This window comes from Pseudoalteromonas sp. 2CM39R (assembly GCF_023161845.1).
Window position 1 is genome coordinate 346,029 of the sequence record NZ_JALNTM010000004.1, and the last position, 99,458, is coordinate 445,486.

The window sequence follows — 99,458 nt, forward strand, 5'->3', positions numbered from 1 at the left end:
CCCGCTTTAAAAGTGTCGCCATTGTTATTTTATTATTTGGTGCGGCGGTGGCGTCTCTGGGTTTAGACCCTGTCGCGGTGATAATTTTTGCCCAAGCAGCTAATGGCTTATTACTGCCTATTGTAACCACCTACCTAGTGTGGCTGGTTAACCAAAAATCAGTAATGGGCAAATACACCAACTCAATGTTGGTAAACTTACTTACTTTACCGGTGTTAGTGCTTATTTTTGGCTTAAGTGGTTACAAGCTGTTTAGTTTGATTTTTTGATATCACGACGCAATTTATACACACAAAAGCCGCTATATTAATAGCGGCTTTTTACATTGCAGACCAATGCTGACTTAAAAGCCGTGATGCGCTGCCTTGTGCTTATTTTCCTTAATGAGTTTTGCAAATACATAACCCCCTACTGCACCTGCACATAATTGCGCATAAAAACCCCAACCTCTTGCACCTGCAATAATAGTAATATTCATAATTGACTCAATCGCAATTAACGCCGTTGCAAACGCCACCACACCAGCAATAACAAATAGTTGTGTACCTTGCTTGTTCATTTTTTTAGCAATAAACCAAGTAACCAAAAACGCGATAGCAAGTGCAACAGAAATAATAGCGCCATAGGTCGGTAGCAAGCCAAGCCAATCTTCAAGGATTAAGTTAACACGGTCATTAAAGCCCACTACAACACCTACATTAACTAATTGATTGACAACGTATTGACTATGAAACAAGCTAGCAAGAGTGAATGTAAGTAACCAAGAAACTAAAAATGACGGGAGTATACGTGTTAAAAACTGCATGGTTATCTCAACTTAAAATAAAACTTTTTCCTTACACTAGCAAAGGCTTGCAGGGTAAACAATCTCTATATTGTATTACGCTACTGTCACTTTTAGCGTTTTCTTGTCACGCCAGTGCCGAGCTGCCAACACAGCAATACACAGCTAGTACTTTAGCAACAGGGCTCAATTCACCGTGGAGTATGGTTAAACTCCCAAACAATACCTGGTTAATCACCGAGCGTGATGGCCATGTTGTTATCATTAAAAACAACCAACAAACCCGAGTTAAAATAAACTTCGAGGGCTTATACGTTGCAGGGCAAGGTGGTTTACTTGATGTAGTGCTTTCGCCAAATTACAGTGAATCAAAAGAAATTATATTCACTTACGCCCAAGGTGAGCTTGATGCAAACAGGCTAGTAATAGCCAAAGCCACGTTTGATGGTGCGCAATTTTCAACGCCAAAAATTATTTATAAAGTCGCCACCGATAAAGGCACACCGCAGCATTATTCTGGCCGCGCGCTTGTGCTGCCTGATAATACCTTATTATTTTCAAGTGGTGATGGTTTTGACTACCGCGAGCAAGCACAGGTTATTACCAGTCAACTTGGCAAAACATTACGCATTAACTTAAACGGCACAATACCAAACGATAACCCGTTTATTAGTCACAAAAACGCTAACGCGCATGCCATTTATTCACTCGGGCACCGTAACTTGCAAGGCTTGGTTTATGATTACGATACACAGCAAATTATTAGCCACGAACATGGCCCCGCAGGCGGTGACGAGCTCAACTATTTAACAGCTGGCACCAATTACGGATGGCCAGTAATCACTAACGGCGACGATTATTCACAAGCACGCATTTCGCCCTTTAGAGACTACCCTGGAATGGCTAAACCAGCCGTAGATTGGACGCCTTCAATTGCGCCATCAGGCATGGCATATTATGGCTCTAAGCATGCAGCCTTCCCTTCACTGCAACGTCACGTGCTTATTACTACATTAGTCGATAAAAAGCTCTACAGTGTTAATTTAAAAAATGGTGAATACACTCAGTCGCATATTTTCCCAGAGGTTACAGGTAGGCTCAGAGATGTGTTTGTTACTGCTGAAGGTAATGTGGCAATATTAACGGATGGCAAAGAGGCAAAGTTAATGCTGGTAACGCCAAAGTGATATTCACTTAAATGAATGGTGATTGTCTCGTAGGATTTATTTTAATGTTTAACTTTTAAAATAAATCTTACGAGACTAAACATAGCACCAAGCTAAATTTATACTTAAAGTCAGACCCTTTAGGGAAGCTTTACAAAAGATTTTTATCGTGTGTTTAAATTAACTTTCCTCTCGCAGGCTTTTTGAAAATCATCAGGAGAAATTACGATTTGCCGCGTTGTATTTTTAACCTTCTTTTTTATCTCTTCTTTATTAAAAACTAAGTAACAGCCACTGCCGTCACTTATCTCAATTGAAGATAAATATTTATCCATTATTTTTGATTCACTTGATGACTGTTCATATTGCCAAACGTTTACTTCACCTACTTTTAATGGCATGTCCATTACCTGAGTACCGTACTCAGTTTTAAACACCACTTTAACCATTAATTCTTCAGCCGTAGAGTTTTTAACACTAGCCCAGTAAATACTTGAACATGAGCTCAATACAAAAGTTATTAGTAATCCAAAAATTAATACCTTTAATCTTTCCATAGAACCTCAGAACTCCAAATTAATCTTTTTATATCAACTTCAAGCGCTTCACTGCGTGTAATGCGTTGCTTCAAGTTAGCGGTGCTTTTTATGTCATTGTAATACTTCATGAGATCAATCTTTTCTTGTTTTTGGATAATCTGGAGAAGATACTTTCATATTCTAAAACGGTATTAATAATACTTCACCTCAATTATCTTTGTAAGTTTCAATGAAACAAAGAAAAAGCATCTAAGATAGGTATCTGCTTTTTCACTCTTAGCAACATCTCAGAGGTTGAGTCTAGCAAAGACTAAAGAGGCATAATCAATAGAGGGGTGCACTACTTAATGGATAAAATAGTCTATATTCATGTTAATGAGTGATATTTGGTTAAGCACTAAAGTAGCTAGGAGAATGTCTAGCTAAACTCCAGAATCAAAGAACCAATAAGAATAAAATACGAGTATGTTTTTCCTTTTAAATTGAGGGCGTTCAGAATTCTGTGTCAGCCTAAGTTGCTAAATATCTAGCACACCATCTAACCTACCTTCGAAGTGGATGGCCAATTGCGACAATGTCAGATTCCAATTATGGATTGGCATTGTCCATTTCTTCGAGGCATTCAATATGCCTGCATACAATAATTTCATCAAGCTGTTTTCATTAGGGAATGCTCCCTTAGTCTTGGTGAGTCGTCTAAACTGACGATGTACAGCTTCAATTGCATTTGTGGTATAAATAGCTTTTCGCACGTAATCTGGATACTTGAAGTAAACCGACAGATTGCCCCACTTTCGACGCCAAGACTCGATAACGATAGGGTATAACTTGCCCCATTTGGCATCTAATTCGGCGAGAGCGGCTTCTGCTGCATCTTTAGTGGCTGCCTTATAAACGGGTTTCAAGTCAGCCATAAACTCTTTTTGGTGCTTTGAAGCAACATACTTCATCGAATTACGAATTTGATGAATAACGCACTCCTGCACTTCGGCGTCAGGATAGATTGTTGCTATTGCTTCAGGGAAGCCTTTTAGTCCATCAACACAGGCAATTAAAATATCGGATACACCACGATTATGTAAATCTGTTAATACTGATAACCAATAGTTAGCCCCTTCACTTTCAGAGACATATAAACCAAGTAACTCTTTGCGGCCCTCGATATTGACACCTAGTACGGTATAAATAGCCTTACTCACGTAGCGCCCATTTTCTTTAATCTTATAATGAATAGCATCAAGCCAGATAAACGGGTAAAGCGTGTCTAAGCTGCGCGCTTGCCATGCTTTAAGCTCTGGTATCAGTTGGTCTGTTACGGCAGTGATGGTGGCCTCTGATACTTCAACGCCATACATATCCTGTATGTGGCCTCGAATATCTCGATAGCTCATACCTAAAGCAAACATAGATAGGATTTTCTCATCAATTTCAGGCGTTAACTTGGTTTGGTTCTTTTTAACAAGCTGAGGTTCAAACGAACCTGAACGGTCTCTGGGCGTTTCAAGTTCGAATTGACCTATGGATGACTTAACTGTTTTTTTGGTTGAACCATTTTTACGGTTAACTTCGGTCTTAGATTCTAAATGCTGCTCTAATTCAGCTTTAAGAGCCGCTTCGGTGAGTTGTTTAATTAATGGTGTTAGAACACCGTCTTCGCCAGTAAGGCCTTTACCTGCTTGAAGTTCAGCTAATGCTTTGTTGAAGTCGAAAGATTGAGTCATGTGTCACTCCTGTTTTCTTAATAATACTGAAATGACACAGATTTCTAAACACTACCTTTAAAAATTTTTATCAGACTATAAATCTATCTAAAATATATCACTCACATATAATTCATTTTTTGAGCTAGGTCTTTATAAGCTTATTATTGTTTTGCGCAAGCATCTATAAAGTCTTGTGGTTCAATAACGACTTCTAGTTGATGTTCCTCGACTTTTTTATCAATTGCCTCTCGATTGAAGATAACAGTACATCCCTCACTATTTATTGCTTCAACTTTAGATAAGTTCTTGTCTATTTTAGTCAGTACCAATGAAGATTGCTCATAATGCCAAAGCTCATTTTCTTGTGATTTGATTGGTTGTAACTCTAAAAAATGAGTGCCATGTTTATTAGAAAAAGTAAGTTTTACATTAATTACCTCGCTAGTGTTATTTTTTATACTACCCCAATAGATGTTGGAGCAACCATTAAGAAAAAGAAGAACTATAAGTAGAAAAGAATATTTTAAGCAAAACTTTAAACCGTCCATACACTTTTTGAACTCCATATTAATCGTTGAATATCTATTTCGATAGCGGCTGAATTTTTGACTCTCTGGAATGCACTTGTCCTGTTTCTCTTCCATAATACGCAGAGCTCTTTCTCAGCAAGTGGTGTAGCGCATATATTATCAAAATTACGCTTAAAGTTTGCAAGTCGCGACACTAAAGCACCTATAGGGCTAAGTAACAGCTTTGCAAAAATACAGGTTTGTGTGTTTCTGGAAATAACCCGCCGTCAAGAAAGCAAACGCTTTGTACTTTGATGGCATGCAGCTCATTTAAGTTGCTTTTAGCAAGTCGCTCTTGCGCTATCGTATCACCGTAATCGTGGCTTAAAATATGCGCTACTTTTACATTTAAAAGCTTTAAAAAGCGAGTCAGTAAATCCGCTTGCATATTTAAGGTGTACGTAACATTTTGCGGTTTGTCACTAAAACCAAAGCCCAGCATATCGAGGGTAAATACCTTAAAGTGCTGAGTTAACGCAGCCCATTGATTATGCCAATCCCAACTTGCCGTTGGGTAACCATGGATCAGTAATAAACACGGCGCGCCCTCTTTACCTTGCACATGATATGCAATGTCATTACCTTGAAATTCAAACGTCGACTGGCTGTTATGCCACGAAGCTAATGAGTCAGTGATTATTGTAGTGTTACTAATCGTGTTACTAATGACATTCATGACAATTTTGCTGCTTTTATAGGGTTAGAAACACATAAACTAAGTTACTACCATAATTAACTTCTTAACTTGTGTCATCTAAATTAGAACTTTGTTGGGTGGCGCCTTTGGCTTAACCAACCTACCTTTTAACGTAGGTCGGATAAGTGGCGAAGCCACGCCATCCGACAAAAATGATGAATTGACTTGGGGCAACCCGATTTATCATGCTGTGCTTAATATGCAAAATAACGGCTTTTTAGCCGCTTTTGTAAATTTAAGTTCTGATATGTGAAGTTAATATTTGCTCATTTTGGTCTTCAACCAAATAATCTTCAAATAAATCATTACACTGCGTAGTTTGCATCAACTAGCTGACTAACAACAATATTTGAAATGTTTTCTTTAGACTTTAACCAAAGCTCAACGTCTTCTCTATCTTGGTTAGTCGCCGAACCATAACGATGAACAGAACAAATAAAGCCACTGAATGACTTACAGTCACCTCCACCAGCAATACAAAGTTTTCTTTTATCGATGAATTCTAAAAGCTCATCTAGTAATAAATCAAACTCTTCCTCTGTTACATTTAAATTACAAGTAAATTCAAAACCTAAAATAGCAAATTCATCTAAATACAATTTCTTACGTAATCGTCTACTTTTAGTACTCATAAATATCCTTTGGTATATGACGCCAACTTATTAACCCGCCTACGAAGTGGCTTAGAATAAGTTATAAAGGAGCAAAAGCCAAAGATAACTTACTATTTAACATATAGTTAAAACTTAACTAACTGCGCTAAATTGCTATCTGAGTGCTTTTTAATGAAGAGATTTATTCACAAAGAGGATAAGAGGCGCTGTGCTTTTAGAGGAAAATAGCGGCTTAAATTAAGCCGTTTGAAGAAATTTAAGTTCTGATGTCTTTAGCAATTAATATCAGTGGACACCAATTTAAAAAAATGCGCTAAAGAGTCATTATCCGAATTAAAAATTGCAATATTAATTCCTGACTCATTTTTTACGCTTGGATACCTTAAGCCTAATACGCTTGTCTGCTCTGGCGTTTTAAAACGATGTCTAAAATACTCGGATATTATTTGAGTTGGCACGTATTCAACATGCTCCCTGCCATCTTTTGAAACAGGTAAAGTTAATTCTTTAACAAGAGAATGTAAGAACGATAAATTTTGCCTTGTTTCATATGCTCCCTTGGAAAAAACACTTGGTATTGCAGGCAAATTTACAAAATCAATAACAGTTATTTCAGTAAGCGTTTCAAATTTTGCAATCGTCCACTTCGTGGCTTTATCTACTACTTCTTTTTCTGCGGTTAACTGATCATATGCCACATAAAAATATGATATTCCTGCTGGGTTCATTCTCCCCGCACTAGCAAAGCCTTTAGGGGGCACTCCAACTTCTGAAAATGTTGTAAATTTAGCATCTTTTGAATTAACTCTGACTCGATAAAATTCCGTACCTGCAGGAATAGTTTTAACTAAACTTTCAGAATTACATAGTGCGCCTAAGGCATCTATCATATTAGAAACAGGTATATAATCAGGTCTACCCGATGAATATTTATCTTCTGGTTCGCTTAAAAATAAATATCTAGTTTTATGTAGTACTTGTTCTTTAAAAGCTGACCACCCATAAAATAATGCTGATGCAGGACTCTCAGTTGACCAATCATTATCTACATGTTCCACCAAATATAAACTTGGATCTGAGCTATCAATCAAGTCTTCGCAAAAGCTCTCTGACCAACCAGGAGCAAATTCACCAATGATTTCCGATATATTGTTCTCAGGCATAAGCCATTCTTTTTCAACCCATGGCATACCTACATCTTGTGCATCACCGTAATATTGGAAAATAGTTTCATATATACGTTCCATTACAATATCGTAAGGTGCTGCAATCAGCTCATCACTATTACTTTCTTCGTCATAATAATCTCCATCACAATATGAGCACGACTTTGAAGATAAGTTACTTTTAACGAGGTCAATTAATGCATCATCTACAACACAATTGGCACATATGGTTTTATTTGAGCGTGATAATTGTGGTGATGAATACATATCAATCATTAAATCTGAATGATAACCCAATGTAGACTCCTAATTGCGGGTAATACGGATTGCTAACGCCCAAAAGCAGCGGCAGCTTTAGCTGTCCGCCTGACTTTTATTGTTAGCAGTTGACTGCTCTCGATTGGCTTTCTGCTCTTCCAACCATCTCTGCCTATCTTCTCGTTCTTGCTTTCTGTCTTGAAATGAATATGTGTTTACATGAAGCCTTTTTGAAAATGACCGTGTCACTCCTTCGAACTGCTCTCTGAGCTTTTTGATGTCTCCCGAAATTTTATGGAGAGGATCACCTCCACCGATCTCTGAAACGCCATCGAACTCTTTAAAATCAATAATTAACTCATCAGAGTATGAGTTTCCTTCAACATCCTCATAAGAGGTTGAAACTTTAAAATATGGGGAAAATACATCTTCACTATCGATTTTATTTTTCACATCATAAAAACTGAATAAGAAACTCTCAAATTTTTGATTAATACCAAGAGAATGCAGGCCTTTTGACATAACATGCAACTTTAAAAACTCATCGACAATAGCGTCTTCGGTTGCTTTAATTTCGTTACCATTCCTATTATAAAATTTAAAACGAACATTTCTCGCTATACCTTTACCAAGATTGCTAACCTCAAGCATCATCAAATTGAATGATATCGGACTACTAAAGAATTTTATGGATACGTTAGGACGAATGCTCTGTACTCGTAGTTCGTTAACTTGCGCGATTTGTGCTTCTCGCAAGTACCACGTTTCTTTAGCAAGTACAAAAGTAAGTACTGCGATCGCAACTGTAGCTAATGCACTTACCCAAGAAGACAATGAATCTGCAGTTAAAATGTTTGCTAACTGAATTTGGCTACCGGCAACAATTCCAAGAATGAATATCAAAGGTGCAGATACAATTCCTAAAACAGCTAAAAGCGGAATTAGACTTCTCTCATCTTTACGTTTTGTCACTATTCCTCCTTCGACTGTTAACAACTTTGTATCCGACATTTGTCGTTTTATAAACCGACAAATGTCTAAATATTACAATTAATCTAATGTAACCAGCGAATAAGGACATGTAAACAATTAGTTACCTCTCACCTAAATTTACGGAATGTAGAGAAACACCAAAATGGTAGAGATCAGTAATATTAGACAAAAAGTGTTGTGCAAATAAACAATAAAGGCAGGTTTATTACTTTTACTGACAAATAGCGTAAATTAGACTTTTACTTTCGCCTTGAACCTTTTCCCTTTCACCTTTTTCCTGAACCCACAACAAAAAAGCCGCTGTTCATTACAAACAGCGGCTTTCTTTCTAAAGCTTATGGCTAAAAACTGACAGCTGACAGCTGACAGCTAGTACTTTAAGCTTTACCAATCACTTCCAGTCCACCCATGTATGGGCGTAATACTTCTGGTACGACTACAGAGCCGTCGGCTTGTTGGTAGTTTTCTAGTATCGCAACTAGTGTACGGCCAACTGCTAAACCTGAGCCGTTTAGTGTGTGTAAAAGCTCTGGTTTTTTAGCACCTTCACGACGAAAACGTGCTTGCATACGGCGTGCTTGGAAATCAACCATGTTTGAACATGATGAAATTTCTCGATAGGTGTCTTGCGCCGGTAACCATACTTCTAAATCGTATGTTTTTGCTGCGCCAAAGCCCATGTCGCCCATACATAAAATTACTTTACGGTATGGTAATTCCAGCGCTTGAAGTATTTGCTCAGCATGGCCTGTTAGCTCTTCGAGTGCTTGCATTGAATCTTCTGGTTTTACAAGTTGTACTAGTTCTACTTTATCAAACTGGTGCTGACGGATTAAACCGCGTGTATCGCGGCCGTAGCTGCCTGCTTCACTTCTAAAACATGGCGTGTGCGCTGTTAAGCGAATTGGTAAATCGCTTTCTTCGTAAATTTCATCACGTGCGCTGTTTGTAAGCGGTACTTCTGCCGTCGGAATTAAGCTAAAACCAGCTTGCTGCTCGCCATCATCGTTCACTAGGCCTAATGTGTGGAATAAATCGCCGGCAAACTTAGGTAATTGGCTCGTACCGTAAAGGCTTGCGCTATTAACTAAGTACGGTACATACATTTCTGTGTAGCCGTTTCTGTCTGTGTGGGTGTCTAGCATGTATTGGGTAAGTGCACGGTGCATACGTGCTACTTGGCCGCGCATTACGGTAAAACGTGCGCCACTAATTTTAACGCCCATTTCAAAGTCTAGGCCGTTTAGGTCTTGCCCTACGTCAACGTGATCTTTTACCTCAAAATCGTACTTTTTTGGTGTACCCCACGTTAAAATTTCTACGTTGTCGTCTTCGTCAGCGCCTTCTGGTACCGACTCGTCCGGTAAGTTTGGGATAGCAAGCGCGATTTGTTTAATTGCTTCTAACACTTCGTCTTGCTCAGCTTTAGCTGCGTCTAACTCGCTGCCTAAGTTAGCAACTGCGTCTAGCAATGGCTGTGCATCTTCGCCTTTTGCTTTTGCTTGACCAATAGCTTTAGCACTGGCATTACGTTGACTTTGAAGCTCTTGCGTTTTTACTTGTAATGTTTTGCGTCTTTCTTCAAGTTCAGTTACTGCTGCTACATCAAGTTCATAACCACGTGCGGCTAATAGAGCGGCAGTTTGTTCGACATCTTGACGTAAATATTTAGAATCTAACATGTTAGTTTTTTAACCTTTTTGCATTACTAGCTGAAGGCCCAGCCAAGCCATAAAAATACACACCATCACGTTTAAGATGATATTGAGGGCCATTTTAATAAAGTGACCTTGTTGTAATAACAACAACGAATCCATTGAGAATGTTGAAAAGGTGGTTAACGCACCTAAAAAGCCAATTCCGATGAGGGTTTTAGCAGGACTGACGGCAATAACTTGTTTATCTATTAAACCGTATAAAATGCCCATCAACAATGAACCCAGAATATTAACCGTCAACGTGCCAAAAGGGAATCCCCTACCGAGGAGTTTTAGCATGGTTTCGCTAATAAAAAACCGTAAACAGGCTCCTGACGCTCCGCCAAGGGCTATCATCATGTAAAGTTTAATCATGCTCATAACGTTTTATTGGGCTTTGTGCGTCGCGCTCTTTTAAATAATCGAGCTTTTGTTTAATTTTTTGCTCAAGTCCACGATCACTTGGCTGGTAGTATTGTTTGCCATCCATTTCTGGCGGTAGGTATTTTTCGCCAGCAGCAAATGCGCCTTCTTCATTATGCGCATATCGATACTCTGCGCCATAGCCTAAGTCTTTCATTAAATTGGTGGGGGCGTTGCGTAAATGCTCTGGTACTGGGTAGCTTGGCTCGTTTTTAGCGTCTTGTTTGGCTTGATTAAACGCCATATAAACCGCATTACTTTTAGGTGCACTAGCCAAGTACAAAGTGGCCTGTGCAATGGCGCGCTCACCTTCGCTTGGGCCAACACGCTGAAAAATATCCCATGCGTTTAAAGCCACTTCCATCGCTCGTGGATCGGCGTTGCCGATGTCTTCTGTGGCAATCGCTAATAAGCGCCTTGCAACATACAGCGGGTCGCCGCCACCGGCTAAAATACGGCAGTACCAATAAAGCGCACCATCGGGTGAACTGCCTCGAACTGATTTATGAAACGCCGAAATTAAATCGTAAAATTCATCGCCGCCTTTATCGTATTTGGCTAAATGCGTGGGCAGTACTTGGCTGAGTACCTGTTCGTCAACATGAAATTGGCCGTTTTGCTCAGTGGTTAAATCGACTGCTTGCTCGAGTAAATTAAGCACTTTACGAGCATCGCCACCGCTTGCTTGGCATAGCGCCTGTTTGGCGTTATCTGCAATCACGATTTGCTTTTGGCTAAGTTGTTCGTCTTGTTTGAGTGCGCGCTCTATTACTGTGTATAAATCGCTTTCCAGCAAGGATTTTAATACATACACCCTTGCGCGAGACAAAATCGCGTTATTAAGCGCAAACGACGGATTTTCGGTAGTCGCGCCTACAAATATAAAAGTGCCATCTTCAATGTGGGGTAAAAACGCATCTTGCTGAGATTTATTAAAGCGGTGTACTTCGTCAACAAACATTAAAGTGCGCTGACCGCGGCTTTGTAAGTTATCGCGCGCTTGGGTTACGCTATCGCGTATATCTTTCACCCCGGCAGTTACTGCCGACATTTGAATTAGTTCAGCGTCGGCATGGTTGGCAATAATTTGCGCTAGCGTAGTTTTACCTACCCCTGGCGGCCCCCATAAAATTAAACTATGGCAACGCCCTGCAACAATAGCTTGATGCAGCGGCTTGTCGCTACTTAGTAAATGCTGTTGCCCTATGTAATCGTTAAGCGATAAAGGGCGCATACGCGCAGCGAGTGGGCGTACATCGGGCCCAAAGTTAAAACCTAAATTACTCACCGTTACTCTGATCGTCTATTTCTACACCCGCTGGCGGGGTAAATTCAAAAGTTGTTTTATCAAGCTCAGTATTAACCTGTGCATTGCTAAATGTAAACGCAGATAGCTGGCCTGAGTTATCTTTAACTACCAGTTTTGCAAGCCCTTGCTCGTTATCAGCAAAAGTAATATCAAGCTGCTCTACTTGGCTTTCTACGCCTTTATTTGGGGTAATGCTAAAGCCTAAATCGGTAGCGATCACGCTGTATTTTTCCCATTGCGCAGGGTCTTTAGAGGTGAGCAATATAAACGGCGTTGAGTCAATTAAACCGCTGGTTTTCATAATGGTTACTTGCTCAGCAAAGCTATCAAAGTAATAGGTTTTATCGCCGTTTGATACAAATAAAGTGTCGTCTGGGTTAGTTTGCTGCCAGCGGATCATTAATGGCTGTTGCAACGCAATATTGCCTTGACCTTGCATTACCAGTTGGCCTTCACCGTCGGTTACGTTCTGTTTAAATTGTGCTTTAAAGCTTTTTAAGCTCGATAACTTATCTTGTAATGCTTGGCTGTCGTCAGCAAAGCTTGGCATCGCCACTAAACTGCCCAATACCAATAATAAACTGTTTAATTTTTTCATTAATTTGCTCCATTAGGTACTAATACATCGCGCGCGCCGTTGTGTCCTGGTGCACTCACGATACCTGATGTTTCCATTTGTTCTACTAATCGTGCAGCACGGTTATAGCCTACACGTAATTTACGTTGCACTGATGATACCGATACTTTACCGGTTTCTATTACAAAGGCGACCGCTTCGTCGTATAACGGATCTGATTCTTCATCGCCATTTTCACTGGCTTCCCCTGGTAATAGAATATCTTCCGTGGCATCGCCATTTAAAATCTCGTCTATGTAATTTGGTTTAGCACGGGCTTTCCAATCGTTTACCACAGCATGTACTTCATGGTCGTCTACAAACGCGCCATGCACACGCTCTGGCACACTGGTACCTGGCGGTAAATAAAGCATATCACCCATGCCTAATAAGTTTTCAGCGCCTTGTTGATCAAGTATGGTACGCGAGTCTATTTTACTTGATACCTGAAACGCCATACGTGTAGGTATATTCGCTTTAATTAAACCGGTTATTACATCAACCGACGGACGCTGCGTTGCCAAAATTAAATGGATACCCGCAGCACGGGCTTTTTGCGCTATACGGGCAATTAACTCTTCAACTTTTTTACCTACAATCATCATCATGTCGGCAAATTCGTCAATAACCACCACTATGCTGGGTAATTTATCCAGCTCATCTGGGCCGTCTTTCATGCCGTCGGTGTCTTTAAATAATGGATCCATAATTGGGTAGCCCGCTTCTTTGGCTTCCATTACTTTTTGGTTGTACCCTTTTAAGTTACGCACACCTAAAGCCGACATCAGCTTATAACGACGCTCCATTTCACCTACACACCAGCGCAGTGCGTTGGCCGCTTCTTTCATGTCGGTCACAACCTCACATAATAAATGCGGAATGCCTTCGTATACTGAAAGCTCAAGCATTTTCGGGTCAATCATGATCATACGAACATCTTCAGGGCCCGATTTATACAGTAAGCTTAATATCATTACATTAACGCCCACTGACTTACCTGAACCGGTTGTACCGGCCACTAATAAATGTGGCATTTTACCTAAGTCGGCACACACAGGTTGCCCTGCAATGTCTTTACCTAGCACCATGGTTAACGGCGATGGGTTTTGCTCAAACTTAGGTGCGTTTATCACTTCTGACAAACGTACAATTTCACGGTATTTATTAGGCAGCTCAATACCGATATAGGTTTTACCCGGAATAACTTCAACCACTCGCACACTAATTGCCGATAGCGAGCGCGCTAAATCTTTTGACAACCCAGTAATTTTAGACACCTTAATACCCGGTGCTAAATCAAGCTCAAAACGAGTAACAACGGGCCCGGGGTAAACTCCAACCACGGTAGCTTGCACGTTAAAATCGAGTAATTTTGTTTCTACAAGGCGCGATACACTATCAAGCTCTTCTTGCGAAATTGGATTTTTTGCTTTGTCGGGTCTGTCGAGTAAATCTAATGATGGCAATGGCCCCGGAGGTGGCTCTTGCTCTAATAATTGCTCAAACTTCTCTTTGGCAGTTGGCGGCGGTTGAAACCCTGATTTTGGCTTGTTAATTGGCCTTGCTGGTGAAACCACGGTTGTAGCTGGTTTTTCAGGTTCAACCACTGGGCTTTGATCGAGCGCATTAAGCGCCGCTTCTGTGTCCATAGGTTCATCGTCTATGGCGCTAAAACTAATTTCTTGATCGAGTATTTGGTCAAGCTCGTCAAACGGCATAAACTCGTCGTCTTGCGGCGCGTTTACTTTAGTTGCAGGTTTATCGATTGCTTTGGGTTTGTCTGCTGTTTTATTAGCAAGTTCAGGTTCTTGTTGGCGTGTGTCGTCTTCAAAATAGGCATCGGGTTGCTCGTCTTGTACTTTACCTGCAATGCGTTCACGTTGCATCCAACCGCGAGCATAGGTAACCAAAAAGCGGTATAACCTAACAATTAAATCACCCAAGTAATCAACAAATTGTACCCACGACACACCCGTTAATAGGGTTAATCCTGCAAAAAAGAAGCACAGCAATAAAATAGAGGTACCGGTAAAATTAAACGCAGGCATCATGGCTGATGCAATCACATCACCCACTACCCCACCGGATGAAAAATTATAAATATCGTCAAAATTAATACTGCTGATAGCAGTTGCTGAGGTAATAAACAGCGCAAAGCCAATAATGCGTAATCCAAGTGTGGTGTAATCGAGTTGTAAAATACGGTGCGGCTGCTTAAACACCAAGTAACCTAGCAGCTGAATAGCCGCTGGTACAAAATAGGCAAGCCAACCAAAAGTAAGTAATAGTATGTCAGCCACCCACGCGCCCGCTGTACCCGTAATGTTTTGTACATTGGTAAATTCACCCGTTTGCGACCAAGCAGGATCGGCAGGATGAAAACTAATTAAAGCACATAAAATAAATACCGCTGCAAAGGTGCTGACGATGAGCCCCGTTTCTAATAGTCTTTGTACACCGTTTAGGCGCATAATTACCTATCCCTCATTATTATTTTTTACACTCACTTGGCAATAGAATACCTTAGCAGGAAATGTATTTTGATGCACTTTATCTTAACCATGATGGCCTGATTATGAACAAGTTTTTATTATTTAATCGGCTTTTTCTTAAGCCAAGCAAAATTGACTGCGACAATAAAAGTATTTTAAAGGCTGTTACTCTATCATTAAGCAACAAAAGGACGAATAACAACGCCCTCTTCACCCTTTACTTCTTCCATGACTACATAGGTGCGGCTTTCACTCACATTGGGCAGCTTTAGTAATATATCACCGAGCACGCCTCGGTATTCTGACATATCGTTAACCCGGGTTTTTAATAAAAAGTCGAAATTACCCGAAACCAAATGACATTCTATAATTTCTTCGTGCTTTCTAACAGCGGCACTGAACTCTTCAAATACGTCGGGCGATGTTTTGGTAATGGTTACTTCCACATACACAGAAAGCCCTTGACCAAGCTTGGCAGGATCAACCACGGCTTTGTAGCCTAAAATATATCCTTCGCGCTCTAGCTTTTTCACTCGCTCTAGACAGGGCGTGGCGCTTAGGCCAACTCGTCGGGCCAGTTCAACATTTGACAGGCGGCCATCGAGTTGTAATTCGACTAAAATCTTGCGATCAATACGGTCTAATAAGTTATGCATAGCTTTTTAGTTTTTTATTCTAATAAAATTAATTTTACAGATACTAACACTACAAAGGGCTTAAAAAAAGGTGGGACACACTACCCTAGCATGAATATAATAGTGAAAAATTTTTATCCCGTTCTAACAAGGCAAAATTATGATTATTGGTGTACCTAAAGAAATTAAAAACCATGAGTACCGTGTAGGTATGGTTCCTGCGAGTGTTCGCGAACTTGTAAATCACGGCCACCAAGTGATTGTTGAAACGAATGCTGGTATGGGCATTGGTTTTACAAATGATGATTATGTTCAAGCAGGCGCTGAAATTTTAGAAACAGCTGCTGATGTTTTTGCAAAAGCAGAAATGATCATCAAGGTAAAAGAGCCACAAGCTGTTGAACGTGCAATGTTACGTGAAGACCAAATTCTTTTCACTTACCTTCACCTTGCACCGGATCTTCCACAAACTGAAGACCTTGTTAAAAGTAAAGCAATCTGTATTGCTTATGAAACTGTGACTGATTCACGCGGTGGTTTACCACTTTTAGCGCCAATGAGTGAAGTTGCTGGCCGTATGTCTATTCAAGCAGGTGCACAAGCGCTAGAAAAAGCAAACCACGGTCGTGGTATGTTGCTAGGTGGTGTACCAGGTGTTGAGCCAGCTAAAGTAGTTGTTATTGGCGGCGGCATGGTTGGTCGTAGCGCTGCACAAATGGCCGTTGGCCTAGGTGCTGAGGTTGTAGTACTTGACCGCAACATCGACGTATTACGTGCACTAGACGCACAGTTTGGTAATAAAGTTAAAGCTATTTACTCAACAGCTGACGCGCTTGAAAAGCACGTACTTGAAGCTGACCTAGTAATTGGTGGTGTACTTATCCCAGGTGCTGCTGCACCTAAACTAGTGACTGCTGAACACATTAAAGCAATGAAGCCTGGCGCTGCAATTGTTGACGTTGCCATTGACCAAGGTGGTTGTATTGCTACGTCTAAAGCAACTACGCACGCTGATCCTACATACATTGTTGATGAAGTTGTTCACTACTGTGTTGCTAACATGCCAGGTGCTGTTCCACGTACATCTACGTTTGCACTTAACAATGCAACATTGCCGTTCATTATTAACCTTGCAAACAAAGGTTACAAAAAGGCTCTACTAGATGACGCTCACTTCTTAAAAGGCTTAAACGTACTTAAAGGCCAAGTAACTTACAAAGAAGTAGCTGAAGCGTTCAACATGGAATATGTTGACCCACGCACTGCAGTAGAAAACGCGTAACTATTATTGTTACCGCTTATACCTAAGCCATCATTTAGGTATAAGCATTAAAAAAGCAGCTAATTAGCTGCTTTTTTTGTATCTAAATTTTAGGGTCTGTGGTCAACAGACCCTAATGCTATATAAATCGTTTAATAATAAAGTCGACTTTTACACGCTTAGCTTGACCAAGTAGCTTTTTCACTGGCTGCGGGTAATCGCTCATAGTTTCTAAATCATCAGGGCCGGTTAAACGACGACAATGTTTTAAAATTTCTTGGCGTTCATTATCAATGTCGCGCATTATCGTTTGCTCAGGGTCTTCTATCAGAATACCATTTTCGATATCTAGCCCCCATGCACGCGGATTTAAATTATGCCCGCTAAGTAAATGCACTTTACGGTCACAACAAATCCCTTTTAAATGAAACGAGTTACTCTCGTGTTTCCACAGGTATACGTTTAAGTTGCCATTATCTATGTGGCGTTTTTGCGATTTTACAAATTTATGCAAAATAGTTTCGTATAAATACGGTAATGCACCAATTTTACTAAACGGCTCGCTAGGTGGCAGGTAAAAATCGTTTGCGGTTTTATCGCCCACCACAATAGTGACTTGTTTACCTTGCTTTAATAAGCGACGTAAAGAGCGCATTAATGGAGCCGGGAAATTAAAATACGGCGTGTATAACACCAACTCTTGCTCGGTAGTATCAAACAGCGCTTTGATTAAGCGATTAAGTTCGTTATTACGACGGCCTAAACCCAAAAACAAACGAATGCCCATTGCATGAGTATTCAATAGTTGCGCACTTTTATAGCTTGCCGATTTAAGCTCACGCATAAGTTGCTTTTGTTCAAGTTTAAAGTCAGCCATGCGTTTAAGCGGTCGTTGATCAATTCTTGGAACTGCTTCAGAGCTCAATAAGGTTGATTCGATAAAGTCGACTACTGAGTCACATAACTCGCTTTGCGAAACTAAAAAGTAGCGATCAAGTCGGTATCGGTCGCTATATTGCAAATACACATTGTTTAAACTGGCACCGCTATATAGTAGTGTGTCGTCAATAACAAAGCCTTTTAAATGCAACACCCCAAACAGTTCTTTGGCTTTTACAGGGACACCATACACTTGAACGTTTGAATTAAACTTCTCTAAGCTATCGCAATATAAGCTTGCATTGCCCTCTGACTTTTCTGCACCAATTAAACCACGCTGTGCGCGATGAAAATCAACCAGTACTTTTATTTCAAGCGAAGGGTTAGCTAACGATGCACTGTGTAGTGCGGCTAATATTTCACGACCCGCTTCATCATCTTGTAAGTAAAGTGTGGTGATATAAATTCGTTTTTTTGCGTTGGCAATTAAATCTAACAATTGCGTACGGTATTCTTGCGCATTGGTTAAGACGTTAACGTCTTTTGAAGTCAACCCAAATGCGGGTTTCTCTTGCCAAAATAACATAGTTGCCTATTCACTTAGGTCACATAATTAAGCAGTGACAAATCAAAATTAGTTAAAAGATAACAAAAAAAATCAGGCTGGTCATGAATTAACGTTGTTTTATTGGCTAACAGTCTATTTATTAGGCGAGCACTGTCTTTAACGCATTTACTAGTACACATTAATGAACAGCTTCGCAATTTGCGAAAAAAAATAATCTCATCTTTTATTTACTTCCTGCTTGTTTTTCTTAGAATCGGGCGCATTAAAACCGTATTAAACGTTTAGGAAAAGATCATGACTGAAGCAAAACATTGTAAGTTACTTATTTTAGGTTCGGGCCCTGCAGGCTACACAGCCGCAGTTTACGCTGCACGTGCTAATTTAAACCCTGTTTTAATTACAGGTATTCAACAAGGTGGCCAGCTAACAACCACCACTGAAGTTGAAAACTGGCCTGGCGATGCACACGGTTTAACCGGCCCTGCATTAATGGATCGTATGAAAGAGCATGCAGAACGCTTTGAAACTGAAATTGTGTTCGACCACATCAACAAAGTTGACGTATCTAAGCGCCCTTTCACACTAACCGGTGACCAAGGTACTTACACATGTGATGCTTTAATTATTGCAACCGGTGCCTCTGCGAAATATTTAGGCTTAGAGTCTGAGACTAATTTCCAAGGCCGTGGTGTTTCTGCTTGTGCAACCTGTGACGGCTTTTTCTATAAAGGTCAAAAAGTAGCGGTTGTTGGTGGTGGTAACACAGCGGTTGAAGAAGCGTTATACCTGTCTAACATTGCTGATGAAGTTCATGTTATTCACCGTCGTGACAGTTTCCGTAGTGAAAAAATTCTTGCTGACCGCCTTGCTGAAAAAGCAGCAAACGGTAATGTTGTAATGCACTACAACCGTACACTTGATGAAGTGCTTGGTGACCAAATGGGTGTGACCGGCGTTCGCATTAAAGATGTGGCGTCAGATGCTACTGAAGAACTTAATTTAGCGGGTGTGTTTATTGCCATTGGCCATAAGCCAAACACCGATATGTTTGAAGGTCAGCTAGAAATGAAAGACGGCTACCTAGTGGTTGAATCTGGTCTTAACGGTAATGCAACTCAAACAAGTGTGCCAGGCGTATTTGCTGCCGGTGATGTGTCTGATCATATTTACCGTCAAGCTATCACCTCTGCCGGTACTGGCTGTATGGCTGCACTTGATGCAGAACGCTTTTTAGATAACCTATAAGCATACATAGCATACTTTTGGGGCTGAATTTTCAGCCCTTTTTTGTGCCCAAACATTACGCCCGAGATAATTGTATCCGCACCAACATTCACTAGGCTTATAGTTGAAATTAGTCTTATTTATACAATTAATGGCTCAGGTACGATAGGATCTAAGGGTGAGCAACAAATACCGTCAAATTATATAAGTAAAACTAGCTATAATTATCGTCAGGAATAAAAGCTTTATTCATTTAGGCATTACTAGAAACTGTAAAATCAGTTAAAATGCTTAACTTCATATCAAGTAAATTACCGAGAGTTTTCTATGAGTTTGTATACAAAATATATGGAAGAAATCCAAACCCGTAAAACGGAGCTTGGATTAAGCCCACAACCAATCGATAGCGCTGAACTAGTATCAGAAATAATTAATCAAATTAAAGATACTAATAACGAGCACCGTAAAGATTCACTGCATTTCTTTATTTTTAATACTTTACCTGGAACAACCAGTGCTGCGGGCGTTAAAGCACAGTTTCTAAAAGAAATCATTTTAGGTGAAGAGCACGTTGCAGAGATCACTCCAGAATTTGCATTCGAACTACTTTCACACATGAAAGGCGGCCCATCGATTGAAATGCTAATTGATTTAGCCTTTGCTGATGACGCAAAAATCGCAGTACAAGCTGCAGAAGTACTGAAAACTCAGGTATTCTTATACGATGCAGATATGGAGCGTATTAAAGCGGCCTACGAATCAGGTAACCCAATTGCTAAAGAATTACTAGAGAGCTTCTCAAAAGCTGAATTCTTCACAAAACTACCTGACATCGAAGAAAAAATCGAAGTAGTAACTTACATTGCTGGTGAAGGCGACATCTCAACTGATTTACTGTCTCCAGGCAACCAAGCACACTCGCGTGCTGACCGTGAATTACACGGTAAGTGCATGATCACTGAAGAAGCACAACAAGAAATTGTTGCCCTTCAAAAGAAACACCCTAACGCTAAAGTAATGCTTATTGCTGAAAAAGGCACCATGGGCGTTGGTTCATCACGTATGTCTGGTGTGAATAACGTAGCACTTTGGGCTGGTAAACAAGCAAGTCCATACGTTCCTTTCATCAACATTGCACCTGTTGTTGCAGGTACTAACGGTATTGCACCAATCTTCTTAACAACGGTTGATGTAACCGGCGGTATTGGTCTTGACCTTAAAAACTGGGTTAAAAAAGTAGATGCAGACGGCAATACAGTAACTGATGCAAATGGTGACGCTGTGCTTGAAGAAGCCTACTCTGTTGCTACTGGTACTGTGCTAACAATCAATACTAAAGAGAAGAAGCTTTATAACGGTGATAAAGAGCTTGTTGATATTTCATCAGCATTCACACCGCAAAAAGTTGAATTCATGAGAGCCGGTGGTTCTTACGCAGTTGTATTCGGTAAAAAACTACAAACGTTTGCTGCTGAAACTCTTGGCATTGAAACGCCGCTTGTTTATGCACCTTCAAAAGAAATTTCACACGAAGGCCAAGGCTTAACAGCGGTTGAAAAAATCTTTAACCGTAACGCGGTAGGTGTACTATCAGATACGCCACTTCACGCTGGCTCAAATGTTCGTGTTAAAGTGAACATCGTTGGTTCGCAAGATACAACCGGTCCAATGACAGCGCAAGAATTAGAAGCCATGGCTGCTTCAACGATTTCACCTCTTGTTGATGGTGCCTATCAGTCTGGTTGTCACACTGCATCAGTATGGGATAGCAAAGCACAAGCTAACATTCCTAAACTAATGGCGTTTATGAATAAGTTTGGTTTGATCACTGCACGTGACCCGAAAGGCGTTTACCATGCAATGACTGACGTTATTCACAAAGTATTGAACGACATTACAATTGATGATCGCGCTATCATCATCGGTGGTGACTCGCATACTCGTATGTCTAAAGGCGTTGCCTTTGGTGCCGATTCAGGTACTGTTGCTGTTGCACTTGCAACCGGTGAATCAGCGATGCCGATTCCTGATTCAGTTAAAGTGACGTTTAAAGGCAAAATGGCTAAGCACATGGATTTCCGCGACGTTGTACATGCAACGCAAGCGCAAATGCTTAAGCAATTTGGTGGCGAAAACGTATTCCAAGGTCGTATCATTGAAGTGCATATTGGTACCCTAATGGCTGACCAAGCGTTTACTTTCACTGACTGGACTGCAGAAATGAAAGCGAAAGCGTCAATCTGTATTTCAAATGATGAAACGCTAATTAAGTCAATTGAACTTGCTAAATCACGTATCCAAATCATGATCAACAAAGGTATGGATAACGAAGCGCAAACGCTACAAGGTCTAATCGACTTAGCTGACAAACGTATTGCAGGTATTCAATCTGGTGAAGAGCCAGCACTTTCTCCAGACGACAACGCTAAATACCACGCAGAAGTTGTGGTTGATTTGGACCAAATCGTTGAGCCAATGATTGCCGATCCAGACGTGAACAACGATGACGTCTCTAAGCGTTATACTCACGATGTGATCCGCCCTGTTTCTTTTTACAACGACAAACCTGTTGATTTAGGTTTCGTTGGTTCGTGTATGGTTCACAAAGGCGATATGAAAATTATTGCTCATATGCTGCGTAACCTAGAAAAGAAAAACGGTTCTATCTCATTCAAAGCACCATTAGTTGTTGCGCCACCAACATACAACATTGTTGATGAGCTTAAAGCGGAAGGCGACTGGGATATTCTTGCTAAATACGCAGGTTTTGAATTTGACGATGAAAAACCAAAAACAGCGGCACGTACTAAGTATGAAAATATCCTATACCTAGAACGCCCTGGTTGTAACTTATGTATGGGTAACCAAGAAAAAGCTGAACCTGGTGACACTGTTATCGCAACATCAACTCGTCTGTTCCAAGGCCGTGTAGTAGCCGATACATCTGAGAAAAAAGGTGAGTCACTACTAGGTTCTACGCCGGTTGTAGTACTTTCTACTGTACTTGGTCGTTTCCCGACTATCGAAGAGTATAAGTCTGCGGTTGAAGGTATTGACCTTACCTCGTTTACACCTGTTGAAGAAGCAATGACAACTAAGTTTAACGCTGGACAAGCAGTACCTGTAAAAGTGGTTAGCTAATTCGATTAGTTTACTATTTAATTAAGCGCGTTTTTTAACGCGCTTTTTTTATGTCTAAAATTTACCTAACAGGAATGTAAGCCCTGCTCAACCCTATGGACAACACAATAATTTGTGGTTTGTGATTTTAAAGCAACAGGTTACACTTTACCTTGACCATGCAGTTATTCAATCGGTGTTATGACTAAACAACTCTATCAACTCGCTCAAAGCCACTTTGCTTTTCCTGATCCCAACCATGCATTAGATGATCCCGATGGTTTACTTGCCATTGGTGGATGTTTATCGGTAACGCGGTTAAAAAATGCCTATTTATCTGGTATTTTTCCGTGGTTTAGTGAACACGAGCCAATTATGTGGTGGTCACCGAGTGAGCGCGGTATTGTTGAGCTTAATGACTTTCATGTTAGTAAAAGCTTACGAAAACATTTAAAAAAGCACCCGGTCACCGTAACTATTAACCATGCCTTTGAAGAAGTGATAGAAGCGTGCCGCGATCAACGTCTTGATACCGATGGCACTTGGATCACCCCGCAAATGCAACAGGCGTACATAAAAGCGCATTACAATGGCTTAGCTCATAGTTTAGAGGTATGGCGTGAGGGAGAGCTTGTAGGCGGCTTATATGGGATTATGCAAACTGGCGTTTTTTGTGGTGAATCAATGTTTCATCATCAAACAAATTGCTCCAAACTGGCGATGTGGGCGCTGGTTAATTGGCTTAAGCGCCATGATGCGCATTTTATTGATTGCCAATTAGAAAATCCTTATTTAATGTCGTTAGGTGCCAGCGTGATTCCACGTGAAGAATTTTTAACTAAACTTAATAAAGCACAGTGTTACACCCCAGCTGCCAGTATGTGGCAGCCACAGGAGCTAATCGCGATATATGAATGAACAACTTCCGGCTCGTATAGGCCTAAGCCAACCGTTTGAATGCAGTTATTTACCTGATCGCCAAGAACAACTGCTGGTGATACTCGACCCAAGTTGTTACAGCAGCAACAAGTTTGAATCATTATTAGGATTAGGCTTTCGTCGCAGCGGTAACCAAATTTACCGTCCGCACTGCCCTATTTGCAGCGCATGTAGTTCTGTGCGCGTTTTAGCTGATGAGTTTATGCCGACAAAATCGCAAAAACGTAAACTTAACAAAGCAAAAAACCGCTTTGAGGTAAAATATTCACAGGTTGAACGCGAACAATACTACCCACTTTACAGTAAATACATTAGTTTACGTCATCAAGACGGTTCTATGTATCCACCTGATAAATCACAATTTCAAAGTTTTTTGTTTTGTAGCTGGTTAACCATCACCTTTATAGAGCTTTGGGATCAAGAAAACTTAGTAGCCGTTGCTGTAACTGATTGTATGGACAACGCTATTTCCGCTATTTATACATTTTTTGACCCTGACTACGAACACTTCAGTTTAGGGACTGTAATGATATTACAGCAGCTTAAATTTGCTAAACAGCAACACAAACAGTTTGTTTATTTAGGCTATCAAATAGATGAATGCGACAAAATGAAGTATAAAACCCAGTTTTTACCTGCCCAAAAACAGCTCAATGACCAGTGGGTGGCTATTTAATTTACAAAAATAGCCCCTGCGCCTTTACTTATTGGCGTATTTTGGGCAAAATCTGCAGCGTTTAACTATTAAAGAGGTGTTACGCTAAACATGGCGAAAGAAGACGTAATCGAAATGCAAGGGACAGTCCTTGATACTTTACCAAATACAATGTTCCGAGTTGAGCTAGAAAATGGTCACGTAGTTGTGGCTCATATTTCAGGTAAAATGCGCAAAAACTATATCCGTATTTTAACCGGCGATAAAGTAACGGTAGAAATGACTCCTTACGATTTATCGAAAGGTCGTATCGTATTCCGTGCTCGCTAAGTAAGTGCGTAAACGAGATTTAGTTTTTGGCTAGTGAAAGCTAGCTTTAAGCGTTTATTAAATGTAATTAATGGTAGTAGCCAGTAATTACATTTAATAAACAAAAAACCCAGCCTTTGCTGGGTTTTTTGTTGCCTATTTCTTTGGCAAATAAAAAAGCCTGCATAAAGCAGGCTTTTTAAATTGCTAACTTTTTTAGGTTAGGCTGGCGTTAAGTCACTCTCGTAATCAAAACGCAGTTTTTTATCTTTAACCGATACTTTTACCGTACCGCCAGAAATTAGCTCACCAAACAGTATTTCGTTAGCCAATTGCTTTTTAAGATCTTCTTGGATAACACGCGCCATAGGACGCGCGCCCATTGCTTTGTCATAGCCTTTATCAGCCAACCACTCACGAGCTTTAGAAGTAAGCTCAAGGTTAACTGACTTCTTATCCAGTTGCGCTTGAAGCTCAACAACAAATTTATCAACCACTTGCAAAATAACCTCTTTTTCGAGGTGATTAAACCAAATAATGTTATCTAAGCGGTTTCTAAATTCAGGTGAAAATACTTTGTTAATTTCACCCATTGCATCGTGTGTGTGATCTTGCTCACTAAAACCAATCGACTTACGCGTGGTTTCTTGTACGCCGGCATTGGTGGTCATCACCACTACTACGTTTCTAAAGTCAGCTTTTCGGCCGTTATTATCTGTTAGCGTACCGTGATCCATAACTTGTAATAAAATGTTGTAGATATCAGGATGCGCTTTTTCAATTTCATCCAGCAATACCACTGCATGTGGGTTTTTGATCACCGCTTCTGTTAATAAGCCGCCTTGTTCAAAACCTACATAACCCGGAGGCGCACCGATTAAACGGCTCACCGCATGGCGCTCAACGTATTCAGACATATCAAAACGAATAAACTCAACACCCATGCATTTAGCTAATTGCTTGGTAACCTCTGTTTTACCTACCCCTGTTGGGCCTGCAAATAAGAACGAACCAACCGGTTTGTTCTCGTTTGCTAAACCTGAGCGCGATAAGCGAATAGCAGAAGTTAATGCATCAATGGATTGATCTTGTCCAAACACCAACATTTTTAAATTACGGTCTAAGTTTTTCAGCGTTTCTTTATCAGACGACGACACATTTTGAGGCGGAATACGCGCCATTTTAGACACAATCATCTCAATATCAGATACACCAATGGTTTTTTTACGCTTGGACGTAGGCAGTAGCCGTTGGCTTGCGCCTGCTTCATCAATAACGTCAATCGCTTTATCAGGTAAGTGACGCTCATTAATATACTTGGCACTTAGCTCAGCGGCTGCTTTTAACGCTTTTTGCGTATAACGAATACCGTGGTGTGCTTCGTAACGATCTTTTAAGCCGTTAAGAATTTTGGTGGTATCTTCAACACTAGGTTCAAGCACATCAATTTTTTGAAAACGACGAACTAGGGCGCGGTCTTTTTCAAAAATATTCTTGTACTCACCGTAAGTGGTAGAGCCCATGCAGCGTAATTGCCCGCTTGAGAGTAACGGCTTAATTAAGTTTGAGGCATCCATTACCCCACCTGAGGCAGCACCTGCACCAATAATGGTGTGAATTTCATCAATAAATAAAATTGAACCTGGTTTTGCTTGTAACTCTTTTAATAAACTTTTAAAGCGTTTTTCAAAATCGCCTCGGTATTTGGTACCGGCAAGTAACGCGCCCATATCTAAAGAGTACACAACCGCATCTGCAATGACTTCAGGCACTTGTTCGTTAACAATACGATAGGCTAAGCCCTCGGCAATGGCAGTTTTACCTACGCCGGCTTCACCAACCAGTAATGGGTTATTCTTTTTACGACGACACAGCACTTGCACTGTGCGCTCTACTTCACTATCACGGCCAACAAGCGGGTCAATATTACCCTCTTTAGCGTGTATATTAAGGTTAGTTGTAAAGCTGTCGAGCTTACTCGCTTCTTCGCTTGCTACTTCTTGCACCTCTTCATGAATATCGTCGGTATCATCGCCTAATTCGTCGTCACCTTTGGCAATCCCATGAGAAATAAAGTTAACAATATCAAGTCGAGAAATATCATTCTTTTTAAGTAAGTACACGGCTTGGCTTTCTTGCTCAGAAAAAATAGCGACCAGCACATTAACGCCTGTCACTTCATTTTTGCCAGAAGATTGCACATGAAATACCGCGCGCTGTAATACCCGCTGAAAACCAAGTGTTGGTTGAGTTTCGCGCTCTTCTTCTAAATCAGGAATAACCGGTGTGGTTTCATCAATAAATTCAAGTAACTCTGTTTTTAATCCAGAAACGTCAACACCACACGCATTAAGCGCTTCTCCAGCTGATGGGTTGTCGAGTAGAGCTAATAAAAGGTGCTCTACGGTCATAAACTCATGACGACGTGTACGCGCTTCACGAAACGCAGTGTTCAAAGTTAGTTCTAAGTCTTTATTTAGCATTGGCAACCCCTTACAGAGATAATAATTTTATACCGCACTTCAAAGATGAAAGTTCACCTTTGTGGTATTTATTCCTGCTCACAACTACATAGCAGTGGATGCTCGTTATCCCTTGAGTAGCGGTTAACTTGCTCAGCCTTAGTATGTGCTACATCGGCGCTATAAACACCACATATGCCCTTACCTTGCTGATGTATTTGCAGCATCACATCAGTTGCTCTATCGCTATCCATATTAAAAAACGTCATTAAGATCTCTATTACAAAATCCATCGGCGTGTAATCATCGTTGTTTAACACAACTTTATATTTTCGCGGTGGCTGCAACTTTTGCTTTTCACTATCGCGAACGGTGTCGATAACACCAGAATCTTTCATACCACTCATAATTAAATATAGTCTTGTCTTTGTAACTCAAGCAAACTTGAATAAAAAAATAAATAAAATGTTAAAAAATAACCTAAAACACTTGACTGGTTGCTTAAATAAACTACAGTCAAATGGTGATTGATTAAACCTTAGTCAGTCTAGCAAACAATACAGTTTAGGATAACTAAATTAGTCAACTTATAGAAGGATGTAGAAGTATGGCTTGTGGTAAAGTCAAATGGTTCAACAACGCCAAAGGTTTTGGTTTCATCGTAGAAGACGGTTGCGAGAACGACATTTTTGCTCATTACTCCACTATTGTAATGGACGGATACAAGACGCTTAAAGCTGGTCAAGATGTTACCTTCGAATTACAACAGGGCCCTAAAGGTCTACACGCTACTAATATAGCCCCTAACGGCGATATTATAGAGTAATTGTAAATATGAGACTAAAGCGAGTGACCTGTTTAGATCCTCGCTTAATTCCCTAAATATCCCTAACCACTTACATATAAATTGCTTCATTGTTTGTTAATTCAACCCCGCTCCTTGATTTTATTTTATCTACCCCAATAATTTCAGTATTAGAGGTTAACTGCTGGCGTTTGGCGCGTAATCCTAGCCCTTTTTAGCCAAGCTTGTTACACTCTTCATCCTGTAAAACGTAATTACTTTAGCCTAATGGCTAGTTTGTAATTACATAAATTTCAGTTATAAAAGACACTAGTCCGTCAGGTGTGATTATTCTCACCTTGTTTAGGTTATACGAGTACCAACACCTAACAGACTACTCATTGCATATACTAATGCTTTATTTATAAGGTATTAAGCGATGATTTCTTTGCATTGTTGAATTAGGCCAATGCGGCCTACTATCTAGGAATGATGATGACATCAAAAATTATCTATACAAAAACGGACGAAGCTCCGGCACTAGCAACTTATTCGTTGTTACCTATTATCCAAGCGTACACAAATGCGGCAGGTGTTGAAGTTGAAACACGCGACATCTCATTAGCTGGTCGTGTAATTGCGAGCTTCCCGGATTACCTAACAGAAGAACAACGCATTGGTGATGCACTTGCAGAGCTTGGCGAAATGGCAAAAACACCAGAAGCTAACATCATTAAATTACCGAACATTAGTGCATCAGTTCCGCAACTTCGCGCTGTAATTAAAGAGCTTCAAGAAAAAGGTTATGCACTTCCAGAATACCCTGTAGAACCTAAAAACGATGAAGAAAAAGCGATTCAAGCAGCCTACGATAAAATTAAAGGCAGCGCAGTAAACCCTGTACTTCGTGAAGGTAACTCTGACCGTCGCGCACCAGGTTCAGTGAAAGAGTATGCACGTAATAACCCACATTCAATGGGCGCGTGGAGCAAAGATTCACAATCATACGTTGCAAGTATGGAAGAAGGTGACTTCTTTGGTTCTGAGCAATCAGTAACTGTTGATGAAGCAACGGATGTTCGTATTGAACACGTAGCGGCTAATGGCGATATCACTGTACTTAAGCAAAGCACGCCATTACTTGCTGGTGAAGTAATTGATGCATCACGTATTAGCGCTGCAAAATTACAAGCATTCCTAGAAGCTGAAATTAATGCTGCTAAGGAAAAAGGCGTGTTATTTTCGCTTCACATGAAAGCAACCATGATGAAAGTATCTGATCCAATCATCTTTGGTCACGCTGTAAAAGTATTCTACAAAGACGTTTTTGCAAAACACGGTGCACTTTTTGAAGAGCTAGGTGTTGATGTAAACAACGGTTTAGGCGATGTGTACTCTAAAATTCAAACATTAGATGACGCTAAGCGCGAAGAAATTGAAGCAGATATTCAAGCTGTTTATGCTAACCGCCCTGCTATCGCAATGGTTGATTCTCATCGTGGCATTACAAACTTACACGTACCAAGTGATGTGATCATCGATGCTTCTATGCCTGCTGCAATTCGTTCAAGCGGTCAAATGTGGAATAAAGACGATAAATTACAAGACACAAGCTTTGTAATTCCAGATCGTTGTTACTCTGGCGTTTACCAAGCAACGATTGATTTTTGTAAAGAGCACGGTGCTTTTGATCCTACGACTATGGGTAGCGTACCAAACGTTGGCCTTATGGCTCAAAAAGCGGAAGAGTACGGCTCACATGACAAAACATTTGAAGCAAAAGCTGACGGTACTATTCGTGTTGTTGACACAAATGGCAACACCCTACTTGAGCACAGTGTTGAGCAAGGCGATATCTGGCGCATGTGTCAGGTTAAAGATGCACCAATTCAAGATTGGGTTAAACTTGCAGTAAACCGCGCTCGCGCAACAGGTAATCCGGCTATTTTCTGGTTAGATGCAGAACGTGCACACGATGCTGAGCTAATCAAAAAAGTGAATAAATACCTGCCAGAACACGACACTGCTGGCCTAGATATTCAAATTTTATCGCCAATGGATGCAACCTTATTCTCACTAGCACGCATCAAAGAAGGTAAAGACACGATTTCTGTAACAGGTAACGTGTTACGTGATTACCTAACAGATTTATTCCCAATTTTAGAATTGGGCACTAGTGCTAAAATGCTTTCAATTGTGCCACTAATGAATGGCGGTGGTCTATTTGAAACAGGTGCGGGTGGTTCTGCTCCTAAGCACGTTCAACAGTTTGAAAAAGAAAACCACTTACGTTGGGATTCTTTAGGTGAGTTCTTAGCACTTGCTGCGTCACTTGAACACCTAAGTACAACAACGGGTAATAACAAGGCACAAGTACTTGCGGATACGCTTGATAAAGCAACGGGTACATTCTTAGCTGAAAACAAGTCGCCTTCACGTAAAGTAAAAGAAATTGATAACCGTGGTTCTCATTTCTTCTTATCTTTATTCTGGGCTCAAGAACTTGCTAAGCAAAATGAAGATAGCGAGCTTAAAGCGCAATTTACACAAATTGCTAGCGACCTTGAAACCAACAAAGAGCAAATTGTTAGCGAGCTAAACGATGCACAGGGTCCTGCAATGAACATTGGCGGATACTTCCAGCCAAATGACGATGCAGCCTTCAAAGCAATGCGTCCGAGCACAACATTTAACGAGATTTTATCTAAACTAGTATAAATCAGTTAAATGAATGAAAAGGCGCTCATAGAGCGCCTTTTTTGTGCCTAAGAAAAAGGCCGCTAATGCGGCCTTTTAAATTCAACTTTAAAAGTTTATTTTGTGTACGCGCGTGGCATGTTCGACTCTGTTGTATAGCGCTCACGCAGTTTATCTTGGCGAGATTCAGTACTAACCTCAACCCCATTAATAAACATTTTATTCACGTGACTGCTCAGCTCAAACGGGTCGTTACTCCACATAACAACATCAGCGGCTTTTCCTACTTCTAGGCTACCGGCATTAATACCAAATACATCAGCCACATTCGAAGTCATGGCCTTTAACGCGCCTTGTTGGCTCATACCGTAAGACACTGCGTTACCGGCATCGTAGCGAAGCTGGTAAACATTGTGACTGGCATCGCCACCCACAGTTAATAGCACTTTAACACCGGCTTTTTCTAATATGCCGGCATTATTTAAGCTTGCATGCAATGAATCGAAGCTGCCTGGTAAATTATCCATTGCACTAATGATCACAGGAATGCCTGCTTTAGCGATGCGATCTTTAACTACAACGGCATCTTGAGCGCCATTAAGGACAATGTTTACGCCAAACTGCTGTTTCACTTTTATTAGTTCAACAATATCAGCCGAACGCGACACACTAATTAGTAATGGCATATCGCCTTTTAGTACTTTAGCCATTATGGTGTCTTCAGCACTTGGCTTAGCGTCGTCTTTTTTGGCTTCTTTACTTGCTTTAGTTTGATGCTCATCTAACTTATTGATAAGTGTTTGCAAGGTAAATGCACGAGAGCCTTTGCTGCGTTCACCCAAATGAACCACTAATGCTGCTTGCTTTTTATTTACGCTTTCGAAGCTACCACTTAAATCAACAACACTTGCAAGGCCTGCAAATATGCTGTCACCACCGTAAGGGGTGATCAAATCGCGAGTAATACCGCCTTTACGTGCATAAGCAATTAAGCTTGAACGAGGATTAAATGCCAAGCTTGCATCAAAATCGATACCCGCTTTGTCTTCTCCTGCATCGCGAGAACCGGCAACCGCACCTACTTCAACTAAGCCAAGCTGGTTTACACTGGCTATAAAACCTGGAGTCACTATTTGACCTTGAGCATCAATAACTTTGTCAACTTTAAAATCGCTAGGGTTAATGGCAGTGATTTTGCCATCATTCATAACTATGCTAGCTCCTTCTAATACACCTTGATCTGAAGATGTATGCAAAGTTGCATTAATAATTGCCAGTGACTCTGCGCTCACGGTACCCGATGCTAATAGCCCTGCAGCAACCAGAGAAAGCGAAAACGAACGTGATAATTTTTTCATTCTGGGTGCTCCTTATTGTTGACCTAACATAAAATCACTTTGTGCTTGGAATGCGCTATCGTTTCTATCGTAAACTTTTGCACCATCAACAAACACTTGCTCTGCTTTTGCATAAACACTAAACGGGCTTTGATTCCAAATAACAACATCAGCTTGTTTGCCTGCTTCAAGTGAGCCTGTTTTATCTTCAATACCTAACGATTTAGCGGCGTTAGCTGTGATCCACTTAATTGCATGCTGCTCAGAAATATCAAACCCATTTTGGTTTGCACTGTACATTACTTTAGCGGCTTCTTGGTTTAAGCGTTGAATCGTCGTGTCAGAATCTGAGTGCACAACGGCACATGAGTTTTTAACGGCATCAACAATAGCTACGTTCTCTTGCACCATATCGTAGGCTTCCATTTTAAAGCCCCACCAGTCTGGCCAAAGTGCAGCACACGAGCCGTTTTCAGCCAGTAAATCAGCAATTTTGTATGCTTCAATACCGTGATGGAATGTGCCCGCATGATAATTAAACTCTTTTGAAAGGTCGATCATCATCGCCATTTCTTCTGCTTTGTAGCAGTGATTATGAATACGAACGTCACCTTCTAAAACACCGCGTAATGTATCGTATTTAATATCTCGGTGTGGAGCTTCTGGGTTTTTACCCGCAGCGTAATCAGCATCGTATTTATCCCACTCACGCTTATATTCTTGAGCGCCAATCCATGCTGTGCGATAACCTGCCATATTACCCATACGTGTCATCGGTAATACACCTTTTCGACCGTAAACACGTTTAGGATTTTCACCACAGGCCATTTTTAAACCGTATGGCGCATCAGGAAATTTCATTCCTTGCATGGTATGAGCCGGTACATTTTTAAGGGTAACGCCACGTCCACCAAATAAATTAGCTGAACCTGGTAAAATTTGTAATGACGTAATACCGCCTTCACGTGCGCGATTAAAACCTGGATCTTGTGGCCATATTGAATGCTCAACCCATACTTCTGCCGTATTAGGGCTGGTCATTTCGTTACCATCTTGATGAGACTCAACCGATGGATTTGGATAAGCACCTAAATGTGAATGAACGTCAATAATGCCTGGTGTTACCCATTTACCTTGCGCGTCAATAGTGGTGTCTGCATTAGCGGTTAAATCTTTGCCAACTTGCTGCACTTTACCGTCAACAATCAGTACGTCAGCTTCATCTAAACGCTCACCCGTCCCTGTTAATATCGTTGCATTAGTGATCAAGGTGCTTGATGTCGCTACTGGCTGATAAGTACTTGGGTATGGGTTTTTATTAATGGTTACTTTTGGATCTTGTGGGCCGCTTTCTTGGCAACCAACAAGTGCTGCTGCTAAACCAACAGCTAACAATGAGGGAGCAAATTTTTGCATGTTTTTAGGTTCTCCTGTTTTTTTACTACTTTAGCGAAAGCAAACGCATAAAGCTAAAAAAACAGGTGAAAAGGCGGTTATTTAAGGTGAGTTTCTGTAATTATTTTTTTATATAATTGTTATAAAGCTTATCCAAAGCTCCTTCGGTGGTGAGCGATGGATCTTTACTTATAAAGTGTTTAACCGTTCGGGTTACAAAATCTGAGTTTTGCTTATGTAATTTTGAAAAATCTTTAATCAATGTATTACCATCTTTTGCGGCTGTGACTTTATCATGGCGATGTCTGTATTGGCTCAATGCCTTATTAAAATCACCTTGATAGTCTTCCACTAAAATTTTATAGAAATCACTTTTTTGTACCTTTAAAACATTAATGCAATAATTAAGCGCTTCTTTAAAGTCGTAAAATACAGTGCCTTCTACATCAAACTCTTTGGTTTTTTCACGCACTGTGACACGTGCTTCTTCAGTGGCATAACTAAACCCCGTAAAAGCGAGTCGCTCAGCCGCTTCTTTACCGAGTTTCATACCCGCTTGAATACTATGAGCAAATTCATCACTCATGTCAGCGAGCTCGTTTTCTTCCCACATGTTATAAACGCGCAAAGGCTTTGCATACTTATTAGATAACTTCTTTTTAAGTTTGCTAAATCGCTCATCAATGGTCATTAATCGCTCATTGTGAAGTAATGCATGGCATTCATAACAAGCTGCAATGGCAACAAAGTCAGCTTCTTCACCTAGATCAATAATACTTTGTAGCATATGCAATGGCGGGCAATGATCGCGCTCTGTTGCCTCACAGCCGCAATAAAAACATTGGTTAAAATGCTGTTGCTCACACGCATAAGCTTGCTGGTAGTAACTTGCTAACGTTTTATTCACAATTGCGCTCCAAAAATATAAAATGCCACAAATTTAGGGCGCGATAATAACAGCCTGAAAAAATATTTCAGTAGGAAAACGCTAAAGTGTGTCAAAAATAAATTATTTATGAACAACTTTTCATACACCTACAAAATTGCACGATTTATATACACATCTTCTTACAGCTTACCCCATTCAGTTAACAACATTTCAGCTACATTAAGCAATACTTAAGTTGCATATAAACAAAGAGGCAAATAATATGATTTCTTTCAAAGCAACTCTATATTCAACTGTATTATTGGGCGCAGCAACATTAACAGCACCTGTAATGGCGGCCACTTTTGTTGCCGCTGATTCATCACCCGGTACCCAAGCTTGCATGGCCGTTGCATCTAACAAAAGACTGACACTGCTCAGAACAATGAAAGATCTACGTATAGATAAACATGTAATTAGCAAAAAATTACTCTGTAATGATTTATCAGTAGGTGACTTTGTAACGCTGTATGATTTAAATAAATCAGCACAATTTTTAAATATTGAAGCATCTACTAGTACGTCAATAAGAGATTTAGCAAAAGTAAATAAACCGCTTGTAGTTATTATGGCGGGATCTAAATAACCTGAGTTCTAATTAAAAAATCGTGAGTTTTAAATGCGTTTAATTTACTCGAGTCAAACACGTTAAGCAGGATCTAATTACCTGCTTAACGTGTATTTATTATTAAATAAGCGCTGCCAACAAACCAAATAAGCCACCAAATACCCCACCCCACACAACGAGCCAGCCTAAGTGTTCGCGGATCATGGTTTGAATTATTTCTTTTACCATTTTAGGGGTGAGTTCATCTAAGCGTTCATCCACTAACTTAAGAACCGTATTATGTAGGTTTTGCGCGTTATTCCCTTGGGTTAACATATCGCTTAATAGCGTTTTAAAATCGTCGGTGTCGCTTATTTGCACCAGCGATAATTGCATTTTTTCAATAAACTTTTCTCGCATTGGCTCAACGGCTTCAGTGCCACCAAACATTGCAAGCATGCTACCAAATTGTGATTGCTCAATAACCACTAACAAATTATCGAATGCAGGGTTTAAATCTACTTTATAAATTACCGATTCAAAATCAATCGTTGGCTGTGCCTTACTTAGAAGCTTGTCTATTTTATGCTCAGAAAAGAACTCCGTAAGTATTAAATTTCTTATAGCCACTTTAAAGCTTTCAAACTTAAGCGCAATTACACCTGATCCATATAAAAACGGTACTTTTTCAAACAGCATATGAATAGCGAGTAAATTTGTAACCGCACCAGAGAGTGCAAATAAACCCACCGAAAGTACAATGGCTTGATCAAATACAAAACCAATAACAACACAACACGCTGCTAATAAGTTAGTGATAAAACTTTTATTCATTTTTATTCCATTTCAGTGATTTGTATCAGAAATTGATAGTCTTAATTTTACACCGATTAATTTGTTTATTTAATCTCTTTTTGCCATAGTTTATTTATAGGTTTAAAAGGTGACTATTGTTATGTGGAAAACAATCAATCAACAGATCAGCCAAGCTATCCATTACGATTTTAAACACACCCATAAACGTCAGTTGCAAAATACATCCACCGATAAGTTGTTTCACTTAAGCGATGGCAAGCACAATTACTTAGTTAAAATTGCGCAAAAACATGAACTAGAACGCTTTGAGGCTCAAGCTCAAGGTTTAAAACAGCTTACTCAAAACAGTGTATTTATGGTGCCAGACTGCATTACAACTGGGGCCAATATAGAATTCGCCTTTATTGTATTAGAGTGGCTTGCACTTGACGAGCTTCCCCATACCCATTGGTCAGCTATGGGGGAGCATCTTGCTATGTTACATCAAAAACACCAGCAAGCGATGTTTGGTTTTGACACCGACAATTATTTAAGCTCAACACCTCAACCTAATCAGTGGCATAAAAAATGGGATGTATTTTTTGCAGAAGAACGTATTGGTTGGCAATTACAGCTATTAGCTGAAAAAGGCATTGCACTTGCAGACCCCGAGCAACTGATAAATTTAGTAAAAGAGCAACTGCATAATCATCATGTTTTACCCTCACTAATACATGGCGATTTTTGGCGCGGTAATATGGGCTTTGTAAACAACATTCCGACCTTATTTGACCCTGCCTGCTATTACGGAGATCGGGAGGTCGATATTGCTATGAGTGAGCTTTATGCCCCCCTCCCTGAAGAGTTTTATAGTACCTACAATCACCAATATCCTTTAGCTCAGGGTTATGAGCAACGTAAGCTTGTTTACCAGCTTTACCCTATTTTAAACAACGCCAACATTTATGCGGGGCATTATCTAAATCAGGCTAAAGACCACGTTGATAAACTAATTAAACTAAAATAAATGTAGTAAACAAAATATAAGCACTATAATTATTATTAGCTCGTTGTGTGCTACCCACGTAAAAAAACTTAGTTTTTATGAGGTGTTATTATGAAAGACTTTTTATCACAACGTATCGCCTGCCCACATTGTGGACACCATATTCATTTAGATCTCGATGCCAGTATGGGCGACCAAGACTACTATGAAGAATGCAGTGCCTGTTGTAACCTTATACACTTGAACATGCATATAGATTATGCAAGTAATAAGTTAGAGTTACATGTGGACAGCGATGACGAACAAATATTTTAACTATGTTGGCGCATGTAGTTTTCAACGGTGTTTATAATAGTGTAGGTTTGCTGGTCGACTTCAATATTGAACTCATCACCCACAACGGCTTCACCTAAATTAGTTATATCGAGTGTTTCTGGAATTAAATGCAACCAAAAGCCAAACTCATCAATATTACCCACCGTTAAACTTGCACCATTAACAGATACAAATCCTTTGTATAGCACATATTTTTGCCATTTTTGTGGCAGGCTGAGCTGTATTTTGTAGTTGTTTTCTAACTTCACTATTTGCGCAATTTTTGCGGTGCAATGTATATGTCCAGATACAATATGCCCACCCAACTCAGTACCAAATGACACTGAACGCTCGTAATTAACTAAACTACCCAATTCCAGTTGCCCAAGATTAGTTAGCTGCAGAGTTTCGTCAATAACATCAAAATGCACTTGAGCAACCACATCATGATTACTTAGCTCTACTTTCACAACAGTCAAACAGCAACCATTTATAGCGATGCTGGCACCTAAGTCTAAATGCTTCACGTATTGCTCATTAACAGAAACTACCAAGCGTAATACGCCCTGTGCATGGGTTTTAGAAACTACCGTTGCTTGAGTTTGAATAATACCGGTAAACATAAAAATCGCTTCTATTTCTAACAAAGTGCTAGTTTAACGTATCAAAAGACAAAATCATTCACTTAATAGCACTTATTCATGGTTATTTTCACCACCAAGATGAATTAAATACAAACACCGACCACCAGCATAGCTTGGCAGATCACAATAGATTACAATGCGACTATGTTTTTCTGAATAGCTGTTTTTTATGACTTTTTGTAGTTGGGAAGCCAAACGTTTACTTTCTCTTGCCGTTCCCGTTTTTTTAGCACAAGTAACTTTAGTATTAATGTCTGTGGTTGACACCATTATGGCAGGTCAAGTGAGTCCGACCGATTTAGCAGCCTTATCAATTGCTACGGGGATATGGAACCCAATTTTATTAGCAATACAAGGGATTTTATTAGCATTAACGGGCGTAATTGCACAATTCGCTGGTGCTAAAGATCGTAACGGCATCAGCCATTATTTTCAGCAAGCCCTTTATTTAACACTCCTTTTAAGTATTGCTGGTTTTAGTGCAGCGCAGCTTGCCAATACTGTTATTTTACAGCTAGATACCACCCCTGCAATTGCTGGACTTGCTTTTGACTACATTCATTTTGTTAAATGGGGTGTATTTGGCTTTTTAATTTTTACCGTTTATAGAAATATGACTGAAGGCATGGGGATGACCAAGCCTGCATTTTATATTAGCCTACTGGGGCTTGCGGTAAACATTCCACTCAATTATATTTTTATCAATGGCTTATTTGGCCTACCAGCATTTGGCGGAGCGGGTTGTGGTATTGCTACCGCACTCGTATTTACTGTTATGGCCATTGCGCAGGTGACTTATTGCCAGCTCAGCAAAAAAGTAGACGCCAAAGGCTTATTAGCGGGCTTTGAAAAACCTAACTTTAAAACCATAGGTATTATTACCAAACTCGGTATTCCTATATCACTAGCCACTTTTTTTGAAGTAACCTTGTTTGCCTGTATACCTTTATTTATTGCGCACTTAGGTGCGGTGGCCGTATCTGGCCATCAAATTGCAGCCAGTGTTACGGCATTATTATTTATGATGCCTCTTAGCCTCTCAATTGCAATTAGCATACGAATTGGTAATTTATTTGGGCAAAATCATTTAGATCAATTAAAAGTAGCCGTGTCTACAAGTTATATTTTAGCGGCAATTATCGCTCTATTTATTGCTTTTATTACTTTTATAGGTCGCGATGTGATTAGCGAGCTTTATAGCGATAGCCCTGCGGTACTCGCACTTGCTTCATCAATTATGATTTTAGCCTGTATTTATCAACTTCCTGATGCATTACAAGTGGCTGCAAATGGTATATTAAGAGGGTTAAAGCATACCGCGCCTATTTCTTATATCACTTTTATCTCTTATTGGTTAATCGGCTTTAGTTTAGGCTACGTATTAGCAAGAACAGACTTAATAGTGCCAGCAATGGGCCCTCACGGTTTTTGGATAGGTATTATCGTTGGATTATCAGTTGCAGCTGTACTACTGATGCTGACAGTGCATAGGCGATTTAAACGTGAACCATTTATTCTCTCTTAATCAATCAATAACTACCACACTGCCACTTAAATGGTTACTGGCAGTGTGTTGTATCTTACTTTTTGGCTGCTCAGAGCAGCCCAGTGAAGCAAATAAAACCTATTTGTCTCGCTTAAGTAATACTTTGCAAGTTCCTAAAAAAAACACAAACTCACTACAACAACTTACTTTAATTGAGCCTGTTGAAGCTTTACAGCCAGCAATTAAAATTGGCATAACTGAACTTGCTGGTATTAGCCAATGTAAACTGAACGTTTTAATAAGCGAGCATAATAATCAGTTAGGTAAAACAGCCACCGCTGCTAGTCAGTTGAAGTACCAAATAGATTTTATTCAAAGCGCGCAAAACTGTTTAAATAGCTTGGATAAACAAAGCAAGATTTACAACAAAATTGCTGCGGCAAAAACTCAAAAACAAGCTCAGCTCACTCAGTTTTTCAACAATATGTTATTTAGTGAACCCGAGCTCAACAGCAGTTGGCAACTAACCGGCCAAGAGCTCAGCACTCAACCGGCTGGGTTTAGCGACACAGTTGAGGGGCTTAAAAAGCTAACTACCATAAAACAGCTAATAGAAAACCAAAATAGTATGGCAATAAACAGTGATGATATTTTGTCAGCGCTTGAGCCGCTTAACAGATACGAGTTTAACCAACAACTTATTCAAGCCGCGCGTGAACAAATTAGCTTAAATCATGCGGCAACCCAGTTTGTAAATACTTTAACGCTTGAAGATATATGCCCAAAGGGTAAAAACAAGCAGCAAGCTAAAATTGTCAGTAATATATTCAATAAATATTATTTGAAACAAATTCAGCCTTATCAAGCGCAGCTTAGTGGTTATTTAGAAACATTGCAGCCGCTGTATGTGCAGCTGTGGTTTAATCAAGCAATAAGCAGTGAAGAAGTAAATGCCCTACTTGACCCAAACGCAAAAAACTTACTTACTCAGCTAAAATCGTCAGCAAAAGAGCATGTTGTATGGTGGCAAAAATTTTATAAAACGTGTGAAATCAGCCCAATATGAATAAAAAAACGGCAAATAAACTCAAATAGCATAAACATGCTTGATTCACTCCCCATCACGCTATATATTAGCGACCGTTGTTAAGCAATTAACAATTCTTAAATACATGCAGTACGACTGTAGCTCAGTTGGGCGAGATTGGACCGAAGCGAAGCTTCGCAGCCGAACGAGGTGGAGGCAGGACGCCGACAGGATGAAGCTTCATGGATGAATTAAAAAGTATGTAAACTTATAGTACGACTGTAGCTCAGTTGGTTAGAGCACTACCTTGACATGGTAGGGGTCGGTGGTTCGAATCCACTCAGTCGTACCAAAATTAGTGAATATTGTATTTAAAGTACGTTGAAGGAAACAGCACTACCTACTCTTGATCACCCGGTCCAGAGGTATGTGGTTTGAATCCACTCAGTCGTACCAAATATACTTTACCCCTAAAAGTATATTTAATTTAAGAATTTAAAATTGTACGACTGTAGCTCAGTTGGTTAGAGCACTACCTTGACATGGTAGGGGTCGGTGGTTCGAATCCACTCAGTCGTACCAATTCAAAAACATCTCAAGAAAAAGCACTACCTACTCTTAATCACCCGCTCCAAAGGTCGTTGGTTCGAATCCACTCAGTCGTACCAATTCAAAAACACCTAAAGAAAAAGCACTACCTACTCTTAATCACCCAGTCCAGAGGTCAGTGGTTCGAATCCACTCAGTCGTACCAATTCAAAAAAAGAACGTAGGTCGGTTAAGTAGCGAAGCGAAGCCAGCCATCTCACCCGACATTGGGTAACATCCATTTAATCACCCTGCAAAGCCAGTATTTATTGCTTGATAATTCATGCTATGTTAACAAATAGACTATCTTTTAAATTAATACATCAAAAGCACGCTAAGAAAGGATTTAACTATGAAGTTTGTTACGCTCATTTTACTAGCCTTACTTGGCTTTTCAGTTGAAGAAGCTCATGCAAAAACGGTGGTTAAAGTAGGTGGCTATGAGTTCCCTCCTTATATAGAAATTGTTGACGGGCGTGCTTCTGGTCTTACCATTGAATTAATAAGCGAGCTCAATAAAATACAGTCTTCTTATCATTTTGAATTAGTACTAACCACGCCTATTCGTCGCTTTAAGGATTACCAAAAAGGCCTATTCGATTCGGTTTTTTTTGAGAACCCGAACTGGGGGTGGCAACAAGGGAATAATGTAATTAGTAACTCCCCTGTTATAGCCATAGATACAGAAGTATTTATTGCTTTAAAGCAATTTGCAAAATCTCAAGCCTGGTTTGAAAACTTAGAAGATAAAACCTTGGTGGGTATTTTAGGCTACCATTATCCGTTAGCTAATTACGAAAGTAGCCCCTCAGTTCTTGAAAACGAATATAAAATGACTTTATTAAGCAGCCATAAAAGAAGTATTGAATTAGTATTAAAAAAACGCAGCGATTGCGCTATTGTTACTCGCTCTTACCTAAATCAATACTTTAGCAAGCATCCAAAAAGCAAGCGTTTGCTACTTGTGTCTGAGCGAGTTGCACAAACCTATAATCATCAGTTATTACTCCGCCCAAACCACACGCTAGATATAAGCACCTTGTATAAATGGGTAAAGCAAGCACTCACACAAGGCAATATTGCAGATAGGCTAAAGCAACTTGGGCTTCAACAATCCCCTCTAGCTACACCTTTACTGCTCACTAGCCAAACAAATACTGCTAATTAATGACAGTAACTAGAAAACTTACTATTTTCATCATTTGTCGCAAACTCAACTAATGTCATTAGCAAATCACTGTGCTTATGCGTAAACCCAGTATTAGAAAGACGCTTTTCTAAATAGGCGGTAAAGTTTTTTCGCTGCTGGTGTTGGCTTTGTAACTTAATTAAAAGCTCTGACTGTTTTTGGTTAATTAATCGTGTCTCGTATATCGGGTCTTCATCTGGCCAATTCTCTACTGGAGAGCCCTTTTGTTGAAACACAAAATCACTCAACGAGCGTTCTATTTTATTATAATCATGTTCCCCTAGCAGTTTTTCTATCTCTTTTAGTAAACTTGAGTACAACACCCGAGGAAAAAGCTTATAAAAATCATGATTTTTGAAAGACTCACCAGAGGGCGTTTGCTGCCAATTTTCAAAGCTTGCTCGTAAAGCATGTACTAATATACGCCCTACATAATGGCTTTTTTGAAACGAAACGCCTTGCGACTCTAATCTCGATAAAACATGGTTTAACCGTTGCTTTAAACTACGTACTTCTAGTTGTAGTTCGCTTTTTTGAGTCTCTAGTAATTGTATTTCGTCAGCACTTGTTGTTATTTTTTGTTCTAACTTATTTATTTTAACTTGTGCACCATGAAACAAATCACGTGTATCTTTGAGCTCGGCCAATACACTGGCATTTTGTAATTTTATAGGCGAATTACCATCGCCTTTATAGGTTATGGTCTGTTTACTGTTTTTTAATGCTTCGTTTAACGCGCGCTCTAATTTACTGTCTATTACTTGACCAGACTTACTGCCTTTAAGCAACGTGGTTAGAGTTAAAGAAATATGCTTTTGATACCAATTTTGGATGTGCTCACACTGCACATCAGATAAATTAGCAAATGGATTATCTTCACTTATTGGCTTATTAGCCATAAAAGTTCCCTCTAGTAAAAACACCTTTAATTATCATACCAACTCAATTGAAATGGTGATTTATTACAGCACCTAGAAATAGAGTAATATGAAAATTATTTATATAGTTGTTCTATTTAATACGATTGAATGTTCATGTTATTAATAAGATAAGTACTAAATCGTATTTAAGTTAAATTACTTGTATTCGCATGTTAATAGTTATCGCTTTTTAAGGCTATATTTAATTGTATGAATACTAAAAGAACCTTACCATTTAAGTTGTTTATTCCAGATAACACACTAAACTTAACTGTACACATAAAAATGCATTATCCTTATGAGAATATTTTTAGTCGCTACCTTATTTATTTCACTTTTTGCTTACGCAGATCCTGCGCCAGTAACTTACACAGTTAATGATAAAAATATCACTCTTCCTGGCGAAAAATACAAAAGCGGTTACGGTTATAATTTAGAGGCTGATACCGTCCTTCGTTTAGTCACTCTCAACTGGCCTCCCTACATAGACGATAACTTATGCAATAAAGGCTGGCTATACCAGCTCACAGTTAGCATGCTGGTAAAGCGTGGTTATGGCGTTCATATTGAATTTTATCCTTGGGCGCGTGCAGTTCGCGAAGCAGAGCTAGGCAAAGCCGATATATTATTTCCTGAGTACTATATTGACGACGATGTCATATCCGAAAATATTCTAACAAAAACACGAAATCAGTTATTGGCGCTATCAGAACCTATTCCAGGCGGCGATTTATCATTTGTTGCGCTAAAGGATCATACTATTGACTACGATGGCAGCATTAACTCTGTAAAAAACCGAGTGATGGGCGTCGTTCGTTCATACAAGAATAGTGCTAAACTCGATGAACTTATTGATCAAGGTGAAATAAAAACCATTGTGGCAAACAGTGAATATCAGCTTATTCACTTGCTATTAAACGGTCGTGTTGAGCTTATTGTTGCTGACTTAGAAGTACTTAAAGCCAGCGTTTATAAGTCACTTTTATCAAATAGAGATAAAAAAAGGATGCTAAATGCGCTCGTTGCATTAATGCCAAGCATTGAGTACAAAAATCTATATTATTCTGTAACTAAAAGTGCACCACAATGGCAATCTATTTTGGAAGATATAAATACTGAAATTGCGAATATGCATGCAAACAATGAGTTTGATAGCTTTATAAAAAATAAAAAACAACAGTGTTATAACCTTGGATAATTAACGATTTATTTTAAACTACATGATAACTATAAAGCTGATGCTCCCAAAGCCATCAGCTATTATATAATGTTTAAAAATCAAATGGCGCTCTTACCCAGCCTTCCATTAAAACACGCGCGCTGCGGCTCATACTGGCTTTGCTAACCTGCCATTGGCCATTTGTAACCACCGCCTCTGCTCCCACTTTTAATGTGCCCGAAGGGTGACCAAAGTTAACTTCATTAATAGCACCACCACCGGCGGCTAAATTAACTAATGTTCCTTCAACTGCCGCAGCAGTACCAATAGCGACAGCGGCAGTGCCCATCATTGCATGATGTAACTTACCCATTGACATAGCACGGACTAACAAATCGATATCACTTGCATTAACCTGCTTACCACTTGAGGATATATAATCATGTGGAGCAGCCACAAATGCCACTTTAGGTGTGTGTTGGCGTGCTTGTGCTTCATTAATATTATTAATTAAGCCCATTTTTACTGCCCCATGGGCACGAATGCTTTCAAGCATAGTTAACGCCGCATTATCGCTATTAATATCATCTTGCAGCTCTGTACCGGTGTAACCAATATCCGCTGCATTTACAAAAATAGTCGGAATACCTGCGTTGATCATGGTTGCTTTTAACGTGCCCACGCCTGGTACTTCTAAGTCATCTACCACATTGCCTGTTGGGAATAACGCGCCATCACCATCAGCAGGGTCAATAAATTCAAGCTTTACTTCAGCTGCAGGAAAGGTAACACCATCTAACTCAAAGTCACCGGTTTCTTGTACTTGAGCGTTGGTCATAGGTACATGCACTAAAATGCTTTTTTTAATGTTTGCCTGCCATACACGCACAATAGCAATGCCATTATCAGGAACTCTGCTTTTATCAACTAAACCATTGCTGATGGCAAACGCGCCTACAGCAGAGGTTAAATTACCGCAGTTACCGCTCCAATCTACAAACGCTTTATCAATCGCGACTTGACCAAATAAGTAATCAACATCGTGATCGGGTTGGGTGCTTTTACTCAAAATAACGGTTTTACTGGTGCTTGAGGTTGCGCCACCCATACCATCAGTTTGTTTACCATAAGGATCGGGACTACCAATAACGCGCAATAACAAGCTATCGCGCGCCTCACCTGCCACTTGGGCAGGCTCGGGTAAATCGGTTAAATTAAAAAACACGCCTTTACTGGTACCACCACGCATGTATGTCGCTGGCACTTTAATTTGTGGTTTAAACATAAATGTGCGTCCTTATGATGCTTGCGTAGCTTCTAAAAAGTCTTGCGCAAAGCGTTGTAACACACCGCCTGCAGCATAAATAGAAAGCTCTTCTTGCGTGTCTAATCGGCACTTCATTGGTACGTTTAATACCTCACCATTTTTACGTGTAATAACCAGTTCCACAGTTGCTCCTGGTGTTGGCTCACCCTTTACATCGTAGCTTTCGCTACCATCTAGGTTAAGTGTTTTACGCGTTGTGCCAGGCTTAAACTCAAGCGGCAAAACGCCCATACCAATTAAATTAGTACGATGAATACGTTCAAAGCCTTCAGCTGCAATAACCTGAACACCAGCAAGCCTTACGCCTTTTGCTGCCCAATCGCGAGACGAACCTTGACCATAGTCAGCACCGGCAACAATAATAAGCGGTTGCTTACGTTGCATGTAGGTTTCGATGGCTTCCCACATACGCGTGTTTTCACCTTCTGGCTCTATGCGCGCGTACGATCCTTGCTTCACTTCACCGTTTTCATCCAATACCATTTCGTTTAATAATTTAGGATTGGCAAACGTGGCGCGCTGCGCGGTTAAGTGATCGCCTCGGTGCGTTGCGTACGAGTTAAAATCTTCTTCTGGCACGTTCATTTTAGTTAAGTATTCACCTGCCGCGCTGCTTGCCATAATCGCATTAGAAGGTGATAAATGATCGGTGGTAATGTTATCGCCAAGTACAGCTAATGCACGCATACCACTCATACTGCGCTCACCTGCTAATGCCCCTTCCCAATAAGGAGGGCGACGAATATACGTACTTTCTGGGCGCCAATCGTATAATGGGTCGTTATCTTCGCCGTAATCAACGGTTAAGTTAAACATAGGCTCGTATACTTTTCTAAACTGCTCAGGCTTAACGCTTTGCTTGATCACTGCATCTATTTCTTCATCAGATGGCCATAAATCTTTTAAGGTTACATCGTTACCTTGCTGATCTTTACCGAGTATATCTTTTTCTATATCAAAACGAATGGTACCAGCAATAGCATAAGCAACCACAAGCGGTGGAGACGCTAAAAACGCTTGCTTTGCATACGGATGAATACGACCATCAAAGTTACGGTTACCCGAAAGCACCGCTGTTGCGTATAAATCGCGATCAATCACTTCTTGTTGAATTTTAGGGTCTAGTGCGCCACTCATACCGTTACAAGTGGTACAGGCAAAACCAACAATACCAAAACCAAGCTGTTCAAGCTCTGGTAATAAGTTTGCATCTTCAAGGTACGATTGCACTGCTTTAGAACCTGGTGCCAATGAGGTTTTAACCCAAGGTTTACGCATTAAACCTTTTGCATTGGCGTTACGCGCCAATAAACCTGCAGCAATTACATTGCGCGGGTTACTGGTATTAGTACAACTAGTAATAGCGGCAATAATACACGCGCCATCTGGCATTAAGCCCTCTTCGTTTTCAACAACGCCCGAAATACCTTCTTTAGCTAAATCGCTAGTTGATACACGACGATGAGGATTTGAAGGCCCTGCAATGTTGCGCCCTACACTTGATAAATCAAATTTAAGTACACGCTCGTAATGCGCTGTTTTTAAGCTATCGCTCCATAGCCCTGCTGTTTTAGCGTAATTTTCTACGAGTGCAATTTGCTCTTCATCACGGCCTGTTAAACGTAAGTAATCAATAGTTTTATCATCGATGTAAAACATAGCCGCGGTTGCGCCAAATTCTGGGGTCATGTTCGAAATGGTTGCTCTATCACCAAGGGTTAGTGCATCAGCACCTTCACCGTAAAACTCAAGGTAAGTCGATACCACACGTTGCTCGCGTAAAAATTCGGTAATAGCCAATACAATATCGGTTGCAGTAATGCCCGGTTGGCGTTTACCGGTAAGCTCTACGCCAACAATATCTGGCAAGCGAATGTACGATGCGCGCCCTAGCATTACGCTTTCTGCCTCAAGGCCGCCCACACCAACAGCAATAACACCTAATGCATCAACATGCGGTGTATGGCTGTCGGTACCTACTAAAGTGTCTGGGAACGCAATACCATCACGGTTTTGAATAACCGGCGACATTTTTTCAAGGTTAATTTGATGCATGATGCCATTGCCCGGCGGGATCACATCAATATTTTTAAACGCGGTTTTTGTCCAGTTTATAAAATGAAAACGATCATCGTTACGTCTATCTTCAATCGCGCGGTTTTTCTCAAATGCTTCAGGGTCAAAGCCTGCATGCTCTACCGCTAACGAGTGATCGACAATTAATTGTGTTGGCACAACCGGATTTACTTTTGCAGGATCGCCGCCTTTCGCAGCAATAGCGTCGCGCAGGCCAGCTAAATCAACTAGAGCGGTTTGCCCTAAAATATCGTGACATACAACGCGTGCCGGATACCATGGAAAATCTAAATCTTGTTTACGCTCAATAATTTGGCTAAGTGCATCGGTTAGCATATCGGGTTCACAGCGACGCACTAAGTTTTCGGCAAATACACGCGAACTGTAAGGCAGTGTGGCGTATGCGCCTGGTTTAATGGCATCTACCGCTGCTTGGGTATCGTAGTAATCTACATTTGAGCCTGGTAATGGCTTACGGTATTGGGTGTTATTAATAATGGTCATAATAAATTCGCTAATTTGGTGACGGGGTTAATCAAGACAGGCTTTAGATTTGAAGGTGTATTGTTTGCATAATTTACTAAAGCCGTAAAAGGTGAGTTGGTAACTCACCTTTGTATGGACTATATGTTTATCTTGATTCAATTGGCGTGTAGCTACGCGCATCTGGCCCTGTGTAATCGGCACTTGGGCGAATAATACGGTTATTTGCACGTTGCTCTTTTACGTGAGCTGTCCAACCGGTTACACGGCTCATTACGAAGATAGGCGTGAACAACTTAGTAGGAATACCCATAAAGTGGTACGCCGATGCATGGAAGAAATCGGCATTACAGAATAACTTCTTCTCACGCCACATAACTTCTTCGCAGCGAACAGACACTGGGTAAAGCACATCATCACCCACTTCTGCGGCTAATTTTTCAGACCACTTTTTAATAATAACATTACGTGGATCTGACTCGCGGTAAATAGCGTGGCCAAAGCCCATAATTTTATCTTTACGCTCAAGCATGCCCATTAGCGCGTCTTCAGCTTGATCAGCACTGCTAAAGCCTTCAATCATATCCATTGCCGCTTCATTAGCACCACCATGCAGTGGACCACGTAAGGTACCAATTGCACCAGTTACACAAGAATGGATATCTGAAAGCGTTGATGCACATACGCGACCGGTAAAGGTAGAAGCATTAAATTCATGCTCTGCGTACAAAATTAGTGATACATTCATCACTTGTGCAAATAATTCACTTGGCGCTTTATCGTGTAATAGCGTTAAAAAGTGTGCGCCTACTGAATCATCATCAGTTTGGGTTTCAATGCGAACACCGTCATGAGTAAAACGATACCAGTAACAAATAATACTTGGGAAAATTGCCACCATGCGGTCAATCGCATCGTTTGCTTCGCTAAAGTCATTTTCCATTTCAAGGTTACCTAGCATAGAACAACCAGTACGCATTACATCCATTGGGTGTGCGTCTTTAGGAATGTTCTCTAGCACTGTTTTTAGCGCCTCTGGTAAACCACGTAAGCTCTTAAGTTTAGCTTTGTACTCTGCCAGTTCGCTTGATGTTGGTAGCTCGCCGCGTGAAAGTAAAAACGACACTTCTTCAAACTGCGCTTTTTCAGCCAGTTCGCTAATGTCGTAACCACAGTAAGTTAAACCTGAGCCTGTTTGCCCTACTGTACATAATGCCGTTTGTCCTGCTACTTGGCCACGTAAGCCTGCGCCACCTAATGCTTTATCTACCATGATTTGTCTCCTGTTGAATTTTTTATTATTTGTCAGATTTTGCTGAAAAAAGGTTATCTAGCGTGTTTTCGTACGAGTGATAATCTAAAAAGTCGTAAAGCTCTGCACGCGTTTGCATGTTTTCAATTTGGCTTTGTTGTGAGCCTTCATTCAAAATAGCCGAGTACACATTAAGAGCCGCTTTATTCATAGCTCTAAATGCACTTAATGGATAAAGCACCATTTCTACACCCACATCGCTTAACTGCTCTTTGGTATAAATTGGGGTTTGGCCAAACTCAGTAATGTTGGCTAAAATCGGCACATTAATCGCTTTGCTAAATGCTTGGTAATCAGCAAGGTCATGAACGGCTTCTGCAAAAATGGCATCGGCCCCCGCCTCAACACAGGCTGCTGCACGGTCTATTGCTGCATTTAAGCCTTCTTTTTGAAATGCATCAGTACGCGCCATAATGTAAAAATCGCTATCGGTTTTAGCATCAACCGCGGCTTTAATACGATCTACCATTTCAGCTTGAGTAACTATTTCTTTATTAGGACGATGGCCACAACGCTTTTGCGCTACTTGGTCTTCAATATGAAAACCTGCAGCACCCGCTTTAGTCATTTCTTTAACGGTACGGGCAATATTAAACGCCCCGCCCCAACCTGTATCGGCATCAACTAATAATGGTAAATCGCTAGCGCCGGTAATACGGCGAATATCTTCAAGCACGTTATCAAGGCTAGTCATACCTAAATCTGGCATACCAAATGAGGCATTAGCCACACCTGCACCCGATAAGTAAATAGCCTGATGGCCCATTTTTTCAGCCATCATTGCGGTATACGCGTTAATAGTACCCACAACTTGTAACGGATGGTTATTTGCAATTGCCTGTTTAAACTTTAATCCTGCTGACATTACCTTCTCCTAACTTTGAACGGGGCTGCTCTTTGGCAGCTTAGTATTTTTTAATAATGTTACATCTGTACTAGTTTGCCATTTCATTTTGAGTGGCTTGTACTGATTGGTATCCATCAAATTTTGTTTGTATATTTGCTTGAGAAGCACTGATATGGCGCTTCATTAGCATTTCAGCGAGCTCACCATCATGATTTTCTATGGCGTTAATAATGGCTAAATGTTCGTCAAACGCTTTCGATACGCGTGGCCCAACCATACCCATTTGTACACGGTACATTCTTATTAACTGGTATAGGTCGTGGCATAACAAATGTATTAAATGAGCGTTTTTACTGCCTTTGATGATTCGATAATGAAAGTCTAAGTCGCCTGCTTCTTGATAGTACGACTCACCTTCTTTAACACGCTGAGTTTGCAAATGCTGATTAAGTAATTGTTTCAAGCTTTGTACTTCATCGGCTGCCATATTGTCGGCAGCTAATCTACATGCAAGTCCTTCAAGGGCACTGCGCACCTGATACACCTCAATTAAACGCTCTGCGGTTAATGCGACAACGCGACAACCTATATTGGCTTTGCGCTCAACTAAATAACAACTTTCTAAACGATTTAATGCCTCTCTGAGCGTTGCACGGCTTACACCATAACGCTTTGCCAGTTCTGGCTCTGATATTTTACTGCCTTGCGCAATACTGCCTTCTACTATCTCGCGACGCATATCTACAAACACTTTATCGGAAGCGGTTGTAACTGCGGTGTCGTTTAAAAAGTGCTGTGTCATAAGGTGTTTTTATATTGTCGACAATTTATGGGTTAACTATGTGCTTATTAGCTAACAGTGTCAACCCTAAAAGTGCTAAGGATGAGTAAAAAACCACCACATTGTCGACAGCGCTAGCCAAAAGTATAATAATCTTTAGTATTGAGTGCGATTTTAACAACAAGGTGTCGACACTTTCAAAGTGCTACTATTTCGACTTTAACACTGAAAATAATCGCTAAAAATGCTATTATCCGCCTTTAATTTTATTGTATGAGCCAAATCGTGGACGCTAACACTTATATCCCCAAGCAATTTATTGACGACGTAAAAACTTATCTGCCTGACCACCTTACGTTAGATGATTTTTTAAGTGCCTGTCGTCGACCTTTACGTAAGTCTGTTCGCGTTAATACATTAAAAATGAGTGTTGAAGAATTTAAACGCCATGCGGCTCAAAAAAATTGGCAACTCACTACTATTCCATGGTGCGATGAAGGTTTTTGGCTAGAGCGCCCAAATGATGAAGAGCAAAATTTAGCGCTGGGCAATACCGATTTACATTTAAGTGGCGCAATGTACGTACAAGAGGCAAGCTCAATGTTGCCGCCAATGGCACTAAAGCACAGCCTGCAAACTAGTAACACAGTACTCGATATGGCCTCTGCGCCAGGTTCTAAAACCTCACAACTAGCTGCACTAATGAACAATCAAGGTGTTTTGGTTGCAAATGAGCTGTCGTCATCGCGCTTAAAAGTACTCAGTGCCACGCTAAAGCGAATGGGGGTTGGTAATTGTGCGTTATCGCATTTTGATGGCGTGGTATTTGGTAATTACATGTTTGAATGCTTTGATAGTATATTGCTTGATGCGCCCTGTTCAGGTGAAGGCACAGTTCGTAAAGACAGCGATGCATTAAAAAATTGGTCTATCGAATCAAATGTTACTATTGCCCAAGTACAAAAAGATCTGATTAAAAGTGCATTTTACGCACTTAAACCTGGCGGTACATTGGTGTATTCAACCTGTACATTAACCCCTCTCGAAAACCAGCAAGTGTGTGATGCATTGCTAGAAGAATTTGGTGAGTACATTAAGCCAGAGCCTTTACATGATCTTTTCCCTGGCGCAGAAAAAGCCACTACAGACGAGGGTTACTTACATGTTTGGCCGCAAACCTTCGACAGCGAAGGCTTTTTTATTGCTAAATTTAAAAAACACAGCAGCTGCGAAAACCAAAATCTAAAAGTTAAAAAAGGCGCATTCCCTTTTAGTGACTTTGATAGTAAACAGCAAAGTGCGTTTATGAGCTCCCTCAAAAAGCAATTTGGTTTAACGAGTCTACCAGGCACATTAATGCAGCGTGACAAAGAGCTTTGGCTGTTCCCAGATGAGTTTGAAGCAATACAAAACAAAATTAAATATGCTCGATTAGGTATTCAGGTAGGCGTTATTCATAAAAACGGCGTGCGCCTCGCCCATGAATTTGCCACCGTATTTGGTAAACAATGTAAATGCAATGTACTGGAACTAACCAATCAACAGGCCAGTGATTACTTTAATGGCAAAGACATTCGTTTGGATGAGGTTGTTAAGGCAACTGGCGAAGTGATCCTGACCTTATGTGGTTGCCCTATTGGTTTAGGAAAGTGGCAAAAAAATAAGGTTAAAAACTCACTACCTAGAGATTTGGTGCAAAATACGCAGTTAATAAACTGGGAGTAAACCCTAACTTAAATGTAACAAAGGTGTGCATAACAAATGTAACCCACTGTAATTATTGCAGTATAAAAAACGAACAAAAATGTGTATTTTTGAAGCTTTTGACTATACTTAAATAACTTTCTTCTTCTCCCTAAGAATCTGAAAGTGTCTTTAGTTAGCGCAGGGCTCACATGTGAGCCCCTCTATAACCCAGAGTTCCTTATAGCTCTGGGTCTTTTTTTGTCTAGACAAAAGTTAACGGGCTTCGGGGATCGGGTTACGAGCTTAATCACTCAACCAGCCCTATATTACAATAAGAACTTAGTGATTTATTTACCAAAGAGGGTATGAGCACACAGAGAAAGTAATTAAAGACAAAGATTAAAGAACTGTTGTTAGTTATTAGATTTCCAAAATTGAAGCTTTTTCTCCGTATAGTGCGAAGCGCCTCGGTATTCTCTGTGGTTCAAAAAAAGGTTAAAGTTCCAAATTAAGGAGGTGCGAGGTTCAAGGCCCGTTGCTCGACGCCGATTACTCGAAGCTAGCAACCCGAAGCGCGTATTTTAACCACAGTATTTATTAAACAACCAACTGCCTCTAACCGCCTCATAATGAGAACCAAATTGAAGCGATAAACACACTATTGGCAAGCGATTCATTTGCTCAGCCATACTAAAAATGTTATTAAACTTATAGCCGTATTTAGAGGCTAACTTTAGCTCATTCACATAAAGGGCTTTGTAGGTGGGGGGTAGCTTATTCCAGTGCATTAACGCAATTTGAATAATACCTAAGTGAACATCTAACTTATATGGGCCAACTTTTTTAGCTTGCTGAATATAATTATATACCCGCTCGGTAGGCCCCTCTTGATAGCTGACAACTTGCGCCAAGCTTATCCAGGTTAGTGCCCAGGTTTGCCTTAACTCAACCGACTTTAACAGCGCTTGCTCAGCTTGTTGGTATGTTTGCTTTACTTTATCTGATTGCTCACTTGATGTGGTATCAATACCGGCTAAACCTAGCATTTTTATATGGGCTAAAAAGTGCCAATAATGAGGATGGTCAGGATCCATATTCGTAGCCAATGTAATCGCATTTTCTGCCGCTTGAAGCGATGAGCCAGACAAAGCACCATCCGACTCTTGCACAATATTAAGTGCATTAAAGTACCACGCATTTGCTCGCATACTTTGCATACTAGTATAAGCAATTACAAGCACTATTAGGGCTAAAATAACAGCAGGCACTACCTTGACCATGTTTAATTTAGTCATTAAATAAGTACTCGGTTAGCTGCAGCGGGTTAGTTACAAAAAGCGCTGTAGCCCGCTCCTCACCTAATAACTGCGCTACTGTTTTCCTAGCTTGACTTAAAATAGGCGGTCGGCGCTTTACTGAATGAGCGTCAGAGGCAACATAATTCACTAAACCATCTTGAAGCATTTGTAACGCTATAGTTTGTGCGCTTTCGCCCCACTCACCCTCAATGCTCGATGCCGTTAGCTGAAAATCACAGCCTAACTGCTTTAAGTGTTCAATATAATAAAGGTTTGACTGAATATCGCGGTTACGCTCAGGATGCGGAATAATAACGCGTATATTTTGTTTAGCGAGCCACTGAATAAACTTATCGTAACCTTGCGGCATGTGTGAATGCGGTAACTCTAATAGCAACACGTTTTTGTCTGCTATTTTACCAATAAAAGGCAGTTTATTAGCCATCACCATTGCCATAAGCTCTATGTCCAAACGTACTTCAGCAGCGGCAGCCAACTTTACATTAATACCTTCTTTAAGTGACTCTAGCTTTAAACTTTCTAAATCGTTTTGTATTTGAGCAGTCACATTGTTAAAGCGGCCCACATATATATGTGGCGTTGCCACCATATGAGTAATGCCATCGCTTTCGGCTAATTTTAAAAGCGCTAAAGATTCTGTTAAATCTTTAGCGCCATCATCAATACCCGGCAAAATATGCGTATGAATATCAATCATAAATTACTTAATTACACTTGTGGCTTTTCAGGTTGCTGTGAGTAATCGTAATAATCATAGTAACCATGGCTATGCTCATCTTTAGATTTACTCATATCTACCTTGTTTAGTACCACACCAGCAACGTGAGCTTTTACTTCAAATAAGCGCTCAAGGCCCGCTGTAATTGGTTTAATACGGGTAATGTCTGATTTAACAACATAAACAACCGAATCAACACTTTGTGCAATTACCAATGCATCACTTACTGCTTGCGTAGGCGGTGTATCAACAATAATATGATCGTACTGCGCTTTTAACTCACTAAGCAATTGTTCAAAGCGTGGGCTTGACAACAACTCAAGTGGATTAGATGGTATTTGCCCACTTGGCATAATTGTTACACCCGATTGCGTGTCAACATGAACACACTCAGCTAATTGCTCAGTACCAATCATTAAATTACTTAAACCTGGGTGAAATACCGGTATATCAAAACGTTTAGCTAACGTTGGTTTACGTAAATCGGCATCAATTAGTAGTACTTTGCCCATTTGTGCCAACGACATCGCTAAATTAGCAGAGGTGGTGGTTTTACCTTCCCCTGGGGAGGTAGAGGTAACCGCAATAACCTGATGCGCTCGGTCAAGATGAGTTAACAGTAAACTAGTGCGGAATGTACGAACCGACTCAGCAAAGCGGCGATAAGTATCTTCTAAATAAGCATGAATAGGAAAATAGCTCTTTTTAGGAACTGCAACATGCGGCAATAATCCTAACATGCGCTGTGCGAGTTTATTTTCTACATCATTTTTATTTTTAACTGTGTCGTTTAAGGCATCAAAAACAAAAGTCATTACCACCGCAAAACCAAAACTGGCAACAAAGGCTAAAATAACAATCAGCTTTTTATTAGGCTTACTTGGGTCTTTTGGTGCATAAGCCCGGTCTGTAAAGCGCGCAGCAGCTGAGCTAAAGTCACTGGTTACTTCAGTTTCTTTAGAACGAGATAAAAAGGTATTAAAAATATTACGGTTTGTTTCAACTTCACGTTTAAGCTGGTTATATTGGGTTTCTTTGCGGGTAATATCTTGATATTCAGCACGAATTTTAGCTAAATCTCGCTCAAGCGCATTTACAGTTCTCGTAGTTCTATTTAACTCTTTTTCTATACCGGTAATTAACCCTTTAATTTGCTTATTAAGGTTGGTTTTTACGGTTGCAAGCTCAGCCTTAGCTGAAATCATTTTAGGGTGTTTTGGTCCATAAACCTCACTAAGCTCACTTACCTTACGCTCAACCAAAACAACTTCGCGTTTAACATCTTGTACAACACGATGCGAGGTAATTTCAGGCATGCTTCCAAGTAACTCTATGTTATCGTTACCATATTCGTTAATAACACGGTTAATGCTTTCAAGGTTATTTTTAGTCGCACGAGCATCTACTAGCTGTTTTGAGGTTTGCTCTAGCTCTTGAGTTACTAGCCCTGCTATGCCCTCAATATCAACCAGCTTTTGTTCTTCTCGGTAAGCTTGTAAGCGCACTTCAGAGCTATCTAGTTGTATACGCAATTCAGATAAACGCGTGTTTAACCAGCTAGATGCCTGCTGGGTAATACCCATTTTAGCGCGCATTTGGCTTTCAATGTAAACTTCACCCACCGTATTTGCCACCAAAGCAGCTAACTTAGGGTCACTAGACTCAAAACTTACACGCACTAATTGCGTTTTCATTATAGGAGAGACACGCAGACGCGATTTGAATACAGCAAGCAAACCTAACATTTCTCGCTCTGCTTGCTCTTCTTCGCTAAGAGCTGAGCTTTCTTTTTTATTTAAAAAAGGTAACAGCTGCTTAACCATGCCTTTTAACTCACCTGTAAGTGAAGGTTTAGCAATAAAGTCGGTATGCTCTTTTAAGTTGAGTTTAGTAATAACCTCACGAGCAATACTGTTTGACTTAATCACTTCAAATTGAGTTAAGTAATATTCTTTTTTAGTAGAATCTAAGCCGTATATTTCGTCAAAACTCACCGCCTTGGTTTGCTCCGACTCAATTAATAAAGTGGCTGTAGCTACATATTTAGGCACTAAAGTTAACGCAACCATTATAGTTAGTAATGTAACTACAATAGCAAAACCTAAAATCTTCCATTTACTTTGCTTAATAACATTAAGATAAGCACCTAAATCAATAACTTCCTCGTTGTTGCTAGGCTTTTCAGATAGTGTATTCATTTTATTATTACTGCCTTAAACTGCTTAAAACAAGCGCTGTTCTATTTTTATGGTGTCACCCGCTGCAATTTGGCTGTTTAAACTACCTTTTTGTTGCTGCTGTTTGGTTTGCTCTTTAAAAATAAATATTTTATCAACCGAGGCGCGTTCAGTTAATCCACCGGCCAATGCTATTGCTTGATTTACCGTCATAGCAGGTTGATAAGGGTAAGCGCCTGGCTCTTTAACTTCACCATGAATATAAAAAGGTCGATACTCTATAACTTGCGCATACACATTAGGGTTAACTAAATAGTCCGGCTGCAGGCCTTCGCTTATTGTTTGCTCAACTTGCGAAACACTTAAACCCACAAGTTTAACCTTACCTAAAAATGGGTAGTTAATCTCACCGCTATTACCAAGCAGTGAGGTTACATCTAAGTCTGGTTGGCCAAATACTTTAATTTCTATTTTGTCACCCGCACCTAAAATGTAGTTTTGCGAATCGTTCGCAAAACTACCAAAGCTCAGCAATAAAATTAAGCCCGTTAAAATTTTAACCTTCATTCATTTCCCTTTAATGCAAATGTAAAGTTAAGGCCAACAATTACGCGGTCAAATTCAATATTAGTTTGGGTAGAATTGCGGTCAATAAAATCAACATAACCGGTTACCATACCAAAGTTACTGGCTAAGTAATTTAAACCAAGGCGCGCATTTTTAACTTTATCTTTACGGTTTAAGTTACCTGAATATTGTTGGTCAACATAATTAGCACTTACTACAGAGCTTAAATACTCGCTCCAATCATGCTGCCAAGTTGCACCATAAACACTTTCGCGAATGTAGTCGCCTTCTAGTAATGGGTCTTTAGCGGCACGGCTAGTAACCAACTGTAGTGATGAATAAGTAAGAGGTTTCCAAACTGCAGCAGCTTCCCAACTTAAACCACTAAAGTTATCGCGCAAGTTTGATTCAAAATCTTTATTTTGGTAACCCACTTTAAACGAGCCAGTAGTAACGGCTGTAGCTTCCCACTCCATACCTAATAATACTTTTACGTCGTCTGAATCGCGGGTAATACCGTTTGAATCAATTACATCGTATTGGTAGTTTTCTTGCTTTATTTCTAAAAAGGCACGCGTACCTGCTTGGGTGTTATAATAACCTGTAATACCCAACATCGGTTTATCGTAATCACGGTACTGCGATATGGCCGTAAAATTTTGGTAATTTTTGTTATAATAACCTGCCGTTAAAGCAACCTGAGCTTTAGAACTTTCTGCGCCATATTCATAACGGGCAGTTAGGTTTTGTTGCTGATAATTTACAAGCTCATCTAGTGCGCTGCCCTGACCTTCAGTTAATCCGCCACCACGTTGCTCGTACAACCAGTCGGCATCGCCAGTAACATCTAATCGGTGTTGGCTAGTAAACTCTTTATGTACGCCGGCACCCACATTAACTTGGGTAAAGTTATCGGTAGTGTCTTTATTATGAAACGACGTGCTTGATGCAATATCAAATTTATAACTGTCTGGGCCGTCTTCAATCAATGCATTTAAACTCGGCGCTATATTCCATATTAAACGTGACTGAGTGGCAGACGGCGTCATAAAAAAGTTGTCGTTGCTGCTCACACCTAGTTGTAGCGTAGGTGTAATCTCAGCGCCGTCTTTAGTCATTACACTGCCTGGTTGTAATTCTACTGCTAATGCAGGTGCTGATAAGCCTAACGCAACGAGTAAAGTGGTAATTGTATTAGTACGCATTTTCACTTTTAAATCCCTTAAAAATTGTCATAAAAATTATTTTTACATCAAACCATAAAGACCAATGTTTAATGTAATGTAAGTCGTATTCAACTCGCTTGGCCATTTTATCAAGTGTATCGGTTTCGCCGCGCCAGCCGTTTATTTGTGCCCAACCGGTAATACCCGGTTTGGTTTTATGCCTAAACATGTAAAATTCTACTTTTTTTCGGTACTCTTCATTATGGGCAACCGCATGGGGCCTTGGACCAACAATAGACATGTCACCTTTTAAAACATTTATAAACTGCGGCAGTTCGTCTAGGCTAGTTCGGCGTAAAAAGCCACCTAACGGAGTAATTCTGGCATCATTTTTAGTTGCCTGAGTCACCACGTCACTGTTTTCAGTCACCGTCATCGAGCGGAACTTCCACACTTTTATTTTTTGCCCATCTAAGCCATAGCGATCTTGCTTAAAAATAATAGGCCCTTTAGATGTCAACTTTATTGCGGCAGCAATAATCAATAATAATGGGGTGATTAAGGTAACAATAATAGCCGAAACAACTATATCTTCTGTCCGCTTTATAAATTCGTGAGTGCCAATACAAGGTGCTTCAAACACACTTAATGTATCTACATCACCAACATGCTCAATGCGAGCATGTATTAAATTTGAGAGTAAAAAGTCTGGCACTATGTGCACATCTACTGTGGTATCGCCCAACTGCAATAAAATGTCGGCTATACGTTTTTGCGCTTTCATAGGCAGCGCAATATAAAGTATGTCTATTTCGCCATTGCGAGCAGCATCTACCGCACTTTGTATACCGCCCTCAACACCCTGCTGTTCAAGTTGTTCAAATAAACGCTCAGGGCTTCTGTCGTCGTAAAAACCTTTAAAGTTAAACCCAAGCTCATCGTGTTTAACTATTTCAGCATGTAAATAAGCAGCAGACTCAGTAGCACCAATAATGGCCACATTGCGTTGCGATAGCCCTAATTTACGGCGGCTACGTTTATACCAATAAACCCCTAAGCGCCAAATGTACAAATAAGCCACACTTAGTAAAAACCAAATAACCACACCAACACGAGAAAGTGACTCGGTAAACTTAAATACAAAAGACACAACTAATAAAAACGCAAAAGCAATAAGCACACTACCCCATGCACACATTACCATTGTTCTAAATTTTCCTGCACGCCAAGAGCGATAGGTAGAAAACAGCTCAGCACTGTATAAATAGCTTAGGGCAACAGTTAATGCAGAGGCAGCATAAATAGGAGTGAGTTTAAAACTGTAGAGTAAGGCTGCGCACTGAAAAGCTAAAAATAACGCAAATATATCAAATAATCGGTAAAAATTGGCATCAGAGGAACCTGAAGGTTTAAAAGTCCTTGGAGATGTCATTTTGCTTAATTCCTTATAGCTAATTCAGTGTGAGTAGCACCTCACAAAATCCACGGGGATAATATAGTATTAGCCAATTTTGTTCAATTACTGATTCCGACAAAAGTACTAAAATTCATGTTTAAATCTTTTAGTAAACTCTTGCTTGTTATTAAGTATCAAAAAGAATACTCACATTTTATTTAAGTTTAATTAAATAACCCCTTAAACCAACTCCAAACCCCAAACGAATATCCATCAAAAATATCAATTCCCAATGCTGACTTAATCAAATATAAAACCAGCAAGGTAAATAAAATAGTAAACGTGACTACCAAACTTAAAATTATTGCTTGAGTAAACCTTGCTATTTTTTGCTCTTTTATGCTTAATTCGCGCCTGTTTCGCCCCGCTAAAAAAACATAGTAATAACGGTATTTAAAAAACTTAACTACGCCTCTGCAATCAACAGCATGATTACCCCACTGCCTAGCACCTATGGCTATTTTTAAATGCGCTAATTGTTCATCAGTAAACGTAGTTTGAATGTTCTTAGGCATTCGCTCGAGTAAACTTCTAATAGCTGGGTCTTGCTTTAAGTTCGACAAAAAAGCCTCAAATGCAACATGATTATTAATTGCCAATTATTTTAAACAACTATTTAATAATAAAAAGCCAATTAAAACTTAATTGGCTTTTTATTTGCTAAAAGTACTTTTTATTTAAGCGTACTAGAGCGATAAGTATTGTTATTTAACCAACTTGGTAGTTCATATGTTGGTACCTTACCATCTTGGCTAATGTTAGTTTGGTGGTACGAGTGCTGGTTCCAAATGCGAGTTGCATTTTTCCAAGGTTTGCTGTTATCAGCAGCACCATACACAGTGACACCATTGTTAATGCTATATCTAGAATCAGTATTATTTGATACAACAACAAGCTCTGCATTATCGTCGCCCTCTAGGTCAACCACAATTGGGTATTCCCAAAGCGTTCCTGATGAGTTAGCAACTGTCGATAATACTTCACCATTAACACCATTTAACACTCTTACTTTGTAGTGATCTTGTACAATTACTTCATCAATACCATCACCATTAAAGTCATAAGCACTCACGCCAATTTTACCACTCCATTCATCATCATTGGCAACAGTCCATACTAAATCACCGCTTGCGTTATACATATCAACTGCTGTGTAACCTGCGTAAACAATACCTAAATCTTTTGTTCCTAAGAATGTAGATACCGCTTGTACACCACCGCCTAAGTTATCAGGATTAGTTACTTGCCACTTAACATTTCCATTATGCTCAAGTACAGCAAATACACTATCTTCAAGCTTGTTACTTGGATTACTAATTACAATTTCAGGTGAAAAATCGTTATCTAAATTAACTATTGAGCTAAACCACATAGCTCCTGGTTCACCATATTGCCATAATTGTGCACCATAAGAATCATACAAGCCACCACCCGCGAGTACTTCTTGAGTGCCGTTGTTATCAGCATCAAAAGTTGTTGAAGCAGCAGACCAATTAGTAGTGTAGAGCAAGCCAGTTTCGTAACTGAATACATTATTGCCTGTTACAATTTCTACTACGCCATCGTTATTAATATCGCTTAATGTAACAGCGCCTAAAGGTTTGCCCGATTTTGTAAGCTCTTTTTTCACTTGCCCTAAGTTGTTAACAACTTGAACCACTGGTGATGTATAGTCGTTTAAAACAATTTCAACAACACCGTCACCATCTAAATCTGCAGCAGCAATTGAATTACGTGAATCGCTAAAAACAGCACCATTCTCGTAAGTCCAAATCTCTGAGCCATCGATACCGCTTAGTGCACGCACTACTCCAGGTGCATTTGTACTTTTGTCATATGCAACAACGACTACATCAGCCACATCGTTGTTATCAATAATGCCATCGCCGTTATCATCGTTAAGTTGAGCAACAATCGGGGTAGTAATTACTTGAACATGCTCAGGCATAAACTCACTTGAGTTCCACTGCCATTTTTGCTGCATTGCAAATGGAGCGATAGGCTCAGCAACTGATGGTAAATCACCATTGAATTCACCACCTAGCAATGCCATAGAGCCTTTAAAACTTTGGCCAATAATTGGCATTTTAGCCGTACCGTAAGCGCCTTTAATATCAGCGTAAGGGGCAAGAATTACACCCTCCCAACGGTTACCTTTAATATTAAGGTTTTGCGTATCAGGGAAGTTAAATACGGTTTTACTTGCGTGGCGGCGTAAATGCCAAAAACCTTTTCCGCGCACATGTAAATCAGCACCACCTGTGATATTAAAAATTACAGTTGCATCGCTTGGTATACCCCATACTTTAAAGGTATGAGCACGGGCAAAATCACGGCCATCAATATTAAACACTTGTCTATCAGACCTTCCGTCACCTTGTAGGTATAAACCACCCCATTTGCGGTAAACTGTACCTGTTTGGTTTAACTGGTTTAACTCGGCGCTTAAACTTTTGTAATACTCTTCTTGTTCATCAAAGTTAAAAGGCATGGCCGATTCATCTTGGTTAGAAAGGATTTTAGAACCCCACTCCATACCCCAGCGTACACCCCAATGAATGTCAGTACCGCCACCAGCAATCATACTACCTACATATTGGCGGCCGTATTTAAATTTTATGCTTGATTCACTAATTAAATAGTATTCATCGCGATTGTAAGGGCGAGTATAACCTACGCTATAACCTTGAAGATCAATTTCACCGGCGGCAATTGCACCATCAGCGCGGCCAAAGTGCGATTTAAAATCGTCAAAAACAAATGCTGAAAAATTATTGGCTACGCCTAAGTCTGCAGCCAGTGTTGTAGAGCTGGCTAAAGAAAGTGCGATCACTGCACTTATCTTTTTAAATTTAAGTAATGAGTTAGTCATTTTTTCCCTCGAAAATGAAAAGTGCATTATAGGCACCAAGTTTGAGTCATTTGTTTAATGAAAGTTAATTCATCAAGCGCTTGGTGAACATTATATACACAAATAAAATTAAAAGGAACAAAAAACACTACAAAAGTACCAACTTTTGAACCTCAATAAGGGACTGGAAATTAAAATCAATGACTTACAAAGTATGAAATTACATAAACAAACAAGGATTAGGATTTAATAACCAGTGAATGTAAAATAAATGTTAACCAAGAAAGTAAAAGTGAGGAGATTCAACCAGAAAAATGATTTTACTATTTTATAAGTGAAGATATGGGAATAAAACAACTGTTGTCAAAATTCCCGATTGACTAAAGTTTATAAACCAATAAGTCTCGGTGTCTTAGATTTTAAGAACCTAAAAACAAAAACCAAGCAACAAATAGCTATACAAGTATTTAGATAAGGAAGCAAATCAAACAAATACCAAATATTAGGAATAATCTTAACTTCGATTTTATGTAAAAACCTAAAAACAATTAAATGAAGCGGAAATATCACTATTGAAGAAATTGCCAGCCATTGGAAGATTGGCCTAGGTTTGAGTTTTTTACTAATCAAAAATAATATAAATATTCCTAAACAAGCAATTAGGGGGAACAAAAGAGGGAAAGCACCAAACTTTAACTCTCTTATATCTACACGGCCATTTAATAGCGCTAAATAATAAAAAATTGGAATGGTAAATAACAAAATCAAATAAGTTTTAAACTCATTGTTAAATACTGCATAACTTAAAAGGTTAACTCTTTTAACTAGAACACCTAGTTGATAAAAAAACATACCAATAACAGCAGAATCTATAGACCAAAACCACCTTTCCGAAATTAGCTCGTTGCTTAATAGCATTAATAAAAGCATTCCTGAAATGATCACGAAACTATATATTGGCTTCAATGCAGAAAAAAATATAACCTGAGCTAATGAAATAATGATTAAACAAGGGAAAAACCAAAGAACCCCATTAATGTGAAAACTATCAGCCTTGGATGTAACTAAACGACTAAGAGGATCAAACCACTGCATTTTACTGGCTTGGCCATCACCAAGAATGTTCAGTGGTAGCCAAAATAGATAGGAAATAAGAAAAAAGAAAGTAAATGGTAATATTAAACGCTGGAATAGTTTAATCAATGACTGTTTTACTTCTCGCTTGGATGATGCTAAAAAACCAGATAAAAAGAAAAAAAGCGGCATATGAAATGAATATATTAAAGTATATACATCTTCATTCAACCAAGCTGCATGACCAAGTACAACTAGTATAATTCCTATTGCCTTCATGTTATCAATATAATTTATACGCGTCATAATTAAAAAAACTTATCTTTTATCAAAAGATACGCAAACTTTGAATTTGTAACTAAGTAGCGCTTCCACATTCTGCCTGGCTCTTGAATTACCCTATATAGCCACTCTAAACCGGCCTTTTGCATCCACTGTGGTGCTCGCTTTACTTTACCTGCTACAACATCGAACGTACCACCAACCCCCATTACAAAGTCAACACCAAGCTTGTCTTGCCATTTATTAATGAAGTTTTCTTTTTTAGGCGAGGTAATCGCAACAAATAATAACTTAGCGCCCGATTCACGTATTTTAGTGACCACGGCTTCTTCATCATCCCAAAAGTAGCCATCGTTATAACCTGCTATGTTTAAATTTGGGTTTTGTGCTTTAACGACTTCGGCTGTTTTGCTCACTACTTCTTCGGTGGCACCCAATAAAAACACAGGAAAGTCTCGCTTGGCACTCATAGCTAATAATTCATGAAATAAGTCAACTCCCGCTACACGCTCTGGCACATCGTGCCCTAAAAAACGCGCACCGAACACTACACCCATACCATCAATATTAATTACCTCACACGCTTTAACCGACTCAGCTAAAACAGGGTCTTTTTGCATATTTACTATTTTGGCTACATTAACCACAACATGCTGTAAAAACTGCTTTTGCTCAATTCTACTTTCAATAAAAGACACCGTCTCTTGCATAGTGGCAATATCCATGGGTGCTTTTAAAAATTCAATACGTTTCATTGTTGAGTCCGTTTTTTAAAGTTGTTCAATAACTGCATTTTTAGCGCTGTTCAATTTTTGTCTATTAAAATAAGCAAACGAATAATATACCCATGCTTGTGTCCAACGGACATAGTCTACCTTATTGGTAAAATACTTATTTTTTTGATAAATAAAACGCTGCTTTTTAGGCATATATAAGGTTTGAATAGCACGGTTAATTACTTTTTCAGCCAGTATAAAGTCATCTGGCGTTTTACCTACTTTTAATAACGTAAAAACAGCTTGCGAAACACTGTGCATATCGAGTGGGTAGCGATTATTATTGTAATATTTTGCAGTGCCATCTTGCTCAAACAAATGTGTTTTATAATAAGTAAGACCTTTTGCAATTGCCGATTCAAACTCATCAGTTTGTAATTCATCACTCAGTAAGCGAAGTGCCTCTAGATTATAACCGGTATGAAAGCCATCAATAAACTGATGATGATGGCGAGCACCATATACCCATGAGCCATCAAGTCCCTGTTCGCTTACCGACTGCCTTGCTGCATTTAAAGCAAGCTGTTTGTAATGTTGGTTGTTAGTCAGCACGGCAACTTTTGCAACCCATGCAGCGCCCCAAAGGCTAGCATTATGTACAAATGCAGTTTCACCCGGTATGTAACCAAAAAACTGCCTACCATCACATTCTTTATATAATGTTTTTACAATAAAATGTGCACTATCAATTGCAGGATCTGAGTATTTTTTGTCTTTGGTGATTTCACTTAATGCATATAAAGCCTGAGCAACATAAATAGTAGTAATTACATTTGGCTTACCTTTAGGTACAAAAAAAGCACGAGCATTCCAGTCAAAGTGGTAACCCCAACAGCTATGCTGCCAAATAGATTTATCACTTTGCTGGGTCAATAACCAATCAGCTAGCTTTATCGCTTCATCTAAATAAGTTTGCTCATTAGTTGCTTTATAGTCTTCCAATAAACCTAAAATAAATAAACCAATACCCTTTGGGTTACGCTTTTTGGGCACAGCACATAATGGTCGCAAGTTAATAGCTAAACGTTTATGCAGCTGAATCCAAGCAAGCCCTACAATGCCTTGTTTAAATCGAGGAGTTAATTCAAATAGCTTACTATTGAGCCCATCAAATGGGTCTTGCCCAGCATAATTCCCTTTTTTTGCCTTATTAAGTAATAGTTTTTTGCAATAGTTGCTATCTAACATTACTAAATTGCTCCCAGCTCTTTATAAATACATTTAAGCTTTGGAATGATTACTCTAGGACTAAAGTTATTTAAAAACTTTTCTTTTGCAACATCTCTCATTTTTTCTGTTTCTACAGGAAACTCAATTAACCTATTCATTGCCATTTTTAGAGATCCAACATCACCAGGTTTAATCAGTAAGCCATCAATATTATTTGTAATGGCATCTGGAATTCCACCTGCAGTAGAAGCAATAACAGGTATGTTACATGACATTGCTTCTAACACTCCCATTGGGAAGCCTTCGTTATAGCTTGGTAACACGTATGCATCAGCTTGCTTTAAAATATTAATTTTTTTATCGCCAGCAACCCAACCAAGTAACTCAACGCATTCATCTAGACCTAGCTCATTAACCATTTTCTGATATTTTTTAATCTCGCCGTCACCACCAAGCAACAATCTAGCGTATGGATACTCTTTAACAACACCATTGAAAGCATTTATTAAATCGGATACACCTTTACGTTCACCCAACCGCCCTAAAAATACAAAATTAAAGTTATTAGTTTTCTCTTTTTCTATCTCTAATTTAGGAACGGCATTATAAACTACAACTCCTTTTTTACGATCGTCTAATATAGTATCAAGCCAATCCAGCCACTGAGTAGATAAGACAATAACCTTATCTACAGAGTTAAAGGTTGTTCTTATTTGTGCTTTTTTAGATTCACAGCATTCATTATTATAAAACTCTCTAAATTCAGCTCCATGTAAATGCAAAATAATTTTTGTATTAAAATATTTAATCAGCTTTATTAGCAATGACTTTCTTGCATAACTCCCTCTAGAAGCCATATGAATATGCACTACGCCAACGTCATATATTATTAATTTAGAAACTAACTTGATAATACAAAGTAAATAATTGAATAGTTGGCCTGCCATGCCAAACCTAGTATTGGTTGAATGGCTTACTAAAAGCTCTGAATTTGTGTCATAAAAAAAACCTTCGCTTTCGTAAACATTTAAAACTGTTGCAATACCACCTTGTCCGTTTTTATCTGTGGCTATTGTTAGATTTATTAATTTTTTCACGTTAAAACTCTCTTATAGCCTGCTTTACTTTACCGTTTTTAGTCCTTGGAATTGCATCAACTTTTTTTACATTCACTTTAATGGACACACCTAATCTTTCTTTTGTATTCGAAATTAATTTATCTTCTTGAGTCTTATTAAATAACGCCCCATCAACTACAACCAAAACATCAATGCTCAGATCTTTTTTCTGAACAAACTGTGAACCCAATAACCCTTCAACACCTTTTGGTATATGATTTAATATATACACTTTTTGCCGATCCTCACCTAAGAGATAATCTCCAATTCTCCCCTCTATAGAATCAACAATTGGAAAAACACGACCACAGGGGCAATTTGGCTCATCAGACAATACAACATGATCACCAGTTTTATAACGTATTAATGGGTAAAGTGAATTATTAAAATTAGTACCTACAATTTCAGCACGTTGCTGACCTGATTCAGTTTTTCCGGCAGGCAATAATTCTACATGAGCGTAGTCTGTTAAAATGTGATATCGCCCATGCTCACAACTGGCAATAGCAGCTACACGCTCAAATAATCCATACCAATCAAAAACAGTACATTTAAAGCGTGTTTCAATTAGATGTTTGTCTTCTTTTGATAAAGACTCTGATGAGGTAACAATCGACTTTAAGTCTCCTGGGTAATATTGATTACTCACTTCTAAGTATTTAGCTAACGTGGTTATAGAAGAGGGGTAGGCTTGAATAACTTGCACACCAAAATTAACCATTGTATTTATGTATGACTGCAAGTTAGCAGGTGCCATATGAAAGGATGAAAGCATAATCATATTTTCAAAATAGGAGTAACGCCAAAATGGCGCTTTTTTTTGTTCGAGTGGTACAATAATATCGCCCCTGAGCCATGCTCGCTTATCACCCTCTTTAAATCCAGCCCATGCTAAGCCTCTGCTAACGAAAGCTTGTTCAGTAATTATTGATTGCATATTCTGCGGGATAACTAGTGGAGCACCTGTTGTGCCACTCGTTGCGCCATTAATTACAGCGCCTCTTTTTTGAGGTGACACAAACTCATATTTATGGCTATTAATTGTAGATTTATCGATATATGGGTACTTTTCTATATCTGTTCCAGTCCCTATGTAGTAATCAACAGCCTCATTTGCATTTGTAACTACATCGCTGAGCATTCCATCACTATACTGTTTCAGCAATTCACTGTTAAATTCATGAGCTTGTAACTTTTGAGTAAGCTTTTCGCAATCATTATTTTCCCTAAGTTTTTTACGTATAAATGCACGACTACTTAATAAAATGTTTTGAATGAAAATAGGGCTTTTTATGTATACCTTACTCGTAAACATCAATACTATTCCTTTAAATATCAGGTTTAATTGCTAGAGATCGCAAAATACAATTAAATTACATAAGATTAAACATGACTGTCTACTTGACAAAGTCTTGTTTTATTTTTTTACCATATATGGAGCTACATCATCTAAATAACTCTCGTTTTTTAATATGTCATAATTCAATTCGTCTATATTCCCGATAATTTTTGCAGGAACTCCACCAACTATGCATCCATTAGGTACACTTTTTGTAACTACAGAATTTGGAGCGACTATTACTTTGTTACCAATTATTACTGGTCCTACGATTACAGAGCCTGGACCAAGAAAAACATCATCTCCAATACTAGGAACACGCTTATAAGGTCCCTTACCAACGACTTTGCAACCAATACCAATCCTGCAACGCTCTCCTATTCTGGCGTTATCAATAATTACTACCCCAATACCTTTAACCACAAGAAAAGAACCTTTCCCGATATCCGCACTAGCAGGTAATTTAGAATTATAAAACAGGAAAATCATTAACTGTATAAGCTTTGGTAATAAAGGGACTTTTCTTAAATAAAGCCACCTGGAGACTCTATATAACAGTATTGCATTGGGCATTATTTAACCTCATCATTTTAAATTGTATAAATTTCTAAAAAATTTTGCTTTAAATATCTCTTATCTTTATATTTCCACTTTAGCTAACAATGACATCCTGTATTTTATACTGAGCTATATTTTGGTCTTACTTTCTATTGCTCTGGAAAGGTACATTACGCTAAATAAAAATAACAAAGCTGGCGTTTTAGTCGTTAATGCATTGTTGGTCACTGATACTAAAATAAATACAATTAAGGCAACATTTAATTTTATATTACTTCTTGTCATCAATTTTGATGGTATGCTATAGCAAGTGAAAACAAGTAAAAACGTGCCAATAAGTCCAAAATTAACAACCCAACCAATGATATAATTTTCAATCACATTTATTCCAATGTAGAAATCAATATTTTGCTTAAATGCAGACGATGCTCCAAATACCCATTCAATAGGGGTTAATTCATCTAACAAAACATATACGTTAAAACGTGCTTCAGCACTCTTATCAATATGCAACTTACTGAGGATTCGAGCACCAATTGGAGTTAAAGTAATTATTAATGTTGTAAAAATGAACGCAAAAAAAGCGAGCGCTTGGATTATCGCAAAACGCATTTTTGATGTATGAAACCCTGATTTTATAAATCTAGGTATTTTTGGCATAATTAAAAACAACATTCCGAAAATGAATATAGCAGTGGCAGCTCGCCCTCCAAAAGCAAATAAAGCTAAAGTTACAACGGTAAAATAGATTAAATAAGGAATTCGAGTATAACTCATTAGTATAGGGGCTAACGCAGCTGTGATTAATGCATTATTGAGAGGGAAACCCAAGAGTGCAGTTGACCGAAAAAAGCTAAAGCTTGCAAACTCAACACTAACCATTGTTTTGCCTATCGTAAATTCCAGTATAGCAATCATGGCATTAAAAAATAAAAGATAAGCAAGTAAGCTTAATAGTTTACCTTTATGATGTGTGCTTAACTGACATAATAAATAAACAGCTAAAAGTGGTGAGATCATGGTATTGACCAAATAAGCTATACCTGACATACCCGAGGTATATAAACCATAAAATATCACAAGAATTATACTCAGTAAGCTAATTAGCCATGCTGAACTTAGCTCTTTAAGATTAATTATAGGTGTTTGAATTCCTTTTCTGAGCGTAAAGATAGCAAAGGTTAGCATTAATATATACGTTGAAATATGTATTTTAACTAACGGATTTCCGCCTTCTGATACGTACTTTATACCTATGTTTTCTAGCAAATAGCCGCCAAAAATAAAAGCTGTCAAAAAAGTGAACATCATTACTTTATAAATACTTTCACTTTTCATTTATTTATTACCCATGCTTTACATTTTTTATAATTCAGTAAGGCAAGCACACATGAGAAAATGCTCACACCAATAACGATATCAATAATAATATTTACTATGGGCATATTAATTATCACAAAATGATGAACACGTAATTCTGGTAGGAATATGGCCATACACACAGTTGAAAGTAGAATTTTATATACCTGCAACGGTACAGTGTATTTATACCCTTTTCTTAGTGATAACCATAGACTCATAACCAATGCGATAATATTAGCAATTAAAAAAGCACTCGCTGCACCTATCAAACCAAAAGGAGGAATCAAAGTAACTAATAATGACAGGTTTAAAATTAATGAAAAAACACTAATTTTTGGCAGGTATTTAGTGTTTAAAGAGAACTGTAAACCATGGTCTATATAATGTCCCTTCAAATTTAAAACAAACACCCCCGAACATAAAATATAAATAATAGTAGAACCTTGTGATAAATATTCTTCACTAAGCAATAGGTGCGTTATAGGCTCGGCTAAAATACAAAACCCAACTAAAGCGGGCATTGCAATTAAACATAATAAAGTTAAATATTCACCATGGGCTTTGTACAAAGCGGCTTTATCGTTTATTTTTTTTGTTAATTCAGGATAACTTGGTAAGGCTACTACCATAAAAATAAGTGCGCCAATTCCTAATAAAATATTTGATATAGCAGCATAAATACCTGTTTGTGCTAAATCTAATGAGTCGGCAATGAAGTAGCGGTCTAACCGGCTTGATATTGCTGCAACTAAGCCACTGGCCATAAGCGGTAAGCCATAAGAGAAAATAGCCTGAGCGTCTGCAGTTTTAAGTTTATTAATACTGATTTTAAGCGGTTTAAAAACAACTAAACCTGCAGCTATGTAGCTCAAAGCAAGGGCTGATAACGCAGAAAGGATATTAGGAGAATAAGCTAGCAAGCTGCCTGTAATTACTATAGCCATAATAGATTGAGTAAGTACGGCAACTCTATATTGGTTTAAACGCTCCATTATACGGGCTAATTCAAGATAGAACTGATAGAGGGCTTTAGTTAAAAAAACTAAAAAGGTAGCTAAAAACGTAGATAAGGTTAATAAACCTGTTAAATATAACCCCAAGCTAACTAATGCTAAAGCTGGCAATGTGCAGCAAAAAATAATTGAGCTGGCAATCGCTGCAAAATTATTATGTTCCTCTGTTTTTTTACTAGGAAGTAAACGCAGCATGCTAGAGTTTATCCACTGGGCAGCTACCGCCCTTACAACTTCAACCGTTAATAGCATTAATGCCAACATTCCGTATTCGGTTGTAGTTAATAACTTGGTATGAATACTAATTAATGCAAAAACACTAATTGCAGCAAAAATTTGCACTGGAGCATATTTAAGTAACGAGCTAATCATTATTTTTTTCACTACACTTTTTATATAAATCAATATATTGCGTGAAAACAGATGCAATATTAAATTTTACTTCAAGTTCACTTTTAGACTCATTAACATTATGATTGGCAATTAAATTTTTGATACGGTTAGGGGTTATCGTATCAGATAGGTATAAAACACCCATTTTATCAAAAAAAGTTTTCTCATCTTCAAGTATTCCAACCTCAGTTGTTATTAGAGGCAATCCAACTGCTAACATTTCTAGAGGTACTAAGCCAAAGGTCTCTTCACTAGAAGTAAAAATACCTACATCAGCATTAAGATATTGTTGTACAATTTGGGTTTTATTTAACTTACCCATAAATTTTACTTTGTTTTCTAATTCTAACGAAGCTACCTGTTTTATCAGTTGCTCTGTATAGCCTTTATCAGCATGTGGCCCAATGATAGCTAATGAGGAATCAATGCCGTCATTAATTAATTTAGCTAGTAAAGAAATTGAATCTTCCACCTTCTTTCTTGGTGTTAGCAACGCACACGTAACAAGCTTTATTTCTTTTCGTTGATGTTTGACGTAATTAGCTTCAAAGTATTCTTGATCTATTGGGTTATGAACTACTAAAGATTTAAACCCATCTGCAGCAATTGCACTTTGTAGCTGTTTGCCAACAACAACAACATTATCATTTCGTTTCTTTATTAACCGTGGTATTGCTTTTTCATATAAAAAGTTATTAACCAACCCCACATTACGCCGAGCTATTTTTTTATAGCTATGAACTGTAACAACCGATTTCCCTCTAAAACCACTTCCTATCAAAAAGCTCCAAAGGTGGGTGTGCACTAAATCAGGGTTCAAAGTTTTTAATAACTTACGAACATGCCAATTTTGCCAAATAATGCCGGGGATTTTAAAGCCTATTTGCTTACTTGATGCAGGCAGCCAAACAAAATCAACATTATCTGATAGACGAATAACATCACCAGTGAAAGGGGTTTTACTCTGCGGGTCGAGCCCGATAATAGTAAACCTAAAGTTAGCGTCATCATGGTTAACCAAATATTCTGCAAACATTTGGCATACACTATCCACTCCGCCATAGTTGATACTACCCCACTCATAAGTAGAAAGTGGCATTAATAGGACTACATGTTTTTTATTCATCATGTTTATTCATAATGTATCGGCCAGGATAATTTTGGTTGACTACTTGAGAAGGGTTACCAACAGCCGTTGAATTTTCAGGTATATCCTTAATAACCACAGAGCCAGCACCAATAGTGACGTTATTTCCTATGACAACATTTTCGACTATGCAAACCATAGGACCTATATACACGTTATCTGCAATAGAGGCAGCTTTCCCATGGTTACTTCCAATATTTACAAATTGACTAATATTGCAGTTAGCTCCAATTTCAACTGTTGGACTTAAAACTATTCCAGTAGCATGACCTAAATTGAGCCCAGGACCAATTTTTGCTTCTTTAGGTATTTGTATTTGATACCTAATAGATAAGGTTAAATGCATAAGCCTTGCTAATGTCCTAATCAATAGGTTATTAGACTGAGTTAGCCTCCACCAAAAAGTGTACTTAAAAGAACGGTTATTATTGATTAAGTTTTTTATTAATAATTTATGGGAGTACCTTGCGGTACTCCGATACAAATCACATTTTATAAGCTCAAAAGGAGTCATAAATGTTAGCCTTACAAAATACCGCGAGTATCAATAACAACTTTTGATGCAAACTCTGTTTTATCTGCAGCTTTAAATTGTTTATGATCAACTAATACTACAACGACATTTGCTTGCTCTAGTGCGCTTTCTAACGACACTAAGCTGACATTTTTATCTGCTAGGTTGGCCGGTAGCTCTGAAATATTTGGCTCTACAGCAAGTATTTCACCAATATTTTTTGCTGCTAATTCTTCAACAATATTTAATGCCGGGCTCTCACGAAGATCGTCAATATCGGCTTTAAATGAAAGGCCTAAACACGCAATAACTGGACGTTTAAATTCATCAGCAGCTTTTGCTACTTTTTCAATTACGTAAAATGGTTTTGCGTCGTTAGTTAAGCGTGCTTGTTTAATTATTTTTGCTTCGTCTGGGCAACTTGCAACAATAAACCAAGGATCAACCGCAATACAGTGGCCGCCAACACCTGGGCCTGGGTTTAAAATATTTACACGCGGGTGACGATTAGCAAGCTTAATAAGTTCCCACACATTAATTTTTAATTTGTCACAAATGATTGACAATTCATTGGCAAAGGCAATGTTTACATCGCGAAATGAGTTTTCGGTTAACTTAGCCATTTCAGCAGTACGAGCATTGGTAATAATACACTCGCCGCGCACGAAAGTTTCGTATAACTTAACGGCTTTTTCGCTACATGCTTTGCTCATACCACCTATTACACGGTCGTTTGACACTAACTCTTGTAATACATAGCCAGGTAATACACGTTCAGGGCAATGAGCAACATTGATGTCGGCGGCATCACCTTTATCTTGTGGGAACGTTAAATCAGGGCGCGCTTCACTTAACCAAGCGGCTAGTTGCTCCGTTGCACCTACAGGTGAGGTGCTTTCTAAAATAACTAAGTTACCTTTTTCAAGCACTGGGGCAATCATTTTTGCAGCCGATTCAATATAGCTTAAGTCTGCACTGTGGTTACCACTTTCGCTGTGAATAAATGGTGTAGGTACAGCTACCATAAACGCATCGGCTTTTTCTGGCGTTGTAGTCGCTCTTAAGTTACCAGTAGATACTACGCCACGAACTATTATGTCGAGATCAGGCTCTACTATGTGTATTTCACCGGCATTAATGGTATTAACTGCTTTTTCGCTTACGTCTAAACCAATTACTTTCATACCGCGCGATGCAATAACCGCCGCAGTTGGTAAACCTATGTAGCCTAAACCAACAACTGAAACTGTTTTAATTGTCATTACTAAATCCTTGAAAAAGTTTTAAACTTTATTTTAATCTTTAAAATGTTGCTTAATTTTAGCCACAATACGTTCACACGCTTTACCATCACCATAAGGGTTATGTGCACGGCTCATTGACTGATATTCTTCAGCGTTAGTGAGTAAGTTATTAACTTCATTCACTATGCGAGCTTTATCTGTGCCTACTAGTTTAACTGTACCTGCTTCTACCGCTTCTGGGCGTTCTGTGGTGTCACGCATAACAAGTACTGGTTTACCTAGGCTTGGCGCTTCTTCTTGAACACCACCTGAGTCGGTTACGATTATGTGAGCTTGATTCATTAAGTACACAAATGGTAGGTAGTCTTGCGGCTCGATTAAATGCACATTATCAACATTTTTTAATATGCGATTTACTGGTTCGCGTACATTAGGATTTAAATGCATTGGGTATAAAATTTGTGTATCTGGGTGCGCAGTTGCAATTTCTACCAATGCCTCACAAATTCGCTCAAAACCGCCACCAAAGCTCTCACGGCGGTGCCCTGTAACTAAAATAAGCTTTTTAGTTTCATCGAGTTCTGGAAATTTAGCTTTTAGAGTTGAAATTAAAGCGCTGTCGGTTTTTACTTTATCAACCACTTGTAATAATGCGTCAATAACGGTGTTACCAGTAATTACGATATCGTCAGCACTTACCGCTTCATTGAGTAAGTTTTGCTGCGATGTTTGCGTTGGTGCAAAATGCAGCTTTGTAATAGCACCAGTAAGCTTGCGGTTACCCTCTTCTGGCCATGGTGAACTTAAGTTGCCTGTGCGTAAACCTGCTTCTACGTGCCCCACTGGAATTTGCTGATAAAACGCCGCTAAACTTGCAGATAAAGTAGTGCTGGTATCGCCATGAACAAGCACTAAATCTGGTTTAAACTCTTCAAGAATAGGCTTTAGACCTAACAAAATATTTGTTGTTACATCATATAAGCTTTGACCCGGTTTCATAATGTTCAAATCGTACTCTGGTACAATTTCAAAAAGGTCTAAAACTTGGTCAAGCATTTCACGATGCTGGGCAGTAACACATACTTTTGCATCAATACCTTCTGCTTCATTTAGCCCTTTCACTAGCGGCGCCATTTTTATTGCTTCAGGTCGCGTACCAAAAATACTTAATACTTTAATAGCCATGATTTCCCTTAATTTTTTACTAACCGATTTTGCAAAACTTTATGCATTTGCCATTAATTGCTTAACGCGCTTGGTAAATTCTTCACCCAGTAGGCTTGATTGCATTGCATACTCTACGTTTGCGAGCATGTAGCCTAGTTTTGAGCCGCAGTCATGCGACTTACCTTTTAAATGGTACGCTTCAATTGTTTCAAGATGACGTAACTGTAGTAATGCATCTGTTAATTGTATTTCGCCGCCAGCACCGGGAGGGGTATATTCGAGCAAGTCCCAAATAGCAGGCGATACAACATAACGCCCTGTTATTGCTAAATTGCTTGGCGCTTCGTCATTATTTGGTTTTTCAACCATGTTGGTAATGGCTGCATTTTCACCAGGCTGGATTTTTTTACCTGCTAAATCAACCACACCATAGTTGTGTACTTCTTCATGTGGGACGGGCTCAACCATGATTTGGTTATGCTGGGTGCGCTCAAATCGGTCGATCATTTGCGCAAGATTATCAACCTTTAGGTTCGACTTATATTGATCGATAATTACATCGGGCAATAAAATAGCAAAAGGGTTATTGCCAATGATAGGCCGGGTTTCAAGTATTGCATGGCCTAACCCTAACGGCGCCGATTGACGAACCGATATAATGCTTACATCTCTTGGGATTATTGAACGAACTTCTTCTAGCAAGCTGCGTTTTACGCGGGCCTCTAGAGTGGCCTCTAGTTCAAAGCTAGTATCAAAATGATTTTCTATAGCGTTTTTAGAGGCATGGGTAACCAGCACAATTTCTTTAATACCGGCTTTTACGGCTTCGTTTACAACATATTGAATGAGGGGCTTATCGACTAGCGGAAGCATTTCCTTTGGTGTTGCTTTGGTAGCTGGTAACATACGGGTACCCAAGCCTGCAACAGGCAAGACTGCTTTTAATACTTTCACTTCAATTCCTTTTATAGTTACTTTTGGTTATAACGTAGCTGTTTATAAATGTCGCTGCGAATAGCGAGTTTTAAGCACTACTAACCATATGGGCGGCTATTATACACAACACATATAATCGCTCAATATAAAAAGCAGCCTTTTTGATTGTTTTAGGTTAATTTTTTGTTAACTAATTATTTTTGCCTTTTTTGTAATCTATCAATTTACTTTCAATGGGAATATAATAGTGCTGTTAACTTTTAAGGGATGGGATTTGTGCGCGTAGGAATTTGCATAATTATATTAGTGTCTTTTTTTGCTTGTGCACAAGACATGCTTTTACATTTGCGTAATAGCGATATAATTACCCGTGCCAAACAGTTTTACGGCGATGCAGGCCACCAACGAATAAAAACGTGGCTGAGTTTTATAGATGACTCTGCCAATAAAAGCGAATGGCAAAAAATTCATTTAGTTAATGACTTTTTTAATAAGCATATAAAGTACAAAACCGATGACGATCTTTGGCAAAAAAAAGACTACTGGGCCACCCCGCTAGAAAGCTTAGGTGTAGGCATGGGTGACTGCGAAGATTATGTTATTGCTAAATACTTTACTTTAATCGCTTTGGGTATCCCAGAAGAAAAAATACGCTTTATGTATGTACGCCAACGTACCGTTAATCAACCGCACATGGTATTAATATACTTTGAACAACCTGACCAAATACCGTTGGTGCTCGACAACTTTAATACTAAACTAGTGCCTGCTAGTAATCGTGGCGATTTAAAGCCTATATATAGTTTTAACGGCCAAGGCTTGTGGTTAGCCAAATCGAAAGGGTTAGGTAATAAGGTTAAGAATAGCCGTGGGGTTTCTGCTTGGAACACTATGCTAGAACGAATTGAACAAGGTGAGCTTGCGCCCGCTAATGGTAACAACAAAGGAACTAGTAGTTATGTCTCGAATCTTTAAATATGGATTGAGTTTAAAGACCCAAGTTTATGGCTTGATCATTTTAATTTCGATTATTTCATTTTGTGTACGCGTTATTACCGACGTGGATACAACCCGTAATTACTTACAAACGCAAATGGCCAGTCATGCGCAAGACACCGCTACTAGTTTAGGGCTTTCTATATCTCCTTATTTAGAAGACGACAGCCTAATGATTGCCGAGACGATGGCAACCGCTATTTTTGACTCTGGTTATTATAGCCAAATTAAATTTACTGACGTGCAAAACAACATCGTTTTTGAATTACAAAATCCAAAACGCGTTGAATCAGTTCCTAGTTGGTTTATTAGTGCTGTTGAACTAAGTGCGCCAACTATGCATTCTGAAATAAATAATGGCTGGATGATGGCAGGTACACTCGATGTAACTAGCCATACTGGGCAATCGTATTTAACCTTGTGGCAACACACTCTTCGCAGCTTATATAGCTCGTTTTTACTATTGGCTGCATCACTCGCTATAGCATTTTTAATATTACGTGCGGTATTTAAGCCATTAAAAGCAGTAGAAGATCAAGCCACTTTAGTAACCCGCAAACGCTTTACCTTAAATAAAGAAATACCGGTAGCAAGGGAGCTTCGTACTGTTACACAAGCCATCAATAACATGGTTATAAACTTACAAAGTACGTTTGATTCATTGACCAAGCAAACTCAAGCACTGACCGAAGAAGTATATATAGATTCGTTAACGGGGCTAGGTAACCGTAAGTCGTTTGAAAACCACTTTAATTCTGTTGTAAATAACATTTCAGACGATGCGCCAATTACTGCGTTGATGCTTACCCTGCCCTCATTAAATAATATAAACCAAATAGTAAGTTACCAAGATGGTGACCAGCATGTATTAGATGCAGCTAAAATACTGAAACATGTCACAGAAGAATTACCAAATTCAACGGTATTTAGATTGAATGGCGGCACGTTTGTGTTACTTGCCCCTTATGACGTTTTATTTTTAAATAAAGCTCGTTTGGAGTTAAGTGATACATTAAGTAAAAAAGAAAACAGCCTACACATAAATGGCTATGCAAATTTAGCTATAGTTGCAGTTGAACAAGGTGTAAGTGTTGGTGAAGTACTGTCGTTGCTTGACACCGGTTGTACCATAGGCGAAGACACTACAATTGATAATAACGATAAAGAGTCACTATTTAGCGTCAACCAATGGCGTAAGCTGATTAAGTCGATTATCAATGCTGGTGAAGTGAGCTTTTCGGTACAGCCCGTAAAACAAGCTAATAAAGTTAATTCTCAATGTTACTTTGAAGTGTTTTCTCACTTTATCCATGATGGCGAAAAAGTAAATAACGGCCACTTATTTGCCATGGCCGAAAAGTTAAATTTAACCGAAGAACTCGATAAAAAAATTATACGCAATTTTGTTGATATTAAAGAGCAATACCCAAATGAAGTATTTGCACTAAATCTTAGTAAGGCATCTTTATATTCAACTGACTTTATAGAATGGCTTACTCTTTACTCGCATACTAAGCCGGTTATAAAAACTAACTTACTGTTTGAACTGCATGAAATAAGCTTATTGTATAATGTGCATGTTGCATCGTTACATATAGATGCAATTAAAGAGTTGGGTATTAATGTATGTATTGAGCACTTTGGTACCAGCTTAACATCGTTTAGATATTTACAAGGTCTTGATATTGAATATGTAAAAATAGATGGTAGCTACATTCAAGACTTAGTAACTAACCCACAAAGCCAATTTTATATTCAAACAGTTAACAATATTTGTCATGGTTTTGGGATTAAAGTTTTAGCCTGTTTAATTGAAAAAAACGAGACTTTAGAAATACTTGAAGACCTAGGATGTGATGGTGTACAAGGTAATTTAATACTGCCACCATCAAAAATTATCAAATCTAATGAAAATGGCGTAAATAAAGAGTTTACTTTTTGCACCGATGCGCTAAAATTTTGCAATTAGTACTCAACCAAGGGACGAGAAATGAAAAAATTACTTTTAGCTGGCTTAGTCGCTAGCGCAACAGCACTTACTGCTCTTCCAACCTATGCACAAACGGATAATGCTGCAGTGGTTCAAGAAGTGGGCATAAATAGCATAATTGATATTCTTAATAATGTAACAGCAGATACTTCACCTGAACAATTACGCGAAGATTTAGTAGAAGCTATCAAACGCATTTGTAAAAACAAAGAAGAAGTTAAGTTAGACGAAAAGCTGCTTAATGGCGCATGTGGCGCTGCAGATATTGATGCAATGGTTGCCGCTGTTGTTGCTAACTTTGGTGCAGATAACCCTTTAATTTCTGACTTTTTAGCTGCACTTACAGCTGCAGGCTTAGACTCTGATGCAATTACACTGGCAGCAATTACTGCGGGTGTTGATGCTACGACCGCTTCTGAAGCAACTGCTGCAGGTCCGGGTACTGGTCAGCCAGCTCCACCAGTAGTAAGCTTACCAACATTACCTACACCTCCAGGTTCTGGTGGTACAGGCGGTGATAACGGTATATCTGAAGTCGGTAACTAGTTTCTACTTTTAGTATATTTAAACGCAGCCTACTGGCTGCGTTTTTACTTTGTTTGAGTTTATTTTGAATCGTTTTATATTCTTTTTTATTTGTTTGATCCTATTTTTACTCCCTCTTCCTTTAGGTAGCTACCGACCTTGGGCAATTTTAGCTATTGGCATTTTAACTAGCTTTACCTTTATTACTCACCTTACCCACAGTGTGTTAAATAACAACCAAGCGCTGTTTCCACCCCGCTATTCTTGGCCACTATTTTTTACTCTAAGTGCAGTTGTTTTAGTTTGTGGTATACAACTATTTAGCGTAAGCGTTGATGCATTTCAAACCAAACAAATGTTATTAAAAACCAGCTTTTTACTCATGTTGAGCTGGCTCGTATTTAACTACTGCAATAGTGTCGAGCGAATTAAAAAATTAATTTATGCTGTAATTTGTGCAGGGGTATTTCAAGCTTTGTATGCTAGTTATTTAAACTTATCGCCCGATATAGTAAGTCCTTTATTTGGTTACAAACATACAGATCGTGCAATTGGTACTTTTACCTATTCTAACTTTTTAGCTAATTACTTAGCTTTATGTTTATGTTTAGGCATTGGTGTTTTAATCAGTGAACTAAAACGCTCTAACAGTGGTTATCAGCCCACTGTAAAACAAACACTACGCGCTTGGGCCGAAATATTATTGAGTTCTAAAATAATTTTACGAATTTCGTTAATTATTATTATTGTGGCGCTTATTTTAACTCGCAGCCGTATGGGTAACTCGGCCTTTTTTATCGCTTTAATAATAGTAAGCTTACTGGCGCTATTTATTTATAAGCAAAAGCCTAAAGCATTTAAATTGCTGATTGTGAGCTTTTTTATTATCGACCTAATCATTATTGGTGCCATTTTCGATGTAGAAAAAGTAAAACAACGTATTAGCGAGACTAGTTTGCAATCGGAAACACGTGATGAAGTTGTACGTGACTCAATTCCGCTGATTTTAGATAACCCGCTATTAGGCTCTGGTGGCGGTACTTTTTATACTGCGTTTCCTGCGTATCAATCTGAGCCCTACTCTGGTTATTACGACAATGCGCATAACGATTATGTGCAATTTGCAGTTGAGCTAGGCATTCCTGCCACAGCGTTATTAGGACTGCTGGTGCTTTATAGTTTGTGGTTGTGTATTAATACTATGCGAACGCGTAAAACAGCGCTTTATCAGGGGGTGGCGTTTGGTTGCGCTACAGCTATTGTAGCCATGATGCTACATTCGTCAGTTGATTACTCTTTACAAGCCGGCGCAAACTCAATGCTGTTTATAGTGGTGTTATGTTTGGCTATATTGACCAACAAGTTACCGGCACCAAAACGGATTAAAAAACGACGAAGTTAACGGGCTGCGGGGGTCGGGTTACGGGCCTAAGCTCGTCGCCCGTCGCCCGTCGCTCGCGACATTAAAAAATAACGCGACATGAAGTCGCAGCTACAAGTCGGCAATAATATCAACCTAAAACCTAATTCCTGTATTTAAATCACTGCTCTTCTAAATCAAATTCGGTGGTATGGCCGTCGCCGTGGATTAACTGGTACCTTGCTAAATTACCCGCTTCAAGCGTGACTAAACTAATCGCTGAATCGCTTACTAGATACTTTTGCCCTTTGCCTTTAGTTTGGTGTTTGTCTACTTCCATATGCCAGCGTTTGGTAAAAAAGTTTAGTGGGCTTTTGGGGCCGTATAAAATAGAGTCGAGCTTGTCGAGTACATTTATTAGCTTTCGCGGAAACTCATTTTTAATGCCACTTGCAGTCAGTTGCCAAATTCTGTTGGGGTGATCACCAAAACGTTTTTGCACCGAAAAACAAAATGAATAATGTACATCGCCGGATAAAATCAGCGTTTCGTTTGGGGTGTCGGTACGCCTAAAGGTGTTAAGTAACTTTTTGGCTGAGCCTTCGTGCGCCATCCAGTTTTCTACATCAACCATAAGTGGTTGCCCACACATATTAAACACCGCTTGAATTGCCTCTATCGATTTAACCCCAAACACGGGAGCAGGCGATACAATAATTACTTGGTCATGGCTTAATAGGCTTTCTTCAAGCTCTGTGAGGCGTTCCCAATCAAGTAAACCTGAAGGTTCGTTAAAGTTTTGCTCGTTACGCCAACGATGCGTACGGGTATCGAGCACCACCACTTTAGGAATGGTCATTAACTCATAATGCCAATGGCTAAAGTCGTTAAGGTGTTTATCAAACGCTTTAAATTGCCATTGCTTGTCGCCAGCTAAGCAGTCGTTAAAAGGGCTCAGTAACGATCCGGTTTTTTGTAGTGCGTCGTTGCCCATACCCTGAAACAACCAATAGCTCGCTAAGCCATTATTTACAATACGCTTGCTACTGGGGTTTTGATTAATAGCTTGCTCCCAGCCTGCGGTTAGATTCCAATCATCGGTTACATCATGGTCATCAAACATCATTAAGGTAGATACATTGGCAAACAATCGCTCTACCTCTGCTAAACCTTGTGCATAGTCAATTAATGCGGCTTTTTCTGCATTAAATAGCGTTTGATTTTTTTCGTTACCACCTGAGTAACTTAAGTTATTTAGATCAATGTATTGCCATGCTTGGCTACTAAAATTGAGTAAATACAGCGCTACAAACTCTTCAAAATGAATTAGGTGGTTATAAGCTTTAACACTGGAAAAATGCGGTTCGTCCTTTTTTAACCAATAGCCAATACCTAGTTTTGAGCGGTTTTTCCATGAGGTAGTTGGCAGCAAGTAATGGCGACCATACAACTGTTCTGCAATGTCAGCGGGTAAATCTAAATTAAGTGGCTGTTCTTTATAAATACCTAAGTGTTTAATCAGCTGATGTATTGCTAATAACATAGGCCCTGCTACATCGTCGGCGTATACCTGATCGCCCGAAAGCAATAATAATTGTGCCCCCTGCTGTTCATTACTTCGCTGAACGGCTTGCCAATGGCTTGAACTTACTAAGCTGTCTTTTGCAGGATGATGCGCATTGCGACAAGAGCCATGTAATATTTGTGTCAGTTTTTTGGGGATCACAAATTCAGGTAATGGCTGATTGTTAAAGCTAAACGAAGATAAATCAACAGGGCTGTCATCAAAAAATAGTTGGTATGATAATAAGGTATCGCGCGGGAGCTGGCTGTTTATAGGTTTAATTACCACATACTGTAAAAATAAATGCTCCCCTAACCTTATGGTGTCTTGCTCGCTATAACATTCGTGGCTAATTAGCTCTACACGGCAATTTACTGGCTTTGAAGTAGCAAACTGAATACACACTGCGGTTTTTTCTGCTCGGCGCACCATGGGCCCCATAAGTAACAGTGGGTGTTGCACCGAGAGAGTCGTCATGAGGTTAGCCTTTAGCTGCTAATTTAAATAAAGAGTAAAAGTTATCAGTGGTGGCTTTTGCCAACTCGTTAAAGCTAATGCCTTTGAGCTCACTAATGTAATATGCAACGTCTTCAACATACGCTGGCTGATTAGTTTTACCACGATATGGTACTGGCGCTAAGTAAGGCGAGTCGGTTTCAATAAGCAGTCGATCGAGTGGAATTTGTTTTACTACTTCTTTAAGCTCTACCGCATTTTTAAAAGTCACAATGCCTGAAATAGAAATATAAAAGCCCATATCAATGGCTTTTTTGGCCATATCCCAATCTTCAGTGAAACAGTGCAATACTCCACCGCAATTTTCTGCTTTGTGCTCACGCATTAAATTAATGGTATCGGCACGGGCATCACGGGTATGAATAATAAGTGGCTTTTGTAATTCATTAGCTACCTCAATATGGCCAACAAAACTCGCTTGTTGCACTGCATGCGTGTCTTTTGCGTAGTAATAATCGAGCCCAGTTTCGCCAATCGCCACTACTTTGTCGTGTGAGGCTAAATCAATTAATTGCTGTTTGTTGAGTGCGTCTTTTTGATCAAGCGGGTGCACGCCACATGACGCAGACACGTCGTTGTAATGTTTTATTTGCTCTAGCATATTGGGAAACTGATCAAGTGTGACGCTGACACATAAAAAATGTTCTACTTTTTTAGCGCGAGCGTTATCAAGTACTTGGTCTAGGTTTAAATCGAGTTTATCAAAATCAAGACGGTCTAAATGGCAATGAGAATCTACAATCAAAATAAGGCCTGTTTTTACTACATGGTATAAGTTGGATTGCCGGAGTTTAACATAGTCCCCAGCAGTTTTTCGATCTTCGCGTTTAGATTGGTTTTGTCATCTAGAAAGCTAATGCCGATCCCCGGTGGATTTGAGCTCTGAGCGCCTTGTGGAGTGACCCACGTAACCTTTCCGGTAACCACGTCATCTTCTAGCGCATCTGGCAAGGTAACGCGTAAGGCAAGTGAATATCCTGGTTCATAACGCATATTAGTGCGTACAAATAAGCCACCTTTTTTTAAAAAAGGCATGTAACAGCGATATAGTTCGTCAAGGTCGTCTATATCTACTAATAGCTCTTGCATATCTAGTCCTTTTTATTGGTTACGTAATATGTACGCTAGTCGTGATACCGCAAGCGGTAAATTTAGCCCAAGTATTTGTATATTATTCTGTAAAAAATCATTCAGCGCTTGCTGAGCTACTTGGTAAGAGTCAAAACTCATACCATTTAAAAGCTGTTGTTTAAGCTGCTCACTCAAAAATAAAGTGAAAATACGAACAAGCTCAGGCTGTTTATTTATTATATCGACTAACGCATTGAAATTATGGCTTTGTTTAAACTCAGTTGCAAATTTATAAAGCGTATCAATATTTTCTAGCTGATTTTGCTGTTGCCACTGCTTTACTTGTAGTGGTTGGCTATAAAATAACGACAACCACGGATAATTAGGCACATCTAGAGAGCTAAGCCATTGTTGAGCTAATTGATTATTAGTTACTTTAACCTCGGTTTTAGCACAACGGCTTAAAATAGTCGCTGGTAACTGCGCCACTTGGCTGGTAGTCAAAATTAAAAACCGGCTATTACTTGGTTCTTCAAGGGTTTTTAATAACGCATTAGCCGCTGCGGTGGTCATTTTTTCGCAGTTTTGAATAATCGCTACTTTATTGCCATTTTGAGCCGCGGACTGGTGCATAAAATCGCTTATGCCGCGAATATCATCAACACCTATGCTTTGCCCTTCTACTTGGGTAATGCGCTTGTCTGGGTGTGTACCCGCTAAGTTTAATGAACAACTTTTACAGTGCCCACAAGGGCTTAGTACGCTAGTGGGGCTACTTAACTGTGCTTGCGTATTTTGGCATAACAAACTGTTTGCGAGCTGCTCACTTAGTTCAAACTTACCAACGCCAATGGGCCCACACAACAGCTGCGCATGGTGAAAACGCTGCGCTTTATAGCTTTGAGTTAAGCGTTGCTCTACCTCATTAAGCCACGGCAATGCCATATTATTTTAACCCTGAAAAAAATGTGCGTAGTACATTGGTAATATCACGATGTACTTTATCGATGCTTTGGTTGGCATCAACTGTTTTTATGCTGTCATCATCATTTGCAAGCTCAATGTAACGCATACGGGTGCGCTGGAAAAACTCAATGGCTTCTTGCTCAATTCTATCTAGCTCACCCCGGCCTTTTGCACGTTCAAGGCCAATAACAGGGTCAATATCTAGGTAAATGGTTAAATCGGGTTTTAAACCTTTTAACACCATAGACGATAGCGACGCTAACGTGTTTGCACTAATTCCTCGCCCGCCGCCTTGATACGCCTGTGACGATAAATCGTGACGATCAGCCAATACCCACTGGCCTTGTTCAAGCGCTGGGTTGATCACATTATGCATTAGTTGTGAACGCGCGGCATACATAATTAGCAGCTCAGTTTCAAAAGCTATTTCTTCTTGGTGCTCAGCTTTTACTAAAGTACGTAACGATTCAGCCAGTGGGGTTCCACCGGGTTCGCGCACATTGATAAAATCAACATGGTGATGGTTTAAAAAGTCTTGGCACAGGGCAATGGCGGTAGATTTACCCGCGCCCTCTAGGCCTTCTATAACTATAAATTTTGGTTTCATAAACACTAATTCTTTTTATTTAAAATATACTGGTTAACCGCCGCATTATGTTGTTTTAATGTGGTTGAAAACTGATGGCTACCATCACCTTTGGCTACAAAGTAAACATACTCGCTTTTGGGCGGGTTTACCGCCGCTAAAATGGCTTCTTTGGAGGGCATGGCAATCGGTGTGGGCGGTAATCCGTTAATACGATAGGTATTATACGGCGTGTAATTTCTTAGGTCTTTACGTTTGATATCGCCATCAAAGCTTTCGCCTAGCCCATATATTACGGTAGGGTCGGTTTGTAAGCGCATATTGGTATTTAAGCGATTTATAAACGCTGAAGCAATTAACGGGCGCTCACTGGCAAGCGCGGTTTCTTTTTCGATAATAGAAGCCATTATCAGGGCTTCATAGGCGGTATTGTAAGGTAAATCACTTGCCCGTTGCTGCCATGCATCTGCCAATGTTTGCTGCATTTTTTGCGCAGCGCGTTTTAATAAACTACTCGCGCTGTCGTTACTATGATAATGATAAGTATCGGGAAACAACCACCCTTCAAGGTGAGTTTGCTTGCCGATTATTTGCTCGCCAAGCTGTTCGAGTTTTAAATCGTTTTGTAAATGTGGAGCAATTTTTACCGTATTTAATACATCTCTGAGTGCTTGACCTTCAATAATGGTAAAACTAAAACTAATTTGCTCGCCCTGGTTTATTTTTTTTATGTTGTTTATTACGCTATCTGCGCTTAGCTCGTACAAACCTGCTTTTAGGTCAGTCAAGGTCGGGTCGAGTTTAGCTAATATTTGAAACCGCCAGCAATCCTCTAGCCACTGCTGCTGTTGCCATTGGCGACATAACTTATTAAAACCGGTGCCTTTTTCAACTTTAAATTGGGTATTAGTAGCTACCTTTAGTGGCGTTTGAATGGTTGCTTGTAATTGCTGGTAGCCAATCACAGAGCTAAAAAAAGCCAGTAGTAATACTGATAATATAACTTTTAACACTAAGCCTCCTTGGCTAGTAACTCGTTTAGTAATGATTGGCTGTGCACAATATCAAAATAGTGCTCGTCTAGGCTTTTTACGGGCACAATTTTCATTAAGCTGTTACATAAAAATACGGCGTCTGCTTGGGTAAGGTCATCAACGCTGACAGTTTTAAATTCAACGGCTAATTTATCACATAAAGATTGTAGAAAAACACCTTTAATACCGCATTCATCGAGCCTTGGGCTAAATACCTTATTATTTTTTATTGCAAAAATATTAGCCGCTGAGGTTTCAATTACATTGTTGTTGCAATCAAGGACTAACGCATCATCGGTATGCTGAGCTTGCAGGGCATTTTTGATCAGTACTTGTTCAAGCCTATTTAAAGTTTTAAGCCCAGCTAAATGAGGTTGAACGGCCAGCTTAATCGGGCTAATAGATAAACTAATGCCCGTATCTGTTAAGCTGTTGTAATGTTTTGGATAAGGTAAAACACTCACAAAAATATTTAAATTACATTCGCTTGGTGGCGCATAGCCTCGCCCGCCCTCGCCGCGTGTTACCACGATTTTAACAACCGCTTGCGCCTGTGATGCTACTTGCTGAGTAATGTGCGATTCAAGAGCAGTAAACTCAAGCGCCGGAAAAGCTAAACGCTGCGCACATTCAATCAAACGTGCTTTGTGATAAGCCCAATGCTCAACCTGCCCATCAGTAATAATTGCGGTGGTAAAAAAGCCATCGCCATAATTTAAGCCCCTATCATGGGTGCTTATGCTACTGGTTTCGTTTGCTGCTATTATTGTTTGCATATTTTTTTACACATAAAAAAACCCAGTTAAACAACTGGGTTCTTATTGTCGTTCGTTGTTAAAAAAGATTATACCTTTTTAAACAGTAACGAGCCATTAGTACCACCAAACCCAAATGAGTTACACAAAGCGTAATCAAGTTTAGCATCACGTGCTGTATGCGGTACGTAATCTAAATCACAGCCTTCATCAGGATTATCTAAGTTAATTGTTGGCGTCACTTTTTGCTCGGTCAACGACAAAATAGACACTATCGACTCAACAGAGCCTGCCGCTCCAAGTAAGTGACCCATCATAGATTTTGATGAACTTACCATTACATCTTTAGCTGAATCACCAAAAATAGTTTTAACCGCTGACGTTTCAGCTTTGTCACCCGCATGAGTAGACGTACCGTGTGCGTTAATGTAGCCAACTTGCTCAGCATTTACTTGCGCATCGTTTAATGCGTTTTCCATTGCCAGAGCTGCACCTGCGCCATCTTCTGGTGGTGAGGTCATGTGGTAGGCATCACCACTCATGCCAAAACCAACAAGCTCTGCATAAATTTTAGCGCCACGGGCTTTAGCGTGTTCGTATTCTTCAACAACCACCACACCGGCACCATCAGAAAGTACGAAACCATCACGGTCTTTATCCCACGGGCGAGACGCTGCTTGTGGATCGTCATTACGCGTTGAAAGCGCACGTGCGGCGTTAAAGCCACCCATTCCAATTGGCGTACACGCTTTTTCTGCACCACCGGCAACCATAGCATCAGCATCGCCGTAGGCAATCATACGTGCGGCGTGACCAATGTTGTGCAGGCCTGTAGTACATGCCGTTACAATTGAAATATTAGGACCACGGAGGCCATGCATTATCGATAAATGACCCGAGATCATATTAATAATGGTAGACGGTACATAAAACGGCGATAACTTACGTGGGCCGCTGTTTAATAATTTTACGTGGTTTTCTTCAATAAGGGTTAAGCCACCAATGCCTGAACCCACCGCTACACCAATGCGTGATGCGTTTTGTTCAGTAACTTCGAGGCCAGAATCTTGAAAAGCTTGAACACCCGCTGCAATGCCATACTGGATAAATAAATCCATTTTTTTAGCATCTTTTGGTGACATGTAAGCCGATGCATCAAAATCATTGATTAAACCAGCGAAGTGAGTACCAAATTTTGATGTATCAAAGTGGGTAATATTTTGAATACCACTTTTAGCATCTAATAAGCCTTGCCAGGTTGATTGAACATCATTGCCTAGCGGCGTCAACATTCCTAAGCCAGTTACGACGACACGACGTTTAGCCACGGTTTGCCTCCAATAAGGAATTATTATTATACCAATTAACTTAGCTCAGTTTATTTAAGCGTTAACGCTGTTGCTAGTTATGTTATTAGTATTGGGGATGATCATACCCAAGCTACCTCAAAGTGCGAGTCTCAAACCATTAACCAACGCTAAGCAATAACAATTTAATTGCTGATGATGAGTGAGGGTTTGGAATTGAATCATGGACTTTGAGGTGGTTTGGATATAAAGATTAAAGGCAGCGAATGCTGCCCTTAATTTGCGATTAATTACTCAGCGTGAGCTGTAACGTAATCGATTGCAGATTGTACTGTAGTGATCTTTTCAGCTTCTTCATCTGGGATCTCAGTATCGAACTCTTCTTCAAGAGCCATTACTAATTCAACAGTATCAAGAGAGTCTGCACCTAGGTCATCAACGAATGAAGCTTCGTTTTTAACTTCTTCTTCTTTAACACCTAGCTGTTCGATGATAATTTTCTTTACGCGTTCTTGGATATCGCTCATTCTTCTTTCCTTTATTAAAAACGCCAATGCGTTATTTTCAGATTGCGGCGTAGTTTACGTCCGATAATTCTCTGATTCAATCTTTTGACCATAAATAATTTGCTGGTCAAACCTCTTGAGTGTTTATTTTATCTTTTATCGCTTATTTTCACAGCGATTTCAAGTATGTTTAAAGCAAGTTTACGAAAAATTCAATATTTTTTAGCAAACCCGCATACAATTTGTAGTTTATTTAATTCGCATTGCGAACTTAAACCATGTACATCGCACCATTTACATGCAAAGTTTCACCTGATACATACGCAGCGGCGTCAGATGCTAAATAACATACTGCAGCTGCAATCTCATCTGGCTGACCTAAACGACCCGCAGGTACGTTTGCAAGCGTTGCTGCTTTTTGCTCATCTGTCAAATCATCGGTCATGTCCGTTTGAATAAAACCAGGTGCAACCACATTTACAGTAATTCCACGAGAGGCTACCTCACGCGCTAGTGATTTAGAAAAGCCGATAACACCCGCTTTAGCGGCTGCATAGTTGGCTTGACCCGCATTACCCATAGTTCCCACTACTGAGCCGATATTGATGATACGGCCGTTCTTTTTCTTCATCATTGGGCGAAGTACGGCTTTAGATAAACGGAAGATAGAACTTAAGTTGGTATCGATAATATCGTCCCACTCATTTTCTTTCATGCGCATTAATAAGTTATCGCGCGTAATACCTGCATTATTTACTAATACATCAATATCACCTAAATCGGCTTTAATTGCCGCTAATGTCGCCTCAATCGATGCAGAATCAGTTACGTTTAACGCATAGCCCTTACCGTTATTACCTAAGTAGTCACTAATTTTAGCTGCACCCGACTCGCTTGTTGCTGTGCCCGCTACTTTTGCACCTTGTGCTACTAATGTGTTTGCAATGGCCTTACCAATACCACGGCTAGCGCCAGTGATCAGGACAACTTTGCCCTCTAAAGAAAATAAATTACTCATTTTATATACTCTTATTTAGCTGAATCGATTGATGCAAGGTCGTTAACTGAACCACACACCATCGCTTTATCAATACGTTTTGCAAGCCCGGTTAGTACTTTACCAGGACCAAATTCATAACTTTGCGTTACACCTTGTGCAACCAGTGCTTGTACCGTTTCGGTCCAGCGTACAGGGCTATATAGCTGGCGTACTAATGCCTCTTTAATTGCATCAGCTGAACCTTCTGCTTTTACATCAACATTATTGATTACATCACACTTAGGTGTATTAAATGTTAAAGCAGCTAAATCGGTGGCTAATTTCTCAGCAGCTGGTTTCATTAGTTCACAATGTGACGGTACGCTTACCGATAATGGCAATGCACGTTTTGCTCCGGCTTCTTTACAAGCAACAGAGGCTCTATCAACTGCATCTTTATGACCGGCAATAACCACTTGCCCTGGCGAGTTATAGTTTACTGGAGAAACCACTTCACCTTGTGCCGCTGCTGCACAAGCGGCTTTAATTTCATCGTCGCCTAAACCAATGATTGCGGCCATAGAACCTACACCAGCAGGTACGGCTTCTTGCATGTAAAAACCGCGATTTTCAACCAGTTTTACGGCTTCGCTTAAACTGATCACATCGCTACATACTAAAGCTGAATACTCACCCAAGCTGTGACCTGCCATAACGACGTCTGCATCTGGGTTTGCAGCTAACCAATGACGATAAATAGCCACGCTTGCAGTTAATAGTGCAGGCTGAGTACGGTGTGTTTGATTTAGTTTTTCTTCTGGACCGTTAAGTACAAGGTCTGCTAGGTCGTAACCAAGTGCGGTTGAAGCTTCTGCAAATGTAGCTTTTACTATGTCAGAACTCGCTAGTAGCTCTTGTAACATACCCACAGTTTGCGAGCCTTGACCTGGAAAAAGAAGTGCAATTTTTTGTGCCATAATTTGCTCTTTTAATTAAACAAAATAAATAATGTATAACACGGCACGTTAACTGTTATTCAACCGCCGTGTCTTTAGAATGTGTTTTTTCGAAAATAGCAGCTATTTTATCTGGAAGTTGACGTTCTACTTCTTTCACTGCTTCGTCGATTGCGGCATGAAATGCTTTAGCTGAGGCATTTCCATGGCTTTTAACAACAATACCGCGCAATCCTACCAGAGAAGCGCCGTTATACTGGTCGGGGTTCACTCTTTTATAGAGTTTTTTTATGATTGGCGCCAACATAAACGCCATACACTTGTAAACGACGTGCTTTTCAAGGGCACGGGTAAACTTTTTCATGATAAGTTTAGCAATGCCTTCACAGGTTTTGAGTGCAACATTGCCAACAAAACCTTCACAGACAATAACATCGGCCTTGCCAGAAAAAATATCGCCGCCTTCACTGTAACCAATATAATTAATCAGCTCGCTTTGTTGCATTAATTGTGCGGCTTGCTTAATTTCTTCGTGGCCTTTTATATCTTCAGCACCAATATTCAATAAACTCACTTTAGGGTTATCGCAGCCAAGTGCTTGACCTGCAACCACAGAGCCCATAATGCCAAACTGATACAACATTTGTGCATCACAATGCACGTTGGCGCCTAAATCGAGTAAGTAAACGGGGTTTTTACGTTCAGTAGGTACAGCAGAGATAAGTGCGGGACGTTTCACCCCTGGAAGCATTTTTAATACGTAATGCGCCATAAAAAATAGCGCCCCTGTATTGCCAGAGCTAACACAGGCTTGCGCTTCACCCGATTTAACTAAATCAAGGGCAACTCGCATGGAGGAATCTTTTTTTGAGCGTACAGCAACAGCGGGTTCGCAGGCATTGGTAACAACGTCGTTACAATGGCGAATAATTAATCTAGGATGAGAAAGTGAATCGAGTGATTCTAATTGTTTAGCTATTACTTGCTCGTTGCCACATAAAATGAGTTTTAAGTTGGCATTAGCATTTACCGCACGAACGGCTGCGGGGATAGATGAACGGGGGCCATAATCGCCCCCCATCATATCTAACGCTATGGTTAGATTAGTCAGCATATAAGCAATCTCTTAGTTAGAAATTACTTGAACGCCTTTGTAGTAACCATCTGCAGTCACATGGTGACGACGATGAGTCTCACCAGATGTTTGGTCTACAGTTAAAGTTGGACCACTGATCGCATCGTGTGAACGGCGCATGCCGCGTCTTGCACGAGACTTTTTGCTTTTTTGTACAGCCATAGTCTTCTCCTAAGAATCTTTCTTAAGTTGTTTCAAAATATCAAATGGATTTGGTTTATCATCTTCCGCCTTTAAAACACCAAAGCTGGCAGGCTCTGCTGTATAACTGCATGAAGCTTCGTTGTGGGTAGGCACTAATGGCACTGCTAAAATAAGTTCGTCTTCGATTAACTCAAATACGTCTATTTCACCATTTTCATCAAGTGCTACTTCGTCGTAGCTTTCTGGAAGATCATCTGACTCTGCATCCAAACCGACTGGCGAATACACAAAGTCTTGATCCAAATCCAACCCTAAATCACCATTACAACGTTGACAAGTGACAGTTACGTGTGTGGACAAATTGCCACTAATCACAACTAAACCTTGCTCATCGTTTTTGCAATGAATTTTTACCGCTATTTCACCTACTTCTTCCTGGATAACCCCTCGTAAACGAGGAAGTTTCTCAAGCGGTACAACGCCGTCATACTTTAAACGATGCTGAGCTGCTTTGCCCGGATGAAGGGTGATGGGAATTTTCACCTTTTGCATAGGGGCTGCATCATATAGATAGTTAGTAAGTTAGTCAAAGTAAAAAACCAATTTTACGTTGTTTTTCACGTGTTTTACTCACGGATCTGATTTATCCTAACTCAATCTGATTTACGCTAGGAAAACATGCCATGAAGCACCCCCTTATATTAGCCTCAAGCTCGCCATTTAGGCAGTCTTTATTACAAAAATTTAATCTGCCGTTTGAAACGTTTTCGCCAGATGTTGACGAAACGCCGCATAAAAACGAAACACCAAGCACGCTTGTTAAGCGCCTCAGTGAATTAAAAGCGGCTGCAGCCATCGATCATTTTGACCAAGGCCTCGCGATTGGCTCAGATCAAGTTGCTGTATTTAATCAGCAAATACTAGGTAAGCCGCACAATAAAAAAAACGCAATAAAGCAATTGAGCTTATTTAGCGGGCAAGCGGTCACTTTTTTAACTGGCTTATGTGTGTACGATATTCATACTAAACAAAGCAAAACTATTGTTGAGCCCTTTAATGTGACCTTTAAAACGTTAACAACGGCGCAAATAAGTGCTTATTGCGATGCAGAGCAACCTTATAACTGTGCAGGTAGTTTTAAAAGTGAAGGCTTGGGTATTTGTTTATTTGAAAAGCTCAGTGGTGATGATCCAAATAGTTTAATTGGTTTACCACTCATTAAACTCAGCCAATTACTGGCTGAGTTTGGTGTTGATGTATTAGCAGCGCAAACTAACTGATTAGCCGAGTAATATATTTTGCAACTGCTGATAGTTGTCAGCGGTTGCAATCGGGGTTAACTCGTTTAATTGCGCTGCGTCGTGCACGCCCATGGTTACCCCTATTCTATCCATACCTGCGGCTTTTGCCATTGCCATATCTATTTGCGTGTCGCCTATCATTAGCGCTTCATCAACACTTACCCCTAGCTCTTCAAGCAATTGATAAAGCATATCGGGAGCGGGTTTTGATTTAGCGTCGTCACTGGTTCGCGTAGCACTAAAAAAGTGACGCAACTGGCTTTCATCTAGAAGGCGTTCCAGTCCTACTCGGCTTTTACCTGTGGCAACCGCCAATATTATGCCTTGATTTTTTAACTCAGTGAGTACCTGTGCAACGTGATCAAACACCGGTGTTGGGGTGGTATCAAGTGCATATTGCTGTTTATAACCTGCAATAAGCGTTTCGTGATGTTCGCTGTAGTTAGGAAACAAGGTTGCGATTGCGTTTTCAAGCGATAAACCAATAATATTTTTACTAGCGGTATCGCTTGGCGGCTCAATATTATGTGATTGGGCACTTTTGCGAATGCAATTAACGATTTTGCTAATTGAATCCATAATGGTGCCATCCCAATCAAAAATCACCAGCTTGTAATGTTTTATTGAGGTTACGATCACGCCTTTGCTGCTCTAAGTTTTACTAAACAGCTTGATAGTGCTTTATCCAGCGGTGCTTCTACTCGCATAGTGGTTTCGTTTTTAGGATGGTAAAAGCTTAAATCATGCGCGTGTAGAAATAAGCGGTTTAAACCGCGTTTACGCATTGACTCATCAAATCCTTGGTCGCCGTACTTATCATCACAAGCAATAGCATGGCCTTGACACTGAGTATGCACACGAATTTGGTGAGTACGACCGGTTACAGGGGATGCTTGTACTAATGAGCAATCGTTAAAACGTTCAAGCACTTTAAAACGGGTATGCGACGGTTTGCCCTCGGTATTATCAACACGTACTACGCGCTCACCCGATTTTAGGGTATTTTTACGCAAACCTTCCGTTACATTTTTTGTTTTAGAGTCCCATTGGCCTTCTACCAATGCCCAGTAATTTTTTTCCATGGTTTTTTCGCGTAATTGCTCATGCAAAGCGGTCAGCACTGAGCGGCGCTTAGCAATGAGTAAACAACCTGAGGTATCGCGGTCTAAACGATGCACAAGCTCTAGGCTACGCTCTTCTGGGCGTAAAACACGTAATGCTTCAATAAGCCCGTAGCTTAAGCCACTTCCGCCATGCACAGCCATGCCTGATGGCTTGTTAATAACAATCAGGTATTTATCTTCAAATAATATATCGTCTTCGAGGCGCGTTACTTTATCGAGTTTTGATGGTACAAACTCTTCACGCTCTGACACTCTAATTGGCGGTATACGAATAACGTCGTCTAGCTGCAATTTATACACAGGTTTGATGCGTTTTTTATTAACACGCACCTCACCTTTACGAAGAATTTTATAAATTGCGCTTTTAGGCACCCCTTTTAAATGGGTAATAAGAAAGTTATCAATACGCTGACCTAGGTGGTCTTCGTTGATCGTGACAAAAGATACTTGTAAGCCGGTTTTTTCTGACATTGCCTAATCACTGATTTAAGTAAAATAATTTAGTTGCTAACACGGTTATAATAGTGGGATAATAAGCAGCGCAAATATTTAGTATTTGCAAATAACAACGGTGCTTTTTAACACAACAAAACATTCGTGATGCACATTCTGGGTAACCGATCATACAGATCCGAGTTAAGTTTTCCAAAGCTTTTATACATACCCAGTCAACACGTGCGCACAACTAACGGCAATGCGCGTAATATATTGCTGGTTAAGTTTGAACATGAATTGATTTTTAATGTGATAGTAAAAGCAATGAACAGATAATTTGTCTGATAGTGACGGCGTAAAAAACACGCCGTTCAGAATTCGCTCAAATATTGTAGTAGTACCGTACAGCAGCTTATTTAGAACTAAAAAAATCTAATAAATAAGCGTTCATTAACATCGGTAGCGATTTTTGCTCATAAAATAGATAACGGTAGTTTTAAAAGCGAAACTATGGTTTGAACCTAAAGAGCCCTACGCACCTAATATGAATGCATTTAATAAGATTGATATGACAGGCCAACTTCTGGATAAAATGAGTATTGAGCTAAACAGCCGACACATTTGAATCCCTTTAGAATTTAATAGCGTGATAACACCCTATTGTTTGCCGGCATTTAAAATACTGCGTACCAAAATACAGAGCCGTTCCGTTAAAGACCCAGTCGTGAGGCTGCACATTCTAAAAATAGGAACACCTGAACAGGCGAGAAAAACATCGTCATGTCAGCGACACAAACTAGTAGAGTAACATTATGAAACGTATGCTAATCAATGCAACGCAGCAAGAAGAAATGCGCGTAGCACTGGTTGACGGCCAGCGCCTATATGATTTAGATATAGAAAGCCCAGGTCACGAACAGAAAAAAGCCAATATTTATAAAGGCAAAATCACACGTATTGAACCATCTTTAGAAGCGGCATTTGTTGACTACGGTGCTGATCGTCATGGTTTCCTTCCATTAAAAGAAATTGCTCGTACTTACTTCCCGCAAGGTTACACCTTCCATGGTCGTCCGAATATTCGCGACGTGATCAAAGAAGGTCAAGAAGTAATAGTACAAGTTGATAAAGAAGAGCGCGGCCAAAAAGGTGCAGCATTAACTACCTTTATCAGTGTTGCCGGCAGCTACTTAGTGCTTATGCCTAACAACCCTCGTGCTGGCGGTATTTCTCGCCGTATCGAAGGTGATGAGCGTACTGAACTTAAAGAGTCGCTAAGCCGCCTAGAACTACCTAAAGGTATGGGCTTAATTGTACGTACTGCGGGTGTTGGTAAATCGTTTGAAGAACTAAACTACGATTTAAAAGCATTATTAGTTCACTGGGAAGCCATTCAACAAGCGGCAGACAGTGCTAAAGCACCATTCTTAATTCACCAAGAAAGTAACGTGATTTTCCGCGCTATTCGCGACTATTTACGTCGTGACATTGGTGAAATTTTAATTGATAAGCCACGTGTTTTTGAAGAAGCTAAAGCGCACATTGAGCGTTTTCGTCCTGACTTTATGAGCCGCGTTAAGCTTTATCAAGGTGACACACCATTATTTACGCATTACCAAATTGAAAGCCAAATTGAGTCTGCGTTCCAACGTGAAGTGCGTTTACCGTCAGGCGGTTCAATTGTTATTGACCCTACTGAAGCACTTACCTCTATTGATATCAACTCGTCTAAAGCAACAAAAGGCGGTGATATTGAAGAAACAGCACTTAACACCAACCTAGAAGCAGCGGATGAAATTGCACGTCAACTTCGTTTACGTGACTTGGGTGGTTTAATTGTTATCGACTTTATTGATATGACACCTCCACGTCATCAACGTGAAGTAGAAAACCGCTTAAAAGATGCTGCTCGCCCAGATCGTGCCCGTGTACAAATTGGCAAAATTTCGCGCTTTGGTTTACTTGAAATGTCGCGTCAGCGATTACGCCCTTCACTAGGTGAAGCAAGCCAAGGTGTTTGTCCACGTTGTAGTGGTCAAGGTACTATTCGTTCAAACGAGTCAATTGCACTATCAATTTTACGCTTGATTGAAGAAGAAGCGATTAAAGACAACACTGCACAAGTAAACGCACAAGTGCCTGTTGCCGTTGCCGCTTATTTATTAAATGAGCAGCGTCGTAGCGTTCACCGCATTGAAAAGCATCATAAATGTGATGTAGTGATTATTCCTAATCAACACATGGAAACACCACATTACGAAGTTATGCGTTTACGTAAAGACGAAACACTTGAAACAGTAAGTTATGAGCAAGTTGTTGCGCCTGAGCCTGAAGCATTTGAAATGTCTAAATCGCCAGCAGCACCTGTACGTGAAGAGCCGAAGCTTAAAGGTGTCGTTGTGCCTTCTAGCCCTGCTCCACAAGCAGCAGCAAAAGCAGCGCCGGTAGTAGAAGCAAAAGCTGAAATTGGCTTATTTACTGCACTTGGAAAATGGATTAAGTCGTTATTTGCAAGTGAAAGTGAGCAAACAACACAAGAGTCTACAGATAAGAAATCTCAAGAGCGTACCAATAACAACCGTGGCAATGATAATCGTCGTCGAAACAACAACCAACGTCGTCGCAATAATAACCCACGTAATAAACCACGCAACGAACGTAATACAGATTCTGAAACTAAAAATGAGTCAGCACCTGTAAATGATACGCAAGAAAAGAATGAAAACCGCAATAAGCGCCGTCGTAATTCAAATACGCGTAAACGTCCTGAGCATAAAACAGAAGATAAAACGCAAGTAAAAGCAGAGGCAACTCAAAAAGCTGATACTGCACCTAAATCTGATAAGAATGCTGAGCCAAAAGAGCAAAAGCCTAAAGTACGTCGTCAACGTCGTAATTTACGCAAAAAAGTTCGCGTACAAGACGAAAGTGCTGAGCAAGTTCAAACAATAGAACAACCTGTTGAGCAACCTGTGGTGAAAGAAGAAAAGCCACAAGTGAAAGAGCAAGCACCTGTTGTTGAAAAGCAAACGCCTGTATCAGATGAAAAAGCACCTGCACCTGCTAAAGAACAAGCAGAAGCTGTTGTTGATTCAAACGATAACGCAGTATCACAAGATGAAGAACAAGAGCAAACACGCACTCGTTCACGTCGTTCACCACGTCATCTTCGTGCATCAGGTCAGCGTCGTCGTCGCCCTGAGGGTGAAAACGCGCAAGAAAAGTCTGATGAAGCGCCTGCGTTTGTACCCGTTGCTGATCAAGCTGCAGCTGAATATGAAGCAGAGCTAAAAGCAAAAGCACATAAAACGGCCGTTGATGCCTCTGATGCAGTTGAGCAAAACATTGTTGAAGAAGAATTAGCGAAAACTGAAGAGCCAGTAAAAACTGAAGAACCAGTAAAAACTGAAGAACCAGTAAAAACTGAAGAACCAGTAAAAACTGAAGAACCAGT

General features: G+C 39.6%; 90 protein-coding genes and 2 tRNA genes (1 of these 92 only partly in view). 26 read left to right on the forward strand and 66 right to left on the reverse strand.

The genetic code is table 11. The features are described 5' to 3' along the window. On the forward strand, window positions 1–269 hold the end of the coding sequence (locus MTF66_RS11925; RefSeq protein WP_248527305.1) for an Nramp family divalent metal transporter. It extends 931 nt beyond the left edge of the window; 269 of the gene's 1,200 nt are visible here — the last part of the coding sequence; its start codon lies off the left edge, out of view; the stop codon is at window positions 267–269. 74 nt (window positions 270–343) lie between these two features. Here MTF66_RS11925 and MTF66_RS11930 read toward each other — a convergent pair whose 3' ends face one another. After that, window positions 344–805 carry a hypothetical protein gene (locus MTF66_RS11930; protein WP_138621005.1) on the reverse strand — a complete coding sequence of 154 codons (462 nt, stop codon included), beginning with the start codon at window positions 803–805 and terminating at the stop codon, window positions 344–346. Here MTF66_RS11930 and MTF66_RS11935 point away from each other — a divergent pair. Beyond that, window positions 790–1,971 carry a PQQ-dependent sugar dehydrogenase gene (locus MTF66_RS11935; protein WP_248527306.1) on the forward strand — a complete coding sequence of 394 codons (1,182 nt, stop codon included), beginning with the start codon at window positions 790–792 and terminating at the stop codon, window positions 1,969–1,971. The genes MTF66_RS11930 and MTF66_RS11935 overlap by 16 nt on opposite strands. 143 nt (window positions 1,972–2,114) lie before the next feature. On the opposite strand, the gene MTF66_RS11940 is transcribed toward MTF66_RS11935, so the two are convergent. The 14 genes from MTF66_RS11940 to lrp all read right to left on the reverse strand — a co-directional run bounded on the left by MTF66_RS11940 (window position 2,115) and on the right by lrp (window position 15,682). Next, complete coding sequence (locus MTF66_RS11940; protein ID WP_248527307.1) at window positions 2,115–2,507, reverse strand: hypothetical protein; 393 nt, start codon at window positions 2,505–2,507, stop codon at window positions 2,115–2,117. Next, window positions 2,495–2,617: a hypothetical protein gene (locus tag MTF66_RS38500; protein WP_282454083.1), complete on the reverse strand. Its 123-nt coding sequence runs from the start codon at window positions 2,615–2,617 to the stop codon at window positions 2,495–2,497. Before MTF66_RS38500 ends, MTF66_RS11940 begins: the two co-directional genes overlap by 13 nt. 390 nt (window positions 2,618–3,007) lie before the next feature. Next, the gene (locus MTF66_RS11945; RefSeq protein ID WP_248527308.1) at window positions 3,008–4,210 is read right to left on the reverse strand and encodes an IS256 family transposase; all 1,203 of its coding nucleotides are present in this window, start codon (window positions 4,208–4,210) and stop codon (window positions 3,008–3,010) included. A gap of 143 nt (window positions 4,211–4,353) precedes the next feature. After that, entirely contained in the window at window positions 4,354–4,836 is a 483-nt protein-coding gene (locus tag MTF66_RS11950) for a hypothetical protein (RefSeq protein WP_175573819.1), read from the reverse strand. 88 nt (window positions 4,837–4,924) lie between these two features. Then, window positions 4,925–5,437: an alpha/beta fold hydrolase gene (locus MTF66_RS11955; protein WP_248527309.1), complete on the reverse strand. Its 513-nt coding sequence runs from the start codon at window positions 5,435–5,437 to the stop codon at window positions 4,925–4,927. A 326-nt stretch (window positions 5,438–5,763) separates the two neighbouring features. Beyond that, window positions 5,764–6,090: a YggL family protein gene (locus MTF66_RS11960; protein WP_248527310.1), complete on the reverse strand. Its 327-nt coding sequence runs from the start codon at window positions 6,088–6,090 to the stop codon at window positions 5,764–5,766. Between the two features lie 254 nt (window positions 6,091–6,344). After that, window positions 6,345–7,535 (reverse strand): HEPN-associated N-terminal domain-containing protein, encoded by a 1,191-nt coding sequence (locus MTF66_RS11965; protein WP_248527311.1) that lies wholly within the window; start codon window positions 7,533–7,535, stop codon window positions 6,345–6,347. Window positions 7,536–7,592: 57 nt separating this feature from the next. Beyond that, entirely contained in the window at window positions 7,593–8,468 is an 876-nt protein-coding gene (locus MTF66_RS11970; protein WP_248527312.1) for a hypothetical protein, read from the reverse strand. A gap of 398 nt (window positions 8,469–8,866) precedes the next feature. Further along, a complete protein-coding gene (gene serS / locus MTF66_RS11975) occupies window positions 8,867–10,171 on the reverse strand; it encodes a serine--tRNA ligase (RefSeq protein ID WP_248527313.1) in 1,305 nt (434 codons plus the stop codon). 9 nt (window positions 10,172–10,180) lie between these two features. Continuing rightward, window positions 10,181–10,561 (reverse strand): fluoride efflux transporter CrcB, encoded by a 381-nt coding sequence (crcB, locus tag MTF66_RS11980; protein WP_010389726.1) that lies wholly within the window; start codon window positions 10,559–10,561, stop codon window positions 10,181–10,183. Then, window positions 10,554–11,897, reverse strand: a complete 1,344-nt coding sequence (locus tag MTF66_RS11985) for a replication-associated recombination protein A (RefSeq protein WP_248527314.1) — start codon at window positions 11,895–11,897, stop codon at window positions 10,554–10,556. Before MTF66_RS11985 ends, crcB begins: the two co-directional genes overlap by 8 nt. Next, window positions 11,890–12,516, reverse strand: a complete 627-nt coding sequence (gene lolA, locus MTF66_RS11990; protein WP_248527315.1) for an outer membrane lipoprotein chaperone LolA — start codon at window positions 12,514–12,516, stop codon at window positions 11,890–11,892. Before lolA ends, MTF66_RS11985 begins: the two co-directional genes overlap by 8 nt. Further along, window positions 12,516–15,005, reverse strand: a complete 2,490-nt coding sequence (locus MTF66_RS11995) for a DNA translocase FtsK (RefSeq protein WP_138571170.1) — start codon at window positions 15,003–15,005, stop codon at window positions 12,516–12,518. Before MTF66_RS11995 ends, lolA begins: the two co-directional genes overlap by 1 nt. 197 nt (window positions 15,006–15,202) lie before the next feature. Beyond that, the gene (gene lrp, locus MTF66_RS12000) at window positions 15,203–15,682 is read right to left on the reverse strand and encodes a leucine-responsive transcriptional regulator Lrp (RefSeq protein WP_008110073.1); all 480 of its coding nucleotides are present in this window, start codon (window positions 15,680–15,682) and stop codon (window positions 15,203–15,205) included. 139 nt (window positions 15,683–15,821) lie between these two features. Between lrp and ald the strand changes: the two genes are divergently transcribed. Then, window positions 15,822–16,943 (forward strand): alanine dehydrogenase, encoded by a 1,122-nt coding sequence (gene ald / locus MTF66_RS12005; RefSeq protein WP_248527316.1) that lies wholly within the window; start codon window positions 15,822–15,824, stop codon window positions 16,941–16,943. Window positions 16,944–17,061: 118 nt separating this feature from the next. Here the strand turns inward: ald and pssA are convergent, their stop codons facing one another. Then, on the reverse strand, window positions 17,062–18,387 hold the full coding sequence (gene pssA / locus MTF66_RS12010) for a CDP-diacylglycerol--serine O-phosphatidyltransferase (protein ID WP_010389720.1): 1,326 nt from the start codon (window positions 18,385–18,387) through the stop codon (window positions 17,062–17,064). A 276-nt stretch (window positions 18,388–18,663) separates the two neighbouring features. Between pssA and trxB the strand changes: the two genes are divergently transcribed. The 5 genes from trxB (at window position 18,664) to infA (ending at window position 24,637) form a co-directional block, all read left to right on the forward strand. Beyond that, window positions 18,664–19,614 (forward strand): thioredoxin-disulfide reductase, encoded by a 951-nt coding sequence (gene trxB / locus MTF66_RS12015; protein ID WP_248527317.1) that lies wholly within the window; start codon window positions 18,664–18,666, stop codon window positions 19,612–19,614. A gap of 306 nt (window positions 19,615–19,920) precedes the next feature. Beyond that, the gene (locus tag MTF66_RS12020) at window positions 19,921–22,734 is read left to right on the forward strand and encodes a bifunctional aconitate hydratase 2/2-methylisocitrate dehydratase (RefSeq protein ID WP_248527318.1); all 2,814 of its coding nucleotides are present in this window, start codon (window positions 19,921–19,923) and stop codon (window positions 22,732–22,734) included. A gap of 180 nt (window positions 22,735–22,914) precedes the next feature. Then, window positions 22,915–23,631 (forward strand): leucyl/phenylalanyl-tRNA--protein transferase, encoded by a 717-nt coding sequence (aat, locus tag MTF66_RS12025; protein WP_109874779.1) that lies wholly within the window; start codon window positions 22,915–22,917, stop codon window positions 23,629–23,631. Next, on the forward strand, window positions 23,624–24,328 hold the full coding sequence (locus MTF66_RS12030) for an arginyltransferase (protein ID WP_010389715.1): 705 nt from the start codon (window positions 23,624–23,626) through the stop codon (window positions 24,326–24,328). Before aat ends, MTF66_RS12030 begins: the two co-directional genes overlap by 8 nt. Window positions 24,329–24,418: 90 nt before the next feature. Further along, on the forward strand, window positions 24,419–24,637 hold the full coding sequence (infA, locus tag MTF66_RS12035; protein ID WP_002962494.1) for a translation initiation factor IF-1: 219 nt from the start codon (window positions 24,419–24,421) through the stop codon (window positions 24,635–24,637). Window positions 24,638–24,837: 200 nt separating this feature from the next. Here the strand turns inward: infA and clpA are convergent, their stop codons facing one another. Continuing rightward, window positions 24,838–27,099 carry an ATP-dependent Clp protease ATP-binding subunit ClpA gene (gene clpA / locus MTF66_RS12040; protein WP_008110100.1) on the reverse strand — a complete coding sequence of 754 codons (2,262 nt, stop codon included), beginning with the start codon at window positions 27,097–27,099 and terminating at the stop codon, window positions 24,838–24,840. Between the two features lie 68 nt (window positions 27,100–27,167). Continuing rightward, on the reverse strand, window positions 27,168–27,476 hold the full coding sequence (gene clpS, locus MTF66_RS12045) for an ATP-dependent Clp protease adapter ClpS (protein WP_008110102.1): 309 nt from the start codon (window positions 27,474–27,476) through the stop codon (window positions 27,168–27,170). A 209-nt stretch (window positions 27,477–27,685) separates the two neighbouring features. Here clpS and cspD point away from each other — a divergent pair, with 209 nt between their 5' ends. Beyond that, entirely contained in the window at window positions 27,686–27,904 is a 219-nt protein-coding gene (gene cspD, locus MTF66_RS12050) for a cold shock domain-containing protein CspD (RefSeq protein WP_008110104.1), read from the forward strand. A gap of 453 nt (window positions 27,905–28,357) precedes the next feature. Next, window positions 28,358–30,580, forward strand: coding sequence for an NADP-dependent isocitrate dehydrogenase (locus MTF66_RS12055; protein ID WP_055011829.1), 2,223 nt, complete (start codon window positions 28,358–28,360; stop codon window positions 30,578–30,580). A gap of 95 nt (window positions 30,581–30,675) precedes the next feature. Here the strand turns inward: MTF66_RS12055 and MTF66_RS12060 are convergent, their stop codons facing one another. The 3 genes from MTF66_RS12060 to MTF66_RS12070 all read right to left on the reverse strand — a co-directional run bounded on the left by MTF66_RS12060 (window position 30,676) and on the right by MTF66_RS12070 (window position 34,198). Beyond that, on the reverse strand, window positions 30,676–31,917 hold the full coding sequence (locus MTF66_RS12060) for an amidohydrolase family protein (RefSeq protein WP_138620970.1): 1,242 nt from the start codon (window positions 31,915–31,917) through the stop codon (window positions 30,676–30,678). A gap of 12 nt (window positions 31,918–31,929) precedes the next feature. Further along, entirely contained in the window at window positions 31,930–33,312 is a 1,383-nt protein-coding gene (locus MTF66_RS12065; RefSeq protein WP_138620968.1) for an amidohydrolase, read from the reverse strand. 100 nt (window positions 33,313–33,412) lie between these two features. After that, the gene (locus MTF66_RS12070) at window positions 33,413–34,198 is read right to left on the reverse strand and encodes a hypothetical protein (protein WP_008110111.1); all 786 of its coding nucleotides are present in this window, start codon (window positions 34,196–34,198) and stop codon (window positions 33,413–33,415) included. 244 nt (window positions 34,199–34,442) lie between these two features. Between MTF66_RS12070 and MTF66_RS12075 the strand changes: the two genes are divergently transcribed. Further along, a complete protein-coding gene (locus MTF66_RS12075; RefSeq protein WP_036984821.1) occupies window positions 34,443–34,805 on the forward strand; it encodes a DUF3718 domain-containing protein in 363 nt (120 codons plus the stop codon). Between the two features lie 102 nt (window positions 34,806–34,907). Here the strand turns inward: MTF66_RS12075 and MTF66_RS12080 are convergent, their stop codons facing one another. Beyond that, a complete protein-coding gene (locus MTF66_RS12080) occupies window positions 34,908–35,600 on the reverse strand; it encodes a DUF445 domain-containing protein (RefSeq protein WP_138620966.1) in 693 nt (230 codons plus the stop codon). 121 nt (window positions 35,601–35,721) lie between these two features. Here MTF66_RS12080 and MTF66_RS12085 point away from each other — a divergent pair, with 121 nt between their 5' ends. Continuing rightward, window positions 35,722–36,588, forward strand: coding sequence for a fructosamine kinase family protein (locus MTF66_RS12085; RefSeq protein WP_055011826.1), 867 nt, complete (start codon window positions 35,722–35,724; stop codon window positions 36,586–36,588). A gap of 90 nt (window positions 36,589–36,678) precedes the next feature. Next, window positions 36,679–36,882 (forward strand): CPXCG motif-containing cysteine-rich protein, encoded by a 204-nt coding sequence (locus MTF66_RS12090; RefSeq protein ID WP_008110120.1) that lies wholly within the window; start codon window positions 36,679–36,681, stop codon window positions 36,880–36,882. Here the strand turns inward: MTF66_RS12090 and MTF66_RS12095 are convergent. Next, complete coding sequence (locus tag MTF66_RS12095; protein WP_054200746.1) at window positions 36,879–37,505, reverse strand: riboflavin synthase; 627 nt, start codon at window positions 37,503–37,505, stop codon at window positions 36,879–36,881. The genes MTF66_RS12090 and MTF66_RS12095 overlap by 4 nt on opposite strands. Window positions 37,506–37,695: 190 nt before the next feature. Here MTF66_RS12095 and MTF66_RS12100 point away from each other — a divergent pair, with 190 nt between their 5' ends. From MTF66_RS12100 to MTF66_RS12120, 5 genes are all read left to right on the forward strand, one after another. Next, window positions 37,696–39,051, forward strand: a complete 1,356-nt coding sequence (locus MTF66_RS12100) for an MATE family efflux transporter (RefSeq protein WP_054200745.1) — start codon at window positions 37,696–37,698, stop codon at window positions 39,049–39,051. After that, window positions 39,029–40,078, forward strand: a complete 1,050-nt coding sequence (locus tag MTF66_RS12105; protein WP_138620964.1) for a DUF3080 family protein — start codon at window positions 39,029–39,031, stop codon at window positions 40,076–40,078. Before MTF66_RS12100 ends, MTF66_RS12105 begins: the two co-directional genes overlap by 23 nt. 236 nt (window positions 40,079–40,314) lie before the next feature. After that, window positions 40,315–40,391 (forward strand) — tRNA-Val (locus tag MTF66_RS12110). A 153-nt stretch (window positions 40,392–40,544) separates the two neighbouring features. Beyond that, window positions 40,545–40,621 (forward strand) — tRNA-Val (locus MTF66_RS12115). A gap of 358 nt (window positions 40,622–40,979) precedes the next feature. Continuing rightward, entirely contained in the window at window positions 40,980–41,795 is an 816-nt protein-coding gene (locus MTF66_RS12120; protein ID WP_138620962.1) for an amino acid ABC transporter substrate-binding protein, read from the forward strand. On the opposite strand, the gene MTF66_RS12125 is transcribed toward MTF66_RS12120, so the two are convergent. Beyond that, window positions 41,792–42,715 (reverse strand): hypothetical protein, encoded by a 924-nt coding sequence (locus tag MTF66_RS12125; protein WP_138620960.1) that lies wholly within the window; start codon window positions 42,713–42,715, stop codon window positions 41,792–41,794. The genes MTF66_RS12120 and MTF66_RS12125 overlap by 4 nt on opposite strands. A 319-nt stretch (window positions 42,716–43,034) precedes the next feature. Here MTF66_RS12125 and MTF66_RS12130 point away from each other — a divergent pair, with 319 nt between their 5' ends. Next, complete coding sequence (locus MTF66_RS12130; RefSeq protein WP_109874789.1) at window positions 43,035–43,934, forward strand: ABC transporter substrate-binding protein; 900 nt, start codon at window positions 43,035–43,037, stop codon at window positions 43,932–43,934. A 73-nt stretch (window positions 43,935–44,007) separates the two neighbouring features. Here MTF66_RS12130 and prpF read toward each other — a convergent pair whose 3' ends face one another. The 5 genes from prpF to MTF66_RS12155 all read right to left on the reverse strand — a co-directional run bounded on the left by prpF (window position 44,008) and on the right by MTF66_RS12155 (window position 50,742). Further along, a complete protein-coding gene (prpF, locus tag MTF66_RS12135; RefSeq protein WP_138620958.1) occupies window positions 44,008–45,180 on the reverse strand; it encodes a 2-methylaconitate cis-trans isomerase PrpF in 1,173 nt (390 codons plus the stop codon). 12 nt (window positions 45,181–45,192) lie between these two features. Next, complete coding sequence (acnD, locus tag MTF66_RS12140) at window positions 45,193–47,802, reverse strand: Fe/S-dependent 2-methylisocitrate dehydratase AcnD (protein ID WP_138620956.1); 2,610 nt, start codon at window positions 47,800–47,802, stop codon at window positions 45,193–45,195. A gap of 127 nt (window positions 47,803–47,929) precedes the next feature. Beyond that, on the reverse strand, window positions 47,930–49,054 hold the full coding sequence (prpC, locus tag MTF66_RS12145; protein WP_138620954.1) for a 2-methylcitrate synthase: 1,125 nt from the start codon (window positions 49,052–49,054) through the stop codon (window positions 47,930–47,932). 25 nt (window positions 49,055–49,079) lie between these two features. Then, window positions 49,080–49,958 carry a methylisocitrate lyase gene (prpB, locus tag MTF66_RS12150; protein WP_008109898.1) on the reverse strand — a complete coding sequence of 293 codons (879 nt, stop codon included), beginning with the start codon at window positions 49,956–49,958 and terminating at the stop codon, window positions 49,080–49,082. Between the two features lie 70 nt (window positions 49,959–50,028). Further along, window positions 50,029–50,742 (reverse strand): GntR family transcriptional regulator, encoded by a 714-nt coding sequence (locus MTF66_RS12155; protein WP_010389679.1) that lies wholly within the window; start codon window positions 50,740–50,742, stop codon window positions 50,029–50,031. 264 nt (window positions 50,743–51,006) lie between these two features. Here MTF66_RS12155 and rsmF point away from each other — a divergent pair, with 264 nt between their 5' ends. Next, window positions 51,007–52,446: a 16S rRNA (cytosine(1407)-C(5))-methyltransferase RsmF gene (gene rsmF / locus MTF66_RS12160; protein WP_138621161.1), complete on the forward strand. Its 1,440-nt coding sequence runs from the start codon at window positions 51,007–51,009 to the stop codon at window positions 52,444–52,446. Window positions 52,447–52,988: 542 nt separating this feature from the next. On the opposite strand, the gene MTF66_RS12165 is transcribed toward rsmF, so the two are convergent. The 21 genes from MTF66_RS12165 to galU all read right to left on the reverse strand — a co-directional run bounded on the left by MTF66_RS12165 (window position 52,989) and on the right by galU (window position 76,772). Next, window positions 52,989–53,702 (reverse strand): VpsP family polysaccharide biosynthesis protein, encoded by a 714-nt coding sequence (locus tag MTF66_RS12165; protein WP_138620952.1) that lies wholly within the window; start codon window positions 53,700–53,702, stop codon window positions 52,989–52,991. Further along, window positions 53,695–54,423, reverse strand: a complete 729-nt coding sequence (locus MTF66_RS12170) for a tyrosine-protein phosphatase (protein WP_138620950.1) — start codon at window positions 54,421–54,423, stop codon at window positions 53,695–53,697. Before MTF66_RS12170 ends, MTF66_RS12165 begins: the two co-directional genes overlap by 8 nt. Before the next feature lie 11 nt (window positions 54,424–54,434). Next, on the reverse strand, window positions 54,435–56,642 hold the full coding sequence (locus tag MTF66_RS12175) for a polysaccharide biosynthesis tyrosine autokinase (RefSeq protein WP_138620948.1): 2,208 nt from the start codon (window positions 56,640–56,642) through the stop codon (window positions 54,435–54,437). A 24-nt stretch (window positions 56,643–56,666) separates the two neighbouring features. Then, complete coding sequence (locus MTF66_RS12180) at window positions 56,667–57,188, reverse strand: polysaccharide biosynthesis/export family protein (RefSeq protein ID WP_055011812.1); 522 nt, start codon at window positions 57,186–57,188, stop codon at window positions 56,667–56,669. Next, a complete protein-coding gene (locus MTF66_RS12185) occupies window positions 57,185–58,399 on the reverse strand; it encodes an outer membrane beta-barrel protein (RefSeq protein WP_055011811.1) in 1,215 nt (404 codons plus the stop codon). The genes MTF66_RS12180 and MTF66_RS12185 overlap by 4 nt, the downstream gene beginning before the upstream one ends. Continuing rightward, window positions 58,383–59,786, reverse strand: a complete 1,404-nt coding sequence (locus MTF66_RS12190; RefSeq protein ID WP_055011810.1) for an undecaprenyl-phosphate glucose phosphotransferase — start codon at window positions 59,784–59,786, stop codon at window positions 58,383–58,385. Before MTF66_RS12190 ends, MTF66_RS12185 begins: the two co-directional genes overlap by 17 nt. Window positions 59,787–59,974: 188 nt before the next feature. Beyond that, window positions 59,975–60,373, reverse strand: coding sequence for a hypothetical protein (locus MTF66_RS12195; protein WP_055011913.1), 399 nt, complete (start codon window positions 60,371–60,373; stop codon window positions 59,975–59,977). Window positions 60,374–60,483: 110 nt separating this feature from the next. Next, entirely contained in the window at window positions 60,484–62,682 is a 2,199-nt protein-coding gene (locus tag MTF66_RS12200) for a choice-of-anchor A family protein (protein ID WP_055011809.1), read from the reverse strand. A gap of 366 nt (window positions 62,683–63,048) precedes the next feature. Then, window positions 63,049–64,041 carry an acyltransferase family protein gene (locus tag MTF66_RS12205; protein ID WP_055011808.1) on the reverse strand — a complete coding sequence of 331 codons (993 nt, stop codon included), beginning with the start codon at window positions 64,039–64,041 and terminating at the stop codon, window positions 63,049–63,051. Window positions 64,042–64,043: 2 nt separating this feature from the next. Further along, on the reverse strand, window positions 64,044–64,772 hold the full coding sequence (locus MTF66_RS12210) for a WecB/TagA/CpsF family glycosyltransferase (protein WP_054200728.1): 729 nt from the start codon (window positions 64,770–64,772) through the stop codon (window positions 64,044–64,046). Window positions 64,773–64,787: 15 nt separating this feature from the next. Continuing rightward, window positions 64,788–65,981, reverse strand: coding sequence for a hypothetical protein (locus MTF66_RS12215; protein WP_055011807.1), 1,194 nt, complete (start codon window positions 65,979–65,981; stop codon window positions 64,788–64,790). Window positions 65,982–65,983: 2 nt separating this feature from the next. Continuing rightward, complete coding sequence (locus MTF66_RS12220) at window positions 65,984–67,060, reverse strand: glycosyltransferase family 4 protein (RefSeq protein ID WP_055011806.1); 1,077 nt, start codon at window positions 67,058–67,060, stop codon at window positions 65,984–65,986. Window position 67,061: 1 nt separating this feature from the next. Next, a complete protein-coding gene (locus MTF66_RS12225; protein WP_055011805.1) occupies window positions 67,062–68,396 on the reverse strand; it encodes a phenylacetate--CoA ligase family protein in 1,335 nt (444 codons plus the stop codon). A 102-nt stretch (window positions 68,397–68,498) separates the two neighbouring features. Then, on the reverse strand, window positions 68,499–68,993 hold the full coding sequence (locus MTF66_RS38505) for a serine O-acetyltransferase (protein WP_055011804.1): 495 nt from the start codon (window positions 68,991–68,993) through the stop codon (window positions 68,499–68,501). Between the two features lie 114 nt (window positions 68,994–69,107). Next, complete coding sequence (locus tag MTF66_RS12235) at window positions 69,108–70,316, reverse strand: VpsF family polysaccharide biosynthesis protein (protein WP_055011803.1); 1,209 nt, start codon at window positions 70,314–70,316, stop codon at window positions 69,108–69,110. Continuing rightward, window positions 70,313–71,758, reverse strand: coding sequence for a lipopolysaccharide biosynthesis protein (locus MTF66_RS12240; protein WP_248527319.1), 1,446 nt, complete (start codon window positions 71,756–71,758; stop codon window positions 70,313–70,315). Before MTF66_RS12240 ends, MTF66_RS12235 begins: the two co-directional genes overlap by 4 nt. Next, window positions 71,718–72,875 (reverse strand): VpsD family glycosyltransferase, encoded by a 1,158-nt coding sequence (locus MTF66_RS12245; protein WP_235575565.1) that lies wholly within the window; start codon window positions 72,873–72,875, stop codon window positions 71,718–71,720. The genes MTF66_RS12240 and MTF66_RS12245 overlap by 41 nt, the downstream gene beginning before the upstream one ends. Next, window positions 72,865–73,239 carry a serine acetyltransferase gene (locus tag MTF66_RS12250; protein ID WP_282454086.1) on the reverse strand — a complete coding sequence of 125 codons (375 nt, stop codon included), beginning with the start codon at window positions 73,237–73,239 and terminating at the stop codon, window positions 72,865–72,867. Before MTF66_RS12250 ends, MTF66_RS12245 begins: the two co-directional genes overlap by 11 nt. Window positions 73,240–73,418: 179 nt before the next feature. Continuing rightward, window positions 73,419–74,669: a UDP-N-acetyl-D-mannosamine dehydrogenase gene (gene wecC, locus MTF66_RS12255; RefSeq protein WP_055011800.1), complete on the reverse strand. Its 1,251-nt coding sequence runs from the start codon at window positions 74,667–74,669 to the stop codon at window positions 73,419–73,421. A 33-nt stretch (window positions 74,670–74,702) separates the two neighbouring features. Further along, window positions 74,703–75,836: a non-hydrolyzing UDP-N-acetylglucosamine 2-epimerase gene (wecB, locus tag MTF66_RS12260; RefSeq protein ID WP_055011799.1), complete on the reverse strand. Its 1,134-nt coding sequence runs from the start codon at window positions 75,834–75,836 to the stop codon at window positions 74,703–74,705. A 39-nt stretch (window positions 75,837–75,875) separates the two neighbouring features. Continuing rightward, window positions 75,876–76,772 (reverse strand): UTP--glucose-1-phosphate uridylyltransferase GalU, encoded by an 897-nt coding sequence (gene galU, locus MTF66_RS12265; protein ID WP_055011798.1) that lies wholly within the window; start codon window positions 76,770–76,772, stop codon window positions 75,876–75,878. A 258-nt stretch (window positions 76,773–77,030) separates the two neighbouring features. Here galU and MTF66_RS12270 point away from each other — a divergent pair, with 258 nt between their 5' ends. The 4 genes from MTF66_RS12270 (at window position 77,031) to MTF66_RS12285 (ending at window position 81,667) form a co-directional block, all read left to right on the forward strand. Beyond that, window positions 77,031–77,729 (forward strand): transglutaminase-like cysteine peptidase, encoded by a 699-nt coding sequence (locus MTF66_RS12270; RefSeq protein WP_010389652.1) that lies wholly within the window; start codon window positions 77,031–77,033, stop codon window positions 77,727–77,729. Continuing rightward, on the forward strand, window positions 77,713–79,719 hold the full coding sequence (locus MTF66_RS12275; RefSeq protein WP_055011797.1) for an EAL domain-containing protein: 2,007 nt from the start codon (window positions 77,713–77,715) through the stop codon (window positions 79,717–79,719). Before MTF66_RS12270 ends, MTF66_RS12275 begins: the two co-directional genes overlap by 17 nt. A gap of 21 nt (window positions 79,720–79,740) precedes the next feature. Then, complete coding sequence (locus MTF66_RS12280; protein WP_054200714.1) at window positions 79,741–80,286, forward strand: hypothetical protein; 546 nt, start codon at window positions 79,741–79,743, stop codon at window positions 80,284–80,286. 64 nt (window positions 80,287–80,350) lie between these two features. After that, window positions 80,351–81,667: an O-antigen ligase gene (locus tag MTF66_RS12285; protein ID WP_171043240.1), complete on the forward strand. Its 1,317-nt coding sequence runs from the start codon at window positions 80,351–80,353 to the stop codon at window positions 81,665–81,667. A gap of 139 nt (window positions 81,668–81,806) precedes the next feature. Here MTF66_RS12285 and MTF66_RS12290 read toward each other — a convergent pair whose 3' ends face one another. The 14 genes from MTF66_RS12290 to yceD all read right to left on the reverse strand — a co-directional run bounded on the left by MTF66_RS12290 (window position 81,807) and on the right by yceD (window position 93,696). Continuing rightward, window positions 81,807–83,666, reverse strand: a complete 1,860-nt coding sequence (locus MTF66_RS12290) for an alkaline phosphatase D family protein (protein ID WP_055011795.1) — start codon at window positions 83,664–83,666, stop codon at window positions 81,807–81,809. A gap of 4 nt (window positions 83,667–83,670) precedes the next feature. After that, window positions 83,671–84,450 carry a TatD family hydrolase gene (locus tag MTF66_RS12295; RefSeq protein ID WP_024601403.1) on the reverse strand — a complete coding sequence of 260 codons (780 nt, stop codon included), beginning with the start codon at window positions 84,448–84,450 and terminating at the stop codon, window positions 83,671–83,673. A 17-nt stretch (window positions 84,451–84,467) separates the two neighbouring features. After that, window positions 84,468–84,794, reverse strand: coding sequence for a PilZ domain-containing protein (locus tag MTF66_RS12300; RefSeq protein WP_010389644.1), 327 nt, complete (start codon window positions 84,792–84,794; stop codon window positions 84,468–84,470). 12 nt (window positions 84,795–84,806) lie between these two features. Beyond that, entirely contained in the window at window positions 84,807–85,721 is a 915-nt protein-coding gene (locus MTF66_RS12305; protein ID WP_055011794.1) for a DNA polymerase III subunit, read from the reverse strand. Window position 85,722: 1 nt separating this feature from the next. Continuing rightward, the gene (gene tmk / locus MTF66_RS12310; RefSeq protein ID WP_010389641.1) at window positions 85,723–86,349 is read right to left on the reverse strand and encodes a dTMP kinase; all 627 of its coding nucleotides are present in this window, start codon (window positions 86,347–86,349) and stop codon (window positions 85,723–85,725) included. A 5-nt stretch (window positions 86,350–86,354) separates the two neighbouring features. Beyond that, window positions 86,355–87,341, reverse strand: a complete 987-nt coding sequence (gene mltG / locus MTF66_RS12315; RefSeq protein ID WP_055011793.1) for an endolytic transglycosylase MltG — start codon at window positions 87,339–87,341, stop codon at window positions 86,355–86,357. Further along, window positions 87,341–88,138: an aminodeoxychorismate lyase gene (pabC, locus tag MTF66_RS12320; RefSeq protein ID WP_055011792.1), complete on the reverse strand. Its 798-nt coding sequence runs from the start codon at window positions 88,136–88,138 to the stop codon at window positions 87,341–87,343. The genes mltG and pabC overlap by 1 nt, the downstream gene beginning before the upstream one ends. A 68-nt stretch (window positions 88,139–88,206) precedes the next feature. After that, entirely contained in the window at window positions 88,207–89,445 is a 1,239-nt protein-coding gene (gene fabF / locus MTF66_RS12325; RefSeq protein WP_054200708.1) for a beta-ketoacyl-ACP synthase II, read from the reverse strand. Between the two features lie 269 nt (window positions 89,446–89,714). After that, a complete protein-coding gene (acpP, locus tag MTF66_RS12330) occupies window positions 89,715–89,951 on the reverse strand; it encodes an acyl carrier protein (RefSeq protein ID WP_008109873.1) in 237 nt (78 codons plus the stop codon). Between the two features lie 250 nt (window positions 89,952–90,201). Then, window positions 90,202–90,948 (reverse strand): 3-oxoacyl-ACP reductase FabG, encoded by a 747-nt coding sequence (gene fabG, locus MTF66_RS12335; protein ID WP_055011791.1) that lies wholly within the window; start codon window positions 90,946–90,948, stop codon window positions 90,202–90,204. 11 nt (window positions 90,949–90,959) lie between these two features. Beyond that, on the reverse strand, window positions 90,960–91,886 hold the full coding sequence (gene fabD, locus MTF66_RS12340) for an ACP S-malonyltransferase (RefSeq protein WP_055011790.1): 927 nt from the start codon (window positions 91,884–91,886) through the stop codon (window positions 90,960–90,962). Window positions 91,887–91,941: 55 nt separating this feature from the next. Beyond that, a complete protein-coding gene (gene plsX / locus MTF66_RS12345) occupies window positions 91,942–92,979 on the reverse strand; it encodes a phosphate acyltransferase PlsX (RefSeq protein ID WP_055011789.1) in 1,038 nt (345 codons plus the stop codon). Window positions 92,980–92,991: 12 nt separating this feature from the next. Further along, window positions 92,992–93,162 (reverse strand): 50S ribosomal protein L32, encoded by a 171-nt coding sequence (gene rpmF, locus MTF66_RS12350; RefSeq protein ID WP_008109865.1) that lies wholly within the window; start codon window positions 93,160–93,162, stop codon window positions 92,992–92,994. 9 nt (window positions 93,163–93,171) lie between these two features. Continuing rightward, window positions 93,172–93,696 carry a 23S rRNA accumulation protein YceD gene (gene yceD, locus MTF66_RS12355; RefSeq protein WP_008109862.1) on the reverse strand — a complete coding sequence of 175 codons (525 nt, stop codon included), beginning with the start codon at window positions 93,694–93,696 and terminating at the stop codon, window positions 93,172–93,174. A gap of 131 nt (window positions 93,697–93,827) precedes the next feature. On the opposite strand from yceD, the gene MTF66_RS12360 reads away from it, so the two are divergent. Further along, a complete protein-coding gene (locus MTF66_RS12360) occupies window positions 93,828–94,424 on the forward strand; it encodes a nucleoside triphosphate pyrophosphatase (RefSeq protein ID WP_055011788.1) in 597 nt (198 codons plus the stop codon). Here MTF66_RS12360 and MTF66_RS12365 read toward each other — a convergent pair whose 3' ends face one another. Both MTF66_RS12365 and rluC read right to left on the reverse strand, forming a co-directional pair. Then, complete coding sequence (locus MTF66_RS12365; protein ID WP_055011787.1) at window positions 94,425–95,084, reverse strand: HAD-IA family hydrolase; 660 nt, start codon at window positions 95,082–95,084, stop codon at window positions 94,425–94,427. Next, a complete protein-coding gene (gene rluC / locus MTF66_RS12370; RefSeq protein ID WP_008109857.1) occupies window positions 95,081–96,040 on the reverse strand; it encodes a 23S rRNA pseudouridine(955/2504/2580) synthase RluC in 960 nt (319 codons plus the stop codon). The genes MTF66_RS12365 and rluC overlap by 4 nt, the downstream gene beginning before the upstream one ends. 776 nt (window positions 96,041–96,816) lie before the next feature. Between rluC and rne the strand changes: the two genes are divergently transcribed. Then, window positions 96,817–99,458, forward strand: a 2,642-nt coding sequence (gene rne / locus MTF66_RS12375; protein WP_248527320.1) for a ribonuclease E, incomplete at its 3' end; no start/stop codon positions are given.

Coding starts and splice junctions, on each gene's coding strand:
- MTF66_RS11930 (WP_138621005.1), bottom strand. CDS start 805: ATGCAGTTTTTAACACGTATACTCCCGTCATTTTTAGTTTCTTGGTTA.
- MTF66_RS11940 (WP_248527307.1), bottom strand. CDS start 2,507: ATGGAAAGATTAAAGGTATTAATTTTTGGATTACTAATAACTTTTGTA.
- MTF66_RS38500 (WP_282454083.1), bottom strand. CDS start 2,617: ATGAAGTATTACAATGACATAAAAAGCACCGCTAACTTGAAGCAACGC.
- MTF66_RS11945 (WP_248527308.1), bottom strand. CDS start 4,210: ATGACTCAATCTTTCGACTTCAACAAAGCATTAGCTGAACTTCAAGCA.
- MTF66_RS11950 (WP_175573819.1), bottom strand. CDS start 4,836: ATGGAAGAGAAACAGGACAAGTGCATTCCAGAGAGTCAAAAATTCAGC.
- MTF66_RS11955 (WP_248527309.1), bottom strand. CDS start 5,437: ATGAATGTCATTAGTAACACGATTAGTAACACTACAATAATCACTGAC.
- MTF66_RS11960 (WP_248527310.1), bottom strand. CDS start 6,090: ATGAGTACTAAAAGTAGACGATTACGTAAGAAATTGTATTTAGATGAA.
- serS (WP_248527313.1), bottom strand. CDS start 10,171: ATGTTAGATTCTAAATATTTACGTCAAGATGTCGAACAAACTGCCGCT.
- crcB (WP_010389726.1), bottom strand. CDS start 10,561: ATGATTAAACTTTACATGATGATAGCCCTTGGCGGAGCGTCAGGAGCC.
- lolA (WP_248527315.1), bottom strand. CDS start 12,516: ATGAAAAAATTAAACAGTTTATTATTGGTATTGGGCAGTTTAGTGGCG.
- MTF66_RS11995 (WP_138571170.1), bottom strand. CDS start 15,005: ATGCGCCTAAACGGTGTACAAAGACTATTAGAAACGGGGCTCATCGTC.
- lrp (WP_008110073.1), bottom strand. CDS start 15,682: ATGCATAACTTATTAGACCGTATTGATCGCAAGATTTTAGTCGAATTA.
- ald (WP_248527316.1), top strand. CDS start 15,822: ATGATTATTGGTGTACCTAAAGAAATTAAAAACCATGAGTACCGTGTA.
- pssA (WP_010389720.1), bottom strand. CDS start 18,387: ATGTTATTTTGGCAAGAGAAACCCGCATTTGGGTTGACTTCAAAAGAC.
- trxB (WP_248527317.1), top strand. CDS start 18,664: ATGACTGAAGCAAAACATTGTAAGTTACTTATTTTAGGTTCGGGCCCT.
- MTF66_RS12020 (WP_248527318.1), top strand. CDS start 19,921: ATGAGTTTGTATACAAAATATATGGAAGAAATCCAAACCCGTAAAACG.
- aat (WP_109874779.1), top strand. CDS start 22,915: ATGACTAAACAACTCTATCAACTCGCTCAAAGCCACTTTGCTTTTCCT.
- MTF66_RS12030 (WP_010389715.1), top strand. CDS start 23,624: ATGAATGAACAACTTCCGGCTCGTATAGGCCTAAGCCAACCGTTTGAA.
- infA (WP_002962494.1), top strand. CDS start 24,419: ATGGCGAAAGAAGACGTAATCGAAATGCAAGGGACAGTCCTTGATACT.
- clpA (WP_008110100.1), bottom strand. CDS start 27,099: ATGCTAAATAAAGACTTAGAACTAACTTTGAACACTGCGTTTCGTGAA.
- clpS (WP_008110102.1), bottom strand. CDS start 27,476: ATGAAAGATTCTGGTGTTATCGACACCGTTCGCGATAGTGAAAAGCAA.
- cspD (WP_008110104.1), top strand. CDS start 27,686: ATGGCTTGTGGTAAAGTCAAATGGTTCAACAACGCCAAAGGTTTTGGT.
- MTF66_RS12055 (WP_055011829.1), top strand. CDS start 28,358: ATGACATCAAAAATTATCTATACAAAAACGGACGAAGCTCCGGCACTA.
- MTF66_RS12060 (WP_138620970.1), bottom strand. CDS start 31,917: ATGAAAAAATTATCACGTTCGTTTTCGCTTTCTCTGGTTGCTGCAGGG.
- MTF66_RS12065 (WP_138620968.1), bottom strand. CDS start 33,312: ATGCAAAAATTTGCTCCCTCATTGTTAGCTGTTGGTTTAGCAGCAGCA.
- MTF66_RS12075 (WP_036984821.1), top strand. CDS start 34,443: ATGATTTCTTTCAAAGCAACTCTATATTCAACTGTATTATTGGGCGCA.
- MTF66_RS12080 (WP_138620966.1), bottom strand. CDS start 35,600: ATGAATAAAAGTTTTATCACTAACTTATTAGCAGCGTGTTGTGTTGTT.
- MTF66_RS12085 (WP_055011826.1), top strand. CDS start 35,722: ATGTGGAAAACAATCAATCAACAGATCAGCCAAGCTATCCATTACGAT.
- MTF66_RS12090 (WP_008110120.1), top strand. CDS start 36,679: ATGAAAGACTTTTTATCACAACGTATCGCCTGCCCACATTGTGGACAC.
- MTF66_RS12095 (WP_054200746.1), bottom strand. CDS start 37,505: ATGTTTACCGGTATTATTCAAACTCAAGCAACGGTAGTTTCTAAAACC.
- MTF66_RS12100 (WP_054200745.1), top strand. CDS start 37,696: ATGACTTTTTGTAGTTGGGAAGCCAAACGTTTACTTTCTCTTGCCGTT.
- MTF66_RS12120 (WP_138620962.1), top strand. CDS start 40,980: ATGAAGTTTGTTACGCTCATTTTACTAGCCTTACTTGGCTTTTCAGTT.
- MTF66_RS12125 (WP_138620960.1), bottom strand. CDS start 42,715: ATGGCTAATAAGCCAATAAGTGAAGATAATCCATTTGCTAATTTATCT.
- MTF66_RS12130 (WP_109874789.1), top strand. CDS start 43,035: ATGAGAATATTTTTAGTCGCTACCTTATTTATTTCACTTTTTGCTTAC.
- prpF (WP_138620958.1), bottom strand. CDS start 45,180: ATGTTTAAACCACAAATTAAAGTGCCAGCGACATACATGCGTGGTGGT.
- acnD (WP_138620956.1), bottom strand. CDS start 47,802: ATGACCATTATTAATAACACCCAATACCGTAAGCCATTACCAGGCTCA.
- prpC (WP_138620954.1), bottom strand. CDS start 49,054: ATGGTAGATAAAGCATTAGGTGGCGCAGGCTTACGTGGCCAAGTAGCA.
- prpB (WP_008109898.1), bottom strand. CDS start 49,958: ATGTCAGCAGGATTAAAGTTTAAACAGGCAATTGCAAATAACCATCCG.
- MTF66_RS12155 (WP_010389679.1), bottom strand. CDS start 50,742: ATGACACAGCACTTTTTAAACGACACCGCAGTTACAACCGCTTCCGAT.
- MTF66_RS12165 (WP_138620952.1), bottom strand. CDS start 53,702: ATGACTAAATTAAACATGGTCAAGGTAGTGCCTGCTGTTATTTTAGCC.
- MTF66_RS12170 (WP_138620950.1), bottom strand. CDS start 54,423: ATGATTGATATTCATACGCATATTTTGCCGGGTATTGATGATGGCGCT.
- MTF66_RS12175 (WP_138620948.1), bottom strand. CDS start 56,642: ATGAATACACTATCTGAAAAGCCTAGCAACAACGAGGAAGTTATTGAT.
- MTF66_RS12180 (WP_055011812.1), bottom strand. CDS start 57,188: ATGAAGGTTAAAATTTTAACGGGCTTAATTTTATTGCTGAGCTTTGGT.
- MTF66_RS12190 (WP_055011810.1), bottom strand. CDS start 59,786: ATGACATCTCCAAGGACTTTTAAACCTTCAGGTTCCTCTGATGCCAAT.
- MTF66_RS12200 (WP_055011809.1), bottom strand. CDS start 62,682: ATGACTAACTCATTACTTAAATTTAAAAAGATAAGTGCAGTGATCGCA.
- MTF66_RS12205 (WP_055011808.1), bottom strand. CDS start 64,041: ATGACGCGTATAAATTATATTGATAACATGAAGGCAATAGGAATTATA.
- MTF66_RS12210 (WP_054200728.1), bottom strand. CDS start 64,772: ATGAAACGTATTGAATTTTTAAAAGCACCCATGGATATTGCCACTATG.
- MTF66_RS12215 (WP_055011807.1), bottom strand. CDS start 65,981: ATGTTAGATAGCAACTATTGCAAAAAACTATTACTTAATAAGGCAAAA.
- MTF66_RS12225 (WP_055011805.1), bottom strand. CDS start 68,396: ATGTTTACGAGTAAGGTATACATAAAAAGCCCTATTTTCATTCAAAAC.
- MTF66_RS38505 (WP_055011804.1), bottom strand. CDS start 68,993: ATGCCCAATGCAATACTGTTATATAGAGTCTCCAGGTGGCTTTATTTA.
- MTF66_RS12235 (WP_055011803.1), bottom strand. CDS start 70,316: ATGAAAAGTGAAAGTATTTATAAAGTAATGATGTTCACTTTTTTGACA.
- MTF66_RS12245 (WP_235575565.1), bottom strand. CDS start 72,875: ATGATGAATAAAAAACATGTAGTCCTATTAATGCCACTTTCTACTTAT.
- MTF66_RS12250 (WP_282454086.1), bottom strand. CDS start 73,239: ATGCATTTAACCTTATCTATTAGGTATCAAATACAAATACCTAAAGAA.
- wecC (WP_055011800.1), bottom strand. CDS start 74,669: ATGACAATTAAAACAGTTTCAGTTGTTGGTTTAGGCTACATAGGTTTA.
- wecB (WP_055011799.1), bottom strand. CDS start 75,836: ATGGCTATTAAAGTATTAAGTATTTTTGGTACGCGACCTGAAGCAATA.
- MTF66_RS12275 (WP_055011797.1), top strand. CDS start 77,713: ATGTCTCGAATCTTTAAATATGGATTGAGTTTAAAGACCCAAGTTTAT.
- MTF66_RS12280 (WP_054200714.1), top strand. CDS start 79,741: ATGAAAAAATTACTTTTAGCTGGCTTAGTCGCTAGCGCAACAGCACTT.
- MTF66_RS12290 (WP_055011795.1), bottom strand. CDS start 83,666: ATGACGACTCTCTCGGTGCAACACCCACTGTTACTTATGGGGCCCATG.
- MTF66_RS12300 (WP_010389644.1), bottom strand. CDS start 84,794: ATGCAAGAGCTATTAGTAGATATAGACGACCTTGACGAACTATATCGC.
- MTF66_RS12305 (WP_055011794.1), bottom strand. CDS start 85,721: ATGGCATTGCCGTGGCTTAATGAGGTAGAGCAACGCTTAACTCAAAGC.
- tmk (WP_010389641.1), bottom strand. CDS start 86,349: ATGAAACCAAAATTTATAGTTATAGAAGGCCTAGAGGGCGCGGGTAAA.
- pabC (WP_055011792.1), bottom strand. CDS start 88,138: ATGCAAACAATAATAGCAGCAAACGAAACCAGTAGCATAAGCACCCAT.
- acpP (WP_008109873.1), bottom strand. CDS start 89,951: ATGAGCGATATCCAAGAACGCGTAAAGAAAATTATCATCGAACAGCTA.
- fabG (WP_055011791.1), bottom strand. CDS start 90,948: ATGAGTAATTTATTTTCTTTAGAGGGCAAAGTTGTCCTGATCACTGGC.
- fabD (WP_055011790.1), bottom strand. CDS start 91,886: ATGGCACAAAAAATTGCACTTCTTTTTCCAGGTCAAGGCTCGCAAACT.
- plsX (WP_055011789.1), bottom strand. CDS start 92,979: ATGCTGACTAATCTAACCATAGCGTTAGATATGATGGGGGGCGATTAT.
- rpmF (WP_008109865.1), bottom strand. CDS start 93,162: ATGGCTGTACAAAAAAGCAAAAAGTCTCGTGCAAGACGCGGCATGCGC.
- yceD (WP_008109862.1), bottom strand. CDS start 93,696: ATGCAAAAGGTGAAAATTCCCATCACCCTTCATCCGGGCAAAGCAGCT.
- MTF66_RS12360 (WP_055011788.1), top strand. CDS start 93,828: ATGAAGCACCCCCTTATATTAGCCTCAAGCTCGCCATTTAGGCAGTCT.
- rluC (WP_008109857.1), bottom strand. CDS start 96,040: ATGTCAGAAAAAACCGGCTTACAAGTATCTTTTGTCACGATCAACGAA.